Below are 103,173 nucleotides of genomic sequence, written 5' to 3' on the forward strand. Positions count from 1 at the left end.
CTTCCACCAGCGTCCAGTCCTCGCCAACGAGCTTGTAGACGAATACCTTCAGCACCGGCGCCAAGCGGTTCGCGCAGTCCTGCTTCCTGCCGTCCTGGGTGATGGTGATGTTGTCCTTCGTCAGGATCGGCTCGCCATCCGCACAGCCTTCGCCCAATTCCAGGGAAATCTGCACCTTGGTGGGCAGGGTGCCGTCGTTTGTGATGACGACCGGCTTAAAGTAGGCCGGGACAGGCTCTTTATAATCGCCAGGATATACGCCCGTGGTGTTGTCCTGCGTGACATCGTTGGTCCATTTGTCAGAACCATTGCCCGCCAGTTCCGCTTCAAAGTTGTCAAGCAGCATCGGGCGGAGATTATCAAAGGTCAAATCTGTGGACGCGGCTTCGCCCGGCTTCACACTGACATCCAGAATGCCGGCTGCAAAATTCGTGTTTACCTTTTCCGTATCTGTGAACCATGCCATTGTTCCTCCCGCCAATAGGCACAGAACCAGCAATACAGATATACCCGATAGAATCGCTCTGCTCTTTTTGGTCTTTTGCATGATGTTACCTCCATTTCATTTTCTAACCAGTTTGTCCGAACAAAAGGATTTTTCCTCTTTACGGGTATTTCGTGTCTAGTATAGCATAAAAGATCATAAAAAGATATACCAAATCTATAAATTTTAAATATTTTTTTCTCTTTGTTCTGTCTGTTTTCGTTAAGTTTCTACCTAATTTGAATCTCTGCCCTACGAATTTCGCGTTTATATTTACCTTTTTAGATCCTTTCCATTTCCTATTTATTCCTGAGAATCCCTTTGCCAACACAGAATAAACCGTTCAGGCATTTCCCTCTATCGAGCGAAAACCGTTGTAACATATTCTACAAACACAAAAAGCCCCAACCCTGGGAACTCCCGGGGTTGGGGCTTTACCGTTATCGGGAAAAAGCCTTCCCTTTTATTTCGATGTCCAGTCCACGATTATGCAATCGTCACGGCACAATGCTTCGTAGCGTTCTGGCCCGGCAGGGTGGTGTAAACGCCCGTGCTCTGGCCCGGCGTGCCGATGGCATAGACTCTGTAGTAGTAGTCGTTGCCGATCTTCGCCACGAACTGCGTCTTCAGCACTTCGCCGTTGCCGACGGTAAAGCTCGGCGTCATGGCGTTGCCGTTGACCACGGTCATCTTGAAGCAATACGCCTGGCCGTGCTTCAGCGTGAAGTTGACCGTCGTGTCGGAAACCACATAGGCGTTCGCCGCCACGCTCTGGCCTGCGGAGACAACGCCCGCTGCGCCGTACGCATTGCCAATGTTCGCGGACGTGCTGCCGCCGGAGCTGCCGGAGTTCGAGCCGCTGTTGTTCACTTCCACCAGGTTGGCCTTTGCTGCACGCGCCTGTGCGACCGCGTTATTCACAACAACCTGGCCCTCTTCTGCGTCGAGGGTCTCGTCCGCCAGCAGGGCCTTCAGGTTCGCGATCGAAGCGGCAACCGCTGCATAGCTCGTTGCCGTGTAGTCGGAAGCGTCCAGTGCTTCGAGCTCGTTCAGGATAGCTTCCAGTTCGCTCTTATCCGCCTTCTTGCGGAGCGCTGCCATGGCCTCGGTCAGCGTCTGTGCCGCCGCGTCGATCGTCGCCTGCGCGTCGTCCTTCGTCAGCGCCTTTGCTGCATCGAGCGCTGCCTGGAATGCCTCCTGTCCGTCCGGCAGGTACTTGCCCTCTGCGATCTCCGCCGCAACTTCTTCCGCCTTCTCGATCAAGCCGTTCAGGCTGCTGAGGTCGGAGGCGCGCACCAGGCCCTCCGCAGCGTTCAGCAGGCCGTCGTATGCCTTCGTGACGTCCGCTTCCAGCGGCTCGCCGTCTGCGATCACTTCCGCTGCCTGCGCCATTGCTTCTGCAAATGCCGCCCAGCTGTCGCTCGTGAAGTCGTCCTCCACCAGGCCGCTCAGCAGGTTATACAGCTCTTCCAGCGCGCTCGCGTCGCCCGCCTGGAAGTCCAGGTAGTGGATGACGTTCAGCAGGCCGCTCCAGGCGGCATCGATCTGCGCCTGGGTTGCCGCGTCGTCGGCCAATACCGCTGCCGCCGTGTTGTAAGCCTCCATGAAGGCTTCCTTCGCCGCGGTGACCAGCGAATCGACCGTGCCGTCGTCCACATAGGTCTTTGCATAGTTGTAGGTCTCTTCCAGGATGCGCTTGTCCGTCACTTCGAAGACAAAGTCCAGGTTGACGGCGCCGTTTTCGACCGTCGCCGTGTAGGTGTACGTATCGCCGCTGATGAGCTGCGGTTCGCCGCCGTTGATGGTCACGGAGCGGAAGTTCTTGCCTTCCACGCGCGGCGCAAAGGTCAATTCGGCTTCCGTGCCGTCCGCGACGTCCTTCATTTCGAACTTGCCGAGCAGGTCCGCAATCTTCTGCGGTTCGCCATTCACCGTCAGGGTGACGTCTTTATTGTTGTAGGTCGCCGTCAGGTTCTGCTCCTGCGGCTCTTCCGCCTTCTTGCCAAAGGCCTCAATTTCGTTGATGCAGGTGTTGCCCCAGGCGTGCAGGCCCTCTTTCAGCACCATCCGCAGGTCGGTGACGCCGGTCAAAGGCTCTTCAAAGCTGACTTCATGGCTCTCCTGGGTCTTATCGGAATATTGCCATTCCGCTGTGACGTCCTCCGCCACGGTCTCCCAGGTTTGGCCGTGATCTCTGGAAACTTGGTAATCCCATCTGATCGGGCCCTGCTGCGTGCCGTAGAACGTCCAGACAAGGACCTTTTCAAAGCTCTGCGGCTCGTCCCAGGAAAGGGTGATGAAGTTGTCCGGCGTTCCGTCGGGCGCGACGGTGAGGTGGGTCGTGGTCGAACCATCCAGGCCGTGGTGTCCGTCGATCAGGCCCATCGGGTTGGTCGCCGGGCCCTGGATGCGGGTCGCGGTGACGTTCGACGCCTTGCGCGCCACGTTCTCATAATCGCCCATGGTGGAAACCGTCACCGTATAATTGGTTTCGGTCGCCTGGTACTGCGATTTGACAACGATCGGGATGGTCTTTTCCTGCATAGCGCTGTCCATGGTCACGGTGTAGCTCTCGCCCGGAAGGACGCGGGTGCCGTTGACATAGACGACCGCGTGTTCGCTGTTCGCCGTCGGGGTGATGTCCACCGTGCCCGCCTGTGCGCCGATGTCCACGGTGTATTCCAGCACATCCGCCTGGAAGGACGGGCTCAGCTCGCCGTTGCTCACGGTCAGGCTGCTCAGGCTGGAATCCTTATCGCCATTCTCAAAGTCTGCTGCGTTCTCTTCCGTGGAAACCCACTGCGGCAGGCCCGCGGAAACCGTTGTGGACAGGTCGCCGTTGTAGAATTTCACGGTGACGTTGGTGTCCTGGTTGACCTGCACGCTGACGTTGGAGACGACGTCTTCCGCCGGCGTGATCACCAGGCCGCCGTCCGTCTCTTCCACGGTGCAGTTGTACGCTTCATAGGCGCCGTCGTCCTTCTGGAAGACATATGCCTTGGTCAGGGCGACTTCGCCCAATGCCTTGAACACCTCATGCACGTCGTTGTCGCACGCCGCGCCCTGTGTGACAGCGCCGCCCATGGCGGTGTAGCCCGGCACCCAGGTGTTCTTCGGTGCTCTCCACCAGTAGGAGATCATATCGACGTACTCTTCGCCGATGACCGTGTTGACATGCTTGCCGACGATCACATCGTCGTGGGAAGCTTCTTCATCCTTGACCCACAGGCCGGTGTTGCGGTACGGGTCTGCGATGAACGCCCAGCGGAGGGTGCCGTCGAAGCCCATCAGCTGTGCGCAGGAGCCCATGGCGTTCATGCCGCGCTCCAGGTACTGCTGGTCGCCGGTCAGTTCATACAGGTTGAACAGCGCATAGATGTTCCATGCGGACCAGCCGTGCGGCGAGTTCATCATGTTCGGGGAATCGCCGGTGAGCTGCATCTCTACGTCATACTGGGCTTCCCAGAAACGCAGGGTGCCGCCGTTCATGCGGGAATCCGGGATGATGGACTGCTGGTGCGAGGTGTGGTAATTCATGATCTTGAGCGCTGCGTTCGTATACTTTTCGCGCTCCGCAGACCCCTCCGGGAACATCAGGGCAAATTCGCTGAGCTGGGTCGCCGAGCAGGAGTTTGCGCCGTCCTCAAAGGTCTGCTGGCCCTCGGTCTCGAAGTGGCCGTCCAAGTTGACCAGGTTGTCCATGGCGCGGGTCACGGAAGCGAAATGGCGCTCGTAGCGCTCCGCCCAGGTTGCGCGGTCTTCTTCGGAGAGGCTCTCGTCGTTCATGAGGTCCTTTTCCACATAGATCAATTCCATGATGGACTTTGCGGGATAGATGACGGAGGTGTAATCCGTGCTGCCGTTGTAATAGCCGCCGCTCTCGCCCTGCGTGGTGAGCAGGAAGTCCGCCAGATGGACGGCGCTCTCCAGGTCGCTCATATTGCCGGAGCTCTGGTATTTATCGACAAAGACGCCCAGCATACCGGAATGGTTCTGGATACGGCTCTGCCAGGAGGTCGGCAGGTCGGTCGTCACGTCGTACATCAGGGGATAGATCTCTTCGAACTTCTCGTCGATCGCCATGTCCAGCTCCTCGTCCGGGAAGTATCTCTTGGCGATGTACGCCGAGTACAGGCCATACCAGGACTCTGTATGGGAGGTCGCCTTCTGCGGCGCTTCGACCGCTGCTTTGCGGGCCATCTTCGTGTACCAGGACCACGGCATCCGGATGGTAAACATGCCTTCCGATTTATAGCCGGCTTCGTTCTCGGCCCAGAGCTTATAGACGCCCTCTGCTTTGCCCTCCGCCTCGAAGGTGCAGGAATAGGTGTTGTCGCCGTTGTCCGTCACGGCCAAGGGCGTCTCGTTCCCGTCCTCATCGACGATCGTGACCACGCCGTCCTTCAGCGGGGACTGGGAATAGATGGTCACCTGGGAAACCTCATTTTCCGCCATGGTGTAGCGGTCTGCGTCGATGGTCGGGAGCATGGTGTTGTTGGAGATGGTGGGTTTGACCTCGTCGATCGCATTCAAATTCTCGACCGGCTTCAGATAGACGTTCCAGGTCTTGGTCTCGTTGGCTGCGAGGTGGTCCATCCCCTCCGGATGGCGCTCCGGCAGCTCGCCGGACTGCAAGACGTCCAGGGACGCCGTATAGATGCGGTGCGCACCCCATTCATAGTCCAGGGTATAGGAGGCCACGGGCGCGTCGGTCGCAATGGTCATCAGGCGGCCGGACGGGGGTGGAAAGGTACCCCCAGAGATGCGTCTTCTCGCAGCGCAGGAGCGTGGGGAAGAGCTGGTCGTTGTACTGCGGATAGCTCTCCAGATAGGTGTTGAAGCCCAGGTTCAGGGAGAGCTTGTCCACCGGCTGTTCGGTATCCTTATTGTTGGTCACCGAAGCGGTCACCACAAGCTGCTTCTGTTCGTCCACGGAATACCGCAGCGTGAAGGTCAGGTCCTCGTTGGAGCTGCGGGAACGGCCGGTATACGTGATGCTGCCGTCCTCCGCCGGGTCGCCGGAGGTCATCGCAATCTGGCGGCCGTTGTACTTCCAGATAAACCCGCCGCGGTCGTCCGTGCGCATCGGGATGGTGTACATCTCGCCGTCGATCAGGGTCTTCATGGACTGGATCTGGCCGCCGGTGTGGTCGATTTCCCACTCGTCCGTTGTGATCTTTTCGTCCAGGCTGACGGGGGCGGTATCGGAAAGCGTGACCGCCTGGATGCTCATGTTGCCCCAGTTTACGTCATAGCCGTGGGAGATCAGCACGCGCACCTCGACCTCGTCGTCTTCGCTGGGCGTATAATACTGGAGGCGGGCAACGTTGCACACAGCGGGGGTGCCCGCGGTCGTGACGCTGTTGCCATAGGTGGCGCTGTATTCGACTTCGCCGTTGACCAAGAGCTCCAGCGTGATGTCGGACGCCCATTCGCCCGTGTAGATGTTCAGGTACTTCAGATCCGGGCCGCCGGGTACGTTAAAGGTGACGCCGCTGCCCTCTTTGACAAAGACAAAGCCGTTGTGGGCGCCTTCCTCCGTCTCCGGGTCCACGCCGTCCGTATAGACGTACGCGGTCTTGGCGTCGCGGATCACCGGGCTACTCTGCTGCTCGCCAACCGGGGTCACGTTGGTGATCTGGGATTCCTCCACATTTTTCCGGTTGTAATCCGCAAAGCTGGCATTGTTGAAATAAGCCCAGTCGATGTTGCCCTCGCTGGTTAGGTCTGCGGAAACCGGCGCGGTGGAAACCTTGCCCGCCGCAACGGAACCGGTATCCTCCACCAATGCGTCGTTCAGGGTGATGGCGGAGACGGACATATTGCCCCACTGGCTGTCGTATGCCCTGGAAACCACCATCCGGACGCGCACCTCGTCGCCCTCATCCGCACAGCTGTAGGACAGCTGGAGCATCTTGTAGTCTGCGGGGGTGCCCGCGGTGGTGTCGGCGCTGCCATAGGTCTCTGCATAGACGCGTTCATCATTGACATAGACTTCCGCCGTGATGTCCGCGGCCCATGCGCCTGTATAGATGTTTACATAACGCTCTTCCTTGCTGGCCGGAAGCGTGAACTCCAAGCCGTTGCCCTCGCCGGTGAACACCAAGCCCTTGTGGTTGTCGTCCTCAACGGACTGTATGGGCGAAATGCCGTCCAAAAACACAAAGTTTGTCTGGGTGTTTTGGGCGACATAGTCCTGTGTTCCGATCAGCGTCGGGCCGCCGATCATGGGGTCCTCGGTATCCTTGCGGTTGAACGCGCCAAAATCGGTCTGGTCGAGCTGGACCCAATCGATCCCGCCCTGCTTGGTGAGGTTTGCCGTTTCGGGTGCGTCGAGCACCTGGCCCGTCACGAGCTGCTCCTCCTCCGGGAACGCCTCGTCGGTCAGGGCGATTGCCTGGATGCTCATGTTGCCGCTGCCGCTGCTGTCGTAGACGTCGGTAATTTCAGCGGTCACCGTGACCTCATCCTCTTCGGATTCGGTCTGATACGTAATCCAAGATACATAGCAGTCCGCTCCGGACGTTGTGTTCCGCTTTCCAAAGGAACGGGTGTACTGCTCCTCCCCGTTGATGGAGACGCGCAGCGTGATTTCGGACGCCCAAGAGCCGGTATAGACGCGCAGATAGCGCGGTTCCGTGCTGGCCGGGACGTGAAACGACACGCGGCCGCCCGTCCCGTTGATGACCTGGCCTTTGGTGTTGCCCTCCGGCGCGTCCGTATAGCGGAAATCGGTTGCGGTATCCCCGGCGATCTGCGCCAGCGTGCCGGACAGCTCGACATTGGTGATGCCGTTGTCCCCGTCCTTCTGCGGGCAGTTTTCCAGGGTTTTGTCGCTGAAATGGATCCATCCCAGCGGGCCTTCCTGCTCAAGGTCTGCCTCGGCCGGTGCTGCATGCAGCGAGCCGGTGACCTGGGTGTCCCCCAGTTCCCACACGGCGCCGCTGTCCAGGGACCCGCTGGCGGAATAATCCGCCGCCATCCCAACAGCGCCCGATCCAGATGTTGCCATCAGGGCGGCCAGCAAAAGAGCGGTCGCCCTCCGTTTCACCTGAAACATTTTTCTCCTCCTAAAATGACAATCTTCCTTGTTCCCCATTGGAACCTTTCTCTTCCACCGTGCCTTCTCCTTGCATCCCCCTTTCAAAACCCTTGCCGGAAAGAAGGCGATTCCGGCCTTTGCAATGGTCGTTCATCCCATTGTAAAGCAATACCAATTTAATACTTATTCCAATGAACTTAGTAAACATATTAAAACATAGTTCCCCTCCCTTGTCAATATTTCAACTGAAAATTCATGAATTGTTCGCATAACTTTTATTGTTTTCGCCACTTTAAAAGGGAACCCTATCTATTTCTGACATTTTTATGTATTCATGAATACAAATTATTAAAGTGAAAAAACGATTCAAATGTTAGAGATACCCCGCCCACTGTCCCATCCATAAAATCCGAAATAGCGCTTGACAATGCCGCACTGAAGTGATATATTTATCACATAAGATACAAATATATCACACGGAGAGGAGAATCCCCTATGAAACTTCCGGAATTGTCCATCACCCGCGCCAAACAGCTGGACGTCGTGGGCGGCGCGCTGATCCTGTGCTTCCTGCTGCTGGGAAAATGGCCCTTTGAAAAACCTACCTGGCTCCGCGTGGCAGCCCTCTGTGTGGCCGTCGTGGTCATCATTGGCACCCTGCTGGTGGCATTCCTTCCCCGGGAAAAGATGGATGAGCGCGCGGTCAAAAACGAGCGGCAAGCCAACTCGATCATCTGCAACCTGCTGTATGTCCTGGCGGGCGTTGTGTTGGCGTGCACAGTGTTTGCCGGGGACTTCGCGATTGCATCGTACGACCTGGCCCTGGGCTTTGTGCTGCTTTGGCTGGGGCGCAGCTCGCTGTTCCTCGCGCTGGAACGCTTTGGAGGTTGACCATGCTCAAGACAAAGATCCGGGAGCTCCGCATGGAGCGCCACATGGAACAGAGCGAGCTGGCGCGCCTGGTGGACGTCCGGCGGGAGACCATCGGGCGCTTGGAGCGGGGGCAGTACAACCCCTCCCTGAAGCTGGCCATGGACATCGCAAAGGTTTTCCACACCACGGTGGAAGACATCTTCGTTTTCACCGAGGAACCCGAAACAAAGGGCCGCGCTTGAAGCGTTATGCGGCCCACATCCAGCAAGCAACCCCCTGCCAGGGGCATGTTCCCTCTGGCAGGGGGTTGCATCTCTTTTTTATAAAGCCAAGCCGCTTTTACCGCTGCGGGTTCCCGGCCTCTGTTTTTGCGTTGCATTTCGCGGCTTCTTCCCGCAGCACGTTTTCCACAAATGCGGCCGGAAGGGTGGAAAACGCATGCGGCGGCTCTGGGGGAGCAAAGGGGGGCGACAGCCGCTTTTCCATCACGATCATATCCCGCCACTGCCCAAACTTGTAGCCTGTGCGGGGATAGAGGGCGGCCCGCTCAAACCCCAGCTTCGCATGCAGCCGCTCGCTGTTATCGTTTGGCACGGTAATCAGCGCGTAAAGGGTGGAATACCCCTGCTCTTGCAGGAACGCGATCAGGCAGGTATACAGCGCCCGCCCAATCCCCCGTTGCTGCGCACACGCGGCCACGTAGACGCTCAGCTCCGCGTCCCACTGGAACGCCGCGCGCTCGTGGAAATGGGACGCATATGCATACGCCTGCGGCTTCCCGTCCACCTCGCAGACCAGATAGGGGAATTGCTCCTGCGTTTTCCGGATGCGCCGGGCAAACTCCGCGGCGTCCGGCGGATCGTATTCAAAGGTGATTGCGGTGTCCCGCACATAGGGCGCATAGATCCCCGCGAGGGCGGCCGCATCCTCCGGCCGGGCCTGCCGGATGCAGCACACGCCTTTGCCTGGGTTAGACATTGAACCGGAACAGGACGATGTCCCCATCCTTCATCACGTAGTCCTTTCCTTCGGAGCGGACCAGGCCCTTCTCCTTTGCCGCGGCCATGCTGCCGCACGCCATCAGGTCGTCAAACGAAATAACCTCCGCGCGGATAAAGCCGCGCTCAAAGTCGCTGTGGATCTTGCCGGCCGCCTGGGGCGCCTTCGTGCCCTTCTTGATGGTCCAGGCGCGCACCTCCGGCTGCCCGGCGGTCAAGTAGGAAATCAATCCCAAGAGGGAATAGCAGGCGTTGATGAGGCGGTCCAGGCCGGACTCCTGCAGGCCCATGTCCGCGAGGAACATCTCCTTCTCCTCCGGGTCCATCCCCGCGATCTCCGCCTCGATCTCCGCGCAGATCGGCAGCACGCCGGCGTGTTCGCTGTCTGCAATCTCCTTCACCTGGTGGAAATAGGCGTTGTTCTCAATGCCGCCCTTGAAGTCGTTTTCGCTCACATTGGCGGCATAGATGACCGGCTTGTTGGTCAGCAGCGACACCGTGGAGAGCAGCTCCGCCTCCTCCGGGGTGCATTCCACGCTGCGCGCGGACTTGCCCTCGTCCAGCGCTTCGCGGACCCGCTTGAAAAAGTCGAGTTCCTCCTGGTATTTCTTATCCGCCTTGAGCATCTTCTGCGTCTTTTCGATGCGGCGGTCGAGCACCTCCATATCGGAGAGGATCAATTCCAGGTTGATGGTTTCAATATCGCGCTTCGGGTCGATGCTTCCCTCGACATGGACGATGTCGTCGTTGACAAAGCAGCGCACGACATGCACAATGGCGTCCACCTCGCGGATATTGGCGAGGAACTTATTTCCCAGGCCCTCGCCCTTGCTGGCGCCGCGCACCAGCCCGGCGATGTCCACAAATTCAATGGTTGCGGGCGTGTATTTTTCCGGATGGTACATCTCCGCGAGCTTGTCCAGCCGCTGGTCGGGGACAGCCACCACGCCGATATTCGGCTCAATGGTGCAGAATGGATAGTTTGCGGACTGCGCGCCCGCATTGGTAATCGCGTTAAACAGGGTGCTTTTGCCGACGTTCGGCAAGCCCACGATTCCTAATTTCATATATCTCCACATCTCCTTTATTTTCAAGGGTTTGCGGCCTTTAGGAGATGGCTCATACACCATTTCTACACCATTTAGGCCGCGCTATCTGATTTCTTGGTGTTGTCACCCGCTGAAGTTTGCTCCAGTTGGGTGTTTGCTGGATCGCCCTGCTCAAACTGCCGCACTCCCGCCACCAAGGATTCTTCGGTTACATGAACATACCGGTCCATGGTAGTTTTAATGCTGGCATGCCCCAAAAGTTTTTGAAGTGTCTTGGGAGGCATCCCGCGTTCGATGGCGCGGGTGGCATAGGTGTGCCGCAGGGCGTGCATACAGAACCGCTCGATCCCGTTCTCATCACAAATCTTATAGAGGTGGGTATCATAACTGCTGTTCTTGCTCGGCTCGCCGGTTCGGAAGTTGATGAATACCAGATCTCCCAGAAAGAACTTCATCTCCTTACCGGTTCGGCGGTCAATGTAGGTTAAGGTTTCAGACAATAGCGGCGCCTGTTTGCGGAAGTTGCGGGTGGCATGAACGGCCTTCAAAATATCATAAGCCCGTTCCGTCAACGGGATGGTTCGGTAACTGGACACGGTTTTAGGTGGACCCGCCCGCCAATGCCCCTGCTTGTGCCGATACTCCAAGGTTTTGTTGACGGTAAGCGTCCGCTTCTTCCAGTCAATCGCATCCCAAGTCAAGCCAATCATTTCGCCTGTCCTCAGTCCGGTTTCTAAAATAAGCGCGTACTGATAAAAATTATGGGTGCTTCGTGCCGCGTTCAGAAACCTTTCCTGTTCCTCGATGGTGAGAAAATGAATGTCATCCGCCGCCCGGACAGGCTTGGTGTATCGTACACCATCCATCGGGTGTGCGTCAATCATGTGATTCATTTTGGCCGCCTTAAACATGGTTCCCATGGCAATATAGGCTTGACGGATCGTGGAGCCGGCATATTTTTTCTCCATACGGTTCAGCACAATTTTGCAGTGCATAGGCTTCACATCAACGAGCCGCATATCCCCCATAACTGGTTTGATGTTATGCACATAGCGATCTCTATAATTCCGTTTGGTGTTGGGGGATAACCCTTGGAGAAGTTCTGCCTGCCAAAACTCAAACCACTCGTCCACCGTCATATCAGGAGATGTGATCGGCTTTCCGTGTTTATCCTGATAGCGAGCATCTTCCAGCCAATTCCGCGCATCGGGAAGTGTGGCAAAATATCCATCCCGGCGTTTCCCGCTTCTATCTACAAATCTCGCGTAGTATTGACCATCCTTTCTTTGGCAAATGCCTTTTCCGCATTCTTTTCCTTTCAAATTTTTTCCCATTCGGTGAACTCCTTTCCTGCCACGAGAAAAAGAGCCAATGCAACAACTTGATTGTATCACAAAGGCTATTATTTCTCAAGGAAAACTCCGCGAGCCGCTGCCATCAAATAATCAACTTTTTGCTGATAAATTCTTCAAATTCTTTTCGTTTTACCAACTTTTTGGTGCCAACATAGAGAACAAATGGACAATTCGGTTCCCGAAGCATTTTTTCGATTTTGTTTATACCGATATTGCTATACTCAGCCGCTTCTTTTATCGTTAAGGTCATCTTCAGATGAATTGGTATTTTTTCATATTCCATATAAGCTCTCCTTTCCAAGAGATAGAAGCCGTTCCTTAAAATATGAGATGTTCCCCCACCAGCCCATTTCCTGCGCCATTCTTTCAGCCGCGTATTTGCAGGCTGCCGCTATGCGGCATTTCGGCTGCGGGCAGGCTCGGCCTGTTGGCGTCATGGCCTGCTGTCCGCAGCTCCTGTATAACCTCTGATGGGGGGCTATGAAATTGTCAAGGTACCAAAAAAGCAAAAGGATCGCCTGGGCGGGTCCTTTTGCCTTATAAAAAGAGAATTGCTTCGCCATATTCCCCAAATCAACCTTGACTTTTTTAAAACATACTATATACAGGAGATTTTGACTTGACCAATACCGTATATTGTGTTAGAGTGTATGTGTAATTGATTTTTGTGCGCGCCTGTATTGGGCTTTCAATCCGATAGGAGAGAAACGCGGAGCAATCTGCATTGCACACGCAGTTCAAGTTTGTATGCGTCAGTAGGATAGTCATGCTCATAAGCGGCTATTTTGCTGGCTTTTTTGTTTTTGCGGGGTTTTGCCCCCTAATTTCAGCGAGAATGACGATGGTTCACAGCGATGTGAACGCCAGTGCCAAATGGCAAGGAGATCGTTGTTCTCGCTTTTTTTATTGTCCAAAATGCCGCGAGGTGTTTGGAATATATCAATACAGAAAGGTGGAACGCAGAATGATGAAGTACAAGAAGAAGTTTTTTGACACGCCTTTCCGCCGGGGTGCGGTGGTAAAAGGGAATGTCAGAACTCGCAAGAAAGGGGGAAACTACAGACCGTTTCCAAAAGTGATGCGGCCTTATCGCCGCAGTGTAGAAAGAAAGGAGTGTTGATCTTGCCGGACATCATACTTCCATATGAGCCCATCGTCATCACCGATACCACAGATCTCCCCAGAGATGAATGGCTTGCATACCGCAAGACCGGAATCGGCGGCAGCGATGTTGCAGCAATTCTCGGCATCTCACCCTTTGGGACTGCGCGGGATATCTACTATGACAAGCTGAGCATCGCCTCCTTTTACGATGATGAGGCAAACAAGTACCAGAAAAAGATCGGTACCCTGCTGGAAGATGTCGTGGCTGAGATGTTCGCAGAAGTCACAGGATACCGTGTCTTCAAAATCCGGAAAATGTTCCGCAGCCGTGAGCATTCTTTTATGCTTGCGGATGTAGATTTTTTTGTCCAACTGCCAGATGGAAGTTTTGCCATTTTGGAATGTAAAACGACCAGTCCGGACGCTACAGAGAAATGGTGGGATGGCGACAAACCAACCGTTCCCCTCAACTATCAGCTCCAGGGCCGACACTATATGCCGGTCATGCACATCAACAAGATGTTCTACGCCTGCCTGCATGGGAACAGCGAGAACTATCTGATTGTCCGCGAGCTGGACAGAGATTTGGAGTATGAGGCCGAGATGATCGCGTTGGAAGAAGATTTTTGGAACAATCATGTTCTGCGTCAGGTGCCGCCGCCCTATATCGAAGAGGGCGATCTCATCATCGAGAGTGTGCGCCGGCATTTTGGACCAGCCAATACAGATCTGCCCCCGATTGCTTTGACCGGACAGTCTTCCCATTATCTGCTGCGTTTTCTGGAGTTGCAGCAGGCCAAGAGCGAGGTCGAGGCCTCTGTTGAACAGATTGACCAGGAATTACAGCGCATGAAAGGATTGATTGTAGCCGAACTGGGGGCCGGCTGCTCCGCTACCTGCGATGTGAATGGGACACCGTATCTGGTGACCTACAATCCCGTCCGCAAACCAACGGTGACGAAGGAAAACCTGATTCGCCTGCGGGCGCAGTATTATGAGATCTGCGATGCTCTTTTCACTGGCAGCAAGCCAACGGAGTATCGGGTCCAGCAAAAGAAGATGCCACCTACCGTCCCGCAGTCCAAACGCGCATCAGATGATGATATCCACCGCACCTTTACGGCGCTACTGGAGATGCTGCCGCTATCTGAAAAGCATCGGGAGCATCTGCGTACAAAGCGTGGGCTGACAGATGAACAGATCGAGGCGCTTGGGTATAAAAGTACCCCGCCGCCTTATCTCTGCCGCTCCTATACTGACAGGCTGATTGCTCAAAAGTGTGTGGTACAGGGAGTCCCAGGATTTTATCTGGGTGACGATGGAAAATGGACGGTCAAATTCGGCAGTCGCACTGCCGGTATCATTCTGCCGGCCCGCGACCTCGATGGACGCATCCGGGGCGTACAGATCCGATTGGACACCCCTATCAAAAAAGAGGAGGACGACCCGGACAAGGATGGGATCAAATATCTCTCCCTGTCCTCATCCGACAAAAAGAATGGCGTCAGTTCTGGGGGATTGGTTCATTTTATCGGAAATCCATACGCCAGAACGATCTATGTGACAGAGGGACTGCTGAAAGCGGACATTGCCCATTATTTAATGGATCGTACCTTTGTCGCAATGGCCGGAGCCAATAACACAGCTGGGCTGGAACCATTGTTCAAAGCATTGGCGGAAAACGGCGCAGAACTGGTAGTCGAGGCACAGGACATGGATAAATACCGCAATGAGAATGTAGCCGGAGGTGCTTCAAAAGTTTACCTGCTGGCAAGAAAGTACGGGATGCAGTGCCGAAGGCTCACATGGAATCCCAATTACAAAGGTGTGGATGATTGGCAGCTTGCCATTCGTCGAAAAGAATTACAGCGAAAGGAGGAACGCAGGATGAATTATAAGCAGCGGTACCTCTTCGGTCTGTGCAGTTTCCAGCAACTTGACAGCTGCGTGGATGTATGGCACAAAGCTCCGGAGAACGGTATCAGTCTGGCAGAGTATCTGGGACTTTCCAAAGAAGAATATGCTATTTTTATGACTCAAGGCGCTCAAGCACTGGAAGAGGTTTTAGAGCGGCAGCGCCGGCACCAACGGTTTCGGATTTACCAACTGGATTTTTCCGACGGCAAGACCAAGACATTTGCCTACATGGGGCTCAAGGGACTTCACAAGGCCGGTTACAAGCAGCCTCCAGCATCGGAGTACTGCAAGGTGTTTGACGCAGAGATTATCTGCCCCATCAGGCAGACGGACGAAGAAATCTTGGAACGGCTTTTTGAGCGTTACAACGATGCTCTGCCCAAGGAGTACCCTGGGCGCAGCTTATCGCCGTCCGATGTAGTGGAACTCTATGACGAAGAGAGCCGGCGCTATTTCTACCGGGATGTCACCGCATTTGCTGCGGTAAAGTTTTCACCGTTCCTTGCCCGCCCTTTTGAAAAAAAGTCTGTGGCAGGAGATGGTGACGATTGACAGAGAAATGCAGTTCCAATCGGTATTGTCCCAATGTAAGAAGTTGGGCGCTGAATTATGCGTCAATCATGAACACAGGTATTTTACCATTGGAACGCGGCCGACATGGAATAACCCAGTTGGCCGAAAGAAAGCAAAGGAACTTCAAAATCAGGTCAGGCGCCTGTCCGAGCAATCCCCCAATGTGGTGTATTACTGCTTTGACGAGGATAACGCCCTGATCTATGTAATTTGAACAAGTATGTACGATGGCACGGTGTGGGATGTTCCCATGCCGTGTTTATTTGTGGGAAGGAGCGACATTATGGGTGTTTTTTCAGAAATGGCAATCCATGATCCGACCAACCAGGCACAATCAGGCGAGGACACTCCCTTTGTGTTGGAGGCGAATAACGCAGAGCAGGACACTGGTTTTCAAGATGAAGAACGGCAGCAGGCAGAAGCAAACGCCGCACCAGCCGCTTTGGCCTTTCTCAACGGCGACACGCCTGCGGCCAAAGAACCGGAACCTGATCTCACAGAAGAGCAGAAACGCAAGGCTCACGAGGAAAAGGAGGCTAAGCGGAAGGCGGAATGGGAGGCTGAACGCCGTAAAAAAGAGGATGAGTTGATGTTCAAATGGGAAACCGCAGTTTCCGTCAGCGATGAGGAACTGGCACGGATTTCTCAAAAGAAGGTTGGGGATGACGCCGAACGGCTGACCCGGCGAAATATGAAGATCTGTGTTACCGAGCATATCCAGTCGAAGTGCGATACAGATCCAGACTTTGCCCGGTATGTTATGCACCCGAACAAGACCATGATCAAATGTTTCCGCTATATCACCCGAAAAGCCAGGGAGTTTGCGGAGCAGGAGATGAAAGATAACGATGAAAAGCCGATAACTGGCGGGTATGGAACGGATGTGCCGGACGATCTCTGCTACAAATGGGCTGAAGAGTATTTCCTTGACCTTGAGGTTGAGGAGGACAGGGACAAAAACGACAAGTTTGTACCACAACCTTACATTGGCGGCTCTTCCAGAAGCAAGAAGGGCGGTAAAAAAGCAGAGAAGAAGCCCAAGCCCGAAGTCAAAAAGGCTTCACCGGAACCGGTCAATGAGCAGATGTCGTTGTTGGAGGGTGCATGATGCGGAGATTAGATAAGAGAGCGTGCCGCCGGGTGGCAGGCCAGGGATGGAACACAGACCGCAGCCGCGGACTGTTCATGGCCAAAAGTGTGGAGTACATTGTACGCACCGCTATAAAGACCATAGCGCGGCAAAAAACGCTGGTGTTGTATCTTTACGACACTGAGTTTGGAGATCCCGGCCCGTTGATTCCCTCTTACACGGTTTTCCAAGGGCGTGAGGACTATATCACGCTGGCCCGGAAAGATGGCGCTTTGGTCTGGCGCACATCCAAGCTGGAGCATCTGGACAATGACTACCGATTTACCGACAAGTGCGTGTTTTTCAGCAAAAACGATGAGCAACGGGTTTTGAAATATTGCAGAGCTCAAACGCAAAGCGGCTTTGTTGCTCTCGAACACTTGCAGGAAGAGATCAAAGATCAACGGGAATTGATGCGGCGTCACGCCAAGCAGCGGATTACCATTGCAAAGATGAAGCGGGTCCCGCCAATGCCAAGAGGTATCAAAGAATGGCTGCGCAGGGAGATTATGCCCTCCTATATCTTCTATGATTACCAGAAAAAAGGCCCGGTACAGGGTTACTGTACCGCCTGCCGGCACATGGTGGAAGTTCGCCCCAAGCACAACCAGATGGGCGTCTGCCCACATTGCAAACAGCCGGTGCAGTTCAAGTCCCGTGGCCGGCGCGGTTACATCTGCGACCGTGAAACCGCTGTTGTGGTACAGCAGCTCGACAACCGCACTCTGCTGCTTCGGATCCTGAAGGTCTATTTTACTTATCGAAAGGACGATGTGCCTGAACAGGACATCTCGGAGGCGATCCGGATCTTCTCTGCCGTAGACGAAGCGGGGCAATACAGCGAAGAGGTGTTCCACCACAACTTTGAGGGAAGGGATTTGACTCCGTGGAAAACGGGCTACCCACCCATCCGCTATTTGTATCAGGAGAACTTCTACGCCAGCACCTGCGGTCATCTCTTCTGCAGGATTCTGGCTAAAGAACTCAAAGGAACCCCTTGGCAGTACAGCCAACTCCAGGGATTTTATGAAAGCGACCACATTCCGCTTTCCGTAGAAACATTTTTGAAGAAGTCCGTTGTGTATTCGCAGATTGAGCTGCTTCTGAAAATGGGGTATTACGGATTTACTGCTGATTTCATCTACCGGTCTATTCCTTACCATGTCAATGCCTCTGAAAAAAAGCCGCACCGTTTTTTCGGCATACAGCCGGAAGAATGGAAGTTCCTTTTGAGGCGGGGACTGGACAAAGATGATCTGGCCTTGATGCAGAGGCTGAATGTGTTCCCGATGCCCTACAGTAAGCGGATCGAGCTGTTTCTCTGGTGCCAGCAGAATGGAGTGGATAGCTATCCGTTCAATATGATCTTGCGACTGATGAGCCCCTCTAAAATGGTGGGTTATATGCAGAAGCAATATGAGATCCTCAAGGATTACCGCACCGCACGCGGCCAGATCCGCTATGGGAACCTGCCCAGCGTCGTGTATGAGTATCGGGACTATCCAAACGCCTTTTTACACGGTTGAGGTGCAAGGCACTATGATGAGCGTCATCTATCGCATTCGGATGTTCCATTGTCTTATTCAGCCCCGTCACACCGCTTTCAAGACAAAGAGAAGACCTTCGACTTTTCTGTGCGCAAATCATGCCCGAGAAGTGTGTACAAAAGGCGATAAACCTCCGCCTGCCAGTCTTCTTTGCGGACTTTTTATAGATGTTCCTCTTAAAGTGGCCGAATGCATGAAACCATGCTATCTCGGCCGCTTTTGCTTTGCACTAAGACACCGCGTTCACTGCCGTGATCCCCCTTTCTTCTGAGTTCCCGAAAGACTTAGAAGAAATGGAGGATACATTATGTGGCATAGAAATGATGGTGCCAGCGAGGCGAATATTATACAGAACAAATTCACCGCTTATTTGATTACTGCGGTTGCTAATCGAAAAGCTGCGTACATGAATAAGCTCAAAGCCCATAGGCGTGCTATGGAATTTCTTGAGCGTTGCGGAGCGGAGGTTGAAACGTACGCAGAATTCAACTTGGATGAGGGGCTGCCCTTGATGGAACAAATTGAAAATCCATTGCTTTTACAGGCGCTGCTGCAGATCAAGGATTGGGAACGACATATTTTGCTGGCGCGGCTTCTTGATGAGCGGAGCTTCATTGAGCTGTCCAAAAATCTCGGCGTCAGCTATAAGGCGGTCTCCAACTCCTACTACCGGTTGATATTAAAACTGCGGCGCATGATGAAAGGGGATGCTATGGATGACTGATTTCAAAACACTGCTACTCCGAGCAAAGGAGAATGACCAAGCCGCCTTTGAGGAAATTCTTGCAATGTACCGGCCATTGCTGCTAAAGGAATCCATTATCAACGGAAGAATGGATATGGATGAAGATCTGTTTCAAGAATTGAGCTTGACCCTTTTCCGCTGCATCCAAACAATCAAAATCTGAATCTAATTCAGTGTAATGAAAAAGGCCCCCAGACTCTGGGGACCTTTTTCCCTGTATTGAATTTCTGTTTTTGGCATCCCTGAAAACATGACTGTCACTGCCAGTTTTCAAGCAAGCACACAAATACAAAGCAGTGTCTAGCTTTATCAAAAGTGTTATTTAACTGTACCCTATTTAAAATGTTGGTCAATTTTTTCACATCCGCATATTTGTAAAGATGCTTTTTCAACAGTGCTATATTGACTTTAAGCTCTTTACGAAGTATAATTAATTATACAAATCATACTTGTTTCACGGAGGAGAACTGAACATGGAAAAGTCGGAAGGAAAATATGCATGGACTGTGACGGTTGGTGAAAAAGGACAAATCGTAATTCCTAAGCAAGCCCGAGAGATTTTCAAAATAAATCCAGGAGATACACTGATGATTTTGGGAGACGAAAGCAGAGGGTTGGCTATCCCGCCCAAAAGTGCATTTGCTCAATTTGCGGCCACTATTTTTGAAACATAAGCAGATGAAGAAAAGGGCGAATAAGATTCTATGAGTCATGCTTTTTGTTTGTTTTTAATGGTGTTGGTATATTAGTCGGCATTTCTGAGAGATAAAAATATTTCTGTATCTGACAGAATATCTTGTACCATATATCCATATATCCATGTAAACAAGTAATTCCGGTGGAAGTTACAACTGCTTCATCGTTTTATAACACTAACTTGTGATCTCTCCGTAAGTGGAGTTTGATGAATATAATATCACCCTCTTCCTAATGGGCGTTAACAATATACAGCCTATATCTCCTATAATGGTGAATATAAGAGAGTGTGTGATGAGACCATGCGTATTGCATAAAGTGAAGGAGAATCTATGAAGACAAGGGGATTGAGAACACCAGCATCCATCAATGCCATATTGCTGTTGAGCATATTTACATTCGTCTTTTTAGGCGTGGAGTATCTTTATGTCAATATGATGTCTCGTATGGTTGGTGAGGATCAGACAGTGATTGCTCAAAATTACGCACTCGGTATCAGCGTTTTGGGATTTATCTTGTATCCGGTTTTGAATCGGGCGGTTCATGAACGGTTCAAAGCCCTACTTACCTTTTCTACCGTTCTGGTCTCCATCATCTGCATTTTTCTAATCCAGCAACATATCTCATACGCCATTACCCTAACAGCAGGGTTGATTTTGTTTTTTCTGATGGGGCTTTTCGGCAGTTCGGCTCACTATTTGGCTGTCTGTACCATCCATGGGGAGCGAACACTGGCCCGGCTGGTGGGTTTTGCCTATGCGGGCGGTATTCTTCTGCAATATATCAATAACAACTTAATCAACATAGAAATTGCCGAAGCGGTCATTCTTTCTGTTTTTCTAGCAGTGCTGAGCGTTCTGTTTATACGGACGAGGCATGTTTTTCGCGTGGAATTGATGGGTGAAGAGAAAACTTTATCTAAAGCGTTGGAGAAAACAAACGGCCCAATACAGAAAAAAATAACGACGGGCTTACTCCTGGTCTTTCTAGTGGCCCTGATGGCCTGCGTATTCAGCACATTGGACAACGCAATCACCTTAGGCCATGCTGCAGGCGCAATGGATATCGGGCAATGGCCCCGCATTCTGCTGGCGCTGAGCGGCCTGGCGGCAGGCTTTCTCTTTGATATTCGGAACAGAAAATACATGACGCTTATGATGTACTGCGTAATGGTATTCTCTGTTCTGTGTGTGATAATACTTCGGTGGGGCGGCCCATTTTTGACCGGAGTAGTGATCGCCTATATAGCTTCCGGATTTTTTGTTGTGTTTTTTACCACTAGCTTTTTAGAATTTGCGGCTTGCATGCGTATACCAGATCTCTGGGCAGGCATGGGACGGGCGGTGAATAACCTTGTGGCGGCGCTGGTTACCAACAGCTCAGTAACTCTGCTCCTTTCAGGCAGAAACCTCACACTGGTCATCTTCATGCTGGTGTTGTTTGTTGCTGTCAGTATTCTGATGTTTGCCTATACGACTAGATCCCATACGGCATTGGCCCCGCCCGAGGCCCCGGCAACAGGATACACGCCAAAAGAAAAGTTTTCTTCCTTTGCAAGTCTTTTTTCATTGACCGACCGAGAGCAGGATGTTCTGCAGTATCTTCTGGTTTCCGATAGCAGTGTGCAGGATATCGCGCAGCAGATGGCGATCTCAAGACCCGTACTGTACCGCCATATTAGCAGTCTCAATGAAAAAACAGGTACCAAAAGCCGAATCGGCCTGTTGCAATTTTATTATGAGTGGATTCCGGAAAAAGAAGACGCCGCCCTTGAAAAAAGCCCGGATTTTAGGGCTTGAGACAAATGTAACCCCTTGTTATCTCAGAAAAAACAGCATAAAAACAAAAAAAGAGATGAATGTAACCTTATATTTTAGGATACTCCATGCTATTCTCTGTTTAAGGGACTGGCGCGGAGATCTGAAAAGCAGTATAGCGCTGTGTCAGAATTTCTGATGCGGCGCTATTTTATTTGCGCAGAAGTTTTCTGCAAACAAGAAACCGGAAGGAGTGGATATAAAGATGTAAAACAATCCTGTGAAATCACTATTTCAGCAAATTTTACGTTTCTATCTAAAGCGTTTGTATGGATCAGGAGGACTTATGGTATGAAAAAGTTGAGGCGGACAAAATTTATACTTCTACTAGTGGCAGCAGTTTTTCTGACTACCCTTTCCGGATGCGGAGAAGCTGGAGACCTTGCGCAGTCTCAGATCTCTTCGGATTCCAAATTGGAAACCCATCCTTCGGACACAGAACCAGATACCCCTCCTTCGGAGGAAGCTTTATCTTCATCGAAGGACGAGATCGCCGTCACGCCAACAGCAGCCAAATCGGTCGAACTGGAGCTGTATGAAACAGCAGATTTCAGTTTGCAAATCCCCAAGGGATGGACGGTAACGAGCGGCGGCACAGGCATGTATCACTCCATCCGGGTCCAGGATCCTGCTGAGCCTCTCAACCAGATTTTCGTGCTGCTGAAGGCAGATGCTTTGCTCCACAGTCAGGAGGGAAAGGACGCCTGGGCTTATTATTCCGGGATTTCAGGCGTCCCCGGAATGCAGATATTTGCCCTGGCGCCAGTCCTGTCAACCCCCTCTACTGAGAACTTTTTTAAAATTTTTCCGCAGTATGCAGATTTTGCTGTGCAGGCTGAGCCGGGTTATACTGGCTATACCTTCCCCCGGTTTGAAGGATTTGCTGTCACCGAGCGTTTCCCGTCAACCGGCGGTTTGAGTGCTTACGCACTGAACGATGAGATTCTACGGGCTACCTTTACCGAAGGAGGAAAAGAGGGTGAGGGCATGTTTGCCGCGTCAGTGGTGGATTTCGGAAGTGCTGAGATTGCGGCGGGGCCACCAGTAGGATATCAGATCCCATCGGCGGATGGCGGCTATTATATGGCCTATAATGTGATGGCTGTAACTGCCGTGAAAGATTCTTTTCTGGAATGGATCGACATCCTTACGGAGTGCGCAAGGAGCCTAGAATATTCTGAAAGCTATGTAAATGCCGTAAAACAGGCCGGAACTGAAACCGTCGCGCGGGCTATGGAGTTCAGCCGGAATGCAAACGAGGTGCTAGACGGGATCATGTCCTCCTGGGAAAACCGAAACACCAGTCAGGATATCATCAGTCAAAAGCAAAGCGATGCAACCCTCGGATACGAGCGTATCTGCGATACCGAAACCGGGGAAATCTACAAAGCGGAAAACGGCTGGAGCGACGGGTATCATGGCGACCGGTATCAGCTGGTCTCAGAAGACTCGATGTATCTGGAACCCATCAGCGGATATATCGAATGACAGCCACAAATAGAGAACCGATAAAGAAAAAAGGAGGCGATGATATGGAAAATGTAAAACGGATCCTTCCCTATGTGAGGCGGTATGTGCTGATGGCGATCTACGATGTGTTGGATGAAGAGAGCATTTCCTATCACAAGAAAGAAGACGCGATCGTGGCCAGGGCAAAGGTGTATGGAAATATCAGCGTCTTTTCTATTTCTGCCGAGGAAAAGGAGGTAGGAACCGAGCTGAAGGTCGCGTTGCTGCAGCCATGCGGGGGATTGTCTGAACAGGGAAAAGAACGGACGATGGCCGCTATGGCGGATCAGATCGTACAGTATCTCGAAAACGAGCTTTTAATGAATCGACCCGTCGAAAGACTGAATCATGAGCCGGAAAACGGCTCTGTCAGATAAACAAAATCATAAGAGAGGAGTATTGTTATGGCGTTTCTGGATAAGTTAGGCAGCTTGGCAAAAAATTTGGGGGATAAAACCAACGAAGCGATTGCGATGAGCAAGTTGAACGGAAAAATTACATCGGAAAAGGCTCTTGCGGAAACAGAGCTGAGAAAAATCGGTGAGTATTATTATGGCCAATTTCTTTCCGGCGGCCAGATAGAGCCAGAGATACTGGAGGCCTGTCAGTCGGCCAAAGCGCATTACGATGAGGCTGCACATGCACAGTTGGAGATTGACCGAATCCGCGCGGCGGAAGCAGCGCAGGCTGTCACGACGGCCTCGGCAGGTCCTGTTTGCCCATCCTGCGGGACAGAGAACACAGCGGGAACAAAATTTTGCCGGCAATGTGGAACAAAACTGGTGGCAGAGTCCCCTGCTGTATGCCCACAATGCGGGGCGGCTGCGGAACCGGGAGTGAAATTCTGCCCGGAATGCGGCACGGCTCTTTCTCAGCCGGAACAAGCCCCTCGGCCAGATGAACAATGACTCCACTGAAAGGAGGCTTTGCCTTGAAAGAAGAAAAACAACGACTGATACGAACGTTGGCTGACGCATATCAAAGCGGCTGGGCAAAATGGTTGTTCGGCGGGCTTTGCTGCCAGCTTTTGCTTCCCTTTCTTTTGAAAACAGCCTTGCTCTACATAGAAAAACATTCGCTGGATGTGTTGACCCTGTTCCTTGCGGATTCTGCCGGGATATTGGGCGGCGCGGCCTTTGTGTTGGCTGCAGCCCGGTCAGCCCGGCCTGATAAGAGGTTCCCTTTCCGGCTATTGTTCAGCGGGATTCTTCCTCTGCTCGCCGTATTTTACGGCCGGGAATTGCTGCTGTCGCTGCTCCAAACCTACCTTGCGCCGATGTTCCAAAACCTTTGGAGCGTCTGGATTCCCGCTGTTTTGATCAATGCGACCGCTTCTGTATTGACGTCTATGCTTCTTTTTCATGTGGTGGAAACGGTTACAGGTGAAAAGAGAGCGAAAGGTGTGTCTGTTTCAGCCATCTTCTCCGCAGTGATCATGGTCGGGCTGTTCATGGGTTCTGCGATGCTGAGCTCAGCGGTCGCTCTGCTCCAGCCAGCGGGCGACAGCGTATTCGCCGCCGGGCTGGCCAGGCTGGTCTCGGCCATTGTCCAATGGGCTGTGCTGACCGGGATCCTCGCCGCCGCTTCCAGACGGCCCCTGGCCACTGGTTTGCCAACTGAAATGCCCAGCGCGCAGAAGCCTTCCGGAGAAGACGACGCATCCGCAGCCCCGCCTCCCAAATCGCCGGTATGGAAAAGCGGCTGGTTTCGCCCGGCCCTCTCCTGCCTTGTTCTGGCGCTCACACTGCTGTGGGGAGCCCTTCCTACCACCACGGAGGCCGGGTCTACCGGCTTCCTGGCCAGCATGGAGCAGCAGCTCTCCGCCGCACAGTCCTATCTTTCGGCAGGGGATTATCTCTCTGCCCGAAAGGAGTATGTAGATTATCTGGAAACGCTGGACGCGCTGGAGCAGTATGCGGAAGGAGGACACTTTGGTTCTCTCCATGCCAGTGCACACACCCGCAACGAGACCCTAGCGCAGCTGGTCAATATAACTACCGGAGCGAATGAACTTACTTTGCTGGAGGAACAGTACCGGCAGGGAAAGATCACATCGGCCCTGTGCTTCCGGCTGCTGGAGGCATATCGGCAGGCCGAAGAGCTGTCCGATGCGCAAAAAGAACTCCAGCAGGATGCTGTGGTGCAGCTGGCGGCGGCCCAGATTTACAGCGGCGCCGCACAAGAGGAAACAGGACTCTCCCCCAGCGCCGTGGAACGGCTTCTGGCCGGCCGGGCGCAGGTGGAGGTGCAGTATAATTGCGCGGACCTGATCTCCTGGGCTCAGGCGGGAGATAGCGTCGGAGAAAGCGGAGTGGACAACGATATCATGCATCGGACTATGGGGCTGGCAGAGGATTTCCCGGAAGAGATCGCCTACCAGTACCTGGTCCTTTACATGCTGGACGGGTATCCGGTTGTCCCGGGATCCTCGCAATCCTCTGAGATCCTCGCCTGTGTCGACCGATACGATACCCTCTACCGGGAGGAGCTTATGGCTGAGGACAGTGAGGATGAGCGTTTGGCCCACATGAAGAAGCTTACCGGTATCTATCTGAAGCTGGGGGACACCGCAAAGGGGGCCGCCTACGCTCAGCGGGCCGCAGAGGAAACAGGTGACCCCTTCCTTACCGAACAGGCTATGTACGGCTATTTTATGCTGGCCCAGGGAGAGGAGTGCCTGGAGCTGGCAGAGGCGGCATTGAAGGAGGATCCTGACAGCTTTATAGCCCTCAGCTATGCCGGCAGGGCCGCCATGCTGCTGGACGACTACCCGGCGGTGGCGGACTATGGAGTACGCCTGTCGGATATCGCCAAAGAGAGCGATGACCCTTACGCCGATTATATGCTCTATCAGTTCGTCAGCTACCTCACGGTGGAGGACAGTTGGTATGCAATGAGCGACAGGTTCCCCGGCGCCGCCTGTTACCACGAGCTGCCGGAGGAGCAGCTGAAGCAGATCCAGGAGAACGAATACCTCAACGCCTATATCCAGGCCTTCGCCGCATCCACAGACAATACGGTGGTGGATCTGGGTTATTATCGATGGGAGGATCCCGAGGGAGAAAGGGCGCTGGAGCTGGCGGACGCCCTCATCTCCATGAAGGAGGAAGCCGGCTTCCCCCACTATATCCGGGGGATGGTTCTCAATGGAGTGGACCGGTATGAAGAGGCAATCCGGGAATACACTGCGGCTTTGGCTCAGCAACCAGACGAACATTACATCTGGTACGCCCTGGGCGCCTGTTATGAGGAACTGGGAGATCTGCAAAACGCCCAGCAGGCGTTCCAGATCAGTCTGGACATCATGCCGAAAATCGGCAGCAGCCATACCGGAGATTGGACCGGGGTGTCCGTTCACGCGGGTTTTGCGCTGGAACGGGTCCGAGGACAGCTTGCGCAGGGAGGGAACTGAAATGATGATGACCATATCGATCCTTGTGTTTATTCTGTTTCTGTGCTGCACTGTTTTCCTGAAGGGAAGTCTGCTGGGGGGGATCCTCGGCATGGCCCTGGCGGCTGGGGCCGCGGCCCTGGCAGTGCTGCGGCGCAGGTATCCCCAGAAAAAGCTGGCGACGGCAGGATGCGTACTGTTGATTGCAGTTGCGGCCGGAACGGGACTTCTTTTTCCAGCGTCCGGACTGTCCGAAGAAAGCCCAGCTGAGAACCCGCTGATTGCACAACTGACGGAGGCGGCGCTCTCAGGTGATCTGATTGAAGGCGATCGACTGGCGGCGGAATACACTGCCGGACGTGAAAAGGATATTGCGGAAAACGGCGCGCCGGAGTTCCTCCCGGCGGACGACACGGTACATCTGCTCCTGGCCCAGTGTTGCCTCGTGGCTGGAGATCCGGCCGGGGCAGAGGCAGCTCTGAAGAAAGTGGCCGACAAAGGAAGCCAGGAGTATTTCCTCCAGTACGGCGAGCTGTGCCGCCAAATGGGAAGCGATGTAGGCTTCCGAAACAACTGGCTGGATGCCGTGTACGCCTATCCCCAGTGGGAGACCGCCAACCTGATGCGAGGGATTAGCATACTGGACGAAGTGACTGCACGCGATATGGATTATGTCCTGCCTACCATCTTTTTCTTCCTCGGCCGGGCCTACGAACTGAACCCCGAGAATCCCTACACCAACTGTTATCTGGGGGCGGCCAACTGCATCCGGGGGAACTACCCCCTGGCCCTGACCTATCTGGATCAGGCGACGGAACTGGACGACGGAAAGGACCAGGCGCTCTCCCAGACCATAGCGGAATACACGGAATTTACGAAAAAGGAGGGAAAACTGCAATGAGAAGAAAATGGATGCCTTTTGCCCTGGCGGCGATCATCGCGGCGTCGGCCGCCATAACGCCGGTCTACGCCGACGACCCGCCCTCCGGGTCGCTGCCCAGCAGTTTTGAGGGCTACCGGCCCTCCGGCTCCGACGCCGCCGGAGGCGTTTATCTCATGCTAACCGAGGAGACGATCCAGAACTGGACCAGACCCCGGGGGGAAAGTCCAAGCCAGACCCCCAGCTCTGCCGCTGTCCGGCGGGGGGCCAAGCGATTCCAGAATGGGGTGGAAAAGATTTCCACCCTGACCGAAGCGGTGGAGGATATGACCCCGGGCAGCAGCCCCTACGCCAATATTTCCCCCGGGATGGAATTTATCGATAATATCCTAACCGGAATCGGCGCCACATCGGAGATGGTCAAGCATCCCGGCGCAGAGCGGATCGGTACCGCCGCAGAGGTGACCCAGGGGGTGATCCAGTCCCAGCCGGTGGTGGACTATATCGCCGAGAACAAGCATCCCATTATTGATTTCATGGATCAGATGACCATCGACATGAACTGGGGGATCACCGAGTTGTTCGGCGGGGACGGGGACGCCTATATCCGGAACATCCGCGATAACGGGTATGAGTCCCTTGCGGGGGATTTCAACGCCTTCGATGATGTCCAAGGCCAGAACTGGCAGGACTGGAGGATCGCCCAGCTGTACCAGCGGTACGCCGAGCTGATCGCCGCGGGCAAGGAAGCCGAGGCTCAGGCCCTTCTGGACCGGCTCAACTCCATGAATCAGGATCCCTCCTCCATGACCCCCAGGGGAGTGGAGGTCAAAAAGCCCAACATCTACCTGTACCCCGAAGAGGAGACGGAGATCACCGTCACCTTTGACCGGCCGGAGCTTCTGACCGTGTCCGACCCGCTGTATGGGGACGGATGGACAGTTACCGCCCATCCGGACGGCACGTTGGAGGATGCAGGCGGCAAATATGGCTTCCTGTTCTACGAAAGCCTGGCCGTTCCCTCCATTTTCCGCCTGGACGAGGGCTTTGTGGTGAAGGCGGAGCAGCGGGAGCAGACCTACCGCCGGGTGCTGGAGTCCTATGGCTTCAACGAGCAGGAGATTCTGGATTTTATCGAATACTGGACGGATTACCTGGAGCCCGGCGTAGATTATGTGATGTATCCGCTGCTCACCGAAGGGGTGGATGCGGAAATGCCGGTCCGCTTCTCGGTCCAGCCGGACAACATATTCCGCCTGTGGTTTGGCTTTGTCCGGTACGAGGGCGGCGCGGTTCCCGAGCCGGAAATCGTTCCCATGGACCGTAGCGGCTTTGAGGCGGTCGAGTGGGGCGGCGCAGTACTGAACTGAGAGCAGGAAACAAGAGGCGCGGGGAGACAGCCTCTTCCCGCGCCTTACAGTAAAAAAGGAGGATCTAGTGTGCCATGAAGATTCGGGCTACATGGAAAAAGCGGATATGGGGAATGGCACTGGCGCTTTGCATCACGCTCCCAGCGCTTGCCCAGCCTGCTTTGGCTGCGGAAGAATATATACCCGGCAATCCCCGCTGGTCAGGCTACAAAAATCAAGTGCAGTGGGATAAGCCGGAAAACGCCGGTTCCAGCGACAGTTTCGAGTACGAGGCTCATCTGCTTCTCGAAGGCGAGGTGTTGGAAAACCAGACGTCGGAGATCCAGCCCTATGTCTTTTTCTCATCCGATACCGTGACCCTGCCGCAGGAGGAATACACCATCCGGGTGCGTGCCCGGTGGATTATGATCGTCGGGGATCCGGACGGCCAATATATGGTAGCCGATGTTGGGGACTGGGGGCCCTGGGCCTCCAGCGGCCCGGAAGCAGACGGGCCGGCCCCTGCTGCGGCTGGCTCCGGGAAGGTGGAACTCACCTTTCCGGATAACGGCGTGTCCGTCTCCCTCCAAGCGGATTTATCGGAGGATGCAGAGCTCTATGCCGATACAATGGCGGCGGAAAGCCTGCTCTCCGCCGATCCCGGACTGGAAGCCCAGCTGCCAGGGCTTTTATCGGTCTATGAGATTTCGATCCGGCAAAGCGGCAGACGGCTGGAGCTGGGGGACATTCCGATAGAGATCCGCATCCCCTTAAATGATCATCTGAAAAGCCAAAGCCATCATCAGGCGGTTTATCTCGGCGAGGAGCCGGAGCCTCTTGAAACCGTTTCCGAGGGCGACGCTTTGATTTTTGAAGCCCCTTCCCTGGGGCGGATCGCTATCCTCGGATCCGACAAGCCCTTTGTGCCGGTAGCCGCTTCCTCGGATAGCCCACAGTCTGAAGCGTCTGGAACTGCTTCCATGGAAAGCAAAACCCCGGAAACCTCCGCTCAGGCGTCCGATGGCAACGGCTCTGAAGAACCAGTCTCACCGGACAGTCCGCAGGCAGAGGAACCCGAACCGGAAAAGGATGACGGCGAAACTTCCTATATGGCGGTTGGGCTGATCGTTGCCGCAGCAGTTGCAGCAGGGGTTACGGCTTTTATCCTCCTTGCACGCAGAAAAAAAGCATCATCTCATAAATAGGATGAGACTATCAGAACCATACAAACATCGGGATACCATGCCATTGTATCCTGTCCAGCTTTATCCCCGGCAAAGCCGGAAAAAGGAGGAGAGCTCATGAAGAGACTGATTGCAGTGTTGCTGACCATTTGCATCGCTGCTGGATTGCCCGTAGCGGCATTCGCGGAAAACGGACCGTCTTCCGGAGAATGGAGCAGCGCCTGGATTCAACTGATTCAAGGAGAAGAAGCGCAGCTTCTATTCAGCAGCAGCGAGCCGGCTGTCGAAGTAGCGGGAGCGGCCTATGATCGTGAGACCAACACCATCACGCTGACCAACTACAATCACCCGAACACCAGTTTGAACACCAATGAAATGGGAGATGATTTGAAGCTGAAGTTAGTTGGGGAAAACCATATTTCCGCTCTTGTTGTGTGGGGATTCGGATGGGGTGGAAGCTTGGAAATCATCGGGGACGGTTCGCTGATTATCAATGAGACCAAGAAATCCCCCATTGCGATACGGTTTATGGCAGAAGGGACGAAAGGCGTTCTCAAAATCGGTCCGGAAGCTACGCTGACAGCATATAGAGGTTCCGACGCCGAATATTATTCCGCAGCGTTTGTGGGTTCTATTTCCAGCAGTTTTCCCTTGCAGGGCAAGCTGGCAGCAGAACCAATTCTGACAGATGACTCCGGCATGGAAGAAGAGGCCTGGCTTGGAGAAACAGTCATAAAGGAAAGCGAATACACCGCCGACGTTGAACTTGCTTCCAAAAAAGGCGATAATCGGCTCTATGGTATCCGGGTTCTTGAGCCTGATGAGGTCATTACTGAAGGGCAGGTGGATATTTTTGAACTGATCCCTGCCGCCGGGCTTCCAAGTGGAAATGAGTATCTCGCTGTCAGCGTCGCTACCCTCCGTCAAGACAGATGGCCGGAGGAATACACCAAAGACCCTGAAAACAAAATGATGACCCTAAGACAGTCTGAGTTATCCAGCATGGGGGCCATTGAAAAGGATGGAGAAATATTCTTTTGGGGCACGGACGGTTTGGAAGAAAGCGAAGAGTATCCTAAGGAGTACATGTATTCCGTCTATCGGAGCATCATGGAAATCCCAATCACAGATGCATGGAGCGGCGAGACGGCACCTGCAAAGCTTGTAGTTCCTGTGGACGGTCTAAGGAACCTCACCACCGATCAAAGCGCGGTTCCGGAGGATTATCGGCCTGAAATTGAAAAAACAGGTATGTATAGTTATTACTGCACAAATGATGTGATTCAGATATCCCCATCTGGAGATGCCGCCGCCGTTTCAGCCGGAAGGGAAAATGTAGATCCCGTCGACCCGGCTGACGGGGAATCCATTTCCCCGCCGGCAGATCTGCCGGAAGAGTATGAAAACGGATGGACAGTGCTCTCCATTGCCGCCGCCATTTTCTTAGCCGCAGTAGTGACACTGGCTTTTTTCGTTTTGGTTCGCAGGAAAAAGGCTTTAGAAAAAACAGAAGGAAAGGATGTGGGCCGCGATGAGTGACTGCAGAAAACCAAAATGGAGTTTATTCATTCCCGTTCTCCTGTGTCTGACCGTCCTGGCTGGGTGTGGAGAGTCGGCAGAAAAAATAACAGAAAATTCGGATACAGGATCTGTCGTGGAATCCTCGACAGGCTCTCCGAAACTGCAGGCTTCTGACCCGCATGAAGTGCCATCCTCTGATGCGGAGGAACCGGATGCGCAGGAGGAATGCCAAATCTACACTGCCATCATAAACAGCTCCTATGGGCTGATAGACGCGACTCTGGCCAATCCGGAGACCATTTCATCGGCCAGGATCGATGTGTTTGATTTAGTTTCTCAAAAGGCTTTCTATGAAGACATCTTTGGTGAAGGCATTTCCAGGGAGGAGATCGATACCGGGCATTACAGCGCGATGTATGATAATTTTGTGCCCGATTTCGAAGCATATTGGGCGGCCAACGGCGAGGGGAGCCATCCGGATTTTGAGATCACCCTGACCATTGAGCGGACCGATGGAGAAACGGAAACCTATGTGGCCGAGCATATGGGCGGAAGCCCCGAGTTTCGCTGCTCCTATGACCCGGATACTGGTATGGTGGAAATCCGGTTGTATGAGTTTAAAGGAGAGGACTTCCTCCCCGTGGTGTGCGGTGCGCCGGAAGACGCGGTGGGTAAAACTGTCAGTGTGACGGTGCTGGCGGATGGTCAGCCCATCCCTCAGGAAAACTACGCAGTTGACGGTGAAACGGAGGAAACCGAGATTTCCTCTTGGGATAATCCGGATGAACGTCAGACTATAACGCAATATATCACAGTTGTCACCGCTTTGCTCCCTCCGTCTGTTTATGCTGAAGCCAAGACGAGCGTCGTGCTGGACATGGAGCTCAACGGGCACCGGTTTACCTACACAAGCCCAATCGCATAGACGGTGACTCTTATCCTTGGAAACGAGGTTTCAAAAAGATTCGGGGCCTGCAAAGGCGTATGCCGGCGGCATAACTATGATTTTTTGTTACCCCTCCTGAAAATTTTCGATGAAAAAATAAGCCCTATCCGGGCTTTCTGGGTTTTTCATCTTTCTGCAACTAAGGCGGCTTTTCCATGCCACGATAGCTGCCCTATCGCCTCCTTCGCGTGATTTAGCGGCATCCGCCGGCCGCTAAAAGATCCATCTGCCCGCTTGTGCGATGGATTGTGCCACTGGGGCATCCCCTTTAGAATCTTGAAAAAATGTTATTATCTTATTAAGATACCGTTGGTTGTTTTAATCCTATCATATTTATCTATAAAATGCAAGCTTATAAGACTTTATTATAGTAAAAGTATGGAAAGCCCTTCCCGATAGCAAAAGGACCTCGCCCTGGAAAACAGGGCGAGGTCCTTTTTAAGATTCTGGCCTTCTATATTATAGGAATGATAGGATTCGCAAGCCGGCCTGTTGGGAAGGCTGGGCTCCCCCTCTAAAAAAGCGCATGCTTTCAAAAAGGGGATTTCACAAGGGCGCCTATTGCAGGCCTCTGGGGAGCGGGCCGCGGGACTCACCGGTTTGCTTAGGTGGCCTCGCTGGAGGCGCGTCCAGACCGGAAGTCCGCTTCATAAATCAGCATGCCCGGATTGGCGAGCACCTGCTGTGCTGCATAAGCGCCCGCGCCCAAGAGGGCGGGGCTCTCCTCCAGCTGGTTGATCTCGATGGCCAGGTCGCTGTAAATCCGTTCATTGACCCCGGCTTCGACGCACCTGCGGACAACCTCCAGCAGGCGTTCCGGGCAAATATCCACCAAAGCGTCGCCCAGGACAATCAGGCCCGGGTTCATTTGGTTGATCAGGCTGATAACGCCGACGCCCAACCGTTCACACACATGTTCATAAGCCTGCACCGCTACAGGGTCCCCCGCGCGCACCGCAAGGGCAATCGCTTCATCGTGCAGGTTGCCCGCGTCTAGGCACGAAGGCTGGTGCGCACGCAAGAGGTCCCGGATCTCGGACCGGAGCGCCGAAAGGGAACAATACTTTTCCAGGCAGCCGTGGTTTCCGCATTCGCAGAGAGGGCCGTCAAACTTGATGCTGCTGTGGCCAAATTCCCCGGCAATCCCGTGTTGCCCCGAAACGAGTTTTCCATCGGATATCATGCCGCACCCAACGCCCTGGCCCGCCAAAATATAGGCCATATTCTGCACCGCCGGCTCCTGCCAGCGGGACCAAAGCTGCGCAAACGCGCTGGCCTTCGCATCGTTGAGGACATAGATCGGCATCCCCACCCCTTCGGACAGCACCGCACGGATGGGGAAGTTCTGCCAGCCGGACAGCTCTGTCACAAACAAAAGGCGGTCCAGGTCTTCCAGGTACGGCCCCGGCATAGCCAAGCATGCGGCAAGGAGCTCCGAATCCGCATAGTCTTGTTGGAGCTGTAGGATAGCCGTGCGGATGCGCGATAGGACGGACTGCGGGCCCTCCGTTTGGGAAATTTCGAACGAACGGGTTTCATATACCTTCCCGGAGATCCCCACCAAGTCAACGTAAAACTGGTCGCGCGTCATACTGATCCCAATCACCTTGTACCGCGCGTCGTTCAAGGTTACGCCGATGGAGCGCCTGCCTTTTTCCCCTGGGATCAGGCCGGTTTCCACCACAAGGCCGCATTGGATCAGTTCCGCTGCAATGTTGGTGATGGTGGCCTGTTTGAGTCCCGAAAGGCGCGACAGCGTCGCGCGCGAGCAAATCCCCTCTTGCCGCAGGAGGTTGAGGATTAAGGCCCGGTTGATGAGTTGGCTGCGTTCTTGGTTGATACTAGCTGGTTTGTTGCTTTGATTCATAACTTCTTCCCTCCAACGCACAATATCGTTCGTAGCTATGCCGCCGGTGGTTATACAAGCATATCGGATGGATGCATTGCCGCCGTGCCAGGCGCCCCTCACTGCCCGGCTCCGGCTGTCTGTAGTTTTCTGCCCGATCATTTCCCTGATGGATGCAAACAATCAGCTTTGTGTGCGTGCAAAGCCGCGATCCTCTTGGCGGCATACCCCCTTGCTGCATCCGGCAGAACCGATGCCTATGGCCGGTTTTGATCCGGTAAGGCGCTTGACGCGCATACCGCCCTTTGGGGGAGGGCATCCTTCCAGCCCTCCCCCAAAGGGTCCTCATTTTTATTTTCACAATACTTCTGGGAAAATAAAAATACCGTCCATTTCATATAGTCATCGATTTTAGTAATGCTTTCGAAAACAGTATAATCTTGTAAAAATAGAAACACAAGAATCACTATTTTTGCAGTAACAATTCTTTCAATTTTTATCCATAATATTGCAAACTAATTATATTTTACCTCTAAAAAATGTGTATTTTTATAAAAAATTGCACTTTTCCCCCTTTAGTAGACGCACAACGGGCACACAGTGCCTTCCGCGCTTACGGCAGACCTCCGGTCGGGACGCGCCTACGGCAGACCTCCGGTCGGGACGCGCCTACGGCGTTCCCTACGAAAGCAAACGGCGAGGAGTTTGCTTTCCGCTCCACAGGGGAAGCCCTACAGAAGCAAGCCAATCGCTTTACAAAAGCGAGAAAGGAAGAAATCCACCGTTCCCACACGACATCCGGAAAACAGCAGCGAAAAACACAGAAGGACCCAGCCCTGGGAATTCCCGGGGTTGGGTCCTTGCTGTTTATTAGGGAAAAGCCTTCCCCTTTATTTTCGATTAGCCAATGGTTACCGTGCAGTGCTTCACGGGACGTGCAACATCTTACGCGGACGCGCGGCGTCTTTCGCGCCTACGGCGGGCACACAGTGCCTTCCGCGCCTACGGCGTTCCCTACGAAAGCAAACGGCGAGGAGTTTGCTTTCCGCTCCACAGGGGAAATCCTACGGAAGCAATCAGCCAATCGTTACTGCACAGTGTTTGACTGGGGTATTGCCCGGCAGGGTGGTGTAAACACCCGTGCTCTGGCCCGGCGTGCCGATGGCATAGACTCTGTAATAGTAGTCGTTGCCGATCTTCGCCACGAACTGCGTCTTGAGCACATCGCCGTTGCCGGCCGTGAAGCCCGGCGTCATAGCGTTGCCGTTGACGACCGTCATCTTGAAGCAATACGCCTGGCCGCGCTTCAGCATAAAGTTGACCGTCGTATCGGAAACCACATACGCATTCGCTGCCACGCTCTGGCTTGCAGATACCACACCCGCTGCGCCGTATGCGTTGCCAATGTTCGCGGACGTGCTGCCCTTGCCGCTGGAGCTTGCGCCCTTCGGGACAAGTGCGTTGTAGGCGCTCGCCAGTGCTCTGGTGGCACGGTCGACCTTGGGCTGATCCTCTTCGGTCATGTCCTTGTCGTCAATGATTGCCAACGCACGGTTCATCGCGCTCTTGAGGGTTGCAACAGACGCCGCCGTGTACTCGCTTGTATCGACCGCCTGTGCCTTGCTCAGGATGCTGTTGAGCTCGCTCTTGTCGGCCTTTCTGCGCAGGCCCATGAGGATGTCATTCAGTGCGATGGTCTGTTCGTCCACCGCTTCCTGCGATGCCGTTTCGTCCGCAAGGACTTCCTTTGCCGCCTCAAGTGCATCCGGCAATGCCGCCTTCGCATCGTTGTCGGTGTAGTCGTTGAGGTCGAGGCTGTCCGCCTTATCGACGGCGGCCTGCAGGGAGGACTTAGCCCGCCAGCTCCTGATACGGCTTTTCGAGCTTGCCGCCCGGGGCGGAGAAGTACACCTGCAGGACTTCCTTGCCGGAATAGGTGTCGCCGGTGTTGGTGATGGTTGCGTTCACCGTGACGGTCTCTGCGTCCGCCTGCACATAGTTGATCTCCGTATCAAACGTGGTGTACGACAGGCCATAGCCAAATTCATACGCCGGGTCGATGCGGAAGGTGTCGAAATAGCGGTAACCGACATAGATGCCGTCCTTATAGAATTCCGTCTGGGAATTGCCGTCGTTGTTCGCAAAATCTGCGGAGGACGGGTAATCCTCATAATTGACGGCCCACGTGCCGGTCAATTTGCCGGACGGGGTCACCTTGCCGGAGATGACGTCCGCGACCGCGTTGCCGCCCTCCATGCCGGCCTGGCTCATCAGCAGCATGGAATCGAGGCCCTCGATCTCGCCGAAGAACTTCGTGTCGATGATGCCGCCCACGTTCAGGACGACCACCACTTTGTCGAAGTTTGCGCCCAGCTTTTGCAGGTTGGCATATTCGATGTCCGTCAGCTGGTAGTCCCCTTTTTCGTTTTTCCGGTCCGAACCCTCGCCGGAATTGCGGGAGATCACGTAAACTGCTGTGCCTACATCCGAAGCCGCTTCGATGTTTGCGTCCGTGATCTCCGGGTCCGGCATCGAGAACGTCGCCCACATGCCGCCTTGGAAATCCTCTTTGCCTTCATCGTAGGCTGCCTTAAAGTCGTTCAGCCAGTCCTCGCTGGTGATCTCATAGCCTGCGTTCTTCAGGCCGTCCCAAACGTTGACCACATAGCGCTGGTTGACGTCGCCGGAGCCGGTGCCGCCCTTGACGGTCGCATATGCGCCGCCGCCATACAGGGCGATCTTGCTCTGTTGCGGGATTGGGAGTGCATTTTCGTTATTTTCCAGCAAAACCATGCCCTGTGCGGCAACGTCCCTGGAAAGTTCTGCATTGCGGATCTCGCGTTCGGACATTTCGTCCGTGGGAGAAGCCGCAAAGGCCGCCGTCACAGCTGACCCGGCGATCATGGAGAGCGTCAGGACCAGCGAAATGACTTTCCGTAGTCTTTTCATAAATCCAATTCTCCTTTGTTTTGAAATCGTGTCTCCAACCTTACCCATTTCAAAAACCAAACGGGAGGGCTTTGCAGCCAATCCGTACGTTTCTATATGCAGATACTTCCTCTTTCCATTGCAAATGTGCAGCGGGTTCCGCACGGACCGGCCTCTTTCCTGCCAAAAGGCCCTCTTTCTTTGCAGGATTCCTCAACGTTTTTCTCTTCTGGCCCCCTTTCTCAAAGGAAATTTCTTTAAAATATCCGATTCAAGCCGGTAGCGATATGTGCTGGTCCAGCCCCCCTTTTACGAAGATGCACAAAAGCAGGATAAAATGGGACTCTTTCACAGCCTATTCATTTATCGGCTTGAATATCTGACTGGATATAGTATAATGATGGATACAAAGGGAAATCAAGAATCACTATTTTTATACGAACAATTCTAAAATAAACTATGCAATTTAACGAACAAAAAAATTTGTTACTCCCAAAAAATTGTATGTAAGCAAATACTTTAGAGGCTTTTGGGGAGCGATGCCCGGCAAAAAAGCAGCTTTTTGCAAAGTTCCTTTAAAATAAATTGCTTTTTACTCCCTCAATGAATCTACCCTGCGATAAAATCATGTATAATAGCGTAAATAAAATTTTTTGTCCGCAAATTGTGTGGGGAATTCGTCTATTTCTCAGTATTTTATAGGCTTCCTCACAGCAATAATTACGTCTTCCGCTAAATTTTATTAGAAAATGTAGATCAAAAGGTTTGATTCTTGCTATATTTATGTATAAAATGGGATATTATTTTTATAATATATAGTTTTTATGTAATATATCTAAAACCCGGTAAAATATAACTCGGAAGCGCCCCGCTTCTGTAGCCACAATCTCCAGATGTATGGCCGCTGTGGCGCTGGCGCTTTGGGGGAAGAGGGCAGGCCGGGTTTGTATTGGGGATGATGCTGCGTGGAACCGTGGCTGTTTTTAGGGAGAAGGGAGATTGCGTTTTGAAAAAGACAAAACCATACCGCGGGAAAAGCTTTTATAAGCTGCTGGCCGCGTTTTTTGCCGTGACGCTGCTTTGCAGCATGTTGATGTTGACCCAGTACCTGGCCAACGAGAAAACACAGCGCGAAGAAACCATCGAATCTTACCATTCCATGGTGGAAAAAAGCATGAAGAATACCGAGAGCATGCTGTCTTACATAGAAGAAGCCGGCACACGCATCGCCCAGCTGGATGGGATGGCGGAACTGGCAACATCTGAAAACATCCCTTTGGGATCGCCAGAGGCCCAACATTTTGTCCGTTCTTACCTGCGTACGGTCCGCAAGACCATCCCTGCCACGGACCAGCCCATGTTCCTCTATTTTCAGAAAAGCGGGCGGGTGTTCGACAAATCGGCCGATGTCGATCCCCTGGAAAGCGGGATCGTGACGGGGCTGTTCGGGATGGACGCCGCCACATGGGACCAGCTGATCCAGGCCGGGGAAGAGGGCACCTGCACCATTATCCAAGATCCAAACATGGATTTCGCCCGCTTCGTCTACGTGCGGCAGATTTACCCGGGCGTGGTCTGGATGATCGGCGTAAATAGCAGCCGGATTGCCGAAGATCTCAGCTATTACTATTTGCCGGAGGACGCCCAGACGCTTTTCCTGACGGCAAACAACCGGAGCATTTCTTCCGCCAACGCTTATGGGCAGCCGGGCAACCTGCCGCTGGACTTTAAACAGGTTTCCGCCCTGCCGCCCTTCAGCGCAAGGACGTGGGACGGGCAGACCTATTTCGTCTACCATCAGGGGTTTTCCAACAATACGCTCCAGCAGGTGATCGCCATCCCGGACGCAGGCGTCCAGGAATGGATCGTGGTCATGGCCGGCGCCATCTTCAACACGCTGGTCGTAACCCTATTGGCAGGCGGGAGCCTCTCCTATTTCTTCTCGAAAACGTTATACCGGCCGGTCGAAAAACTGGTGGATACGCTGCCTGTCAAAAAGGGCAGCCGGGATGAGAGCGAATTCCAAATGGTGGCGAGCACGGTCCAGCAACTCTCGGAAAGGGCCAAGGATTACGAGACCCAGCTCCATTCGCAAAGCGACCTTTTAGCGGCAAGCCTCACCACCCGCGTCCTGAAAGGCGAAATCTTCCTTTCGCCCGACATCGCGGAAGCGCTGCGGCAGGGCGGGTTCCCCATTGCCTGCCAGAAGTTTGTTGTGCTGATCCTATCCATTGACGAGGACGCGGACGCCGAGTCCCCGCCCATCCAACAGGAAGAGGCGGGGAGCCTTTTAAAGGAGACATGCCGTTCGTTCCTGCTCAACGGTGGGTTCGCCGCCTATGTCGTCGCCGACCATACGTCCTTTCTCGGCGTGGTCGGCCTGGACAGCGGCGGCCTGGAGGAGGTCAAGGCGTGCGCGGAAGCCATCCAGGCGTTTACCGTCTCGGAGCTGCACATGCAGGTCTCCATCGCCCTAAGCGGCGAACACCATTCGCTGGACGAGCTGCACGAAGCGTACCATGAAGCCACGCAGGTGGCGGATTACCAGCTTCTGGCCGGCGAACATGGAAAAACCGCTACCTATAGCCGCCTGTCCAGCCTGATGTCCGGGCCAAACGGCTGCCGGGAATTCCTGGCGCAAGTGAATAAGCTCTCCAATTCCATCCAGTCCGCCAATTACCAGCAGGCCGCAGCGCTTGTGAAGGAAATCGAAGAGTCCTGCTCCAAACATCCGGCCGCAATGCCCCAGGCAAAATTGCAGATCTTCTATTTGACGGACGCCATCCTGCTCTCCCTTTCGGACAGCGACCTCGACCCGGAACTCCTGAACCATCTGCAAAACGCGGAAACCTTCCGCAAGCCGCGCAGCATTGATTCCCTGTGCCAGTGTACATACCGTATCTTCGCCTATCTGGACGCGAAAAAAGAACAATCCCGCCCCCAGGGGAAGCGCATTGAGCAGATCACCCAATACATACGGGAAAATTACCAGGACATCAACCTTTCGGCGAGCGCGGTGGCCGAACATTTCCACATCAGCCTGCCGGTGCTCTCCAACCTGTTCAAATCCGAACTCAACGTGGGGTTCCTGGATTACCTGCACAAATTCCGCATTGAGCGCGCCAAAGAGCTGATCGTCCACACCGACCACACCATCGGCGACATCTCCGCCATGGTGGGGTATGCCAACTCGATCACCATGAACCGCGCGTTCAAACGATATGAGGGCGTGACCCCCGGCTGGTACCGGCAATCGGCGTCCTCCCACGCGGCGGCCCAAAAGGGGGCGGGGGACGTTTCGCCCTGACCGTCCGCCGGGACGCCCGCGCGCCTTCTCCGGCGGCTGCGCGCCCATGGGCTGGGGGAAGGCGCCGCCCTGCAAAGGCGGCTTTTTGGAATGCAGGGAAAAAATTTGGTAACCCTAGTGTAACAGATGCGGCGGCGGCCTGTCCCGCGAAATATGGGGGAGCCCGCCGCAACGCTATTTTCCCCCTGCAAACGGCGAGGCGTCCCGCCTGGGCGCCCTTTAAGCGGACCCTCTGCGGGGGCAACGATCTTGCGGGCCCGTGCAGGGCCCCTGTGGAAAGGATTTGATCATATGCCGACCTTTAACGCGCTCTACGGCCGCCTAGTGCGCGCCTCCGTAAAAGGCAAGAGCGAAGAGGAGCTGGAAAAGCTCCGCCAGGAGGATTTTGACCCCCATCACCTCGACTGCCTGCTGAACCCGGAAAAATACCCCACGGTCTGGCGCGTGGGCGACTGCAACTGCTCCAAAGAGGAGGCGGCCAACTGCGCCGGGAAGTGCCTGTTCGACGCGCTCTACACCGACGAAAACGGCAATGTACAGGTGAACAGCAAGATGTGCGTGGGATGCGCCGCCTGCGTGGAGCGCTGCAAAGCGAAAAACCTGGTCGAAAGCAAGGACATCCTGCCCACGCTCGACCTGATCCACCGCGGGGGCGCGCCGGTCTACGCCATTGTCGCGCCGGCGGTCATCAGCCAGTTTTCCGATGAGGTCACGCCCGGCAAATTGCGCACGGCGTTCAAAGCGCTGGGCTTTGCGGGCATGGTGGAGGTCGCGCTCTTTGCCGACATCCTGACCCTGAAAGAGGCGCTGGAATTCGATGCGAACATCCTCACCGACCAGGACTACCAATTGACAAGCTGCTGCTGCCCGATGTGGATCGCCATGCTGCGGCGGGTCTATCAAGAACTGATGCCGCATGTGCCCGCGGCGGTCTCGCCCATGGTGGCCTGCGGCCGCGCCATCAAGCGCTTGGAGCCCGGGGCAAAGGTGGTCTTTATCGGCCCGTGCCTGGCGAAAAAATCCGAAGCGCGCGAGCCCGACATTGCGGACGCGGTGGATTATGTGCTCACCTTCCAGGAGGTGCGCGACCTCTTCGACTTTGCGGACATCCACCCGGAGATGATGGCGGAGGACAACCGGGAGCATTCCTCGACGGGCGGCCGCATCTACGCGCGCGCCGGGGGCGTGAGCCAGGCGGTGCAGGACTGCGTGCAGCGCCTGAACCCGGGCCGCAAAATCAAGGTGCATGCGGTGCAGGCCAGCGGCGTCCCCGCATGCAAACAGCTTCTGAACGACCTCAAGGAGGGGAAGCTGGACGCCAACTTCCTGGAGGGGATGGGCTGCGCCGGGGGGTGCGTGGGCGGCCCCCGCGCACTGATCGGCAAGGAGCTTGCCCGGGACAACGTCAACCGGTATGGGGAAGAGGCCCCCACGCCGACGCCGGTGGACAACCCCTATGTGATCGAGCTGCTGCACCGGTTGGGATTCCCAACCGTGGAAAGCCTGCTGGAGAACGACACCCTCTTTACCCGCACATTTTAACGTGCGGGGAAAGGCAACCACGCGGCGCCTGTGCGCAGCCTTCCTCCCTTTTGGATACGCTCCGCCACAGGGCCATGCAGGTGCGGGGCGGCCCTGCGTAGCCCTCGCCGGCCTGGCCGCGCAAACCGGCCGGGCTTTTGCCGGTTGGGCCGTCTTGCGCCCACCGTACATATCCCTTTCGGCCAACCCAACGCCATCAAAACCGGCCCCGGTCTCCCGCTACGCCCATACAGGGGCGGGCCCGCTGGAAAAACGGCCGGAGGTCTCCCAGGCGTCTCTTCCGGCCCCCTTTCGAAAGCCTTCTCATATAGAAATTTATTTGTAAAAATCCCATTTTTGCAATAACCCTCCCGCGGGGCGCGCGGCCCTTTCCAGCCGGATAAAACGCCCTGCCATAAATTTATCTATGGGTTCTATATTAAAACTTTTCAAGTTGAAAATGGATTTTATGTGTTCTTTCTAAATGATTTCTATAAAAAATAAATTTTTTTAGAGAAAATGGTGCTATTTGTACATATTTAATTTAATATTAGAATTATTTGTCGAATCGTTGCGTGTATAATAAAAGAAATTACCAGATCCTTTACCAATCATTTCATTTTAGATGGGTGGGAAAAACATGAACGAATACAATACCCGGAAAAGCATCAATCAAGAAAAAAGCCAACTGATCAACCGCGCGCTGGTGCTCGACCTTTTGCGGCAGGAGGGGATCTGTTCGCGCGCCACGCTCTCCCAGCTGTCCGGCCTGAAACAGGCCACGATCACCAACATCATCAATGAATTCATTGCCTGTGGCCTTGTGATCGAAACCGGCCTGATGAGCGGCAGCAAGGGCCGCCGTTCCATCGGCATTTCCCTGAACGACCAAAAGTACAAGGTGATCGGCATCCGCATGACGCGCAGCGCGTTCTATCTGTGCCTGGCGGGCCTGTCCGGAAAATTGTACGGCGTCAAGCAGTACAAAATAGGCCCCAAGGAAAACGTACAGATCACCATCACGCGCATCCGCACCGCCATCTACACCATGCTGCAGGAAAACACCGATACGGAGATCCCCGTGGTCTGCATGGCGATGCCCGGCCCGTATTATGAGGAACGGGACAGCATCTTCTTTGTCACGGAGCTGGCCGGCTGGCACAATTTCCCAATTAAGGATGCGTTGACAAAGGACTTCACCGTGCCGATCCAGATTGTCAACGACGCCAACGCGGGCGCTTTTGCACAATTGTGGTATCGCAGCAAGGAATACGGCATCCGGAACATGATCTATGTCCTGGCCGGGCAGGGGGTCGGCTGCGGCATGATCACAGATGGCAAGCTGGTTTTGGGCCACCGCGGCCTCGCGGGGGAATTTGGCCACAACACCATCAATTTCAACGGCCCGCGCTGCGAATGCGGCAACTATGGCTGCTTGGAAAAGTATTGCTCCTTCATCGTCCTGTGCGAAAACATCGAGAAGCGCATCCGGAACGGCGAGTCCTCCATGCTCACGCCCGACGACCTGAGCACTGCAAAGATTTCCGAGGCGGTGCGCGCGGGCGACACGGTTGCGCGCGAGGAGTATGAGAAGGTCTGCGGGTTCCTGGCCATCGGGATCATCAACCTCATCAACCAGTTCAACCCGGGCCTGATTGTCATCGGCGACGAGCTGACCCAGGTGGACGGCGAGCTGCTCCTCTCGATTGTCCAAAAGCGCGTACACGACTGCGTCAATCCGCTGATCTGCAACGAACTTGTGATCGAGCTCGATTCCATGCCGGAAAACCCCGTATTGATGGGTGCGGCAGCCATCGCGGCCCAGCAGGTGCTCTCCGACCCGGGCAAGCTGATGGATATGCCGGAGGAAAAATAAGGCTTTCCGTAGGGAACTGGAAACCCGCCCCCTTTTGCAAAAGGGCGGGCTTCTTTGTAGGGGTGGGAACGCCCCTTTGCAAGCTCTTGCGGCGGCCGGGGAAAGGATCGGGGGACCTATGTACCGGAAAAGCACATTGGAGGATTGCAGGGCAATCTATCAACTGATCTGTGAACTGGAGCAGAAAGAACTGCCCTACCAACGGTTTTCGGAAATTTACTATCAGCAGATACAGGACAGCCGCTATTACTGCCTGGTCTATGAGTACAACGGCTCCGTGGTCGCGGCACTGAACCTGCGCATGGAGGAGCAGCTGCATCACACGGAACGCATTGCGGAGATTTTGGAATTCTCCGTTGCGGAATCCTGCCGGGGCAAAGGGGTCGGCAGGGAGATGTTCGACCGCGCCTGCCAAATGGCCAGGAAGCGGGGCTGCTCCCAAATCGAAGCGGCCACCAACCAGCTGCGCGAAGGCGCGCACCGCTTCTACCTGCGGGAGGACATGCACAATTTCCATTACAAATTTTCCAAGCGGCTGTATGGGGAAAATGCTTCGGAGAATATCCTGGGCAGGTAAGCCTTTTTGCAGGGCAGCCGCAAGGGCGCCCGCTGGGAAAGCGGGGAAGCGGCAAACGCCAAAGGGCGGCTGGGAAAGAACCGCTGGGAAAGCATGGCACAAAAAAGACGGCGTCCAAGGGGGTATGCACCCGCTTGGACGCCGTTTCGGTTTTTCTGGAAGGGTTGGCCTGTGGAAGCGGCGGCTTCCATCCGATTGTGCAGCGCCCTCCGTCCCCATGCAGAAGGGAAAGGGGAGGGCTGTTGCCCGCAGGGGCGGCCCTGCGGGCAGCGCGTCAAAACGTCCAATGCCTGCAAACCATCGGCGTATAGCGAATCCCGTTTTCCTCCCGCTCGCCCCCAAGCGGCACAAACCCAAACCGCCGGTAAACCTCCACCGCATAGGGGGAGGAATGCACCGTCATCTCCGGATAGTCTGCGGCGGATGCCATCGCGTGCAGCAGCGCCCTTCCCACGCCGCGCCGGTGCCACTCCCGGCGCACAAAGAACAGGCTGATGTGCGGCCCGCTCGTGGCCAGCACGCCGATAAGCCGGCCGCCCTCCCAAGCGCCAAAGAACTGTTGCCGGGCCATCTCCTCCCGGTTTTGAAGGAACGACCGGAATTCCTCCACGCCCTGCGCGGAGTAGACCGGCGCTTCAAACGCGCAGAATACCTCCCACACCAGTTGCAGCGCTTCCTCCATCTCCGTCTCCCGGAGCTGCCGGATCTCCATCCAAACCCATCCTTTCTCCCAAGGGGATCTTTTTGCATGACCGGGGCCATCCCCGGGGTTCAACCGCGCTCCGCGGCCCGCCCGGGGCGGCAAACCGGGCCAAGCCCTATTGGGCGTCCCGGAACAGGTCCTCCGGGAGCACCAGGTTTTCCTTCGGCACCTTTTCCCAGGAAAACAGGGGGAGCAGGTCGCGCGGGCGGGCGGGACGCGGATGGGGGAGAAGCCCCGCAAGATAGGCCACCCGGCCCACGATCTCCTCGCCGGAAAACCCGCGCGCCCGCAGAGCGCCCAGGTCCAGGTCGTGCTCCCGCTTGGAAAGCCGCCGCCCATCCCGCGCCAGCAACAGCGGGACATGGATGTATTGCGGGGGACTCGCACCGAACAGGCGGTAGAGATACATTTGGCGCGGCGTGGAGGACAGCAGGTCCCGGCCGCGCACCACCTGGGTGACCCCCATGGCGATGTCGTCCAACACCACGGCCAGCTGGTAGGCGAACACGCCGTCCGACCGGCGGAGGATGATGTCCCCGCATTCGCGCGCCAGGTTTTGTTCCACAGGGCCATAATGCCCATCCACAAACCGCACGGCCTCGTCCGGCAGCCGCAGCCGCACCGCCGGGGCGCGCAGGCGGGCCTGCGCTTCGATCTGTTCCGCGGCCAGCCCCCGGCACCGGCCGGAGTAGATTGTTTCCCCGTCCGAATTGTGCGGCGCTTCCGCGGCATGGAGCTGGGCGCGCGTGCAAAAGCAGGGGTAGAGCAACCCCTGTTTTTCCAATTGCGCGAGCGCTTCCGCATAAAGCCCCGTCCGCCCGCTCTGGTAATACGGCCCGTTCGGTCCCCCCGCCGAGCCGCCCTCGTCCCAGTCGAACCCCAAAAAGCGCAGGTCGTCCTCCAATTGGTCCGCCAGCGCCCGGGAGGTGCGGTCCGGGTCGAGGTCCTCCATGCGCAGGACCATGCGGCCCCCCGCCGCGCGCGCCGAAAGCCACGCCAGCAGGGCGCTCAGCAGGTTCCCCACATGCATGCGCCCGCTGGGGGAGGGTGCAAACCGCCCGGTGATCCTGTTTTTCCCTTCTATGTCCATCGTTTCCCTCCAACGCCGTTGTTCCCGTCCAGTATACCATATACGGGCCTTTTGCGGTAGGTTCCGGCCGCCCCAGAACTTTTTTTATTTTCTTTTGACTTATATAAGGCAAAACGCTATAATAAAACAAACAGAAATTCGCATAGGATTCCTCAAAAAATAGATAAATTGGAAGAACAGTGGCGCGAGACGGGATAGCCGGGTATTTTTTACATCCGGCGGGCCACCTCTTTTCCGATCCGGCAGCCGTCCGTTTTCACGCTCGGAAGAAGCTTCTCATGGTCTGGGAATCCTTTAAGATGTCAGGGGGAACCAAAATGGTGGACAATCGATCGATCAGGCCGACGGAGCTGCCCGCACAGCCGGGGTTGGTCCGTCTGATGTGCGACGGCATTCCCGGCGGGATTTTCCGCTGTTTGCCCGACCCCGTTTGGACCATTTTGGAGGTAAGCCGCGGGTTTTTAAACCTGTTCGGTTATACGGCGGAGGAGATGCGGGAAAAATTTCACAACCATTACCTGGACATGATCCACCCGCACGACCGCCGGGCCGTCACCCGCGCGTTTCAGAAGCATATGGAAACCGGAACGGACCACTGCCTGGAATACCGGGTCAAGCACCGGGATGGGCATACGCTCTGGATTTTGGAGCAGAGCCATCTGATGCAGCGGGATGGCGAGCCGGATACGCTCTGCTGCACCTTGACGGACATCACCGAGGGCAAAAAGCTCCAAGAACAGCTGCGCCTCAGCCTGGAACGCCATCAGATCCTCATTGACCAGACGGACGACATCATCATCGAATGGAATATGGAGACGGATTCCTTTTTCTGCTCCCCGAAGTGGGAGACGAAATTCGGCTACATGCCGCAGAGGGAGCATATCACAAGGCATATCCTGCACGGCGATTCCCATATCCACCCGGAGGACCGGCAGCGCGTGGCCGAGGCCCTGCGCTCCATCCGGCGGGGCGCGTTGCACAGCGACCTGGAGTTCCGCATCTGCACGGCGGACGGGCGGTACCTCTGGTGCCGCGCGCGCATGACGGTGCAGACCAGCCAGGCCAACCATCCCGTCCATGCCATCGGCCTGCTGGTCGATATCGACAGCGAAAAGCGGCAGGCCGAAAAACTGCTGGAGATCGCCCAGCGCGATCCCCTGACCAACCTGCTGAACAAGGTGGCCTCGCAAAAACGCATCGAGGAGTATCTCAACACTGCGGCGGACGGCGATTGTTCGGCGCTCTTAATCGTCGATCTGGACAATTTTAAGCATATCAACGACAGTATGGGACACCTGGTGGGGGACGCCATCCTGGTGGACGCCGCACAGCGCCTGAAAACGCATTTCCGCAGCACCGACACGGTGGGGCGGCTCGGCGGGGACGAGTTCATCATCCATATCCAAAACATCCAGGATGTTTCCATCGTTCAGAAAAAGGCGGAACAGTTGATCCTCGAGCTGGGGGACATCGAGACGGTGAACAACGGCATGGAGAATTCCCCCAGCATCGCCCTCTCCTGCAGCATCGGGGCCGCGATCTATCCCAAACATGGGAAAAGCTTCAAAGAACTGTACCGCCACGCGGACCTGGCGCTCTATCAATCCAAAAAGAACGGGAAAAACCAGTACAACGTCTACGACGGCTCCTACCAGCAGGAGCGCATTTTGCGCCCTTACACCCAGCCGGCGTCCATCCCCGAGGAAAAAGTGGATGCGGACGGGACGGGCAACCTTCTCGACTACCTTTCCGAGCATTGCTTCCACATCCTGTACCACTCCCGCGACGTAGAGACAGCGGTCCAATCCATCTTGGAGATGGTAGGGAAGAAGTTCAACGTCAGCCGGTCGTATATCTTTGAGGACAGCGAGGACGGGAGCTATTGCCGCAATACGTTCGAATGGTGCAACGAGGGCATCTCCCCGCAAATTGACAACCTGCGCTGTATCTCCTATGAAAAGGATTTAAACAACCGTTACCGGGATAACTTCAATGAGGAGGGCATCTTCTACTGCCGCGACATCCGCCTTTTGGAGGAAGAGCCCTATGCCATCCTCGCCCCGCAGGGGATCAAGGCCCTGTTGCAGAGCGCCATCTACGACAACGGCGTGTTCCGCGGGTTTGTCGGGTTTGACGATTGCTCCATCAACCGGTTTTGGACGCAGGACCAGGTGGACGCGCTGGCGTTTATCTCGGAGATCCTGAGCGTATTCCTCTTGAAGCACCGCGCCCAGCAGCGCACCGTACAGGCCGAGGAGTCCATCCGCTCGATCCTCGAAAACCAAAGCACCTGGATCTACCTGATCGACCCGAAGTCGTATGAATTGCTCTATGTGAACCGCTGCCTGGGCCAGATCTTCCCGAGCGCGCAAATCGGCATGCACTGCTACGAAGCCTTTTTCAGGCGGGACCATCCCTGCACGGAATGCCTGTTCCGGAAACTGACGGAGAAAAACCAGAGCCTTTTGCAGGAGGTCTACCATCCGTCCCTGGACCTCTGGCTGATGACCGACACCTCCATGGTGACCTGGCACAACCGGCCCGCCGTCCTGATGTGCTGCTTTGACATCACCCCCTATAAAAAGGCCGGGACGAACGACCTGCTGGACAAGAACCTCCGTCCCTGAGCGGGCGGAGGGGGAGGGCCGGCAAAGCCGGGCCGCTCCGCGCCCCGAGGCCAAAACCGTGCGGCACCAAAAACGCCTTGCAGCCAGCCCATACGGCGCTGGTGCAATCGCCATACATACGCAGAAAAGCGGCGTCCTTTTGAGCCTGAAACGCTCACAAAGGGCACCGCTTTTTTTGTTGCTTTTTGCATATGCAATTTTATGAAAGCTTTCCCGATTTCTATTCGGGTTCTTGGAGCCCCAACGGCCAAGGGCCGTTGGTTTCCTTTTGGGGTTTCCTTACTTCAAAACCTCCACCTGGCCGTCCTCCACGAAAAGCGCCTGGTGGTCGTCGATGACCTTCAGGTCCAGCGTGGAAGCGTACGCGGCCACAATCTGTTCGACCGCCGCCCCGTACTCCGGGTTGCCCCGGTGCGGCACCGGATACCATTCCGTCAGATGCAGCCCCGTATAGTCCTGTAATCCCGGCGCTTTCCCGGGGTCGTCCATCGCAGACGAATAGGCGATGTCCGGGGCCGCGGCGATGGCGCCCGCCGATTCCCCGATATAGGGCTTCCCCTTGTGGACCTCCTCGCGGATCAGCCGGTCCGCGCCGCTCTGTTTCAGCGCTTGCAGCAGGAAAAAGGTATTCCCACCCGCGATGTAGATCAGGTCATTTTTTTGCAGCGCCCTTTGGATGGCCGCATAGGGGGCGGTGGAGACCTCCACTTCGTCCACAACCAGCCCCATCTGTTCCAAATTCTGCTTTTCCAGGGCGGCCCAATCGCCCGGTTCCTCCGCAAGGCTTGCCGTGGGGATATAGGCGACCGATTTCCCTTTGTAATCGGGCATCACCCGCTGCAAGAGGTGGGAGACATTTTGAAACATGGATACCAGTAGCAATTTTTTCATCGCTTTTTCCTCCCTGTAAACAAACCTCGCCGGTTTGATGGGCATTCCGATACCGCGAAGCGTCTATAAGGCGCCCGGTTTCCAGCCCTGCGTGCGAAAGCGCAGCCGCCCATCCCATGGGATATGTGGAGGAAGGGCCGTTTCAAAAATGCAAGTTTCGGACGCATTTTATTTACAACTCGTAATTTTTAAAACTATTTTACGGATTGTTATAGCTTTTTCTGCTCCACCAGGCGGGCGGCCTTTAAAACCAGCACCTGGGTCTTCGCGTCTTTGATGGTGTTGTCCATCACCATCTCCACCGCCTTTTGCAGCGGGATGCGCTCGACCTCCAGGAATTCGTCCTCGTCCAGCTGCGATTCCCCGTACCCCGTGATCCGGCAGGCATAGAGGTGCAGGATCTCGTCGCAATAGCCGGGCGTGGGGTAGAGCAGCCCCAGGTTCAAATACTGCTCCGCGGTGGTGCCGGTCTCCTCGCGCTGCTCGCGCTTGCAGGCTTCAAAGGGGTCCTCGCCGCGCTCCAATTTCCCGGCCGGGGCCTCCAACACCACCTCCTGGTACGGATAGCGGAATTGCCGGACAAAGAGCATCTCGTCCTGTCCCGTGAGCGCCGCCACGCACACCCCGCCGGGATGCATCACCAGCTCGCGCTTGGATTTGGCGCCGTTTTCGAGCTCCACGTCGTCCACGGCGACCTCGATGATCCGGCCCTTGTAGATATCCGTGCGGCCCAACTGCTTTTCGATCAATTTCATGGTCCGGCCTCCTTATTTAAAATACAAAACGTAATATAAATAATCTATAAAACAATTTGTATTTGACAAATTCATCACATTGTTGAAAACTCGGTTGATAATACTAAAAGTTAATCCGTTCTGCGCTTGCTCGCCGCCGCAAAAAGGCAAACGTCCCTTCCGGCCCATTTGCAAAAGGAAGGCCCAAAAAGGGAAATGCGGGGCTTTGCGCAGTAAAAAATATACTTTACGAATAAAATAACATACATATTACAAATTGGAATATGTATTTGCCCGTCCTATGATGGGCGGCATAGCATGCCTCCCCTTATCCCTCGAAGTGATACGTATAGTTCGGGTCGATGGCATACAACTCTTCGTAAAGCTCCACCGCCCGGCTGCGGTAATAATCCATCACCCGGCTGGCCTCATCGACCTGCGCCATGGTGCCGCCGACCGCCTGGGCGTCGGCGCGGAATTCCTCCAGGGCCGCTTCGGTCCCGTCGCTCCACGCCTGCTGCTCGCTCTCAAGCGTAGCCTTGCGGTCGTCCGAGACCTTTTCCAGCAGGGTTTCGTAGGCATACGCCACCTCTTCGCGCCAGATCTCCGCGTATTTCTGGGAGACCTCCACCATATCCTTGTTGGAGATCGCCTGGTTGTTGTCCTGGATATACGCCTGGTCGATCGGGTTGTCCGCGAATTTCTCGTCAAAACCCGGGTTTTCCGTCTCCACAGGCAGCACCTGGCCGGGGCTGTCCTCCGGCGGCTCCGGCGCGGGCTCCGTGGAGCTCTCCGGCGTGGACGGCGCTTCGCCGTCCGGCTGCGGGGCGGGCGCCGGGGCGCTCTCCTCGGAAGAAGCGCTGGACGTGGGCGCGGAGCTGCTGCCCGGCGGGTCCTCCGTGCCGTTGTCCCCCGTACACCCCACCAGGGCGGCAAACCCGACGGCCGCCGCCAGCAGAATGGCAATCCATTTATTCTTCATTGCTGTTCTCCTGTTCCGATGGTTCCTCGGTCAAATCCTCGTCCCCGGCGTCGCCGTCGTCCTCCGGCAGATCGTCCGGTTCCTCGTCCTCTTCGTGGGCGGTCCGCGCCAGGGTGACAACGCGGCTTCCTTCGTTCAGGCGCATCACGCGCACGCCCTTGCTGGGCCGCGCGCACTCGCGGATGGAATTCGCGCGGATGCGGATGATCACGCCGTCCGATGCGATCAGGATGACGTCGTCGTCCAGGTCGACCACCTTGATGGCGGCCACGTCGCCGTATTTCTCCACGTGGTAGTTGGTCAGGCCCTTGCCGCCGCGCGACTGGATCCGGTAGTCGTCGGTGGAGGAGAGGCGGCCGTAGCCCGTCTCGCTGACGGTCAGGACCAGCCCGCCCTCGCGGACAACGCTCATGCCGACCACGCAGTCGCCCTCCTTGAGCGTCAGGGCCTTGACGCCGCGGGCCGTGCGGCCCATGGCGCGCACGTCGTTCTCGCTGAAGCGGATCGCCATGCCCTTCTTGGTCGCGACCAGCAAATCGTCGCTGCCGTTGGTCAGGCGGACCCAGCACAGCTCGTCGCCCTCGTCCAAGTCAATGGCGATCACGCCGCCCTTGCGGGTGGTCTGGAACGCGGAGAGCGGGGTGCGCTTGATGACGCCTCTGCGCGTGACCATCACCAGATAGCCGTCCTCGTCGAGCTTTGGCACGCGGATCATGGACGTGACCCGCTCGTCCTGGGCGATCGGCAGCAGATTGGCGATGTTCATGCCCTTGCTGGTGCGCGCGCCCTCCGGCACCTCATAGCATTTCAGGCGGTAGACGCGGCCCAGGTCCGTGAAGAACATCACATAGTCGTGGCTGTTGATGACGAACATCTCGGTGGCCACGTCCTCCTCCCGGCGCGTCATGCCGGAGACGCCGCGGCCGCCGCGCCGCTGGGTGCGGTAGGTGTCGGCCTTCTGGCGCTTGATATAGCCGAAGTTGGTCAACGTCAGCACGCATTCCTCCTCCGGGATCAAATCTTCGATGTCCACTTCGCCGCTGATCGCCGCGATTTCGGTGCGGCGCTCGTCGTTGAACTTCGCTTTGACCGCGAGCGCCTCCTCCTTGACAATGGCGAGCACGCGGCTCTCGTTGGCAAGGATGTCCTTCAGGTCTTCGATCTTGAGGTGCAGCGCTCCCAGCTCGTCCTCCAGCTTCTGGCGATCCAGGCCGGTCAGCGCGCCCAGCTGCATCTGCACGATGGCCTGCGTCTGCACATCGTCCAGGCCGAACCGCTCGGTCATGCGCTGGCGCGCCTGGGCGCGGTCCTTGGAGGTGCGGATGATCGAGACCACTTCGTCGATGAAATCGACCGCAATTTTGAGGCCCTCCAGGATATGCGCGCGGTCCTCGGCCTTTTTGAGCTCAAAGCGCGTGCGGCGTGTGACGACGTCCTCCTGGAAGTCGATGTAATTCTGCAAAATTTCCTTGAGCGTCAAGGTCTTTGGCTCGCCGTTCACAATGGCCAGCATGATGACGCCGAAGGTCGTCTGCATCTGCGTAAATGTATAAAGCTTGTTCAGCACAATCTGCGGGGAGGCGTCGCGCTTGACCGTGATGACAATGCGCATGCCCTGGCGGTCGGAGTGGTCCTCCACGTTGGAGATGCCGTCGATGCGCTTTTCCTTGACGAGCGTCGCAATGCTCTCGATCAGGCGCGCCTTGTTCACCTGGTAGGGGATCTCCGTGACCACAATGCTGAACCGGCCGTTCTTTTCCTCCTCGATTTCCGCGCGCGCGCGCACCGTGATGCGGCCGCGGCCCGTCGCATAGGCCGCACGGATGCCCGCACGCCCCATGATGATGGCACCGGTGGGGAAGTCCGGCCCTTTGATGTACTGCATCAGCTCGTCGAGCGATGCGTCCGGGTGGTCGATCAGGCAGCACATACCGTCGATGACCTCGCCCATATTGTGCGGCGGGATGTTCGTCGCCATGCCGACCGCGATGCCCGTGGACCCGTTGACCAAAAGGTTCGGGAAATGGCTGGGCAGCACAACCGGCTCTTTCAGGCGGTCGTCGTAGTTCGGCATGAAATCGACGGTTTCCTTGTCGATGTCCTGCAACATCTCGACCGCAATTTTGCTCATGCGGCTCTCCGTATAACGGTAGGCAGCGGGCGGGTCGCCGTCCACGGAACCGAAGTTGCCGTGTCCGTCCACCAGCATATAGCGCATGGAGAAGTCCTGCGCCAAACGCACCAGCGCGTCGTAGACGGAGGCGTCGCCGTGCGGATGGTACCGGCCCAGCACCGAACCGACGGTATCCGCGCATTTGCGGTACGGCTTGTCGGGGCTCAGGCCGTTCTCATACATCGTGTAGAGGATGCGGCGATGCACGGGCTTGAGCCCATCGCGGACGTCCGGCAGCGCGCGGGACACGATGACCGACATCGAGTAATCCAAAAAGGACTTCTTGATCTCCTTTTCCAGATCTACGTTAATAATGCGATCGTTTTCCTGCATGTCTTGCATTGTAGAAACCAATCCTTTCTTTCGAGCCTACGGCGATCCCATGGACCGCTTTATCAAAAAACAACTTGTTGATCTTCTTGAAATGGGGCGCGCCTTCACTTCTGCGTCTGCCCGCCGGTTGGGAACAGCGCATGGAGCTTCTGCACATCCTCCGGGGAGAGCGCCCGCTTGGGGACATACCGCGATTCGCCGGGCCCCAGCCGCAGCAGGAGGATGCGGCCATCCTCCCAAACCGAGAGCATCGCATAGGGGAGGGACGCCGCATAGCGGTCCGATTTCACGTCCACATGGTCCGCAAAAAAGGACAGGGACTGCGCGGTCATGCGCTCCCCGGCGTGGTCGTAAAACGACTGCGCGCGGCTGCGCACCAGCAGGGGCTGGATGGAATCGTGGAAAAAGCCCACCGCCAGGCCCAGCAGCACCAAAAGCGAGAAAAATACCGTATTCTGCGGGTTCCCCACGCCGAAGAGCAGGCAGAGCACAAAGCCCGCCACCACCAGCACAAACCCGGCGGCGCGCAGGAACAGCCGCTCGCCCGGCGACGCGGCCGCATTGCACGCGGCGATCTGATAATCGGCATAATCCTGTTTGGTCGGTAAAAAGCTGACCGAGAGCAGCGGTGTCTGTTGTTCCATTTGTCCTCCTATCCCGGTGCGTGCTGGGCCACGGGACCGGCCCCGCTTCGATGCACGGGGGCCAAAAAAGCCCTGCCTGGTGGTGCAGGCTTGCCCCAAGCGCCCGCGCCTCAAAGCGCACGCCGCCCGTTTCTGCCCGCCGGGAAAATTAAATTCATTTCCATATGTATATTTTAAAATAAATAATACAAATCGTATTTTTGGATTTCGTTTGTTCTGCTTGGATGCCTACATCCCTTCAAATGGGCCCTTGGACAGGATCTTCTTCACCAGTTGGACGAACGCATCCCCCGTGCCCCAATCGAAGTGGGTGAACGCACCAGTGCCGCCGCCCGCACCGATGGCGGACACCTGCACGGTGCCGCCGTGCCCGACCAACGTCAAGGTGAGGCTGGCGCGGCTGGCGTTGCGCATAAAATAGCGGTCGTACACACGGACGGCAACCTGCGTATCCCCCAAGTCGTATCTGGCAGTGCCGACCAGCTCCACGGAGGCGCCGCTCGCCAGAATTTCCTTCTCCAACAGGGACAAGACCGTGTAGAAATCCGCATCATGGAGTTCCTTCTCAAATTGTGCCATGGATTCCTTCCTCCTTAGTTTGCATATGGCCGGTTTGAAAGCCGCCGTACCGCCCGTCCCATCCGCTCCGATCGGCCAATTCCCGTTTGGCCCATCGGAACGGACGGCCGTCAGGCCGTAGGTCCCTCGCCCGGCGCTGCAAAGAGCTCCTGTTTCGAAAGGCCGTTTTTCCGCCCTTTCCGCCGCCAGACGGACTCCGCAGACATCCGGTACAAAACGCGCGGGAAATTCTGGGTGATATAGAGGTCTTCCGCCTGCCCGCCGGAAACGATGGCCTCCGCGAGCGTTTGGAGCGTCTGCCCGAGGCGCTTTTTGGGCCCGTGGCCCATGGGGATGTTTTGCGTCTCCGGCAGCATCCCGCCCCCGCCGGCGCCAATCCCCTGGCCCCAGCGCACCCCCGCACGGCGGCACCAATGGCGCAGCATGTGCAGCGCATGGGCGTTCTGATGGCCCTCATAAAACCCGGAGTTGACGAGCGCATAGGCTGTCCGCTCCTTCTGCGGCGTTTCCCGGAAATCCGCTTCCAATTGCAGCAGCGCGCCCACCATATGGGAGGGCAGGCCGTCCACATAGAGCGGCATGGCAAACACCAGCACATCGCAGGCGGCAATCCCGCGCAGCGCCTGTTCCGGGAGGGGGGCGGTCCGGATGACGTATTCCCGCACCGCTGCCTGCGGGGGCAATGCATCGCGCAGCCCCTGCAAGATCACCCAGGACGCGCTGTTTTTTCCCTTTGGGCTTCCGCAAATCAAAGCAATGTCCGTAGCAAATCCCTCCAATCCGGCGGCTGTTCCACAAAGCGCACCTCGTTGACCCGGCCATAGAGGTTCACCGCCATGGCCTGCACCCATTCCTGCGCGGTCCTTTGTTCCTCCGGCGTTGCCCCGCCGTAGAAGGCCACGGTCAAACCGTACGAATGATGGTACCGCTGGCGGTGGTGCATCTCCCCGTTTTTGATGACAAAATAGGGATGGACATACGAAATGCACCGGTCCAGCACATTTTTGACAAACGGGCCCGGCCCGCCAAAGCAGCACCGGCTCACAAGGACCAGCTCGCCGCTGTTGGCAAGATAGGCCCCTATATCCCGGTATGGGTCCGGGAGCACGCAGCGTCCGGGCGTTTTGATCCAGCAGCCGAAACAGCCGGTGCAGGGGCGGATCGTGCCGTTGTCCGAAAACACCGTGCCCGCAAAGGGGGGCTCCAGCTCCCGGACCGGTTCCGCCTGCTCCACATCCTGGATTACCAGAAAGCGATGGTTTTCACGCATCGATCGTTCCTCCGTTCCCCCGCCTATTGTTTGGCCCAGAGATACCGGTTGGCGAATTGTTCGCGCATATGGGCGGACACGGCCTCCCGCTGTCCGGGGGAAAGCTGCTTTTTATCGACAATCAGCAGATGCCGGTCCCAACCGCCCGCCACGACCAAATACGCGGGGCATTCATAGCATGCGTAATAATCGCTCCAATATCCGCTGATTTTTTCATAAGCGGTTTCACAGCAGACGCTGTCCCGGTAAAAGGCGATTTTGCAGCGCTGCTGCCAAAAGCGGTTCTTTTGGAAGACCGCCGCCGCGCGTTTCTGCATCCGCACCGGCTGGAACCAGAAAAAATAGGCCGCCAGCAGCACGCCCAAACAGCCCACGGCAATGGGAATCCAGGCCGTGGCGTATTGATACCGGTAGACCGGGATACAGGAAAACGCCAGGGCCGCCACGGTCAGCGCCGCCGCCGCGCGCACCCCTCTGCGGCTCCAAACCGAACGGTGGCTTTCCGCAAACACGGCCGCCTGCGCATATTCCTCCGCGGTGAGCGTCTGGTGCACCACCGCGATGGGTTCCCCCTCGTAAAACGTTGGCAAAGGGCAGTCCTCCTTCCGGTCAATCCTCCCGCGGCTGCGTGCCCGCCTGGATCATCGCCCGCACCTCCGGCAGGACCGAAGGTTCCACGCAGCGCATGGGGAGGATCACCATATCGTCGCCCTTGAAATACACGACGATGTTCTTCTGATAAATCGCGCTCTTGCACGAGCCGTCCAACGGGATCTCCCACTGGTTTTCCCCGCGGCCCATCTCGATCTTATGCGGATAGATCTCCATGCAGATTTCCTTGCCATTCGCATTGCGCTTGGCGTCCTGTTTGATGCGGATGTCCGGCAGGAAGATCATGATGAAGATCATCGCCGCGCAGACCGTGGCAAAAAACAGGTTGTCCGGGTTGCGTTTCAAAAAGAAAAAGACCAGGAATCCCAACAGCAGCGCGGAAAAGACCACCAGCTCGATGCGCATGCGCCGTTTGCGCCGTTTGCCAAACTGCGTGCCGCGCATACAGGTGCGGATCTCCTCCTCGGTCAGGACATAGGAGAGCTTCACGCCGGTGATGGTGTCTTTGTACTCCTGGTCGGCGCCCTCGGACACGATCTCCGCGTCGCTGCCGTCCCACTGGACGGCCTCCTCCTGCTCTTCATCCTCCAAAAATTCCGGTTCGGGGGCCTCAACCCCCTGGGGTTCCGGAGGCTGGGCGGTCTCTTCGTTTTCTTTCGTAAAGTCTTTCATGTAGGATTCTCCTTTGTATGTTCCGGCGCAATGCGCCATCGTACAGCCCGTATGCAGGGAACCGGCATGGGCCATTCAAACGAATTTTCTTCCGTCTGCCGGAGACCGGCAGCACAGGGGTTAAATGTCCAGGTTCTGGACGTACTTCGCATTCTTTTCGATGAACGCGCGGCGCGGTTCGACCTTGTCGCCCATCAGGATGGTGAAGGCCTCGTCCGCAGCGGCGGCGTCCTCCACCTCCACGCGCAGCATCGTGCGGGTTTCGGGGTTCATGGTCGTCTCCCAAAGCTGCTCGGAGTCCATTTCGCCGAGGCCCTTGTAGCGCTGGATCTCATACCCGCTGACCAGCTCCGCCATCAGCTTGTCGCGCTCCTTGTCGGAGAAGGCGTAATAGTGGTTTTTGCCCTTGCTCACGCGGAACAGGGGCGGCTGTGCCAGATAGATGTGGCCCTCCTCCACAAGCGGCTTCATAAAGCGGAAGAAGAAGGTCAAAAGCAGCGTGCGGATATGGGAACCGTCTACGTCGGCATCCGCCATGATGATGATCTTCCCATAGCGCAGCTTGGAAATATCGAATTCCTCGCCGATGCCGCAGCCCAGCGCCGTAACGACCGGCATCAGCTTTTCATTGCCGTACACCTTGTCGAGGCGCGCCTTTTCGACGTTCAGCATCTTGCCCCAGAGGGGGAGGATCGCCTGGTATTTGCGGTCGCGCCCGCCCTTGGCGGACCCGCCTGCGGAATCGCCCTCGACGATGTAGATCTCGGTCTCGTCGGGGTTGCGGCTCTGGCAGTCGGCCAGCTTGCCGGGCAGGGAGGCGGTCTCCAGCTCGGACTTGCGCCGCACCAGCTCGCGCGCCTTGCGCGCGGCCTCCCGCGCGCGGGAGGCGGACAGCGCCTTGTCAAAGATCGTGCGCGCCGTGGCGGGGTTCTCCTCCAGGTAGGTGGCCAATTTGTCGGACACCAGCTGGCTGACCAGCGTGCCGACCTCGGTGTTGCCCAGGCGCGCCTTGGTCTGGCCCTCGAACTGCGCGTCCTTGACCTTGATGCTGATGATCGCGGTCAGGCCCTCGCGCACGTCCTCGCCGGACAAGTTCTTGTCGTTGTCCTTGAGGATGTTGTATTTGCGGGCGTATTCGTTCATCACGCGCGTGAGCGCCCGCTTAAAGCCGTCCTCATGGGTGCCGCCGTCCGTGGTGTGGATGTTGTTGGCAAAGCTGAGCATCAGCTCGTTATAGGAGTCGTTGTACTGCATGGCGATTTCCGCTGTGGAGTTGTTGTCCGCCGCCGTGCAGGAGAAATGGATGATGTCGTCGTGGATGGGCTCCTTCTCCTTGTTGAGGAACTCCACAAAGCTGGAAATGCCGCCCTGATAGCAGTAGTTGTCCTGCAAAAGGTTCTCCGGGTCGCGTTCGTCCCGCAGCTCGATGTGTACGCCCGCGTTCAGGAAGGCCTGTTCGCGCAGGCGCTTTTGCAGCGTCTCATAGTCATAGACCGTGGTGTCCTTAAAAATCGACGCATCCGGCTTAAAGGTGACGGTGGTGCCGGTCTTGTCCGCCGGGCAGTCGCCGATGACCTCCAGGTCGCCGGTCGCCTTGCCGTATTCAAACCGCTGGTGGTAGATCTTCCCCTCGTGGTAGACCTCGACCTCCAGCCAGACGGACAGCGCATTGACCACGGACGCGCCGACCCCGTGCAGGCCGCCCGCGACCTTATAGCCGCCGCCGCCGAATTTGCCGCCCGCGTGCAGGATCGTAAAGACCACCGTGACCGCGGGCAGGCCGGTCTTGTGCTGGATGCCCACCGGGATGCCGCGCCCGTTGTCCGTGACGCGGATCACGTCGCCGGGCAGGATCACCACGTCGATCTTGTCGCAGTACCCGGCCAGCGCTTCGTCGATCGCATTGTCCACGATCTCATAGACCAGATGGTGCAGGCCGCGCGGCCCGGTGGAGCCGATGTACATGCCCGGGCGCTTCCGGACAGCCTCCAGCCCCTCCAATACCTGGATCTGGTTTTCGTCGTATGTCTGATTCGTTTGCAAGACTTCGTTTATATCCATGTTACATGATTCCCCCAATAACACACATAAAGGCTGCGGGACCTTTCCTGCCTGCGGCCGCAGCGGGCCCTGGTTTTCCCGGCCCTTTGGCCGCCCAAATCCGGCAGGCCGCCGCTTTTTCCGGCACATTCCCAGCCTGTTTCAAAAAACCTTCCGCGATGTTCAAAAGGCGCTATAACCGCCGGGCCGTCCGCGGATTCGGACGGCGCCCGGATTCCCCGCCGCTGGGTGCGCCCCTGGCCGTCCGGCCGGGCGCCTGGCTCTGCCGCTGGCCCCCGCGCGGAAGGTCCACGCGCTGCGTATCGTGCATCTGTCCCGGAGCCGGCGGCATCTTTGCCGGCTGGATGGGCCGCAGGCGGACAAAAAACGGGCTGATCAAAAAGAAAAGCAAAAACGGGACGGCGATCAGAACCAGGGAGGTAAAGCTGAATTCCTGCACCAGTGTCACAAACAGGACGAAAAACACCGCGCCGGCGATGGCTGCCACGGCCGCAAGCGGATAAAGCGCTTTATCCAGCGAGACGTTCGAGCATTCGCCGCATTTCCCGCAGCGGTATTCCCCCCGTGTTTTCAGAGCCCATGCGCGGAACCAGTTGACCTGTTTCCCGCAGTGCGGGCATTTTGGAAGCATGAGTCGCATGATGTTCCCCTTCTACTGTTTCAAACATTGGAAATTTCGTCGATGTACCCCGTCCGCTTCAACAGCGTGGACGAGGAAATCTGGGAGATATAGACCGTCTCCCGGTTCTGGCTGTCGCGGCAAAGCACAAAGGACTTCGGCAGCTCCATGCTGACGTTGACGACCTTTCCGGCCTTCTCCGCCTGCGCCAGGTAGTTCCGTGTGGTTTTGGAGATCGTCGAGGTCTCCATATTGAAGATGCCGACGATTTCGTCCATCTTAATCACCGTGTCCTGCCCCAGATGTAGGTACATAAAGTTCTCCTCTCCGCACTTCAAACAGCGCGCCTTCCTCCAGGCGCTTGACCGCGCCCGGCTCGCAGCACGTGAGAAACACCTGCCGCCCGTCCAAGCGGTTGAGCAGGTAATGCTGCCGGCCGGCGTCGAGCTCGCTCATCACATCGTCCAGCAGGATGACCGGCGCTTCGCCGCCCTCCTGCTCCAGCACATCGGCCTCGGCCAGCTTGAGCGCCAACACCAGGGAGCGCTGCTGCCCCTGGGACCCATAGGCCCGCGCAGAGACGCCGTCCACGGTGACCTCCAGGTCGTCGCGGTGCGGCCCCACCGTGGTGTGGCCGCTCTGTAGGTCGTCCCGGCGCGCCGCCGCCAATGCCTCCCTTAGATTTTCGGCGCTTTTTTGATACTGTATTCCAAATTGTTCCTTATTTTCCGAAATCCCCGCGTAGAGCTCCCGCGCGGGCGCCTCGATTTTTTGTATGTACGCCGCGCGCTCCCTTGCCACGGCGTCGCCGTACCGCGCGAGGCGGTCGTCCCAGATCTCCAGGGTATCCAAGAGCTCAGCGTGGCGCGGGATGTCTTTCAGCAGCGCGTTGCGCTGCACCAGCGTGTGGTGATACCGCGACAGAAGCGGCGCATAGGCCGGCTTTACCTGGCAGAGGGCCGCGTCGATGAAATTCCGCCGCAGCGCCGGGCCGCTCTTGATGAGGGAGAGGTGCTCCGGGGAGAACAGCACGGCGCGGAATTTGCCGACCAGCTCCGCGGGGGAGCGCTTCGGCACGCCGTTGAGCGACGCGCTGCGCCGCCCGTTCTGGATGGTGAGCTCCGCCTCCTGCTCGCGCTCCTCGCTGTAAAATTGCAGGTGCAGCGCCGCCTTTTCCTGGCCGAAGGCCACCAGCTCGCCGTCGCGCGCGCCCCGGAACGAGCGCCCGCCGGTAAACAGCCAGACCGCCTCCAACAGGTTGGTTTTCCCCTGCGCATTCCTGCCGTAGATGACGTTCATCCCCGGGCAGGGGGTGAGGCTTCCCGCGCAGAGGTTGCGGTAGTGTTCAAACGCCAGACTCTGTATTTTCAGAACTACACACCTCGTAACATACGTTGTTATAGACCGCCTGGTCGCCGGGCCGCATCTTTTTCCCGCGCATGGTACACGGCTCGCCGTTCACCTGCACGTTCCCGGCCTGGATCTCAAATTTCGCCTGCCCGCCCGTATCCACGGCGCCGCCGCGTTTGAGCAGGGCGTCCAGGCGGATGAACTCTGTGTCGATCGAAATGCTTTCTTTCTTCATAGATCGGTCTCTTTTCTGTAAAATATGGGCTGCGTGCTGCGCAGGCAGCCGCGCCGGTTTTTTCGCAAACGCCGGGCAAAGCGGGGCGTCAGCTGTCGCTCTTCAGGCGGACCGGAAGCACCAGGAACAGGAAGGCGTTCCCCTCCCGCGGGAGGACCTTCATCGGGCTCAAGGGGCCGTTCAGCTGCACCTTGACCTCGTCGCCCTCCGCGTTCCGCAGGGCGTCGAGCAAATACCGGTTGTTAAATCCAATCTCCACATTACTTCCTGTAATCTGCGCTTCGAACTGGTCGTTCGCGCGCCCCATGGAGGTGGAACAGGACAGCTTGATCTCATTGTCCTCAAACAGGCAGCGCACCGGGCTCTTCAGGCGGTCGGTGATCAGAAGCGACACGCGCTCCACGCTCTCGATAAAGCTGCGCGTGTTGACCAGCACCTCGGTGCTGCTTGCGGCGGGGATCGCCGCCTTGTAATCGAGGAATTCGCCCTCCAAAAGCCGGGAGATCACCGTATAATTCCCGATCTTAAACAGGATATGGCGGCGCCCTACGACCAGGGAAAGGGTCTCTTCCTCGCTGTCGCTGAGCAGCTTCGTCACCTCGTTGAGCGTCTTGCCCGGGACCACAAAGCTGGCCTCTTCGTTTGCCTGCACCGGCTCCTCGCGGATCGCCAGGCGGTACCCGTCCACGGATACCAGCCGCAGCGTGCCGCCGCCCAGCTCAAACAGGGTCCCCGTGTGGATGGGCTTTGCGTCCGTGTCCGCCACGGCAAAGATCGTCTGGCGGATCATGCTCTTGAGCATGCTGTGCGGCAAATCGATCGTGGTCTCCCCGGTGATCGAGGGGATTTCCGGATACTCCTCCGCCGGGATGCCGACGATCGAAAATTCGCTCAGGCCGCAGGTGATCGCGGTGATGTTCTTTTCATCGGACGCGATGCAGACCTGCTCCCCGGGGAGGCGGCGCACGATATCGCCGAACAAACGTGCGCTTAAGACCAGGTTGCCGGGCTCCTCCACAGAGGCTTCGATCGTGGTGGTCATGCCCAGCTCCAGGTCATACCCGCAGAGGGTCACCTCCTGCCCGTGCGCTTTCAGGAGGATGCCTTCGAGCGCGGGGATGGAGGATTTGGTCGAGACGGCCCGCTGCACATTGGAGACGGCTTCCGTCAATTGTTGTTTGCTGCAAGTTATTTTCATTGTATCACCCTTTTATCTGTTTGGGCCAAGCGGCTCGATGTTTTCCACCTTGTTTGCGGGGTTTCCACCGCAACTTCCGGTTTTCTCTCTTTATAAGCATAGCAATGGAATGCTTTTGATTTAGTACCAGCAGTAGGGGCCGGGGAAATGTGGAAAATCTCCGGAAACCCAGTGCTGGCGCGGCAAAAAATGCCGGAATTTTCATTTTTTGTATGTTTATGCATTGTGGAAGGTTGTATTATCCACCCCGGAATCAACAATTTGTTGAAAACTCTGTGGGGAAAGTTGAAAACACGTTAAAAGATTTCAAGGCACAAAAATTCGGTTTCTTAAAAGGCTCTTTTTAAGAAACGGTCCGTTCGATAGTGCATCTATACAATCTGTATTATAACTATTTGTATAACGAAGGGTGCACGAATCCGCAAAGCGCCGCATGGTTACACAGCCGCCCTGCGGGCGCAAAATGCCGGGACCCTGCCGGGGGTTACCGGTCGCGGATGTTCTTGATGATGTCCTCCACGGTGCCCTTGGTCTTGGGGTCGCGGGCCATGCCCTTCTCCACCTGCTGGATGGCGTAGACCACCGTCGAGTGGTCGCGGCCGCCGAACTCCTCGCCGATCGAGGTCATGGGCATCTGGGTGATCTCGCGCACCACATACATGGCCACCTGGCGCGCGTTGGAGATGTTGGCCGAGCGCTTGCTCGAGCGGATGTCCTCCGGGCTGGTGCCGTACGTGCGTGCGACCTCCTCGATGATCTTCTCCACGGTCACCGGGACCGGCTGCTCGTTGTTGATGATGTCGCTGACCGCCATCTGCGCCGTGGACAGGTTGAGGGCGTCGCCGTTGAGCAGGTAGTACGCCTTCATCTTCTTGACCGTGCCCTCCAACTGGCGGATGTTGTTCTTCAGCCGGTTGGCGATGTATTCGATCACGTTGTTCGGCAGGTCGATGCCGAGCAGCTCCGCCTTGCGCTTGATGATCGCGATGCGCGTTTCAAAATCCGGCGGCTGGATGTCCGCGGTCAGGCCCCACTCAAACCGGGTGAGCAGGCGCTCTTCCAGGGTGGCGATGTCCTTGGGCGGCCGGTCGGATGTGAGGACGATCTGCTTTTTTGCCTCATATAAGGTATTAAAGGTGTGGAAGAATTCCTCCTGGGTGGATTCCTTGCCCGCGATGAACTGGATATCGTCCACGAGGAACACGTCCGCCTTGCGGTACCGCTGGTGGAACTCCGCGGTGGTGCCGTGGCGGATGGCTTCGATCAGCTCGTTGGTGAATTCGTCGCCTTTGATGTAGACGATGTTCATCTCCGGATGCCTTCTTGCGATCTCGTTGCAGATGGCATAGAGCAGGTGGGTTTTCCCGAGGCCGGAATTGCCGTAGATGAACAGCGGGTTGTAGAGTGTCGCCGGCTTTGTGGCGACCGCCATGGAAGCCGCATGCGCAAATTTGTTCGACGGCCCCACGATGAACGTGTCGAAGGTGAACTCGTAGTCGTCGTTCTGGGAAGAGGCGTCCTCTTCCTCCTCCTTCTCCGCGGAGGGCACGTCCTCCGGCACGCAGATCTGCACCTGGATGCCCGGCCCGAAGATCTCGGCCACCGCATCGTTCAGAAGATCCATATAGCACCGGTTCAGCGTCTGCCGGTGGAATTCATTCGGCGCCTTCAGAAGGGCGATCCCCTTTGCAAAGTCCAGGCTGACCGGCTCAATCCGGCTGATCCAGGTGGTGTAAGCCACCTCTGTGATGTGTTTTTTGCAGTATTCGCAAATAAAACTCCAGGCTTCGGTAAAAGATTCCATGTTTGAACCTCCGTGTTTTCAAAATCGTCCTTGCGCGCATGTTTTCCTTGCAAACAAAGCGGGTGAAACCGGGACCGGCATATCCAAATTTCACCAGTTTTGGAAATCGATAGACTTCAGGCAGTATATATCTTATAGTATCACAATTTCATCGCTTTTACAACTTTTCAACAGTTAGAAATCGATTTGGTGAAAAGCTGTGGAAAAGAATCCCGTGTAAAAAAGGGCGTCCCCGCCGGAAAAACCGGGGCTTTGCCGGGCAGAAAACCGCTTTTTCCACAGATTCCCCAAAAAAGGCACGCCGGAACGCCCCGTCCCGGAAGGGAAACCGGCTGGGAAACGCCCCTGCAAAAGGCCCCGTCCGCCCCCGGTTTGCCGGTGAAAAATTTTTTCGCATTGTTCTTTTAAAAAGATACGGCCCTGCATCTTGTGGTCGGAAAAGGGCATGCCCCTTAGTTCTTGCGAAAATCCCGCAGGAATGCCGGTTTCCCGCGCATTTTTTCGCTAAGAAAAGGTTGACAGCCCGGACGCATATAATATATAATGCTAAATTGCAAGGTTTGTACCCCGAAAGGAGGGTGTATGTATGCTGAGAACGTATCAGCCCAAGAAGCTCCACAGAAAAAAGGAGCACGGCTTCCGCAAAAGAATGTCTACCAGCAACGGCCGCAAGGTATTAGCCCGCCGTAGAGCAAAAGGCAGAGCGCGCCTGAGCTACTAAGACAAAAGGCCACCGGAGTGTGGCCTTTCTTTTTAGCACGAGCCGCGCGGCGGCTTCCCAGGCCGCCGGAAATCGTTGGACGGGAGACAATGGCACGCGGATGCGGAAGGGGCTCCAAAAACAGGGCGGCCCTTCCGGTTTTCAAACGCGCCGGTTTTGCTGCGCGCTATTTGTTGCAGCAGCCCTCTAAATAAGGGGGATATGGGCCGTTTTTTTGCCTGTTGAGGCAAACAACGGGCAAACCGGCGGATGTTTTTCGGGAATAGGTCCCGGATGGCGCATCCAATGTGCGTTTCTGGCATCCCGAAGAGGGATCGTGGAAGAATGATGGACTTGTTTACACCAATCAAAGAGAATCGGGATTTCCGGCGCATCTATACGCGGGGCAAGTCGTATGTGTCGCCGGTGGTCGTGACCTATGTTTTAAAAAACCGCAGCCAGAACGTGCGCGTGGGCATTACGACGGGGAAAAAGACCGGCAATGCCGTCAAGCGCAACCGCTCCCGCAGGATTATCCGGGAAGCGTTCCGGCAGGCTGCCCCGCAGGTGCGGGAAGGGTTTGATTTTGTCCTGGTGGCGCGCGGCCGCACGCCCTTTGTAAAAAGCACGGATATTTACCGCGTTTTGATGCGGCAATTGAAAGACGCGGGTGTTTTGAAATGAAACGCCTGCTTATTTTGCTTATTCGATTTTATCAGCAGGCGATCTCCCCATTCAAACAGCCCTGCTGCAAATATTATCCCACCTGTTCCAATTATGCGTTGGAGGCGATTGAGCGTTTCGGCGCGCTGAAGGGTTCCCTTTTGGCGCTGTACCGCATTTTGCGCTGCAATCCGTTCAGCCGGGGCGGGTATGACCCGGTCCCGGAGAAGAAGGAAAAGGGAACATCAAAATAGAGGAGAAAGCATACATGGAAATTTTCAATTGGTTCGGCAGTATTCTGGGATATTTGTTGTGGTTCCTTTATGAAATTATCCCGAACTATGGTGTTGCGATTATTCTGTTTACAATCATCACCAAGCTTTTGCTCCTTCCTTTTTCGGTCAAACAGCAGAAATCCATGGCGGCCAACAGCAAGATGGCGGCCAAGCAGCAGGAGATCCGCACCAAATATGCAAACGACCGGCTGAAAATGCAGGAGGAAATGCAGAAGCTGATGGAGCAGGAGGGGGTCAACCCCACCAGCGGTTGCCTGGTGACCCTGATCCCGTTCCCGATCATGCTCGGCATTTACTACACGGTTCTGTACCCGCTGCAGAACGTTCTGCATATCAGCATTGATTCGATCAATAAAGCGACCGCCCTGTTGTCGCAGATCCCGGGCGTGGGCACGACGCTGAACGTCGGCTACTACTCCCAGATGGAGATCATCAAACATTTCGACCAGCTCCGTCCGCATCTGACGATGTTTACCGGGGACGAGCTGTCCCGCATGGAATCCCTGAGCCGCGGATTCAATTTCTGTGGCCTGAACCTTTTGGATACGCCGCAAAGCAGCCACTTCCTGACCTTTATGTGGGTCATCCCCGCGCTGTGCCTTCTGACCTCCCTGCTGTCGCAGGTGATTATGATGAAGATGCAGCCCGGCATGAGCCAGCAGCAGGGCTGCATGAAATGGATGCTCTACCTGATGCCGCTTCTGACCGCCTGGATCGCGTACACCGTCCCGGGGGCCGTCGGCTTCTATTGGACCATCCAGACCACGGTGAGCTTTGTGCAGTCCATGCTATTGCGCAAATTCTATAGCCCCGCGCTGGTGAGCGCAAAGGCGGAGGCGCAGCGAGTCGCGCTGCGCGAGGTGGAAGAGGCGAGGATGAAGCCTCTGGCCGTGCCCCTGAAGATCCATGCAGGGCCCGCGCCAAAGCAGCAGAAAAAGGAAAAGGCGTCTGCGCAGCATCCACAAAAACAAAAGGGAAAGCAAAAACAGAGCAGCGACGATTACCGGGGAACAAAAAAATAACGAGAAACGCGCCGCGTATCAAGAAGACAACCGTGCGGTGTGGAGCCGGGAGGGTTAAACGTGATTAAAGAAGCAATTGGAACCGGGAATACGGTGGAAGAGGCCTTTGAGGCCGCATGCAAGGAGTTGGGCGTGGAGTCCCACGAGGCGGAATTCGAGATTCTGGAAATGCCTGTGAAAAAGACATTCGGCCTGTTTGGCGGCAATCCCGCAAAGGTGCGCGCCTATGTCAAAGACAGCCCCGCAGACGCTGCGGCGCAGTATTTGAAGAACATCCTCTCCAATATGGGGTTGTCCAACGTGCAGTTCGACATCCAGGAGGAGGAGAGCGGCGCTTTGATCTCCCTGTCCGGCGAGGACGTGGGCTTTATCATCGGGCACCGCGGGGAGACGCTCGACGCGCTCCAGTATTTGGCCGGCCTGGTGGCCAACCACATTGAGAATACGTACTTCCGCATTACGCTTGATATCGGCAATTACCGCGAGAAGCGCAAGGACACCCTGGAAGTGCTCGGCAAAAAGATCGCAAACAAGGCGGTCAAGTCGGGCCGCAATTGCTCCCTCGAGCCCATGAACCCGTACGAGCGCCGCATCATCCATACCGCGGTGCAGACTGTGGAGGGCGCAAAGAGCTGGAGCGAAGGCGAAGACCTCAACCGCCATGTGGTGATCGGCCCGGTGGATGGGGAGCGCCCGCAGCCGCGCAAGCCCTATCATTCGCGCGGGCCCCGCAAACCGTACGGCGATAAATCCCGCGGGGACTACCACAAGAACAACTACGGCGGCGGCAGAGGCCCGCGCCCGCAGGGGCAGCGGCCGGCCGGGCAGACGCAGCAGCGCTCCCAGCCGAGGAAAGAGACCTCCGGCCCGCTCTACGGCCGCATCGACATCAATCGGAATAAAGACGGCGAATAAGGCTGTCGTTTGGATACCAGACGGAAGGGGGACGGTTCTGCGGAATCGTCCCTTTTTGTCATGCCATGGGCGCGCTCGGGGGAAGGGCCCCTGCGCGCCAGGAAGCGCATCGGAAACACAGGGACGCGCGGCAAGCCCTTTCTGTTTTGGCAGGCCATGCGCCCCTGCGGGAAATCTGCGCGCCTGGCCGGGCAGCGCCTTTTCCCCGCAGGGGAGGAAAGGGGATCGGCCGCCTTCTTCCCAGCCCGCGAACCCCGGCCCCGCGGCTGGATGGGGATTGCTGGCCGGGCGGCCATTTTCCGGAAGGCCGCGGACGCATCGAAAAAGGAGGAACATCCATGCCAAAGACCATAGCCGCCATCTCCACCCCGCAGGCCGCGGGCGGGATTGGCATCGTACGCATTTCCGGCCCGGAGGCGCGCGCCATCGCCGGGCGCGTCTTCACGTCCGCGCGCGGGAAGACGCTGGAACAATGCCGCGGGTATACCGCCCTGTATGGCCGCGTCCACGACGCGGAGGGGGAGATCGACGAGGCGATCGCCCTGAATTTTGTCGCCCCGGCCAGCTTTACCGGGGAGGATGTGGTGGAGCTCTCCTGCCATGGGGGGATCTATGTCATGCGCCGCGTCTTGCAGGCGGTCTTTGCGGCGGGCGCTGCCCCGGCGGGGCCGGGGGAGTTCACCCGGCGCGCGTTCCTGAATGGGAAGATCGGCCTGACCGAGGCGGAATCCGTGATGCAGATCATCTCCGCCCAGGGCCTAGAGGCCGGGAAAGCGGCCATGGCCGGGCGCGACGGCGCGCTGGAACGCCGGATCATCCAGATCCGCGAGGGATTGACCACCATCGCGGCGCACCTGGACGCCTGGGCGGACTACCCCGACGAGGACATCCCGGAGGTGGACGGCAGCGGCCTCCAGGAATCGCTGGAACACGCGGCCCAGGAGCTGGACCGCCTTCTCTCCCAGTTTGAGGCGGGCCGCGTCCTGCGCGAGGGCGTGGAGACGGTGATCGCCGGGCGGCCGAACGTGGGCAAATCCACCCTGATGAACCTGCTCTCCGGCTGCGAGCGCTCGATCGTCACCGAATACGCGGGCACCACGCGCGACGTGGTGGAGGAAACCGTGCTGCTCGGCGGCATCCCGCTGCATCTGGCGGACACGGCGGGCATCCGCGCTACGGAGGACCCGGTCGAGCGGATCGGCGTGGACCGTGCGCGGGAGCGCGTGCAGGCGGCGCAGCTCGTCCTGGCGGTGTTCGATTCCTCCCAGGCGCTGAACGAGGAGGACCGCCTCTTGATCGAGTCCGTCCAGGATACGCCCGCAGTTGCGGTGGTCAACAAGAGCGATTTGGAAAATGTAATTGACTTAGAGTATATTAAAAATCATTTTAAACAAATTGTATATATTTCGGCGCTGTCCGGCGATGGCTTGGAGGCGTTGGAACAGGCGGTCGCGTCCCTGTTGAAGACGAATGAATTGGACCCGTCGAGCGGGATTCTGTTCACCGAGCGGCAGCGCGACGCGGCGCGGCGTGCGCGGGATTGCGTGCAGGAGGCGCTGGATGCGCAGCGCTCCGGCGTGACGCTGGACGCCGTCACGGTTTCCGTGGAAGGGGCGGTCTCGGCCCTGTTGGAGCTGACCGGCGAGCGCGCGACGGAAGCGGTCGTGGACCAGGTCTTTGCGCAGTTCTGCGTCGGCAAGTAACCGCGCGGCGAACGCGCGCAAAGAGCGCCGGGAAAACGCCAAACGAACGGGCGGCCAAAAACCGGCAAGCGCCATCGCACAAAACAATGGAAAACATGCGGGGCAGAAAACAGGACCCCGCGCATGTTGGGCGAAAAAGGGGACAACGGGTCGCTTAACACCCGATGATTACAATGAATGAAGAAATAGCGGGCTTTCCGTCGCATTTGCGGGGGAAAGCGGCTGTTTTTGGAAAGACGGTCTCTGAAAAACAATTGCTGAAAAACAAAGAGGGTGCATCTTGGCGCTTCGGCTGCCGGATGCGCCCGAAATCCTTGGAAAACGATAAAGGGGGAACCCAATTTGACCTATCAGGCCGGAACATATGACGTCGCGGTGATCGGCGCGGGACATGCGGGCATTGAGGCGGCGCTGGCCTCGGCGCGCCTCGGCTGTCAGACGGTGGTATTCACCATCAATATGGATGCGGTGGGAAACTGCCCGTGCAACCCGTCGATCGGCGGCACGGCGAAGGGCCATCTGGTGCGCGAGATCGACGCGCTCGGCGGCGAGATGGGGCGCACGGCGGACGCGACCTTTTTGCAAAGCCGCATGCTGAACAAGGGCAAGGGCCCGGCTGTGCATTCCCTGCGCGCGCAGATCGACCGCCGCGAATACAGCAAGGTGATGAAACACAAGCTGGAATTGCAGCCGAATTTGCAGCTCAAGCAGGCGGAGATCGTCGATCTGTACCAGGAGGGCGGCAACTGGGTCTTGACCACCCGCATGGGCGCGCAGTATACCGTACAGGCGGTGGTCATCGCGACCGGCACCTTCCTCGGCGGCAAAATTTTTGTGGGCGACGTGGCCTATGAGAGCGGGCCGGACGGCATGTTCCCGGCCGCCTTTTTGGGCGACGCCCTGAAAAAGCTGGGCCTGCGCCTGCGCCGCTTCAAGACGGGGACGCCCGCGCGCGTGCTGCGGTCCAGCATCGATTTTACGGATCTGGAGGTGCAGGAGGGCGACGAACCCGTCGTGCCCTTTTCCTATGACACCCTGCACCCGGGCAAGAACCAGGCGGTGTGCCACGTCTCCTGGACGAACGAGGAGACAAAGCGCATCATCCTGGAAAATATCCACCGTTCCCCGCTCTACGGGGGAAAGATCGAGGGCGTGGGGCCGCGCTATTGCCCCAGCATCGAGGACAAGATCGTCCGCTTTGCGGATAAAAAGCGGCACCAGCTCTTTATCGAACCGTGCGGCAAGGATACGGAGGAGATGTATTTGCAGGGCATGAGCTCGTCCCTGCCGGAGGATGTGCAGCTCGCGTTTTACCGGTCGATCAAGGGCCTGGAGCATGTGGAGATCATGCGCTGCGCCTATGCGATCGAATACGACTGCGTGGACCCCTTGCAGATGGAAGCCACGCTTGAATTCATGGATTTCCCCGGCCTGTACGGTGCGGGGCAGTTCAACGGCAGCTCCGGCTATGAAGAGGCCGCCGCGCAGGGCTTGGTCGCGGGCATCAACGCGGCGCTCAAGATCCAGGGCAAGGAACCGCTGGTTTTGGACCGCGCGGGCTCCTACATCGGGACGCTGATCGACGACCTCATCACCAAGGGCGTCTCCGACCCATACCGCATGATGACCTCGCGCTCGGAGTACCGGCTGGTCCTCCGGCAGGACAACGCGGACGAACGCCTGACCCCGACCGGCCGGAAATTGGGCCTGATCGGGGACGAGCGCTGGGAGCGCTTCTGCACGAAGGAGGATCAGAAAAAGCGGGAGATGGCGCGCGCGCGCCGCACCGTGTTGCCGCCCACCGAGGTGCTCAACGACATCCTTGTTTCACGTGGAACAACGCCGGTTTCCACGGGCGTGAAGCTCGCGGACCTGCTGCGCCGCCCCGAGCTCAGCTATGAAGCGCTGACCGCGGTGGACATCACGCGGCCGGTGCTGCCCGCCGCAGTGTTCGAAAATGTGGAGATCGAGATCAAATACGAGGGATACATCGTGCGCCAGAAGGCGGACATCGCGGAGATGCGCCGTCTGGAGGGCAAAAAGCTGCCCCGCGGCGTGGATTACAAAACCATCACCGGCCTGCGGCTGGAAGCGCAGGAAAAGCTGCAAAAGGTCATGCCGGCGAATATCGGCCAGGCGTCCCGCATCAGCGGCGTGAGCCCGGCGGACATTTCCGTGCTGTTGATCTGGCTGGCAAAGGAGGGGAAGGCATGAGCGAGGACATCCGGCAATATTTGCAGGAGTGTGCGGCGTCCTATGGGATTGCTGTGTCCGACGGGCAAGCGGAGCAGTTTCAATGGTATATGGAATTGCTGATCGAGTGGAATCAAAAGATGAACTTGACTGCGATCACCGAGCCGAAGGCCGTGGTGGTCAAGCACTTTTTGGACAGCATCCTGTTGCTGCCCGAATTGGAGCAGGGCGACACCCTGATCGACGTGGGGACGGGCGCGGGCTTTCCCGGCGTGCCGCTGAAGATTCTGCGGCCCGGCCTCCATCTGACCTTGCTGGACAGCTTGAACAAGCGCCTTATCTTCCTCCGGGAGGTGCTGGACCGCCTGGGGCTGGACGCACAGATCGTCCATGCGCGCGCGGAAGAGGGCGGGCGGCAGGCGGGCCTGCGCACAAAATTTGCCTTCGCAACCGCGCGGGCGGTCGCCCCGCTGAACCTGCTGTGCGAATACTGCCTGCCGTTTTTGCAGATGGGCGGCGTCTTTTTGGCCATGAAGGGGCCGGAGCCGGACGAGGAAGTGGAGGCGGCAAAGCGGGCGGTCTCCCTGCTCGGATGCCGGTTGGACGGCGTGAAACGCTTCACCCTGCCGGGCGGCGACGCGCGCAGCGTGGTGCGCATCCGCCGGGAAAAGCCCCTGGCGGCGGCCTACCCGCGCCATGGCGCAAAGATTTCCAAAAGCCCGCTCTGAATGTGGGCAAGAAGGGCAAACGCGCTCTGCGGCTTGCCGGGGAAAATTGCAGAAGTTCCTGCGTGGGCGGGCGCTGCCGCAGGGAGAGGATTTCCCACCGGCGGGCGCAGCGCGGGGAAAAGGCAGCCCCTGGCGGCGGCCTATCCGCGCTAGGACGCAAAGATTTCCAAAAGCCCGCTCTGAGTGTGGGCGAGAAGGGCAACGCGCCCTGCGGCTTGCCGGAGGAAACTGCAGAAGCCCCTGCACGGGCGGCGCTGCCGTAGGGAGAGGATTTCCCACCGGTGGGCGCGTTGCGGGGGAAAAGCCCCTGGCGGCGGCCTATCCGCGCTAGGACGCAAAGATTTCCAAAAGCCCGCTCTGAGTGGGGCGAGAAGGGCAGGCGCACCCTGCGGCTTGCCGGAGGAAACCGCAGAACCCTCTGCGTGGGCGGCGCTGCCGTTATGGGAAGGATTTCCCACCGGCGGGCGCAGCGCGGGGAAAAGGGGAAGAAGACTGGATGGAGGAGATGTCGAATTGAAGGCTTTGTTGCTCAATGCGAGCCCCAAGAACAACGGGAACACGGCCCGGCTGTTGGAATTGATCGGGGACGCATTTCAGAAAAAAGGGATGGAAACGCAGACGCTCTGCCTGGGCGACCTGCATTATGCCTTCTGCAAGGGGTGCAGAAGCTGTTATCAGACGGCAGAATGCGTGCAGCACGACGACGTACAGTTGGTTTTGGAACAGATGGAACAGGCGGACCTGATCGCCATCGCGTCCCCGGACTATTGGGGCGGGATCACCGGCCAGCTCAAGGCGTTCATCGACCGCTGCACGCCGTACAGCCCTGCGCACCAGCCGCACGCGGCGCTTTCCATGGGCAAGCGGGGGATCAGCATCGCCCTGAGTGCCCGCGAGGACCCGCGGGAGTGCAAGGAGATCCTGGCCCGCATCGACCGGTTTTTCCAGCGCATGGGAATCCGGCCCATGGCGAATTACTACACCTGCGGCGTCCTGACCGAGGATGACCTGAACAACAACGAGGGGAAACTCGCGGAGGTCACGTTCTTTGGGGAAGAGATCGCCAAAACGCTGGTGAAATAGGCCTCTTTCGCGCATGGAGTGTGCCTTTGCGCCGCGCAGGCGCGCGGGTTGGACCATTGTGACCGGCCGGAAGGACGGCAAAACCCTGGTCGCTCCCCGATAGGGGTGCGTGGATTGAAATCGGATGGTGGTTTGCGTCGGCATGTATGCCGTGCTTGCCGCCCTCTGTGCGGAGGGTGTGGGTTGAAATCATGTCCATGATGAGGTGGTTATTGATATGGCCCATGTTCCCTATGCAGAGGGCGTGGGTTGAAATGATCCGGTCAAGCAAAAGAAGCTGACCACCAAACATGTCACCCTCCGTGTGGAGGGCGTGGGTTGAAACTCATAGCAGATGCGCGGGTCGATGGGTTGCTTGTTCACCGCCCGAAAGGGCCGTGTGGGTTGAAACACGGATTTGAAATAGGCAATGAACCGGCTTGGTGGCGGCAGGCGGGACTGCGAGGATGGAAAGGGCGTTCCCAGATCATGGGGATTCCCGAGAGCTGCCCGCTCAAAGGGCGGCGTGGGTTGAAATAGAAATTTGTAGACCAAGCCGTGATGTTCAGCGGCCGCCACCCGCGAGGGTGGCGTGGATTGAAATCGGTTAGATAATCGAGTGATACTTTGTACATATGTCGCCACCCGCGAGGATGGCGTGGATGGAAATTGCACCAGCATGGCGAACGTGGGGATGAATCCCAAGCCGCCGCCCGCCCGGGCGGTCAATCATCCCCAAAATGGAGCCCCTATAGGCAAACGATCTTAATATCAAAAATTCCAAAGGCTCAATCGACCGGAATCACGCCAAAATCCGCAGGAAAAGCGCTTTTTCGCGTACAGATTCCAACAAAAAGTTTCCCTCCCATATGGTATGCTTAAAGCACAGAAGGACAAGCCCCCTTGGGGCGGTTACATAGATGTGCAGAAAGAAACCAGATGGGAGGTATTTTTATGGGCATCATGCAGGATAAACGGCGCGTGATCGAGATCCCGCTCGACGACATTTATCCGAATCCCGCCCAGCCGCGCCGGTCGTTCCCGGAAAAGGAGCTCCTGGAATTGAGCCGGAGCATCCGGCAGAACGGCCTGCTGCAACCTTTAAGCGTGCGCCGGACCAAAAACGGCTATGAGCTGATCGCGGGCGAGCGCCGTTGGCGCGCGTGCCGCTTGGCCGGGCTGGACAGCGCGGCCTGTATTGTCAATTCGTGCAGCGATAAGCAGAGCGCGGTGCTGGCGATGACCGAGAATTTGCAGCGCCAGGACCTGCAAATCTTCGAAGAGGCCGAGGGCATCCGGCGCTTGATCGAAGAATGGGGCGTGACGCAGGAAGAGGCGGCGCTCCGGCTGGGGAAGAGCCAGTCCACCCTGGCGAACAAGCTGCGCCTGCTCCGCCTGACGCAGGAGGAGCGCAAAAAGATCAGCGAAAACGGCCTTACTGAGCGCCATGCGCGCGCGCTGCTCCGGGTGGACGACGTCGAATTGCGCGGCAAGGTGTTGGACGCGATTCTGGCCCAGCATTTGAATGTGCAGCAGACCGACCAGTTCATCGAGCGCATTCTCTCGGAAAAAGAGGACAAGCCTAAGAATAAGAAGCGGATCATTGTAAAAGATATCCGTATCTTCATGAATACGATCAGCCATGCGGTCAAGACCATGCAGCTCTCCGGCATCCAGGCAAAGACCATCCGGAATGAGACGGACGATTACATCGAGTGCATTGTCCGCATCCCAAAGACGGGGCCCGCCGCCGGCCGGATGGCGCTCCAGCCGGAGAAGCAGGCGACTGCGCCGGAGGCGGCGCAACCCCCAGCTTCCAGCATGGAAGGCACCCCGGAGGGCAAACCTGTTTCGCGCATTGCGGGGTGATTGCCCGCACAAGCCCCGGAACTTGCGGGGCCCTTTTTGGGGAAGAACACGAGTTGTAGACCCCCACACCGCCCGGATTGGCGGGCGGTAGGGGGAATGCCGGGAAATCCCGGCGGCCAGCCCGCCGGTCGGACGGGCATTGGCCAAACCCGCGCGGTAAGCCCGCGCACCGAAAACAGATTACAAGACTACTCCCATTTCCCTTATATTTTCCCTGTGAAAAGCCGCTGCGGTGCTTTGCACTGCGGCGGCTTTTTCCTGTTATTTAAGGTATCATTTTGTTGATTTGACAGCAGCTTTAAATTATAAATTGGAAAAAGAGTTGATAATAAATCGGGATAGAATTATAATTGTTATATTCTTATTTAGAGGCGAGAAATAATGAATTGTTTAATCTTATGTAATCAAGATGATAGGGAGCTGTTAATTAAAAAATTTATCAATAGAAATTATAATCAAACAATTCATTTCACTTTTATAAAGACTTTAGAGGACATATTTAATATAGTACGTAATAGGCGATTTCCTGTTGAATTTTTATTAATACAATTGATTCACGATGCTGACTTTTTGCAAAGTTTGCAAAAGGTTCGAACACAACTCCCCAGTACATTTCTGATGCTGATTTTTGATGATCCCCAATTTTATTCGTTTTCCTTTATGCTCAAGGCATTTCAAGTTTTTCAACATCCAATCGATCTTGCGTTTTTAAATGCAGAGATGGAACGCGCTGTGCAAGAGTATATGGATCAAGGGATGCTGCATATTACACGCAATCGATGTGAAAGTATAACGATCCCTATAAAAGAGATCGTATTTGTGGAAGTATATGACAGGCATATTTTGATTCATACAACAAAAGAAATTGTTCGTGCCAATGGGACTTTATCCCACTACTTGCAAGATTTACAAAATTATCGTTTTGTGCAGATTAATAAATCTGAGATCGTCAATGTAGAGCATATAAAATCGATCCATAAAAACGAAATACGATTGGATGACACACAAGTGCTTTGGATGAGCAGATATTATATGAAGAGCATGGATAAAAAGATATTGCATCATAGTCAAAATAAATGACCACATATACAGATATGATTGATATTTTTTAAAAAATATAGTTATTATAAAATTGTATTATGAATTTTAGGGGGGATCGTTATAGATTATCAGCCTAAAAGCGTGAAAGCTTTTTGGGGCGTATTGACAAGTATCATGTATATATCAGCAGGTGTTTTTATGATTCTATTTACTTTATTGCATTTTCCTAATTGGATAGTAAATTTAGTATTCTATGGGTTGTTTTTAGGAGCGATATTTATAGATTATAAAAAGACGCGTTGTCCCTATTGTCACTCTATGCGAGTAATGGGATTGCTTCATGCGAAAGGCAGCCAAGAGATATGTCCCCGTTGTAGGCGTCTCATTTATTACGATTAAGTCCTCACAATGGAATAAGAAATCTTGCAGCCGAGAGCCCTGCCGCCGGAAGCGATCCGCGGCGGGGTTCTTCGTTTCACGTGAAACATTGCAAATTTCAAGGAGAAATACTTTTCCTTCCCTCCCTTCCGTGCTATAATAAAACCATTGTTACAACGCCGGGCGTTGTAAAGGCTCCCCTTTACGGAAAAAGGGGACGGTTTTTTGGAAACGGGGGCGGACTATGGGAAAAATCATCGCAGTAGCAAACCAAAAGGGCGGCGTGGGCAAGACCACCACGGCGGTCAACCTTTCGGCGGCGCTCGGTGCAAAGGGGAAAAAGACCCTCCTGGTCGATGTGGACCCGCAGGGGAATTCCTCCAGCGGCGTCGGCGTGGACCGCCGCAGGGTCAAGCAGACCATGTATGAGGTGTTGATCGGGGAGACGCCGGCACAGGAAGCGCGCATCCACACCGAATTTGCCAACCTCGACCTGCTGCCCTCCAGCATGGACCTGGCGGGCGCGGAGCTCGAACTGATCGAAATGGAGCACCGGGAATCCATCTTAAAGAATGCGATCGTCCCCCTGCGGGCGGAATACGATTTTATCCTGATCGATTGCCCGCCGTCCCTGGGCATCATCACAACGAACGCCCTCTGCGTGGCGGACACGCTCTTGGTGCCCATCCAGTGTGAGTATTACGCGTTGGAGGGGCTTTCCCAGCTGATGAATTCGGTCCGGCGCGTCAAACGGCAGTACAACGAGCAGCTCGACATCGAGGGCGTGCTCCTGACCATGTACGACGGCCGCCTGAACCTGACGCAGCAGGTGGTGGAAGAGGTCAAAAAGTATTTCCCGCGCAAGGTGTTTGCAACCGTGATCCCGCGCACCGTGCGCCTGTCCGAAGCGCCGAGCTTCGGGCGCCCGATCTGCTATTTTGACCGCAGCAGCAAGGGCGCTTATGCATACGACGCCCTGGCCGACGAAGTATTGAAAAAAGCAGCCCCCTGATTTGGGGACGAAGGGATACCGAATATAGCGCACAGGGGGTGAATGAAAATGGCGGGAAAAAAGAAGGGCGGCCTGGGCAAGGGCCTGGACGCGATCTTCGCAGAGAACGATATGGAGGACGCCAACGCGACGGTCACGCTGAAGATCAGCGAGATTGAGCCGAACCGCGCCCAGCCGCGCAAGGATTTCAACGACGAGGCGCTGGCGGAGCTGGCGGATTCCATCGCGCAGCACGGCGTGTTGCAGCCGCTTTTGGTGCGGCCGCTTTTGGGCGGCGGGTACCAGATCGTCGCCGGGGAACGCCGGTGGCGCGCGGCGCGCATGGCGGGCGTGTCGGAAGTGCCCGTGGTCATCCGGGAGATGAGCGACCACGAGGTCATGGAGCTTGCCCTGATCGAGAATTTGCAGCGCGAGGACCTGACCCCCCTGGAAGAGGCGCAGGGCTACCAGTCGCTGATCGACCAGTACGGCATGACGCAGGAGGAGATTTCCCGGACGGTCGGGAAGTCCCGCCCCGCGGTGGCGAACGCGCTCCGCCTGCTGCATCTGCCGGAGGACCTGCAAGTGCTGGTCTCCGCCGGGAAGCTTTCCGCGGGCCACGCCCGCACGCTGCTCGGCTTTTCGGACGAAGGGCAGATGCGCGCGGCGGCGAAGCTGGTTGTGGAGCAGGGTATATCGGTGCGCGAGCTGGAAAAGCTTGTAAACAAGGCAAACGGCAAGGAGGAAAAGAAGCCGCCGCGCAAGAGCAGCCGCATCCACTACTTCGACGAGGTGGAGCTGGCGCTCAACGAGCATCTGGGCCGGAAGGTCCGGGTGAGCGGCACGAAAAAGCGGGGCACCCTACAGATCGAGTTCTACGGGGAGGACGACCTCGCGGATCTGATGAAGCTGTTTGAACAGGAAGACGATTGAATGTTTCACATGAAACATCACATACAGAAAACAAAGGAGCAACGAACATGTTGGATTTAAAGATGATCCGGACAGAACCGGACAAGGTAAAAGCGGCCATTCAAAAGAGAGAAATGAATCTCGACAGCGTGATCGACGAGATTTTGAAGATTGACGTGGACCGCCGCGCCGTCACCGGCAAGGTGGAGGCAAAGAAGGCGGAGCAGAACGCCGCGTCCAAACAGATTCCGGCCATGAAGAAGGCGGGCCAGGACACCACCGAATTGATGGCGCAGATGAAGGTCCTCTCCGCGGAGATCAAGGAGTATGACGCGGAGCTCGGCGAGCTGGAGGAAAAGCAGAAGGACCTGATGCTCTCCCTGCCGAACCTGCCGGACGAGGACGTCGTGGCGGGCGGCAAGGAGCAGAACGTCCCGCTGCACTATTTCAAGGAGAAGCCGGTCTTCGACTTCCCGATGAAAAACCACGTGGACCTCTGCGAGGCGCACGGCATGATCGACTACCAGCGCGGCGCGAAGATCGGCGGAAACGGCGCCTGGATCTACCGCGGCTGGGGCGCGCGCATGGAGTGGGCGCTGCTCAACTTCTTTGTGAACGAACACCTGGGCGACGGCTATGAGCTGATCCTGCCGCCGCATATGCTGAACTACGAATGCGGCTATGTCGCCGGGCAGTTCCCGAAATTTGTGGAGGAGGACTACTGGATCGCCAACCCGACCAGCGCCGACCGCAAATTCATGCTGCCCACCGCGGAGACCGCGCTGGTGAACCTCCACCGCGACGAGGTCCTCACGCTGGACGAGCTGCCGCGCAAATACATCGCCTATACGCCGTGCTACCGCCGCGAGGCGGGCTCCTACCGCGCGGAAGAGCGCGGCATGATCCGCGGCCACCAGTTCAATAAGGTCGAGATGGTGCAGTACACCACGCCGGAGGGCTCCGACGCGGCCTTCGCGGAGATGGTCGGCAAGGCCGAGCGTCTGGTGCAGGAGCTGGGGCTCCATTACCGCCTGAGCAAGCTCGCCGCGGGCGACTGCTCCTTCTCCATGGCGCGCACCTACGATATCGAAGTTTGGATTCCCAGCATGGGCATCTATAAGGAGGTCAGCTCCGCGTCCAATGCGCGCGACTACCAGGCGCGCCGCGGCAACATGAAGTACCGCGGGGAGGACGGCAAGCTGCACTTCGTCAACACGCTGAACGCCTCCGGCCTGGCGACCAGCCGCGTGATGCCCGCCATCGTCGAGCAGTACCAGAACGCGGACGGAAGCATCACCGTCCCGGAGGTCCTGCGCCCGTATATGGGGATCGACGTAATCCGGTAATCCCTGTCCATGGGGCCGCCGCGCGGCGGAACCCCCCGGGCTTGCCGGAAAGGAAAACAAGCAGACAAGATCCCCCGGCGCCATGTAGCGGCCCGGGGGATTGTGATCATTTGCCATGAAATAGAACGTGGCAAGGAGGAGTTGGATGGTTACAGTAGAAGAATTCAGCCGGACGGTGCAGGTCGCCAGCTATGAGGTGGGCGCAAACGAAAAGATCAAATTGAGCGTCCTGCTGCGCATGGCGCAGGAGACCAGCGAACAGCACCTTGGGGAGCTGGGGATCGGCTATGAGCGGTTGAAGGCGGATGGGATCGTCTTTTTGATGACGAACTACCGCCTGCTCATCAAGCGTTTGCCCGTCCATAACGATGTCCTGACCATAAAGACCCATCCGCGCGGCACGGTGGGCGTGCAGTTTTACCGCGATTTCGTCGTTTATGCAAATGGGGAGGAGATCGCCCGCATCATGCAGACGTCCGTATCCGCCAACCCGGATACGCATAAAATCCTGCGCCCAAAGGTGTTCTTGGCGTACAACATCTTCCAGGACGCCAAGGTCCCCCCGGAAGACCGGGTGGACCGCCTCACGGTCCCGGAGGGGCTGCCGCTTTTGGGCGAGCGTCCTATCTATTATTCGGACCTGGATTTCAACCACCATCTGAACAATGCGGTCTATGGGGACGTGCTGATGGACTTCCTGCCCGCAGAGATGCGCCGGCAGCCGCTGCGGAAAATCCAAATCAGCTATATCAGCGAGAGCAATCTGGGGGAGACGCTCAAAATCTACGGCGGCCCCACAGAGGGCGGCGGGTTTTTCCTATACGGCGACCACGAGCGCGGCCTGAGCTTTTCCGCAAAGGCCGAACCATAACAGAAAAGACGGATCAAACGGCCGGCCCAACGGGGAGTCCCCATGGGCCGGCCTTTTAACGCATAGGGGAACCCCTCCGCCTCCACCGTGCGGAACAAGAGCGCGAAAAAGAAGGGGAATGATTTTACCAAGAACAGGGCCTTCCGGAAAGGTCCAGGGAAGCCTGCTGTTTTTCCGGCTGCGGGCAAATGCGCTCCCCTTCCGTTCGTACAAGCGGCTGCGGCTGTTTGGCTTCTGGCCCTGCGCGTACCCCGCCATCCCTCCGGCAGCGGCCGCCTAGCGGGGGAGCTGCTTGAGCCGGAAGCGGTTCCGTTCCACCTCGAGGACGCCCTCCTCGCGCAGCTTGGACAAAACCGTGGACATGGCGCTGCGCTCCACACAGAGGTAGTCCGCCATTCTGGCCGCAGCAGACAGTCGCCTGCACAACCGGCTGCGGCTGTTTGGCTTCTGGCCCTGCGCGTACCCCGCCATCCCTCCGGCAGCGGCTGCCTAGCGGGGGAGCTGCTTGAGCCGGAAGCGGTTCCGTTCCACCTCGAGGACGCCCTCCTCGCGCAGCTTGGACAAAACCGTGGACATGGCGCTGCGCTCCACACAGAGGTAGTCCGCCAGCTGCTGCCGGTCAAAGGGAATGGAAAATGCCGCGCTGCCGTGCAGGGCGGCCTGCTCCGAGAGATAGGAGAGCAGCTTTTCCCGCGTGCTGCGCTTCGAGAGATGCCCGATCCGGCGGTTGAGCATCAAATTTTTGTCCGCGACCACCGCAAGCATATTTTCCACCAACCGGTGGTGGAAGGCGCAGCCCGCAGGGCAGGCACGCAAAATTTTCCGGTAATCCATCCACAGTACAACGCTCTCTGCCACCGCCAGCACGGTGACCGGGAGCGTTTTGTGTTCCCCAGAGGCGCAGGCAAATGCCTCGGCAAAGAGGTTGCCCGGGTTTAGGCCGGTTAAAATCGTCCGGCTGCCCGAAAATTCCTCCCGGATCACCTGCGCGCGCCCCTCCAAAAGCACGCCCACGCGGTCCGCCGGATCCCCGGCCAGCAGGATCACCGCGCCCGCCGCAAAGCGCTGTTGCTGCGCCCGCAGGCAGTCCAGCATTTGCTGCCTTTCTTCTTCGGAAATCCCCCGGAAGAGGGGCACGGACTCCAAAATTTCGTTGTATTTTTTCATGGTTCCCTCCGCTTGTTGGAATTCCAACAGACATTCTGGATTCAGTATAGTAGGATAAGGGCAAGAAAGCAAGGGAAATCCGGCAAGGGCCCTTCGGGAAACCGTTTTGAGACGACAGGAGGAAATCCGCTATGGAACGAAAAATCATCAAAATCGACGAAGACAAATGCAACGGCTGCGGCCTGTGCGCGCAGGCGTGCCACGAGGGGGCCATCGGCATGGTGGACGGCAAGGCAAAGCTGCTCCGCGAAGACTACTGCGACGGCCTGGGGGATTGCCTGCCCGCCTGCCCGGCCGGGGCGATCTCCTTTGAAGTGCGCGAGGCCCCGGCGTATGACCAGGCGGCGGTGGAGGCGGCAAAACAGGCAAAGGCCGGGAACCTGCCGTGCGGCTGCCCGGGGAGCCAGGCGAAGCGCATCGAGCGCAAGGCCCCGCCCGTGCGGGAACCCATCGAGGAAGCGCCGAGCGAACTGCTCCAATGGCCGGTGCAGATCAAGCTGGCCCCGGTCAACGCGCCCTATTTTCACGGCGCAAGCCTGCTGATCGCCGCGGACTGCACCGCCTACGCCTGCGGGGATTTCCACCGCCGGTTCATGCGCGGCCGCGTGACCCTGATTGGCTGCCCGAAGCTGGACGAGGGGGACTACGCGGAAAAGCTCACGGAGATCCTGCGGCAAAACGACATCCAGAGCGTGACGGTTGTGCGCATGGAGGTCCCCTGCTGCGGCGGGATTGAAAACGCGGTCAAGCGGGCCTTGCAGCAGAGCGGCAAGATGATCCCCTGGCAGGTCGTGGTGCTCGCGACCAACGGGGACGTCCTCTCCCGATAAGAGGGGACCGGAGCATGAAAGGAACGGAGGAATTTGCGATGAATCAGAAGATGTTTTGCTACCAGTGTGAACAGACGGCCGGCTGCACGGGCTGCGCGGGGGCGTGCGGCGTCTGCGGCAAGGATGCGCAGGTGGCCGCTTTGCAGGACCAGCTGACCGGCGCGCTGATCGGCCTGGCGCGGGCTTCGGACGGCCACGCGACGGCGGAATCCACGCATCGCGCCATGCTGGAAGGGCTGTTCACCACGATCACCAACGTATGCTTTGACGCGCAGGCCGTGCAGCGCCAGATCGACGCGGTCCATGCGGAAAAGGCAAAGCTGCTCCCGGGGTGCAGCGGCTGTGCCAGCCCCTGTTCGCACAACGACGATTATGACATGGAGAAGCTCTGGCAGGAGCCGGACGCCGACGTGAAATCCCTGAAATCGCTCCTGCTCTTCGGCCTGCGCGGGATGGCGGCCTATGCGTACCACGCCCGCGCGCTGGGGTATTCCGACGCGGAAGTGGACGGGTTCTTTTATCGGGGGATGTTTGCCATTGGCGAGGACGTGGGCACGGAGGAACTGCTGCCGCTGGTGATGGAGACCGGGCGCGTGAACCTCAAGTGCATGGAACTGCTGGACCGCGCGAATACGGAGACCTACGGCACGCCGCAGCCCACGACCGTCCCGCTCACCATCGAAAAAGGGCCGTTCATCGTGGTTTCCGGCCACGACCTGTACGACCTCCACGCGCTGCTGGAGCAGACGAAGGGGAAGGGGATCAACATCTATACCCACGGCGAGATGCTGCCCGCCCACGCCTATCCGAAGCTCAAGGCGTACCCGCACCTGAAGGGCAATTTCGGCACCGCTTGGCAGAACCAGCAGAAGGAATTTGCCAATATCCCCGCGCCGGTATTGTTCACAACCAACTGCCTGATGCCGCCCAAGGAGAGCTATGCCGGCCGGGTGTTCACCACCGAGGTGGTCGCCTATCCGGGCATGGTGCATATCGGGGAGGAGCGCGATTTTACCCCGGTCATTGAAAAAGCCCTGGAGCTGGGCGGCTATCCGGAGGAGCACCCGATGACCGGCATCAACGGCGGGACGCAGGTCACGACCGGCTACGGCCATGGGACGATCCTCTCCGTGGCGGACCAGGTGGTCGCGGCGGTCAGATCCGGCGCCATCCGCCATTTCTATCTGGTCGGCGGCTGCGACGGCGCGCGGCCGGGCCGCAACGCCTACACGGAGTTTGTCCGGAACACGCCGCAGGACACCGTCATTTTGACCCTGGCGTGCGGGAAATACCGCTTTAACGACCTGGACCTGGGCGAAATTGGCGGCCTGCCGCGCCTGATGGACATGGGCCAGTGCAACGACGCCTATGGTGCGATCAAAGTGGCCACCGCCCTGGCGGAGGCGTTCGGCTGCGGGGTGAACGACCTGCCCCTGACCCTGGTGCTCTCGTGGTATGAGCAGAAGGCGGTCTGCATTTTGCTTTCGCTGCTGTATCTGGGAATTCAAAACATCCATCTGGGCCCGACGCTCCCGGCATTTATCTCGCCGAACGTCCTCAAGCTGCTGGCGGAAAAATTCCACCTGACCTTCTGCGGGGAGGAGGAGCTCCGCCATTGGGACCAGGCCGCCTGCAAAATCGGGAAATAATGCCCGCTCTTGCATGGATACATTTAGAAATAAATAGGAAGGACGCCTGCGGGCCGGATGGAAAACATCCGGCTTTCGCGGGCGTTTTTGCTATTTTTTTAAACCAGAGGGAAACGTTCCGGGCGGACGTGGGGAAGCGGGAAAGGGCACACCGGCGCGCGGCCCATGCGCGGAACGTCTATGGTTGAAACGTATGGCGTGAAAAATTTTATCAAAATCGTTCAAACCCATTGACAACGGGAAAAAATATGTTATATTTAAATCGTAAGTAGTAAGTAATAAGTAATAAGTAGGAGACACCACCACGATCGGCAATGGGGAGGAATCAACCATGAAAGCATTGACATTTGCACAAGAATTCGCCCTGATCGCACTCAACGCGCAGGATAGCCTGCATATGACGACGGTGAAAAAGATCGCAGTGCGCTGCATGGCCGCGGCCGCAATCCTGGAATGGGCCATGGCGGAGGACGGGCTGCAAAGCGAATTTTCCACCATTTCAGAGAAAGATGTGGAAAACGCAGCGGTATTCCCGCACCGGCAGGAGGTTTTCCGTGCGCTCCTGAAAAAGAAAGGCGCCGTCCAGATGCCGCTGCCGGAGCTGTTGGCCCAGGTCACGCATTTTTCCAGACGCACCCTGAAGAAAATTGAACACGCCTTTTCCGACCCGCTCAAGGGCATGGATGCTCTGGAAGAGATTCCGAACTTGCTCGGCTGCGATATGGATTATGACTCTGCGAGCGTCACGATGCGCGAATATCGGAGCGACCCCGCCACATATACCCGGCTGACCGAGGGCATGCGGGCCGACGCCCTAGAGGACGGGGAAATGGCCGACGAGACGGTGATGCTGCTGTGGCTGCTGCGGGAAAGCAGCTGCATCTATGACTTTTTCTCCAAGGAGGAGCGCAAGCGCGTGGGGCAGCGCATGGCGGAGCTGCACCGGGCCAACCGGCTGGCAAAAATGCTCTTTGCGGTGGACATCCACAGTTCCCTGGAAATCGCCGTGAAAAATTTCCTGCGGAGCAAGAAGGAGGTCATGGAAACCCCGACCGGCATCGGGCTCGACTTTGTGTTCCCGTTTTTGGAGCGCTCGCAGTCGGTCTTCATCGACATAGAGGCGTGGTTTGAAAACAAGGAACAGCGCTTGCAGGATGTGGAAGCGCGTTTGACCAAATACGGCCACCAATACACGGTCCTGCGGCGGGGGGCTGTGCCGCTCATCCAGATCGACAATGTATTGTATGAGGCGGTGCCGACGATCAGGCAACTGAAGGTGCCGGTGCAGGGGATGCGCCTGCGCAAATACCCGCTGTAAAGATTCACCAAACGGGAAAGGGGGAGGAGTATGTCGCGCCAGCGGTCCATAGAAAAAATACAGGCGTCGGATTACGTGAGCATTGGGGAACTGGCGCGTCTGACCGGCTGCCGGTACAGCACCCTAAAGTTTTACACGGAAGAGGGGATGCTGCCCTTTGAGCAGCCGGAGGAAAACCTCACCCGGCGGTTCCCGCGGGAAGAGGCGGTCGCCCGCCTGCAGGAGATTCAGAGGCTGAAAGCGCAGGGGTTATCCATCCCAGAGATCAAGGCGCTGCTGGAAACAAAAGGCTTCCACCCTGAGGAATTCTAGGGCGGAAGCCTTTTTCTTTTTTATAATGGAACGTTCCTATGCCTATGGATAGACGATATAGTAGCATACATAGCCTACAAATTGCGATTGCTTTTTATATACTATGAAAAACGGCTTGCACCATTTGAAGAAAGTCCCAGCCCGGGAACCGATTTCCTGGCAGGGGCTTTGCTGTTTTTCGTATCCGCTTTCCATAAGGCGGCGATCTCTAGGATTCAAGAAAATGTTAGAAACCGTCCGTTTCACCCAACCGCGCTTTCAAGGCGCGAATCACATCCAGCAAATACAGTTGCTCCTTTTTGGGAAGCCCCTTGATCTCCTGCAACAGCTCGGAAAGAACCGCCCCGTCCTTTGGTGGCTGGCAGGGGTCGGGCTCTCTTCCCACAAGGGTATCCAGCGAGATATGCAGCGCATCCGCAATCAAAACCGCATTCCGAATCGTAGGGCTTTTCTTTCCACTGATATAGTCGGACATCAAAGACGAGCGGATGCCGGTTAGCCTGCATAAGTCCGCTTGCCGCATATTCCGATTCTTTAACAACGCCTGAAGACTTTCCGAAAAATTCATTTTATCATCTCCAATGTGATCGTAACATTTGCGAGCAGGTAAGTCAATAATTCTATTGACTTACTAACTATTGAGAGTATAATAAAGAAAAAGATACTCACTAAAGAGAGTAAAGAAGGTTTATAGATGGTATACCCAAATATACGGGCAGAAATGAAACGGTGCAATTTAACAATCAAAGAGCTTGCGCAATATTTGGGGCTGTCCTCTGTCAGCGTAAGTTTAAAACTCCGTGGGAAGCGGGAATTTACACTTTCAGAGATTGAAAAGATTGCGGATTTATTTTGCTGTTCCCTCGATTATCTGGTTGGGCACAAAGTAAAATGATTTCCCAAAGTCCACACTTTAGGCGAAAGGATTACTATGATTCGATGCGACAAACAAGGAATCCATGATCTCTATCTGCAAATGGCGCGGCTGGACCGCTACGTTGCCCGCTATCCGTTTATCGATTCTTTTCACGCCCTGCATGTTTGGCGGGAGCTGGAGCATGTGCAAGAGGAAGCCCTTCGCCTGCGGATTTCCCTTTTGGAAGATGAACACGTTGATTATTTGTGCGGGGATGGGAAAGACCATCCATTTATCTAAATAATGAGCGGCCCAAAGCTTCTTACAAATAAAGGAACATGCAATTTTGCCTTTTATAAATACACAAAGCCCCTGGCTGGGAATTGATTCCCAGCCAGGGGCTTCGCTAGTTACAGGGAAGAAGCCTTCCCTTTTATCTTAGATTAGCCAATCGTTACCGTGCAGTGCTTTGTAGCATTCTGGCCCGGCAGGGTGGTGTAAACGCCCGTGCTCTGGCCCGGCGTGCCGATCGCATAGACTCTGTAATAATAGTCGTTGCCAACTTTCGCCACGAACTGCGTCTTCAGCACATCGCCGTTGCCGGCCGTGAAGCTCGGCACCATGTTGTTGCCGTTGACGACCGTCATCTTGAAGCAGTATGCGCTGCCTCTCTTCAAGGTGAAGTTGACCGTCGTGTCGGAAACCACATAGGCGTTCGCTGCCACGCTCTGGCTTGCGGATACCACACCCGCTGCGCCGTATGCGTTGCCAACGTTTGCAGACGTGCTGCCCTTCGAACTCGTGGAGGTGCTCTTCTCGACCAAGCCGTCGATGCTGTTCTCCAGCGCCTCGACTGCGTCTGCAACCTCTTCTTCGGTCGCCTGCTCATTGTTCAGCGTTGCAATCGCGCTGTTCAACGCACGCTTCATCACAGCAACACTCGCTGCCGTGTACTTGCTGGTGTTGATCGCTTCCGCTTCCCCGATCAATGCTTCCAGAGCATCCTTATCCGGGATCAGGCGCAGGGCGGAGATCGCCGCTGCCAAATCTTCTGCTGCGGTATCCACCGCATCCTGCGTGGCGTTTTCATTTGCCAGGACAGTTTTTGCCTCTTCCAGAGAGGTCTCAAAGCTCGTCCATGCGTCGTTCTGGATGTACTGATCCGCATTTGCAACAATGCCGTCGCCCTTGAGGACCAGCGCTTCCAGCTCGGTGATGTCTGCGCGATAGACCAGGCCATCAATCGCGTCATACAGCGCATCCACCGCTGCGGTGATGTCCGCTTCCAGAACTTCCTCGTCGTCCGTCAGGTCAGCAGCTGCTGCATACGCTTCGTCCAGCGCATCCAGGCTGTCCGGCGTGAACAGGTCGCGGTTGATGGACTCTGCGATCTCCATCGGGATGTCCAGCTGGCTCTTATCGCCTGCGACAAAGCTCAGATAATGCAGCGCGTCGATCAAGTCGCTCCATGCGGTGTTGATCTCGTCCTGCGTTGCGGTCTTCTTTGCTTCGACGTCCTTCGCCGCCTGCAAAGCCGCTTCGTACTTCTCCTTCACGGACGGAACGGCTGCTTCTGCTTCGTCCGCCCGGCCTTCTGCAATCTCGATGGCAGCGCGCAGGTTCTGCTTGTCTACCACTGTGAAGCCAAGCTCGATCGTGGTGTCCGCGTTCGGCATGGCTGCGCTGTAGACATATTCAGAAACGTCAAAGCTGTCTTCCGCAATGGCTTCGCCGTTCACGGTGACGCCTGCGATCTCGCGGCCTTCTACGCTCGGTGTGAAGGCTAGGTTGAGTTCGGTGCCAGAGAGCACATCGGCCTGATAGGAACCGATCAGGTTCGCGATCGTCTGGTCTTCGCCGTCGATGGAAAGACGCACGCTTCCGGCCGGGAATTTCACCGTGAGCGCGTATTCCCCGGAGGCCGGCTGTAGGGCTTCGAGTTTTTCCAGGAGGTCGGCGGTCATTTGGATGAACGCTTCCTCCGAAGGTTTCACTTCTTCATACAGGCCGTACGCATCGCTGAAGGTCTCCGCCAGTGCTGCGACGCCCTCGGGATCGTACTGGTTTGCGGAATCGGACTCGATGAATGCGAGCACGGCCGCCATGGCCTGCAAGAATGCATCCTTGACCTCGTCCGAAGGCGCGATATAGGGGATCAATTGGTCGATGGCATCGCTGAGGGCTTCCGCCGCCGCGTCGATCTCGGCCTGGTCGCGCGAGGTATCCCGCACGGTTTCCGCTTCTTCCAGGACCTCCTGCATAGCGTCCCAGCTTTCGTCCGTATAGGCCGCCGAAGAGAGGGCCTTTGCGCGGGCGATCTGGTTGAGCAGTTCGGTCAGTTGGACAGTCGGCTCAAGCGCCATGTCTTCGAAGCCGGGCCTGAGGGATTCAAAATAGTCAAAGCCGAATTTCCCGGTCGGTTCCAGGCGGATGGTGTGCTCGCCTTCCGTGAGGACGGGGGAGACCCACACGCGCTTGTAACCCTGCTGGGATACTTCGGGAACGTTGGTGTTGATGGTGGCAATCAGCGCATCGTCGATGTAGATGTTTGCGCCCACCTGGCTGCCGTCCATCTTTGCGCCGACGCACACTTGGATGCCGTTGAAGGTATAGGACAGCGAAGTGCCCTGCCAGTCGTAGTTGTCGCCGACATAGGTTTCTGTCCCGTTGTAGGCGTCGCCGCTTTCCCAGAGCGCCCAGGTGCCTTCCTTGACAACGGCTTCGTCCTCGCCGTCCACCTTGTCCCATGGATTTTCGGTCAAGTAGGAGAAATAGTCCACGCTGAATTTCCCGGTGGGCACCAGTTGGATGGTATGGGTGTCATCCTCCAAAACGTCGGAACGCCAGACTTCGTAATAGCCATTCTTGCCGTCGTTTGCGGAGGAATTGCTGTTGATATGGTCAACCAGCTCGCCGTCCAGATAGACGTCCGCGCCCTTCTGGCTGCCGTCGATCTTGCCGCCAACGATGATCTGTGTGCCGGTGAAGGTCAGGGAGAGCGAAGCGCCTTCCCAGTCGTAGCTGTCGCCGACGAAGGTCTCCGTGCCTTCGTATGCCTTGCTGTCTTTCCAAAGGCCCCAGTTGCCTTCCTTGACGACGGATTCGGACTCGCCGTCCACCTTCACATAGGCGTCGCTGTCCTGCGTGGATGCAGGGGCAGCCGAGAAAGCGGCGCGCACGGCACGCTGCGTGGATGCGGACGGTTCCATCTGCATTCCAAAGTGCGTTGTCGTTGCCATAAGCTCGAGCGTCTCGGGATCATAAACGTTGAGGCGTGCCTCATAGCCGGGCACTGCGTCCGCAGGAACCGGGATTTCCAGGGTAATGGACTCATTGCCCTTCAGGGAAATGCGGTCCTCCAGGATGGACACGTCCACCAGGTTGCCCTCGCTGTCGTACAGCGCCAGGGAAGCGGCGTATGGGTTGCTGCTGCCGGTGTTCTTCATGGTCACATAGGCCTTGAAATCCGTGCCGGGCTGCAGGCCCTGGCTGCTGCTGGCCACCGTCGTGGTATAACGGGTGCCTGCCTTGGTGATGTCGCGCGCCGCGCCCAGGAGTTTTGCGTCCGCCCAATCGGTGTGGTCGTTGCCGTTTCCACCGTTTTCATCCGTCACCAGGCGGAGCCTTGTGACGCCGCGCACGCTCAGATCCACAAAATCGCTTGCGCCGTTGGTGATCTGCTTTTCATAAATCAGGGTTTCCTCTTCGCTGCCGCCCACCGTGGCGTAGACGCGGAAGATGGCGTCTGCGGAATTGCCGCCCACCTCGTCGTCGATTCCGGCGATTGCCTGGAAGCGCGTATATTTGCCGTCCAGGTTGTAAACCGCTTCGCTGTTCGCGTGCAGGCCCAGGCCCTTTTCATACACGATCCCGCCCACGGTGATGGGGTTGCCCTCGATGGACTGGTCGATGCCGGGGGTCTTTCCTTCCCAGCCCTGGGTGATCGGCTGTGCAGGTTCGAGATCCGAGACATAGACGGAGTCCGTAGTATAGCCATAATCGGTGGATTCGTCCGCTGCGCCCTGCGCGTCGATGCCGTAGACCGTGGCCTCGTTCAGGAAGGCGTGCTCCCCTTCGGGGACGTCGGTGAAGGTGACCTTGACAAAGCGGGCGCGGATGCCGCCGAGATCCTCTTCGTAGGGGCGGTTCGCAACCGTATCCGCTGTGTAGGAGGCAATCTCCGTCCAGGGGCCGGATTCGTTGGTGGCAACCTCTACTTTATAGGGATAGGGGGTGCCTTCGAAGTCCAGTTTGAGCTTATACATGTGCAGGGCATATTCGGTATCCTGCATCCAGTATTCGTCCGGGCCGGCGTTTTCCGCCACCCACTGGGTGGATGGATCGCCGTCGTTGGCCATAGCGCCGTTGCCGCTGGAGGGGAAGGTGGGATGGCCGGTCTTGTCCGCCCGATAATTCCCCGCGTCGAGCAGCTTATCCGTGGTATCCTCTTTTTCTTCAATCAGGAAATTGTCCGGCTCGGTCCGGCCGTATTCCGGCTCGGTGGCGGTGGTGGTGATCTCCGCCGGTTCCATGCCGGGCGCGGTGGCCTCAATGACGGTGGTGCCGGAATAGTAGGAGCGGAATTCCGTTGCGCCCTTGCCGTCGCGCATCAGGTTGCCGCCGGTCAGGGTCATGACCTTTCCGGTGGGGAATACGCCGGGGCCGTCGATGACTTCCAACGTCACGGTGGGGGACTGGTTGACCCAATCGCCGTTTTCATCCTTGACCGTGACGATCAAGTGGGTGTCCGCCGTGCCGTCGTTTGGAATCGTATCCTGGGAGGCGGTGAGCTCCAGATGGTCGGCTTCGCCTTCCTTGGAGAATTCCGCCGGAACGCCGGTGTACTCCTGGCGGTACCAATACCATGCTTTGAGCGGCAGGCGGCTGTAGTCGATGAAGCCCATCTTCGCCAAGCCGGAGCCAAGGGCGCTGCCATGCTGGAACGCGCACCAAAGGGCGATGCCGGCGCGGTTGCCTTTGAGCCTATAGTTGTAGATGTCGCTGCCGTCCTGCATGTCGCCGAAATACGGGCGGAACTGGTCGGAGGAACTGCCCCGGTCGGCCGTGTGCGAACCGTATTCGGATGCGATACTCGGCAGGTATTCGGTCATATGGCCGGGCAGTCCCTGGCCCTCTTCCGGAAGCTCGGCGGAGCCGCCGTCGCCGTTGTAGCCTGCCACGTCGCAGACGTCCAGGGTGTCAAAGCCCTCGCGCTGCACGCCGCCCATGCCCGCCTTGCGGGTGGGGTCCAGCAGGTGGGCCAGGTTGCGCATTTCGTTGACCAGATCCTTGCGGACCTGCATATCGGATTGGCCCATGGGGAAGAAAAGCTCGTTGCCCATGCTCCAGATGATGACCGACGGGTGGTTCCGGAAGATGCGGATCATGTCTGAAAGCTCCCGCAGGCAGGCCTGGTTAAACGCCTCGTAGTGCTCCGGGTTGGTCGGGTAGCCGTTGACATTGTTCCAGTCCGAAGCGGTGTAGGTGGGGGCGCGGTCTGCGCCGCCGCCCATGGCCCAGAGGGAGACCTCCGACCAGAACATGATGCCCAGCTCATCGCAGGCTTCTGCATAGGAGGGGTCGTGGGGATAATGGGAACCGCGGATAAAGTTCATGCCCGCGTCCTTAATCATCTGCACGTCGCGCCGTAGGCCCTCGTTTGTGACCGCGTCGCCCCAGCCCGCGTGGTCCTGGTGCGCGTTTGCGCCGAAGAGGACGGTTTTCTCCCCGTTGAGGTAGAAGCCGTCGTTCAGGAACTGCGCCCAGCGGAAGCCGAGAGGGGATTCAAAGAGGTCGATGGCGTTGCCCTCGCCGTCGTAAATGGTCGTATAGACGCGGTAGAGGTTGGGCTCGTCCGGGCTCCAGAGTTTGATGTCCTGGATGTAGTCGCTCTGGGTGTCGACCACCGCCGTGGAGTTAGCCGCCACAACCGTGGGATCGGAGGCAAACGATGCCACCAGCGTGTTGTCGGCCGTATCGACCACCTCTTGCTTGACCACAATGGTCCGCGCCGTGTCGGAGTCATTTTGTACCTCGGTCTGCACGCGCACATCGGAGCGCTTCTGCGCGATGTTCTCGCGGATCTCCTCGGCCGGCGTGTAGCTCTCCTCGTCGATGTTCTCATAGTCGTGGTAGAGCGTGCCGTCCTCGTTCTTCTCATCAGAACCGGGGTTGTTCAAGGCCGGGGTGGTGACCGCCGTGCCATACCAGGCCACGTGGACGCCGTCCGTGATGTTGAGGTATACGTCCCGGTAGATGCCGCCGGAGAAGTGGTGGTCACCGCCGCGGGGCGTCTGGTCGCGACGCCAGAGGTTGTTCACGCGCACAGCGATCACGTTTTCCCCTGCATGGAGCAGGTCAGTGATGTCAAAGGTGAAGCCGGTATAGCCGCCGTTATGGGTGCCCACGGCCTCCCCGTTGACAAAGACCTCTGTTTCGATAAAAGCGCCTTCAAACTCAATGCTGATGCGCTTGCCGCCGTCCAGCCACTCCTGCGGGACGTCGAAGGTCTTGCGGTACATGCCATAGCCCACAAAGAAGTTGGTCTCCATATTATAGGGGATGCTGAAGCTGTGGGGCAGGCCGACGTTGGTCCATTCGGAGTCGTCAAACGCAGGGTCGATTGCGCCGCCGAAATCCGGGGCGGTGTCGTCCGTGACCTTCTGGCTCTTGAACTTCCACTCGCGGTTGAAGTTGATCTGCTGCCGGGAGGTTTCCGGCGCTTCATACGTTTCCCCGACAGCCGTCCCGGTGGACAGGACGGTTTGGCTGTCGATGGCGCTCTCCTGCGCCATTGCGCTGCCGTTCAGAGAAAACATGCCCAGCAGGAGCGAAAGCGCCAGCACGCTGGACAGGATTCTTCGAAACCTTTTCATTAACAGTTCTCCTTCCTTTCCAATGTCCTTTTCTTACCAAATATAGGGAACGTTGACGGGCAAAGCCGGTTTCCCTCCTTTCAAAGCCAAATGGTCAACGATACCAGATGAAATAATGGCATGTGGACCGAACATCCATCTGCCATGTAAAATGGCGAAAGGAAATAATATAAATCCATAAAAAACCAATAAAATTTTGCAAATTTTTAGAATTGTATACAATTGATAATAGCACAAACGGAAAGATTTTAGAATAGAAATACTGAAAAATGGGAGGATTGTCCATGTTTTTGATTCAAATATCCATATCTTCTTTCCTTGAGGGAGAAAGCCGCCTTCCCCGTTGCAAAATTCTCTAGGCGATGCTATAATAAAATACTATAAACTCGCGCGAAATAGGTCAAAAAAGAGAGATGGAAAAGGAGGCAAAACATGTTAAATACGGATTTTTCCAGCAAGTTTGTCAAAGAGGGGTTGACATTTGACGATGTCCTTTTGATCCCGGCGGAATCCCATGTGCTGCCAAAGGAGGTGGACGTCTCCACCCAGCTGACCAAGACCATTCACCTGAACACGCCGCTGATGACCGCGGCCATGGATACGGTCACAGAGACGGAGATGGCGATTGCCATTGCCCGCGAAGGCGGCATTGGCATCATCCACAAGAACATGTCGATCGAAAAACAGGCGGACGAGGTGGACAGGGTCAAGCGCTCTGAAAACGGCGTCATCGTCAACCCGTTTTTCCTCTCTCCGGACCACTTTGTCCATGATGCGAACGACATCATGGCGCGATACAAGATTTCCGGCGTGCCGATCTGCGAGAACGGCAAATTGGTCGGCATCATCACCAACCGCGACCTGCGGTTCATGACCGAGGCGGACTTCGACCAGAAGATCTCCGCCGTGATGACCAAGGAGAACCTGGTGACCGCGCCGGTGGGGACGACGCTCAAGCAGGCGCAGGAGATCCTCCGCCAGCACCGCATTGAGAAGCTCCCGATTGTGGACGAGAACGGCTACCTGAAGGGCCTCATCACGATCAAGGACATTGAAAAATCCGTGCAGTACCCGAATTCCGCGAGGGATTCCGCGGGCCGCCTGCTGTGCGGCGCGGCCATCGGCGCAACCGCAGACGTGCTGGAGCGCGTGGCGGAGCTGGTCAAGGCGCAGGTGGACGTGGTGGCGCTCGACTCGGCGCACGGCCACAACAGCGGCATCCTGGACGCGGTGCGCAAGGTCAAGAAGGCGTTCCCGAACCTGCCGCTGATCGCGGGCAACATCGCCACGGCAGCCGGCGCGGAGGCCCTGATCGACGCAGGCGCGGATTGCGTGAAGGTCGGCATCGGTCCGGGCTCCATCTGCACCACCCGTATCGTTGCAGGCATCGGCGTGCCGCAGATCACGGCGATCTACGACGCGGCGTGCGTCGCGGCGAAGCACGGCATCCCGATCATCGCGGACGGCGGCATCAAGTATTCCGGCGACATCGTCAAGGCGCTTGCGGCGGGCGCAAACGTGGTCATGGTCGGCTCCATGGTCGCGGGCTGCGAGGAATCCCCCGGCGAGACGGAGGTCTTCCAGGGCCGCCAGTTCAAGGTATACCGCGGCATGGGAAGCCTGGCCGCGATGGGCAAGAAGGACGGCGGCAGCTCCGACCGCTACTTTCAGTCCGACAGCAAGAAGCTGGTCCCCGAGGGCGTCGAGGGCCGCGTGCCGTACAAGGGGCCGCTGTCCGAGACCGTCTACCAGATGCTCGGCGGCCTGCGCGCCGGCATGGGCTATACCGGCTGCGGCAGCATTGCGGAGCTGCATGAGAAGGCGCAGTTCATCCGCATCACGGGCGCGGGCCTGCGCGAAAGCCATCCGCACGACATCCAGATCACGAAGGAATCCCCGAACTATTCCCTCAGCGTGTAAGGGGAAGGTTTCTTTCCGCATAGGATACCTGCTTATAGTTATAGACAGAACAGGGACCCGAGGTTGCAAAACCCCGGGTCCCTTTTTCCATGCCGGAAACCTGTGGGAATCCATCTGGAAAACCAAAAGGCCAGCACCGGGGACAAGCCCGGCGCTGGCCCCAGCGCATCCAAGGGGCGGTTCCCCGCCCGTATCCGCTTTACAAAAACAGCGACAAAATAACCGTGATAATCCCGCACACGCCGATGGAAATCCCGCTCATCGCGCCCTGTACCTCGCCCATCTCCAGGGCTTTGGTGGTCCCAAGGGCGTGGCTGCACGCGCCCGTGGCAAGCCCCTGCGCGACCGGGCTTTTGATGTGGAACACCTTGGCGAACAGCGGCGCAGCCAAGGCCCCGATCAGCCCGGTGAGCAGGACCGCGACCATCGTGATGGCGACCACGCCGCCCTGGCTTTCCGCAATGCCCACCGCGATGGGCGTGGTGCAGCTCTTGGGGAGCAGCGCCTTGGTGATGGAATCGTCCAGCCCAAAGGCCTTGCACAGCAGGAATACGCTGCCGATGCTGGTGATGCTTCCGGCGGTACATCCCGCGAGGACCGGCCAGAAGTGCTTTTTTAAGACGTCCATCTGGTTATAGATGTTTAAGGCCAGCACCGCGGTCGCCGGGCCCAGGAAGAGGTTGATGATGTCCCCGCCTTTGTTGTACGCCTCCAGCGGGATGTCAAACAGCACGAGCACCGCAATGCAGAGCAGGATGGCGATCACCAGGGGGTTGCAGATCGCCTTGCGGGTCTTTTTCTGGATCCAGATCCCCGCTTCAAAGGCGGCGATGGAGAGCACAATGCCGAACAGCGGCGAGTATACGACGGTTTCAAACATCGGGTTTGTCCTCCTTCCGCGCGGTCCATTTCATCACAGCCTGCACCGTCCACCCGGTGACCAGAAAGACGAGGGGCGTGGTGACCAGGCAGATGACCAGCAGGGGGATGAGATTCGCTTTCAGGACGTCCAGGTAGTCCAGCAGACCCACGCCCGCCGGGATGAAGAAGAACGCCATGTTCGAGAGCAGGAAATTGGATTTTTCCTGGATATGCCGCGGCTTGAGCCATTTGCAGGCCAGCAGCAGGAAGAGCAGGATCATGCCGATCACACTGGCGGGGAATGGAAACGGCAGCACCGCCGCGATCGCCTCCCCCACGAGGCATACAAACAATACGATACCGATTTGTGCGAGAATCCTCATTTTGCAACGCTCCTTGTGCAGAAAATCCCTTACAAAAAATACCTTATTATGATAGCACAACCGCCGCGCGCTATGTGCATAAGCTTTTTTGCGCGCGGTTGCGAAAAATAAGCAAAAGCGCAGAAATCGTGCGGTGGGGGAGAGCGCCGCCTTGCCTGCAAAGGGCGCCCCATGCGCGGGAGGCGGCCCTTTATGGGGCGTACCGGGCGGCGATCCCCTGGAATTGGCCGGGCTTTTCCCCAAAAAAGCGAAAAAATTTGAAAAAAGTCAAAACTTTCTTGGAATGGTCCTTGACAAAACCGGACAGGCTGTATTATAATGATAAACGCTTCGCATAGACTATATGAAAGTCCTGCGAGACGTTTATGGCGGCATAGCTCAGTTGGCTAGAGCATTCGGTTCATACCCGAAGTGTCACTGGTTCAAATCCAGTTGCCGCTACCAAATGGCCCGGTGGTCAAGCGGTTAAGACACCGCCCTTTCACGGCGGTTTCACGAGTTCGAATCTCGTCCGGGTCACCACTCTTTTTATTCCCGCGCAAGCGCACGGGGTATGGACGCATAGCTCAGCTGGTTAGAGCGCTCGCCTCACACGCGAGAGGTCATGGGTTCGAGTCCCCTTGTGTCCACCAATTCTGAAGCACCTATAGCCTGCGCTATAGGTGTTTTGTATTATCAAATCAAAACAAGGCGCTTGCAACCTGTGCTGCGCCGCACATCATAGGAGGTCGACGGACGATGAAAAAAGTTCTTGCGCTCGCCGCAGCTGCGGCGCTCCTGCTCAGCATTTCCGCCTGCGGGGTGGATGTGGGCACCGTTTCCGGCTCAGATGGGACAACGTCGGATGCAATCCTGAGCTCGGTCCCCGGCGAGGAGTCGCAGACGGGCGAAGAGAGCCAGGCGCCCGCCAAGGACCCGGAGGAAATCGAGGCGGAGGTGGACGACAACCTCACCGGCCTTTGCAGCTTCCTGGCGCAGACCGGCGGCGTGGGCGGCGACCCCGTGGATATGGCGGCCGATTTCATCGGCGCGGTGGCGGGCGTGCAGTACCGCTTCAGCTATGAGGGCAGCAACAACGTCACGGTGGAGCTCTACGAATACGACCTCGACAACTTGAACGACGAGGCCCAGGCGGTGCTGGACAGCGTCAAGGCGAACGGCACCTTTACCGTCATCGGGCAGGAGGTCACGGACGCCTATCTCTCGGACAGCGGGAAGTACCTGATGATCTATAAGGACACCCAGACGAACGAGCAGAACGAGCTGCACAAGCAGGAGATCGTCGAGCAGTTCCAGGGATTTAAAGCGGAATAATTCTATATGGGGAAAGAAGCTGTTGTGGGCCAACGGGCCTGCAACAGCTTTTTTGGTTTGTGGGCCTTTTTGATAGCGCGGGAACGTTTTCCACCGTTTTTGCCCAAATGGTGGAAAACGTTCCTGCGCCGCCTTACGCGCCCTGCGTTTTGGCGCGGTAGCCGCGCGGGGTGTACCCCGTTGCGGCGCGGAACTGCTTGGAAAAGTAGCTGTGGCTGGAAAAGCCGCAGCGCGCCGCGATCTCGATGACCGGCAGTTCCCCGTGGGTCAGCAGGTCCATGGCGGCGAGGATGCGCCGCCGCTGGAGGTAGCTCTGCGGCGTGGTGTGCAGGAGCTGCTCAAAGGTGCGCTCGCATTCGCGCGGGGAGAAGTGCACCGCCTGGGCGAGCACCCGCAGGGAGAAAGGTTCGCTGTAGTGCGCGTCAAACCAGAGAAGCATCTGTTTCAGCCGCTCTTCCCGCAGGGGGGAGGGGCTGGCGGCCGCTTCCCCGGCGTGCTGTTGGAGCAGCAGGAATGCCCGTGAGAGCGCCTCCCGGACCGTGAACTCAAAGGCATAGGCTTCGCCCTGGCGGGCGGCATGCGCCGCTTCAAAGGCGTCTAGGACGTCCTTTTGCCAGGCTTCGCCGGGCAAAAGCAAAAGGGTGGGCGGGCCGTTTTCGAGGAACGGGCGCACATATTTGACGTCGATCGCGTTCCCCTCGGGGCCCGCCACGATGGACGGGTCAAATACGAGGGAACGGTACCGGCAGGGGGATTCCACCGCGCAGGTCATGCTGTGGAGCTTGTCGGTGTTGACAAGCACCCCCTGCCCGGGCTGCAAGAGAAATTGCGTTTCCGCGGCGGAGACCTCGACTTTTCCCTGGTCGAGCATAAACAGTTCCACCTCATGGTGCCAGTGCGGTGGGACTTGCGAGGCGATATACTGGTGGACATCCCCGCGATAGGCATGGCAGGGGAACAGGGAGCGGCCGACCGGCTGCCGTTCCATCCGGTTGGCCTCCACCTGCAAGGAGCACTGTGCAAGCGGCATCCATCACAACCCCTTTCTCATTATTTGTCGCTTTTCTTATAGTATATGGCGCTTTCTGAAAAGAAACAAGGGCTTATTTGCGCTATAATACCAGTAAACGCGCGGCCCGCAGGGCATGGCCGCGGCCGGGCGGCAACCGGTCCGTGCGGGAACGGCAGGAACACGAGTAAGGAGGATTTCCCATGCTGGAACATGTTGCGATTTGGACCAGGGACCTGGAAGGGATGAAGGACTTTTATTGCGCCTATTTTGACGGCAAGGCGGGGGCGAAATACCGCAGCAAGTCCGCCGCGCATCCGAATTTTGAGTCGTATTTCCTGACCTTTGGGGACGGGAGCCGGCTGGAGCTGATGCAGATGCCCACCATCCCGGAGAGCGCCTACGCGCCGGGGCAGGAGGCGCTCGGGTTGACGCACATCGCCTTTGCGGTCGGCGGCACGGACGAGGTGGACGCCCTGGCGAAGCGCGCCCATGCGGAGGGGCGGCCGGTGCTGCTGGAGCCGCACCGCACCGGCGACGGCTATTATGAGGCGTGCATCCTAGACCCGGACGGGAACCGCGTGGAGGTCACCACGCTGCCGGAGGCATAAGGATTCCTGAGTAGGAATGAGAAAAATCGGAAGAGAGGCTTCCTGCGTTTGCAGGGAGCCTTTTCTATATAGAAAAACAAGGCGGCTGCAACTTGCAACTGCCTCGTTCTCATTCGCGGAATTCTAAAAGTTTTGAGGGCGGCACATCCAATGCGATGGAGATGCGGAAGAGGTTATCCAAAGAAATGCCGACGCTCGCCACTTCGATTTTGCTGATATGGGTCTGGTCAACGCCGATTTTCTCCGCAAGGGCCTCTTGCGTAAGGCCCCGCAGCTTTCGGTAATAAGCAATATTCAATCCCAATTTTTTGTAAAGACTTTTAAATTCAGACCGCACCATACATCACCATGTATTAGTTTAAAGGGATGGAAGAGGAAAATGTATAGATTGTAAATGCTATATTATGTATTTACAATACATATATAGTATGGTATCTTATATAAAATGGTTTTGAAAATCCTAAAATTGTAAGGAGCAAAAGCGATGATCCACTGCGGCAACCATTTCTGTGCCTATTGGTTCGAAGGGATTTGTATGAAGGAAGACATTCGCCTGGACAACCGCGGGGTATGCCTGACCTGCGTGCAGGTCGATATCGACCGTTCCCTGCTGGCCCGCCAGCGGGCGCAGGCCCGGGAATACAGGGAAGGGTTGGAGGATTGCGCGAAAAAGTGGCTGGATAACCTAGATTTTACATAATTTTAATCCCTCCTGAACCACAGCGGGCGCCCGTTCCGGTATGATAAAGACACAATCCAGTGAATGTTGTAAACAGTTCGTTTAGGAGGAAAAGACATGAAAAGAACGATCGCTTTTATGATGGCTTTGGCATTGTGCGTAGGAACGACCGCTACCGCATTTGCCGAGGATACTGCCACGGAGTTTAGCTTCACCCTGCGCAACGACCCGACCTATACGGTTACGATCCCCGCACAGGTGACCATTGAAAAGGATGGCACGGATGTAGAAGTTGTAGCAGAGGACGTCGAGAACCTCGCAGAGAATGAGAAGATTTCCGTCACGATCGCTGGCACGGATTATTTCCGCAACCAGATGGTCCTGACCGACAAGGATACCCGCGCGGTGATGCGCTATCAGATCGTCACCCCGGACGGCCGCACCTTGGAGACCACCGGCACGGACACCATGACCGGCCAGGAGATCGTTTCCTTCACGGCTGACGGCACGGAGACCTATACCGTGAAGCCTGTGGTCGCGCCTTCCACCAAGCCCGGCAACTATACCGGCACGCTCACCTATGGCATTTCGGTTGTCGAGGCTGAATAATTCCTTAAAAATCGAATAACTCCCTCACAGGTTCACCCCCGTAGCTGCTGCCCAGCTGCGGGGGTGATTTTTTTGGTATAAAGAGAAACCGTATAAAGGCGATGGATTCCCAAACGGCCCGGCCCGTCCAAAAAATTTTTGAACATGCGGGCCGATGCGTTCGGGGAACCGCCCCAAAAAGGGGTTAAGAGCAGAACCGGTGGTTGCCGATCACCGTGATGACCGGGCGTGAAAAAATCCATTTGTTGGTGGACTTTGCAGGGTTGTAGTAATAGACCGCGCCGCCGGAGGGGTCGTTCCCGTTGATCGCGTCGCGCGCCGCGCGGTAGGCGGAGTCGGCGACCGCCGCGTTCACGCCCCCGTCGTACAGGCAGGAAAACGCCCCCGGCTGGTAGATCACCCCGGCCAGCGTGTTGGGGAAGGAGGGGTGCTCGATGCGGTTGAGGATCACCGCCCCGACCGCCACCTGCCCCTGGTAGGGTTCCCCGCGGCTTTCCGCGGAAATAATCTTGGCCAGCAGGTCCACATCACTGCTGCTGAACCCGCCCTGCCCGGCGCCGGAGGAGATCCCCAGCTTGCGCAGCGTCTGTTCCCCGGCGATGCCGTCCGCCGCCAGGCCGTTGTATTTTTGGAACGCGATGACCGCGTTCTTGGTCTGCGTGCCGTAGATGCCGTCCACCTCGCCGGTGTAAACGCCGTATTCCTTGAGCTTGGTCTGGATCTGCCGGACCTCCTCGCCGGTGGAGCCCACTTTGGAAAGCGTCTGTACGCTGCCGCCGAAATTGCCGGCCAGCGCGATGATTAAGACGTTTACCAGCAGGATCACCAGGATGCGCCAAAGGTATCTGAAGCCATGTTTCATGATGTAGCCTCCCACAGAAGTTTCCATTGATACGATTGTTTCCATGGGAAACGCAATTATACCCGGACAGCTTCGCGCGGGAACATCGAACGCTTTTAAAGGGAATCCGGGGAGTTCCCGGGCGGTTTCGCGCGCCCTGCCTGGCTGCCTAAATCCCATAGGAAAGAAGGATTTTCAAAGAAAAAAGGAAATTTTTATAGGAAGGACGCGCGCGTTTCCCGGCCCATCTACCAGGAAATCTTGAAAAAAGTGGAATCCCCCTGCGCCGCGCGCTTGCGTTGGGGGAGTGGAGCGCTGCACACATGACCTGGTGGCCAGGGTGCTTTCCCCTTGCCTTTTTTATCCATATATAGTAGAATGGAAAGGCCGCAGAAACGCCCCGTTTTGGCAGGGAAAAAGGCCGGAAAAGGAGAATTTGAAAAAAGTTTCAAATTTTTTTAAAAAAGGTGTTGACAAAAGGGGTAGGGTTTGGTATTATATTCGAGCA

The 103,173-nt window shown here is 57.0% G+C and carries 89 protein-coding genes and 3 tRNA genes; 54 read left to right on the forward strand and 38 right to left on the reverse strand.

All coding sequences use genetic code 11. From position 1 onward, the window contains the following. The 3 genes from I2E77_RS08665 to I2E77_RS08675 form a co-directional block, all read right to left on the reverse strand. Positions 1 to 547: TasA family protein (locus tag I2E77_RS08665; RefSeq protein ID WP_243252576.1), on the reverse strand; the 547-nt coding region annotated here is incomplete at its 3' end. Between the two features lie 423 nt (positions 548 to 970). Beyond that, a complete protein-coding gene (locus I2E77_RS08670; RefSeq protein ID WP_195451043.1) occupies positions 971 to 5,209 on the reverse strand; it encodes a cadherin-like beta sandwich domain-containing protein in 4,239 nt (1,412 codons plus the stop codon). Beyond that, complete coding sequence (locus I2E77_RS08675; RefSeq protein ID WP_195451044.1) at positions 5,160 to 7,544, reverse strand: hypothetical protein; 2,385 nt, start codon at positions 7,542 to 7,544, stop codon at positions 5,160 to 5,162. The genes I2E77_RS08670 and I2E77_RS08675 overlap by 50 nt, the downstream gene beginning before the upstream one ends. Before the next feature lie 477 nt (positions 7,545 to 8,021). Between I2E77_RS08675 and I2E77_RS08680 the strand changes: the two genes are divergently transcribed. Together I2E77_RS08680 and I2E77_RS08685 are read left to right on the forward strand one after the other, a co-directional pair. Beyond that, positions 8,022 to 8,417, forward strand: a complete 396-nt coding sequence (locus I2E77_RS08680) for a hypothetical protein (RefSeq protein ID WP_195451045.1) — start codon at positions 8,022 to 8,024, stop codon at positions 8,415 to 8,417. Next, complete coding sequence (locus I2E77_RS08685) at positions 8,414 to 8,641, forward strand: helix-turn-helix transcriptional regulator (protein WP_419761417.1); 228 nt, start codon at positions 8,414 to 8,416, stop codon at positions 8,639 to 8,641. Before I2E77_RS08680 ends, I2E77_RS08685 begins: the two co-directional genes overlap by 4 nt. A gap of 97 nt (positions 8,642 to 8,738) precedes the next feature. Here the strand turns inward: I2E77_RS08685 and I2E77_RS08690 are convergent, their stop codons facing one another. From I2E77_RS08690 to I2E77_RS08705, 4 genes are all read right to left on the reverse strand, one after another. Then, complete coding sequence (locus I2E77_RS08690; protein ID WP_191448948.1) at positions 8,739 to 9,377, reverse strand: GNAT family N-acetyltransferase; 639 nt, start codon at positions 9,375 to 9,377, stop codon at positions 8,739 to 8,741. Next, complete coding sequence (gene ychF / locus I2E77_RS08695; RefSeq protein ID WP_087235045.1) at positions 9,370 to 10,464, reverse strand: redox-regulated ATPase YchF; 1,095 nt, start codon at positions 10,462 to 10,464, stop codon at positions 9,370 to 9,372. The genes I2E77_RS08690 and ychF overlap by 8 nt, the downstream gene beginning before the upstream one ends. A 74-nt stretch (positions 10,465 to 10,538) precedes the next feature. Next, positions 10,539 to 11,780 (reverse strand): tyrosine-type recombinase/integrase, encoded by a 1,242-nt coding sequence (locus tag I2E77_RS08700; protein WP_087235044.1) that lies wholly within the window; start codon positions 11,778 to 11,780, stop codon positions 10,539 to 10,541. 103 nt (positions 11,781 to 11,883) lie between these two features. Then, the gene (locus I2E77_RS08705) at positions 11,884 to 12,084 is read right to left on the reverse strand and encodes an excisionase (protein ID WP_087235043.1); all 201 of its coding nucleotides are present in this window, start codon (positions 12,082 to 12,084) and stop codon (positions 11,884 to 11,886) included. A gap of 681 nt (positions 12,085 to 12,765) precedes the next feature. Between I2E77_RS08705 and I2E77_RS08710 the strand changes: the two genes are divergently transcribed. From I2E77_RS08710 to I2E77_RS08795, 17 genes are all read left to right on the forward strand, one after another. Beyond that, positions 12,766 to 12,921, forward strand: a complete 156-nt coding sequence (locus I2E77_RS08710; RefSeq protein ID WP_158097849.1) for a hypothetical protein — start codon at positions 12,766 to 12,768, stop codon at positions 12,919 to 12,921. Between the two features lie 2 nt (positions 12,922 to 12,923). Beyond that, a complete protein-coding gene (locus tag I2E77_RS08715) occupies positions 12,924 to 15,374 on the forward strand; it encodes a lambda-exonuclease family protein (RefSeq protein ID WP_195451047.1) in 2,451 nt (816 codons plus the stop codon). A 304-nt stretch (positions 15,375 to 15,678) separates the two neighbouring features. After that, positions 15,679 to 16,503: a Cas9 inhibitor AcrIIA9 family protein gene (locus I2E77_RS08725; RefSeq protein WP_195451049.1), complete on the forward strand. Its 825-nt coding sequence runs from the start codon at positions 15,679 to 15,681 to the stop codon at positions 16,501 to 16,503. Next, on the forward strand, positions 16,503 to 18,050 hold the full coding sequence (locus tag I2E77_RS08730) for a hypothetical protein (protein ID WP_195451050.1): 1,548 nt from the start codon (positions 16,503 to 16,505) through the stop codon (positions 18,048 to 18,050). Before I2E77_RS08725 ends, I2E77_RS08730 begins: the two co-directional genes overlap by 1 nt. A 328-nt stretch (positions 18,051 to 18,378) precedes the next feature. Next, a complete protein-coding gene (locus I2E77_RS08735; RefSeq protein WP_087290063.1) occupies positions 18,379 to 18,795 on the forward strand; it encodes a sigma-70 family RNA polymerase sigma factor in 417 nt (138 codons plus the stop codon). Further along, positions 18,788 to 18,979 (forward strand): helix-turn-helix domain-containing protein, encoded by a 192-nt coding sequence (locus I2E77_RS08740; RefSeq protein WP_087235038.1) that lies wholly within the window; start codon positions 18,788 to 18,790, stop codon positions 18,977 to 18,979. Before I2E77_RS08735 ends, I2E77_RS08740 begins: the two co-directional genes overlap by 8 nt. Before the next feature lie 310 nt (positions 18,980 to 19,289). After that, the gene (locus I2E77_RS08745; protein ID WP_087235037.1) at positions 19,290 to 19,490 is read left to right on the forward strand and encodes an AbrB/MazE/SpoVT family DNA-binding domain-containing protein; all 201 of its coding nucleotides are present in this window, start codon (positions 19,290 to 19,292) and stop codon (positions 19,488 to 19,490) included. Between the two features lie 354 nt (positions 19,491 to 19,844). Further along, positions 19,845 to 21,311, forward strand: a complete 1,467-nt coding sequence (locus I2E77_RS08750) for a helix-turn-helix transcriptional regulator (protein ID WP_195451051.1) — start codon at positions 19,845 to 19,847, stop codon at positions 21,309 to 21,311. A 141-nt stretch (positions 21,312 to 21,452) separates the two neighbouring features. Next, positions 21,453 to 22,817, forward strand: a complete 1,365-nt coding sequence (locus I2E77_RS08755) for a hypothetical protein (RefSeq protein ID WP_195451052.1) — start codon at positions 21,453 to 21,455, stop codon at positions 22,815 to 22,817. A 44-nt stretch (positions 22,818 to 22,861) separates the two neighbouring features. After that, positions 22,862 to 23,215 (forward strand): hypothetical protein, encoded by a 354-nt coding sequence (locus I2E77_RS08760; RefSeq protein ID WP_191362676.1) that lies wholly within the window; start codon positions 22,862 to 22,864, stop codon positions 23,213 to 23,215. Positions 23,216 to 23,242: 27 nt separating this feature from the next. After that, on the forward strand, positions 23,243 to 23,746 hold the full coding sequence (locus I2E77_RS08765; RefSeq protein ID WP_204873626.1) for a zinc ribbon domain-containing protein: 504 nt from the start codon (positions 23,243 to 23,245) through the stop codon (positions 23,744 to 23,746). A gap of 23 nt (positions 23,747 to 23,769) precedes the next feature. Continuing rightward, a complete protein-coding gene (locus I2E77_RS08770; RefSeq protein WP_195451053.1) occupies positions 23,770 to 26,250 on the forward strand; it encodes a tetratricopeptide repeat protein in 2,481 nt (826 codons plus the stop codon). Position 26,251: 1 nt separating this feature from the next. Further along, entirely contained in the window at positions 26,252 to 27,130 is an 879-nt protein-coding gene (locus I2E77_RS08775; protein ID WP_195451054.1) for a hypothetical protein, read from the forward strand. Continuing rightward, positions 27,127 to 28,479 (forward strand): hypothetical protein, encoded by a 1,353-nt coding sequence (locus I2E77_RS08780; RefSeq protein WP_195451055.1) that lies wholly within the window; start codon positions 27,127 to 27,129, stop codon positions 28,477 to 28,479. Before I2E77_RS08775 ends, I2E77_RS08780 begins: the two co-directional genes overlap by 4 nt. Positions 28,480 to 28,553: 74 nt before the next feature. After that, a complete protein-coding gene (locus tag I2E77_RS08785; protein ID WP_195451056.1) occupies positions 28,554 to 29,663 on the forward strand; it encodes a hypothetical protein in 1,110 nt (369 codons plus the stop codon). 96 nt (positions 29,664 to 29,759) lie between these two features. Continuing rightward, a complete protein-coding gene (locus I2E77_RS08790; RefSeq protein WP_087169855.1) occupies positions 29,760 to 31,181 on the forward strand; it encodes a hypothetical protein in 1,422 nt (473 codons plus the stop codon). Positions 31,182 to 31,296: 115 nt separating this feature from the next. Then, complete coding sequence (locus tag I2E77_RS08795; protein WP_140400395.1) at positions 31,297 to 32,088, forward strand: hypothetical protein; 792 nt, start codon at positions 31,297 to 31,299, stop codon at positions 32,086 to 32,088. 625 nt (positions 32,089 to 32,713) lie between these two features. On the opposite strand, the gene I2E77_RS08800 is transcribed toward I2E77_RS08795, so the two are convergent. From I2E77_RS08800 to I2E77_RS08810, 3 genes are all read right to left on the reverse strand, one after another. Then, on the reverse strand, positions 32,714 to 33,976 hold the full coding sequence (locus I2E77_RS08800) for an ROK family transcriptional regulator (RefSeq protein ID WP_172749782.1): 1,263 nt from the start codon (positions 33,974 to 33,976) through the stop codon (positions 32,714 to 32,716). Between the two features lie 1,055 nt (positions 33,977 to 35,031). Continuing rightward, a complete protein-coding gene (locus I2E77_RS08805; protein WP_330608918.1) occupies positions 35,032 to 35,889 on the reverse strand; it encodes a hypothetical protein in 858 nt (285 codons plus the stop codon). Continuing rightward, positions 35,807 to 36,904 (reverse strand): glycoside hydrolase family 3 protein, encoded by a 1,098-nt coding sequence (locus I2E77_RS08810; protein ID WP_195451058.1) that lies wholly within the window; start codon positions 36,902 to 36,904, stop codon positions 35,807 to 35,809. The genes I2E77_RS08805 and I2E77_RS08810 overlap by 83 nt, the downstream gene beginning before the upstream one ends. Positions 36,905 to 37,889: 985 nt before the next feature. Between I2E77_RS08810 and I2E77_RS08815 the strand changes: the two genes are divergently transcribed. From I2E77_RS08815 to I2E77_RS08830, 4 genes are all read left to right on the forward strand, one after another. Further along, a complete protein-coding gene (locus tag I2E77_RS08815) occupies positions 37,890 to 40,190 on the forward strand; it encodes a helix-turn-helix domain-containing protein (RefSeq protein ID WP_195451059.1) in 2,301 nt (766 codons plus the stop codon). Positions 40,191 to 40,481: 291 nt separating this feature from the next. After that, on the forward strand, positions 40,482 to 41,732 hold the full coding sequence (locus I2E77_RS08820) for a [Fe-Fe] hydrogenase large subunit C-terminal domain-containing protein (RefSeq protein WP_195451060.1): 1,251 nt from the start codon (positions 40,482 to 40,484) through the stop codon (positions 41,730 to 41,732). 619 nt (positions 41,733 to 42,351) lie between these two features. Then, positions 42,352 to 43,587 (forward strand): ROK family protein, encoded by a 1,236-nt coding sequence (locus tag I2E77_RS08825; protein ID WP_172749756.1) that lies wholly within the window; start codon positions 42,352 to 42,354, stop codon positions 43,585 to 43,587. Between the two features lie 118 nt (positions 43,588 to 43,705). Then, the gene (locus I2E77_RS08830) at positions 43,706 to 44,164 is read left to right on the forward strand and encodes a GNAT family N-acetyltransferase (protein WP_191448772.1); all 459 of its coding nucleotides are present in this window, start codon (positions 43,706 to 43,708) and stop codon (positions 44,162 to 44,164) included. Between the two features lie 274 nt (positions 44,165 to 44,438). On the opposite strand, the gene I2E77_RS08835 is transcribed toward I2E77_RS08830, so the two are convergent. Both I2E77_RS08835 and gluQRS read right to left on the reverse strand, forming a co-directional pair. Further along, the gene (locus I2E77_RS08835) at positions 44,439 to 44,876 is read right to left on the reverse strand and encodes a GNAT family N-acetyltransferase (RefSeq protein ID WP_087234949.1); all 438 of its coding nucleotides are present in this window, start codon (positions 44,874 to 44,876) and stop codon (positions 44,439 to 44,441) included. Positions 44,877 to 44,982: 106 nt separating this feature from the next. After that, the gene (gene gluQRS, locus I2E77_RS08840; RefSeq protein ID WP_087234948.1) at positions 44,983 to 45,957 is read right to left on the reverse strand and encodes a tRNA glutamyl-Q(34) synthetase GluQRS; all 975 of its coding nucleotides are present in this window, start codon (positions 45,955 to 45,957) and stop codon (positions 44,983 to 44,985) included. 317 nt (positions 45,958 to 46,274) lie between these two features. Between gluQRS and I2E77_RS08845 the strand changes: the two genes are divergently transcribed. Beyond that, positions 46,275 to 48,584, forward strand: coding sequence for a diguanylate cyclase domain-containing protein (locus I2E77_RS08845; protein ID WP_195451061.1), 2,310 nt, complete (start codon positions 46,275 to 46,277; stop codon positions 48,582 to 48,584). Positions 48,585 to 48,863: 279 nt separating this feature from the next. On the opposite strand, the gene I2E77_RS08850 is transcribed toward I2E77_RS08845, so the two are convergent. The 17 genes from I2E77_RS08850 to dnaA form a co-directional block, all read right to left on the reverse strand. Further along, on the reverse strand, positions 48,864 to 49,475 hold the full coding sequence (locus I2E77_RS08850) for a Type 1 glutamine amidotransferase-like domain-containing protein (protein ID WP_195451062.1): 612 nt from the start codon (positions 49,473 to 49,475) through the stop codon (positions 48,864 to 48,866). Between the two features lie 209 nt (positions 49,476 to 49,684). Continuing rightward, the gene (locus tag I2E77_RS08855) at positions 49,685 to 50,230 is read right to left on the reverse strand and encodes an NUDIX domain-containing protein (protein ID WP_087234945.1); all 546 of its coding nucleotides are present in this window, start codon (positions 50,228 to 50,230) and stop codon (positions 49,685 to 49,687) included. 307 nt (positions 50,231 to 50,537) lie between these two features. Continuing rightward, positions 50,538 to 51,191: a lysozyme inhibitor LprI family protein gene (locus I2E77_RS08860; RefSeq protein ID WP_087234944.1), complete on the reverse strand. Its 654-nt coding sequence runs from the start codon at positions 51,189 to 51,191 to the stop codon at positions 50,538 to 50,540. Further along, positions 51,181 to 53,706, reverse strand: a complete 2,526-nt coding sequence (gene gyrA, locus I2E77_RS08865; protein ID WP_191405238.1) for a DNA gyrase subunit A — start codon at positions 53,704 to 53,706, stop codon at positions 51,181 to 51,183. The genes I2E77_RS08860 and gyrA overlap by 11 nt, the downstream gene beginning before the upstream one ends. Before the next feature lie 95 nt (positions 53,707 to 53,801). Then, a complete protein-coding gene (locus I2E77_RS08870) occupies positions 53,802 to 54,341 on the reverse strand; it encodes a YcxB family protein (RefSeq protein WP_087234942.1) in 540 nt (179 codons plus the stop codon). Positions 54,342 to 54,569: 228 nt separating this feature from the next. Continuing rightward, entirely contained in the window at positions 54,570 to 54,920 is a 351-nt protein-coding gene (locus tag I2E77_RS08875; RefSeq protein ID WP_087234941.1) for a DUF6054 family protein, read from the reverse strand. A gap of 110 nt (positions 54,921 to 55,030) precedes the next feature. Beyond that, on the reverse strand, positions 55,031 to 55,699 hold the full coding sequence (locus I2E77_RS08880; RefSeq protein WP_207738225.1) for a hypothetical protein: 669 nt from the start codon (positions 55,697 to 55,699) through the stop codon (positions 55,031 to 55,033). Continuing rightward, positions 55,669 to 56,190 carry a flavodoxin family protein gene (locus I2E77_RS08885; protein ID WP_195451063.1) on the reverse strand — a complete coding sequence of 174 codons (522 nt, stop codon included), beginning with the start codon at positions 56,188 to 56,190 and terminating at the stop codon, positions 55,669 to 55,671. Before I2E77_RS08885 ends, I2E77_RS08880 begins: the two co-directional genes overlap by 31 nt. A 23-nt stretch (positions 56,191 to 56,213) precedes the next feature. Next, on the reverse strand, positions 56,214 to 56,780 hold the full coding sequence (locus tag I2E77_RS08890; RefSeq protein WP_191405235.1) for a hypothetical protein: 567 nt from the start codon (positions 56,778 to 56,780) through the stop codon (positions 56,214 to 56,216). A 19-nt stretch (positions 56,781 to 56,799) separates the two neighbouring features. After that, positions 56,800 to 57,474 (reverse strand): hypothetical protein, encoded by a 675-nt coding sequence (locus I2E77_RS08895; protein ID WP_087234938.1) that lies wholly within the window; start codon positions 57,472 to 57,474, stop codon positions 56,800 to 56,802. Between the two features lie 120 nt (positions 57,475 to 57,594). Further along, positions 57,595 to 59,535: a DNA topoisomerase (ATP-hydrolyzing) subunit B gene (gyrB, locus tag I2E77_RS08900; protein WP_087234937.1), complete on the reverse strand. Its 1,941-nt coding sequence runs from the start codon at positions 59,533 to 59,535 to the stop codon at positions 57,595 to 57,597. Between the two features lie 172 nt (positions 59,536 to 59,707). After that, complete coding sequence (locus I2E77_RS08905; RefSeq protein WP_195451064.1) at positions 59,708 to 60,175, reverse strand: hypothetical protein; 468 nt, start codon at positions 60,173 to 60,175, stop codon at positions 59,708 to 59,710. Positions 60,176 to 60,195: 20 nt separating this feature from the next. Then, positions 60,196 to 60,468 carry an extracellular matrix regulator RemB gene (gene remB, locus I2E77_RS08910; RefSeq protein WP_087234935.1) on the reverse strand — a complete coding sequence of 91 codons (273 nt, stop codon included), beginning with the start codon at positions 60,466 to 60,468 and terminating at the stop codon, positions 60,196 to 60,198. Beyond that, positions 60,434 to 61,555, reverse strand: a complete 1,122-nt coding sequence (gene recF, locus I2E77_RS08915; protein ID WP_330608919.1) for a DNA replication/repair protein RecF — start codon at positions 61,553 to 61,555, stop codon at positions 60,434 to 60,436. The genes remB and recF overlap by 35 nt, the downstream gene beginning before the upstream one ends. After that, a complete protein-coding gene (locus I2E77_RS08920) occupies positions 61,500 to 61,739 on the reverse strand; it encodes an RNA-binding S4 domain-containing protein (RefSeq protein WP_087234933.1) in 240 nt (79 codons plus the stop codon). The genes recF and I2E77_RS08920 overlap by 56 nt, the downstream gene beginning before the upstream one ends. Before the next feature lie 88 nt (positions 61,740 to 61,827). Beyond that, positions 61,828 to 62,937 carry a DNA polymerase III subunit beta gene (dnaN, locus tag I2E77_RS08925; RefSeq protein ID WP_191405232.1) on the reverse strand — a complete coding sequence of 370 codons (1,110 nt, stop codon included), beginning with the start codon at positions 62,935 to 62,937 and terminating at the stop codon, positions 61,828 to 61,830. Positions 62,938 to 63,421: 484 nt separating this feature from the next. Next, positions 63,422 to 64,741 (reverse strand): chromosomal replication initiator protein DnaA, encoded by a 1,320-nt coding sequence (gene dnaA / locus I2E77_RS08930; RefSeq protein WP_087234930.1) that lies wholly within the window; start codon positions 64,739 to 64,741, stop codon positions 63,422 to 63,424. A gap of 586 nt (positions 64,742 to 65,327) precedes the next feature. Between dnaA and rpmH the strand changes: the two genes are divergently transcribed. From rpmH to I2E77_RS09010, 16 genes are all read left to right on the forward strand, one after another. Beyond that, on the forward strand, positions 65,328 to 65,462 hold the full coding sequence (gene rpmH, locus I2E77_RS08935; protein ID WP_038322395.1) for a 50S ribosomal protein L34: 135 nt from the start codon (positions 65,328 to 65,330) through the stop codon (positions 65,460 to 65,462). A gap of 324 nt (positions 65,463 to 65,786) precedes the next feature. Further along, positions 65,787 to 66,125, forward strand: coding sequence for a ribonuclease P protein component (rnpA, locus tag I2E77_RS08940; RefSeq protein ID WP_237966939.1), 339 nt, complete (start codon positions 65,787 to 65,789; stop codon positions 66,123 to 66,125). Further along, positions 66,122 to 66,358: a membrane protein insertion efficiency factor YidD gene (yidD, locus tag I2E77_RS08945; RefSeq protein WP_087234928.1), complete on the forward strand. Its 237-nt coding sequence runs from the start codon at positions 66,122 to 66,124 to the stop codon at positions 66,356 to 66,358. Before rnpA ends, yidD begins: the two co-directional genes overlap by 4 nt. Positions 66,359 to 66,372: 14 nt before the next feature. After that, positions 66,373 to 67,422 carry a YidC/Oxa1 family membrane protein insertase gene (locus I2E77_RS08950; protein WP_087234927.1) on the forward strand — a complete coding sequence of 350 codons (1,050 nt, stop codon included), beginning with the start codon at positions 66,373 to 66,375 and terminating at the stop codon, positions 67,420 to 67,422. 60 nt (positions 67,423 to 67,482) lie between these two features. Next, entirely contained in the window at positions 67,483 to 68,337 is an 855-nt protein-coding gene (gene jag, locus I2E77_RS08955; protein ID WP_195451065.1) for an RNA-binding cell elongation regulator Jag/EloR, read from the forward strand. Between the two features lie 338 nt (positions 68,338 to 68,675). Further along, positions 68,676 to 70,040 (forward strand): tRNA uridine-5-carboxymethylaminomethyl(34) synthesis GTPase MnmE, encoded by a 1,365-nt coding sequence (gene mnmE / locus I2E77_RS08960; RefSeq protein WP_087234924.1) that lies wholly within the window; start codon positions 68,676 to 68,678, stop codon positions 70,038 to 70,040. A gap of 342 nt (positions 70,041 to 70,382) precedes the next feature. Further along, entirely contained in the window at positions 70,383 to 72,254 is a 1,872-nt protein-coding gene (gene mnmG, locus I2E77_RS08965) for a tRNA uridine-5-carboxymethylaminomethyl(34) synthesis enzyme MnmG (protein WP_195451066.1), read from the forward strand. Next, a complete protein-coding gene (gene rsmG, locus I2E77_RS08970) occupies positions 72,251 to 72,961 on the forward strand; it encodes a 16S rRNA (guanine(527)-N(7))-methyltransferase RsmG (protein ID WP_191521310.1) in 711 nt (236 codons plus the stop codon). The genes mnmG and rsmG overlap by 4 nt, the downstream gene beginning before the upstream one ends. Before the next feature lie 2 nt (positions 72,962 to 72,963). Next, positions 72,964 to 73,224 (forward strand): hypothetical protein, encoded by a 261-nt coding sequence (locus tag I2E77_RS08975; protein ID WP_195451067.1) that lies wholly within the window; start codon positions 72,964 to 72,966, stop codon positions 73,222 to 73,224. A gap of 250 nt (positions 73,225 to 73,474) precedes the next feature. Then, on the forward strand, positions 73,475 to 74,044 hold the full coding sequence (locus tag I2E77_RS08980) for a flavodoxin family protein (protein ID WP_191405972.1): 570 nt from the start codon (positions 73,475 to 73,477) through the stop codon (positions 74,042 to 74,044). 933 nt (positions 74,045 to 74,977) lie between these two features. After that, positions 74,978 to 75,892, forward strand: a complete 915-nt coding sequence (locus I2E77_RS08985) for a ParB/RepB/Spo0J family partition protein (RefSeq protein WP_191441615.1) — start codon at positions 74,978 to 74,980, stop codon at positions 75,890 to 75,892. A gap of 381 nt (positions 75,893 to 76,273) precedes the next feature. Then, positions 76,274 to 76,972 carry a LytR/AlgR family response regulator transcription factor gene (locus I2E77_RS08990; RefSeq protein WP_087234917.1) on the forward strand — a complete coding sequence of 233 codons (699 nt, stop codon included), beginning with the start codon at positions 76,274 to 76,276 and terminating at the stop codon, positions 76,970 to 76,972. A 583-nt stretch (positions 76,973 to 77,555) separates the two neighbouring features. Continuing rightward, the gene (locus I2E77_RS08995) at positions 77,556 to 78,323 is read left to right on the forward strand and encodes a ParA family protein (RefSeq protein WP_087234915.1); all 768 of its coding nucleotides are present in this window, start codon (positions 77,556 to 77,558) and stop codon (positions 78,321 to 78,323) included. A gap of 48 nt (positions 78,324 to 78,371) precedes the next feature. After that, positions 78,372 to 79,235 (forward strand): ParB/RepB/Spo0J family partition protein, encoded by an 864-nt coding sequence (locus I2E77_RS09000; protein WP_195451068.1) that lies wholly within the window; start codon positions 78,372 to 78,374, stop codon positions 79,233 to 79,235. Between the two features lie 47 nt (positions 79,236 to 79,282). Beyond that, the gene (gene serS, locus I2E77_RS09005; RefSeq protein WP_087234913.1) at positions 79,283 to 80,560 is read left to right on the forward strand and encodes a serine--tRNA ligase; all 1,278 of its coding nucleotides are present in this window, start codon (positions 79,283 to 79,285) and stop codon (positions 80,558 to 80,560) included. 145 nt (positions 80,561 to 80,705) lie between these two features. After that, the gene (locus I2E77_RS09010) at positions 80,706 to 81,431 is read left to right on the forward strand and encodes an acyl-[acyl-carrier-protein] thioesterase (protein WP_191448756.1); all 726 of its coding nucleotides are present in this window, start codon (positions 80,706 to 80,708) and stop codon (positions 81,429 to 81,431) included. Between the two features lie 276 nt (positions 81,432 to 81,707). Here the strand turns inward: I2E77_RS09010 and I2E77_RS09015 are convergent, their stop codons facing one another. Both I2E77_RS09015 and I2E77_RS09020 read right to left on the reverse strand, forming a co-directional pair. Continuing rightward, a complete protein-coding gene (locus I2E77_RS09015; protein ID WP_195451069.1) occupies positions 81,708 to 81,902 on the reverse strand; it encodes a hypothetical protein in 195 nt (64 codons plus the stop codon). Between the two features lie 18 nt (positions 81,903 to 81,920). Then, on the reverse strand, positions 81,921 to 82,598 hold the full coding sequence (locus I2E77_RS09020; protein WP_087234911.1) for a Crp/Fnr family transcriptional regulator: 678 nt from the start codon (positions 82,596 to 82,598) through the stop codon (positions 81,921 to 81,923). A gap of 131 nt (positions 82,599 to 82,729) precedes the next feature. Between I2E77_RS09020 and I2E77_RS09025 the strand changes: the two genes are divergently transcribed. From I2E77_RS09025 to I2E77_RS09040, 4 genes are all read left to right on the forward strand, one after another. Next, positions 82,730 to 83,428, forward strand: a complete 699-nt coding sequence (locus I2E77_RS09025; RefSeq protein WP_191441611.1) for a 4Fe-4S binding protein — start codon at positions 82,730 to 82,732, stop codon at positions 83,426 to 83,428. A gap of 38 nt (positions 83,429 to 83,466) precedes the next feature. Then, complete coding sequence (hcp, locus tag I2E77_RS09030; RefSeq protein ID WP_195451079.1) at positions 83,467 to 85,077, forward strand: hydroxylamine reductase; 1,611 nt, start codon at positions 83,467 to 83,469, stop codon at positions 85,075 to 85,077. 331 nt (positions 85,078 to 85,408) lie between these two features. Next, positions 85,409 to 86,395, forward strand: coding sequence for a hypothetical protein (locus I2E77_RS09035; protein ID WP_195451070.1), 987 nt, complete (start codon positions 85,409 to 85,411; stop codon positions 86,393 to 86,395). A 30-nt stretch (positions 86,396 to 86,425) separates the two neighbouring features. Further along, positions 86,426 to 86,707, forward strand: a complete 282-nt coding sequence (locus I2E77_RS09040; RefSeq protein WP_087234908.1) for a helix-turn-helix domain-containing protein — start codon at positions 86,426 to 86,428, stop codon at positions 86,705 to 86,707. A 226-nt stretch (positions 86,708 to 86,933) separates the two neighbouring features. On the opposite strand, the gene I2E77_RS09045 is transcribed toward I2E77_RS09040, so the two are convergent. After that, positions 86,934 to 87,275: a helix-turn-helix domain-containing protein gene (locus I2E77_RS09045; protein WP_195451071.1), complete on the reverse strand. Its 342-nt coding sequence runs from the start codon at positions 87,273 to 87,275 to the stop codon at positions 86,934 to 86,936. Between the two features lie 126 nt (positions 87,276 to 87,401). Here I2E77_RS09045 and I2E77_RS09050 point away from each other — a divergent pair, with 126 nt between their 5' ends. Both I2E77_RS09050 and I2E77_RS09055 read left to right on the forward strand, forming a co-directional pair. Continuing rightward, a complete protein-coding gene (locus I2E77_RS09050; protein ID WP_195451072.1) occupies positions 87,402 to 87,602 on the forward strand; it encodes a helix-turn-helix domain-containing protein in 201 nt (66 codons plus the stop codon). Positions 87,603 to 87,638: 36 nt separating this feature from the next. Continuing rightward, positions 87,639 to 87,863, forward strand: coding sequence for a hypothetical protein (locus I2E77_RS09055; protein ID WP_195451073.1), 225 nt, complete (start codon positions 87,639 to 87,641; stop codon positions 87,861 to 87,863). Between the two features lie 143 nt (positions 87,864 to 88,006). Here I2E77_RS09055 and I2E77_RS09060 read toward each other — a convergent pair whose 3' ends face one another. Then, positions 88,007 to 94,438, reverse strand: coding sequence for an NPCBM/NEW2 domain-containing protein (locus I2E77_RS09060; RefSeq protein ID WP_195451074.1), 6,432 nt, complete (start codon positions 94,436 to 94,438; stop codon positions 88,007 to 88,009). A 432-nt stretch (positions 94,439 to 94,870) separates the two neighbouring features. Between I2E77_RS09060 and guaB the strand changes: the two genes are divergently transcribed. Beyond that, complete coding sequence (gene guaB / locus I2E77_RS09065; RefSeq protein ID WP_195451075.1) at positions 94,871 to 96,358, forward strand: IMP dehydrogenase; 1,488 nt, start codon at positions 94,871 to 94,873, stop codon at positions 96,356 to 96,358. A gap of 199 nt (positions 96,359 to 96,557) precedes the next feature. Here guaB and I2E77_RS09070 read toward each other — a convergent pair whose 3' ends face one another. After that, a complete protein-coding gene (locus I2E77_RS09070; protein ID WP_087234903.1) occupies positions 96,558 to 97,238 on the reverse strand; it encodes an LrgB family protein in 681 nt (226 codons plus the stop codon). Continuing rightward, positions 97,231 to 97,602, reverse strand: a complete 372-nt coding sequence (locus I2E77_RS09075; RefSeq protein WP_195451076.1) for a CidA/LrgA family protein — start codon at positions 97,600 to 97,602, stop codon at positions 97,231 to 97,233. The genes I2E77_RS09070 and I2E77_RS09075 overlap by 8 nt, the downstream gene beginning before the upstream one ends. 367 nt (positions 97,603 to 97,969) lie before the next feature. On the opposite strand from I2E77_RS09075, the gene I2E77_RS09080 reads away from it, so the two are divergent. From I2E77_RS09080 to I2E77_RS09095, 4 genes are all read left to right on the forward strand, one after another. Then, positions 97,970 to 98,046, forward strand: a tRNA-Met gene (locus I2E77_RS09080). Between the two features lie 3 nt (positions 98,047 to 98,049). Further along, positions 98,050 to 98,124, forward strand: a tRNA-Glu gene (locus I2E77_RS09085). A 33-nt stretch (positions 98,125 to 98,157) separates the two neighbouring features. Then, positions 98,158 to 98,234, forward strand: a tRNA-Val gene (locus tag I2E77_RS09090). A 106-nt stretch (positions 98,235 to 98,340) separates the two neighbouring features. Then, complete coding sequence (locus tag I2E77_RS09095) at positions 98,341 to 98,916, forward strand: hypothetical protein (protein ID WP_191405749.1); 576 nt, start codon at positions 98,341 to 98,343, stop codon at positions 98,914 to 98,916. A 133-nt stretch (positions 98,917 to 99,049) separates the two neighbouring features. Here I2E77_RS09095 and I2E77_RS09100 read toward each other — a convergent pair whose 3' ends face one another. After that, positions 99,050 to 99,946 (reverse strand): helix-turn-helix domain-containing protein, encoded by an 897-nt coding sequence (locus I2E77_RS09100; protein ID WP_195451077.1) that lies wholly within the window; start codon positions 99,944 to 99,946, stop codon positions 99,050 to 99,052. A 182-nt stretch (positions 99,947 to 100,128) separates the two neighbouring features. Between I2E77_RS09100 and I2E77_RS09105 the strand changes: the two genes are divergently transcribed. Further along, on the forward strand, positions 100,129 to 100,536 hold the full coding sequence (locus I2E77_RS09105) for a VOC family protein (protein ID WP_191405746.1): 408 nt from the start codon (positions 100,129 to 100,131) through the stop codon (positions 100,534 to 100,536). Positions 100,537 to 100,645: 109 nt separating this feature from the next. Here I2E77_RS09105 and I2E77_RS09110 read toward each other — a convergent pair whose 3' ends face one another. Next, on the reverse strand, positions 100,646 to 100,834 hold the full coding sequence (locus tag I2E77_RS09110; RefSeq protein ID WP_237966923.1) for a helix-turn-helix domain-containing protein: 189 nt from the start codon (positions 100,832 to 100,834) through the stop codon (positions 100,646 to 100,648). Between the two features lie 237 nt (positions 100,835 to 101,071). On the opposite strand from I2E77_RS09110, the gene I2E77_RS09115 reads away from it, so the two are divergent. Both I2E77_RS09115 and I2E77_RS09120 read left to right on the forward strand, forming a co-directional pair. After that, positions 101,072 to 101,236 (forward strand): hypothetical protein, encoded by a 165-nt coding sequence (locus tag I2E77_RS09115; protein ID WP_191405745.1) that lies wholly within the window; start codon positions 101,072 to 101,074, stop codon positions 101,234 to 101,236. A 96-nt stretch (positions 101,237 to 101,332) separates the two neighbouring features. Beyond that, positions 101,333 to 101,824, forward strand: a complete 492-nt coding sequence (locus I2E77_RS09120; RefSeq protein ID WP_087234896.1) for a hypothetical protein — start codon at positions 101,333 to 101,335, stop codon at positions 101,822 to 101,824. Positions 101,825 to 102,008: 184 nt separating this feature from the next. Here I2E77_RS09120 and sleB read toward each other — a convergent pair whose 3' ends face one another. Further along, a complete protein-coding gene (gene sleB / locus I2E77_RS09125; RefSeq protein ID WP_087234895.1) occupies positions 102,009 to 102,686 on the reverse strand; it encodes a spore cortex-lytic enzyme in 678 nt (225 codons plus the stop codon). Positions 102,687 to 103,173 lie beyond the last annotated feature (487 nt).

It is taken from the genome of Anaeromassilibacillus sp. 1001302B_160321_C8 (assembly GCF_015554745.1).
Classification (GTDB): domain Bacteria; phylum Bacillota; class Clostridia; order Oscillospirales; family Acutalibacteraceae; genus Anaeromassilibacillus; species Anaeromassilibacillus stercoravium.

Coding starts and splice junctions, on each gene's coding strand:
- I2E77_RS08670 (WP_195451043.1), bottom strand. CDS start 5,209: ATGACCATTGCGACCGACGCGCCCGTGGCCTCCTATACCCTGGACTAT.
- I2E77_RS08675 (WP_195451044.1), bottom strand. CDS start 7,544: ATGTTTCAGGTGAAACGGAGGGCGACCGCTCTTTTGCTGGCCGCCCTG.
- I2E77_RS08680 (WP_195451045.1), top strand. CDS start 8,022: ATGAAACTTCCGGAATTGTCCATCACCCGCGCCAAACAGCTGGACGTC.
- I2E77_RS08690 (WP_191448948.1), bottom strand. CDS start 9,377: ATGTCTAACCCAGGCAAAGGCGTGTGCTGCATCCGGCAGGCCCGGCCG.
- ychF (WP_087235045.1), bottom strand. CDS start 10,464: ATGAAATTAGGAATCGTGGGCTTGCCGAACGTCGGCAAAAGCACCCTG.
- I2E77_RS08700 (WP_087235044.1), bottom strand. CDS start 11,780: ATGGGAAAAAATTTGAAAGGAAAAGAATGCGGAAAAGGCATTTGCCAA.
- I2E77_RS08705 (WP_087235043.1), bottom strand. CDS start 12,084: ATGGAATATGAAAAAATACCAATTCATCTGAAGATGACCTTAACGATA.
- I2E77_RS08710 (WP_158097849.1), top strand. CDS start 12,766: ATGATGAAGTACAAGAAGAAGTTTTTTGACACGCCTTTCCGCCGGGGT.
- I2E77_RS08725 (WP_195451049.1), top strand. CDS start 15,679: ATGGGTGTTTTTTCAGAAATGGCAATCCATGATCCGACCAACCAGGCA.
- I2E77_RS08730 (WP_195451050.1), top strand. CDS start 16,503: ATGCGGAGATTAGATAAGAGAGCGTGCCGCCGGGTGGCAGGCCAGGGA.
- I2E77_RS08735 (WP_087290063.1), top strand. CDS start 18,379: ATGTGGCATAGAAATGATGGTGCCAGCGAGGCGAATATTATACAGAAC.
- I2E77_RS08740 (WP_087235038.1), top strand. CDS start 18,788: ATGACTGATTTCAAAACACTGCTACTCCGAGCAAAGGAGAATGACCAA.
- I2E77_RS08745 (WP_087235037.1), top strand. CDS start 19,290: ATGGAAAAGTCGGAAGGAAAATATGCATGGACTGTGACGGTTGGTGAA.
- I2E77_RS08750 (WP_195451051.1), top strand. CDS start 19,845: ATGAAGACAAGGGGATTGAGAACACCAGCATCCATCAATGCCATATTG.
- I2E77_RS08760 (WP_191362676.1), top strand. CDS start 22,862: ATGGAAAATGTAAAACGGATCCTTCCCTATGTGAGGCGGTATGTGCTG.
- I2E77_RS08765 (WP_204873626.1), top strand. CDS start 23,243: ATGGCGTTTCTGGATAAGTTAGGCAGCTTGGCAAAAAATTTGGGGGAT.
- I2E77_RS08775 (WP_195451054.1), top strand. CDS start 26,252: ATGATGATGACCATATCGATCCTTGTGTTTATTCTGTTTCTGTGCTGC.
- I2E77_RS08780 (WP_195451055.1), top strand. CDS start 27,127: ATGAGAAGAAAATGGATGCCTTTTGCCCTGGCGGCGATCATCGCGGCG.
- I2E77_RS08785 (WP_195451056.1), top strand. CDS start 28,554: ATGAAGATTCGGGCTACATGGAAAAAGCGGATATGGGGAATGGCACTG.
- I2E77_RS08790 (WP_087169855.1), top strand. CDS start 29,760: ATGAAGAGACTGATTGCAGTGTTGCTGACCATTTGCATCGCTGCTGGA.
- I2E77_RS08800 (WP_172749782.1), bottom strand. CDS start 33,976: ATGAATCAAAGCAACAAACCAGCTAGTATCAACCAAGAACGCAGCCAA.
- I2E77_RS08810 (WP_195451058.1), bottom strand. CDS start 36,904: ATGAAAAGACTACGGAAAGTCATTTCGCTGGTCCTGACGCTCTCCATG.
- I2E77_RS08820 (WP_195451060.1), top strand. CDS start 40,482: ATGCCGACCTTTAACGCGCTCTACGGCCGCCTAGTGCGCGCCTCCGTA.
- I2E77_RS08825 (WP_172749756.1), top strand. CDS start 42,352: ATGAACGAATACAATACCCGGAAAAGCATCAATCAAGAAAAAAGCCAA.
- I2E77_RS08830 (WP_191448772.1), top strand. CDS start 43,706: ATGTACCGGAAAAGCACATTGGAGGATTGCAGGGCAATCTATCAACTG.
- I2E77_RS08835 (WP_087234949.1), bottom strand. CDS start 44,876: ATGGAGATCCGGCAGCTCCGGGAGACGGAGATGGAGGAAGCGCTGCAA.
- gluQRS (WP_087234948.1), bottom strand. CDS start 45,957: ATGGACATAGAAGGGAAAAACAGGATCACCGGGCGGTTTGCACCCTCC.
- I2E77_RS08845 (WP_195451061.1), top strand. CDS start 46,275: ATGGTGGACAATCGATCGATCAGGCCGACGGAGCTGCCCGCACAGCCG.
- I2E77_RS08850 (WP_195451062.1), bottom strand. CDS start 49,475: ATGAAAAAATTGCTACTGGTATCCATGTTTCAAAATGTCTCCCACCTC.
- I2E77_RS08855 (WP_087234945.1), bottom strand. CDS start 50,230: ATGAAATTGATCGAAAAGCAGTTGGGCCGCACGGATATCTACAAGGGC.
- I2E77_RS08860 (WP_087234944.1), bottom strand. CDS start 51,191: ATGAAGAATAAATGGATTGCCATTCTGCTGGCGGCGGCCGTCGGGTTT.
- gyrA (WP_191405238.1), bottom strand. CDS start 53,706: ATGCAAGACATGCAGGAAAACGATCGCATTATTAACGTAGATCTGGAA.
- I2E77_RS08870 (WP_087234942.1), bottom strand. CDS start 54,341: ATGGAACAACAGACACCGCTGCTCTCGGTCAGCTTTTTACCGACCAAA.
- I2E77_RS08875 (WP_087234941.1), bottom strand. CDS start 54,920: ATGGCACAATTTGAGAAGGAACTCCATGATGCGGATTTCTACACGGTC.
- I2E77_RS08885 (WP_195451063.1), bottom strand. CDS start 56,190: ATGCGTGAAAACCATCGCTTTCTGGTAATCCAGGATGTGGAGCAGGCG.
- I2E77_RS08895 (WP_087234938.1), bottom strand. CDS start 57,474: ATGAAAGACTTTACGAAAGAAAACGAAGAGACCGCCCAGCCTCCGGAA.
- gyrB (WP_087234937.1), bottom strand. CDS start 59,535: ATGGATATAAACGAAGTCTTGCAAACGAATCAGACATACGACGAAAAC.
- I2E77_RS08905 (WP_195451064.1), bottom strand. CDS start 60,175: ATGCGACTCATGCTTCCAAAATGCCCGCACTGCGGGAAACAGGTCAAC.
- remB (WP_087234935.1), bottom strand. CDS start 60,468: ATGTACCTACATCTGGGGCAGGACACGGTGATTAAGATGGACGAAATC.
- I2E77_RS08920 (WP_087234933.1), bottom strand. CDS start 61,739: ATGAAGAAAGAAAGCATTTCGATCGACACAGAGTTCATCCGCCTGGAC.
- dnaN (WP_191405232.1), bottom strand. CDS start 62,937: ATGAAAATAACTTGCAGCAAACAACAATTGACGGAAGCCGTCTCCAAT.
- dnaA (WP_087234930.1), bottom strand. CDS start 64,741: ATGGAATCTTTTACCGAAGCCTGGAGTTTTATTTGCGAATACTGCAAA.
- rpmH (WP_038322395.1), top strand. CDS start 65,328: ATGCTGAGAACGTATCAGCCCAAGAAGCTCCACAGAAAAAAGGAGCAC.
- rnpA (WP_237966939.1), top strand. CDS start 65,787: ATGATGGACTTGTTTACACCAATCAAAGAGAATCGGGATTTCCGGCGC.
- yidD (WP_087234928.1), top strand. CDS start 66,122: ATGAAACGCCTGCTTATTTTGCTTATTCGATTTTATCAGCAGGCGATC.
- I2E77_RS08950 (WP_087234927.1), top strand. CDS start 66,373: ATGGAAATTTTCAATTGGTTCGGCAGTATTCTGGGATATTTGTTGTGG.
- mnmE (WP_087234924.1), top strand. CDS start 68,676: ATGCCAAAGACCATAGCCGCCATCTCCACCCCGCAGGCCGCGGGCGGG.
- rsmG (WP_191521310.1), top strand. CDS start 72,251: ATGAGCGAGGACATCCGGCAATATTTGCAGGAGTGTGCGGCGTCCTAT.
- I2E77_RS08985 (WP_191441615.1), top strand. CDS start 74,978: ATGGGCATCATGCAGGATAAACGGCGCGTGATCGAGATCCCGCTCGAC.
- I2E77_RS08990 (WP_087234917.1), top strand. CDS start 76,274: ATGAATTGTTTAATCTTATGTAATCAAGATGATAGGGAGCTGTTAATT.
- I2E77_RS08995 (WP_087234915.1), top strand. CDS start 77,556: ATGGGAAAAATCATCGCAGTAGCAAACCAAAAGGGCGGCGTGGGCAAG.
- I2E77_RS09000 (WP_195451068.1), top strand. CDS start 78,372: ATGGCGGGAAAAAAGAAGGGCGGCCTGGGCAAGGGCCTGGACGCGATC.
- serS (WP_087234913.1), top strand. CDS start 79,283: ATGTTGGATTTAAAGATGATCCGGACAGAACCGGACAAGGTAAAAGCG.
- I2E77_RS09010 (WP_191448756.1), top strand. CDS start 80,706: ATGGTTACAGTAGAAGAATTCAGCCGGACGGTGCAGGTCGCCAGCTAT.
- I2E77_RS09015 (WP_195451069.1), bottom strand. CDS start 81,902: ATGGCGGGGTACGCGCAGGGCCAGAAGCCAAACAGCCGCAGCCGGTTG.
- I2E77_RS09020 (WP_087234911.1), bottom strand. CDS start 82,598: ATGAAAAAATACAACGAAATTTTGGAGTCCGTGCCCCTCTTCCGGGGG.
- I2E77_RS09025 (WP_191441611.1), top strand. CDS start 82,730: ATGGAACGAAAAATCATCAAAATCGACGAAGACAAATGCAACGGCTGC.
- hcp (WP_195451079.1), top strand. CDS start 83,467: ATGAATCAGAAGATGTTTTGCTACCAGTGTGAACAGACGGCCGGCTGC.
- I2E77_RS09035 (WP_195451070.1), top strand. CDS start 85,409: ATGAAAGCATTGACATTTGCACAAGAATTCGCCCTGATCGCACTCAAC.
- I2E77_RS09040 (WP_087234908.1), top strand. CDS start 86,426: ATGTCGCGCCAGCGGTCCATAGAAAAAATACAGGCGTCGGATTACGTG.
- I2E77_RS09045 (WP_195451071.1), bottom strand. CDS start 87,275: ATGAATTTTTCGGAAAGTCTTCAGGCGTTGTTAAAGAATCGGAATATG.
- I2E77_RS09050 (WP_195451072.1), top strand. CDS start 87,402: ATGGTATACCCAAATATACGGGCAGAAATGAAACGGTGCAATTTAACA.
- I2E77_RS09055 (WP_195451073.1), top strand. CDS start 87,639: ATGATTCGATGCGACAAACAAGGAATCCATGATCTCTATCTGCAAATG.
- I2E77_RS09060 (WP_195451074.1), bottom strand. CDS start 94,438: ATGAAAAGGTTTCGAAGAATCCTGTCCAGCGTGCTGGCGCTTTCGCTC.
- guaB (WP_195451075.1), top strand. CDS start 94,871: ATGTTAAATACGGATTTTTCCAGCAAGTTTGTCAAAGAGGGGTTGACA.
- I2E77_RS09070 (WP_087234903.1), bottom strand. CDS start 97,238: ATGTTTGAAACCGTCGTATACTCGCCGCTGTTCGGCATTGTGCTCTCC.
- I2E77_RS09075 (WP_195451076.1), bottom strand. CDS start 97,602: ATGAGGATTCTCGCACAAATCGGTATCGTATTGTTTGTATGCCTCGTG.
- I2E77_RS09095 (WP_191405749.1), top strand. CDS start 98,341: ATGAAAAAAGTTCTTGCGCTCGCCGCAGCTGCGGCGCTCCTGCTCAGC.
- I2E77_RS09100 (WP_195451077.1), bottom strand. CDS start 99,946: ATGCCGCTTGCACAGTGCTCCTTGCAGGTGGAGGCCAACCGGATGGAA.
- I2E77_RS09105 (WP_191405746.1), top strand. CDS start 100,129: ATGCTGGAACATGTTGCGATTTGGACCAGGGACCTGGAAGGGATGAAG.
- I2E77_RS09115 (WP_191405745.1), top strand. CDS start 101,072: ATGAAGGAAGACATTCGCCTGGACAACCGCGGGGTATGCCTGACCTGC.
- I2E77_RS09120 (WP_087234896.1), top strand. CDS start 101,333: ATGAAAAGAACGATCGCTTTTATGATGGCTTTGGCATTGTGCGTAGGA.
- sleB (WP_087234895.1), bottom strand. CDS start 102,686: ATGAAACATGGCTTCAGATACCTTTGGCGCATCCTGGTGATCCTGCTG.